The organism is Curtobacterium sp. PhB128, assembly GCF_004340725.1.
In the GTDB taxonomy this organism is placed as follows: domain Bacteria; phylum Actinomycetota; class Actinomycetes; order Actinomycetales; family Microbacteriaceae; genus Curtobacterium.
In genome coordinates this window covers 575,442-690,784 of record NZ_SLUR01000001.1, presented here as the reverse complement: position 1 = coordinate 690,784, position 115,343 = coordinate 575,442, and the positions used below count along the sequence as shown (strand labels likewise).

Below are 115,343 nucleotides of genomic sequence, written 5' to 3'. Positions count from 1 at the left end.
GGCGACCTCGGGCGCACCGCCGAACGCGGCCTGCTCGACATGGTCTTCTTCGCCGACCACCCGGCGTTCGGCGACCCGAACGTCCGCGCCTACGGACTGCTCGAGCCGTTCGTGGCGCTCGGGGCGATCGCCGACGCGACGAGCCACCTCGGGTTGGTCGGCACCGCATCGACGACGTACAACGACCCGTTCGACGTCGCCGAGCGGCTGCTGTCGCTGGACACGGTGTCCGGCGGGCGCGTCGCCTGGAACGCCGTCACCACCTACGACCGCTCGGTCTCCGCCAACTTCGGTGTCGCGACGAACCCCGACCGGCCCGAGCGGTACGCCCGCGCGGGGGAGTTCGTCGACCTGGTGACGGCGCTCTGGCGGTCCGCTGCGACGGGGAAGCCGGTCCTGCACCACGGCGAGTTCCTCGACCTCGAGGGCGTGCTCCGGGTCCCACCGTCGGCGCAGGGGCACCCGGTCGTGTTCCAGGCCGGGGGATCGCCGCACGGTCGTGACCTGGCGGCGCGGGTCGCCGAGGGCGTCTTCGCCGTCGAGTTGACGCCGGAACCGGCCCGCGAGCACCGACGCGCCGTCAAGGTCGCTGCCGAGACGTACGGCCGGAGCGCAGCCGACGTCGCCGTCGTGCCCGGACTGTCGCTCGTGCTCGGCAGCACCGAGGCCGAGGCGCAGCGCCGGTTCGACGAGCTCGAGGCCCTCGCGCCGGACGGCTACTCGCTCCGGGCGCTCGGGACGCACCTCGACGCCGACCTGTCGGGGCTCGACCCGGACGCGCCGATCCCGTCGGTGATCCTGGACCGCGAGGTTGACCCGGTCACCTACGGGCCCTCGCTCGGCTACCACGAGACGGTCGTGCGGTGGGTGCGGGCCAACAACACCTCGTTGCGGGACGTGCTGCGGGGCTTCGGCGGGTACGGCGCCCGGATCGTGGTCGGGACGCCCGAACAGGCCGCCGACACCATCGAGGACTGGTACCGCACCGGTGCCGCCGACGGCTTCAACCTGATGATCGACGAGTTCCCGCGGGGCCTCGAGACCGTCGTGGACGAACTCGTGCCGATCCTGCAGCGCCGCGGGGTGTTCCACCGGTCGTACGAGGACGTGACGTTGCGCGGGCGGTTCGCGGCGCGCGCCCGGGGGCTCTGACGCCGCACGGTGCGCGGTCCGCGGTACGGCCGCGCTGCCGCACGGTGCGAGGTTGTTCACCCCGTGCGGGCTTGCAGCCCCGCACCAGGTGATCAACCTCGCACCGCCGGCCGACCCCGCCGCCGCCGGCCGACCGCCGCCGCCGCCGCGCGGCCGCGCCCGCGCCCCGCGTGACGCCGTGTGACGGCCGGCCGGCGGCACCGTGTCACACGACGACACCGCCGGTCACGGTCCGCAACACCCGTCGCCTCGGGGCCCCGACCGCCCTAGCGTCGCCGACATGACCGACTACCTCGACCGCGAACAGGACAAGACCTTCACGAAGGTCTACAAGCAGCAGACCCCGGACATCCTCAAGGCCTTCGTCCAGTTCGACGAGTCGGTGTTCCAGGCCGAGGGCCGCGCGATCCCGCTGAAGTACCGCGAGCTCATCGCCCTCGCCGTCGGCATCACCACGCAGTGCGTCTACTGCATCGACGGCCACAGCCAGCGCGCCGTGACGGCCGGTGCGACCGAGGCCGAACTCGCCGAGGCCGCCTGGGTCGCCACCGCGATCCGCGCCGGCGGCGGGTTCGCGCACGGCCGACTCGGCTTCAAGTTCGGCGCCGACGCGACCCCGGCCGCCGCCGACCACGCCGCGCACACCCACTAGGAGGACTGCCATGCCCGACCGCATCACCCTCGTCACCGCGCTGCAGGGCGCCGGCTGGCACCCCGCCGCCTGGCGCGTCGCCGGCCCGGCCGCGCAGCGCCTGTCGAGCCTCCGGCACTGGCGCGACGTCGTCGTCGAGCAGGACCGGCTCGGCATCGACGCCGTCACCATCGAGGACTCGTTCACCGCGGGCCCGACGGCTGCCGGCCACGACCTCGACACCACGACCGTCGTCGGACGGCTCGACGCCCTCCTCGTCGCGAACGCGGTCGCCCCCGCGACCCGCGCCGTCGGTCTGGTGCCGACCGTCTCGGTGACGCACACCGAGCCGTTCCACGTCGCCACGGGCCTCCAGACCCTCGACCACGTCTCGCTCGGGCGAGCCGGGTGGCGGATCCAGGTGAGCCCGACGACCCGCGAGGCGGCCCTGTTCGGCCGCCGCCTCGGCGGCGACACCGCCGCCGACCTGTTCGACGAGGCCCGCGAGGCCGCCGAGGTCGTGTCGCGCCTCTGGGACAGCTGGGACGACGACGCGATCATCCGCGACGTCACGACCGGCCGGTTCATCGACCGCGACCGGATCCACAACGCCGAGTACGCGGGCCGTCACCTGTCCGTGCACGGCGCGTCGATCGTGCCGCGGTCGCCGCAGGGCCGGCCGCCGGTCTTCGCCCTGGCCCACCGCGTCGACGCTGCGGCGTTCGCCGTGGACGCTGCGGACGTCGTGCTGGTCACGCCCGGCTACGACGGACGGGAGGCGCGGGACCTGTTGGACGAGGTCCGTCACCTCGAGCAGGTGGCCGGGTCGGACGTCCGTCGTCCGGTCCTCGCCGACCTCGCGGTGCTGATCGGGTCCTCGACCGCTGCCGCGGCCGACGAGCTCGCCGCGCTCGACGCCGCTGCCGGTGCCCCGTACGCCGTCGGCTCCGGGTCGGACACGTCCGCGCTCGCGACGACGGTGCCCGAACTCGTGTCGCTGATCGGGGACCTGCGGGGCATCGGCTTCGCCGGCGTCCGGCTCCGCCCCCTGCGCATCCCGATCGACAGCACCGCCATCGCCAGGCAGCTCGTCCCCGCCCTCGTCACCGCCGGGCTCCGCGCCGACGTGGCGTCCCGTCCCACCGCCGACCTGCGCACGCGGCTCGGCATCGCCCCGGCGGTCAGCCGGTACGCGTCCGCACCCGCCGGTTCCGTCTCCGTGGAGGTCTCAGCATGAGCACCAAGCGTCAGGTCCACCTCGCCGCACACTTCCCCGGCGTGAACAACACCACGATCTGGAGCGACGACCGCGCCGAGAGCCAGATCGCGTTCTCGTCGTTCGAGCACTTCGCCCGCAACGCGGAGCGCGGGTTCTTCGACTTCTTGTTCCTCGCCGAGGGCCTGCGGCTCCGCGAGCAGAAGGGCCGCGTCCACGACCTCGACGTCGTCGGACGCCCGAACACCCTCGCGGTCCTGGCCGCCCTGGCCGGGGTCACCGACCACATCGGTCTGGTCGGCACCCTGCAGACGACGTTCAACGAGCCCGTGGAGCTCGCGAAGCAGCTCGCCACGCTCGACCACCTGACCGACGGCCGTGCCGGGTGGAACGTCGTGACGAGCTCGGACGCGTTCCACGGCGCGAACTTCCGCCGCGGCGGGTTCCTCGACCACGCCGACCGATACACGCGGGCCGCCGAGTTCATCGCGCTGTCCCGCGAGCTCTGGGACTCGTGGCAGGCCGACGCCGTCGTCGCCGGCACCGCCGCGGGCGGCGCGCTGGCGAACGGCGTGTTCGCCGACCGGTCGCGCATCCGCGACGTCGACCACCACGGCGCGCAGTTCGACGTCACCGGCACGTTCCCGGTGCCCCGCAGTCCGCAGCGGCACCCGGTGATCGTGCAGGCCGGTGACTCCGACGAGGGGCGCGACCTCGCCGCCACGAACGCCGAGGTGATCTTCTCGCTGCACACCGAGTTCGACGACGCGCAGGCGTTCTACCGCGACGTGACCGAGCGGCTCGAACGGGTCGGACGATCGAAGGACGAGCTGCAGATCCTGCCCGGCGCGACGTTCGTGATCGGGTCGTCGGCGGAGGACGCCGAAGAACGGTCGAACGCCATCCGTCGCGCCCAGGTCAGCCCGGCCACGGCGATCGCGTTCCTCGAGCAGGTCTGGAACCGCGACCTGTCGTCCTACGACGTCGACGGCCCGCTGCCGACGATCGAGCCCGACTACGAGGGCAGCGCGATCACCCGCGGGCGCGCACGGCACACCCGCGACGTCCCCGCGCTCGTGCAGTCCTGGCGGGACCTGGCCGAGGCCGAGCACCTGTCCATCCGCGACCTCGTCATCCGCGCCTCGACCCGCGGCGGGTTCGTCGGGACGGCGTCGCACATCGCCGCCGAGATCGACCGGTACGTGCAGGAGCGCGCCACCGACGGGTTCGTCGTCGTGCCGCACACCAACCCCTACGGCCTCGACGAGTTCGTCGACACGGTCGTCCCGCTGCTGCAGGAGCGCGGTGTCTACCGGCAGTCCTACGACGAGGGGGCGACCCTCCGGCAGACGCTCGACCTGCCCGGCACGATCCGCGACCGTTCGGCCGCCGCACGCACGGCCGCTGCGGCGGGTCCGGCGCGTGCGGCAGCGTCCGCCGGGGTGCTCGCGTGACGATCTCGAGCCTCGCGATCCTGGTCCCCGGCAACTTCGAGGACGACGCCCCAGCCGACGGTCTCGAGGCCACCCTCGACCTGTTCGCCACGGCCGAGCGGCTCGGCGTCGACGGCGCCTGGGTCCGGCACCGGCACCTCGAGCACGGCATCGGCTCGGCCGCGGTCTTCCTGGCGGCGGCGTCGCAGCGCACCACGTCCATCGAGCTCGGCGTCGCCGTCGTGCCGATCGGGTGGGAGAGTCCCTTCCGCCTGGCCGAGGACTTCTCGCTCGCCGACGTCCTGGCGCACGGTCGGCTGCAGGTCGGGCTGTCCACCGGGTCGCCGCACGCCGAGATCCTCGGTGACCTGGTGTTCGACGGCGACTGGCGCGCGTTCGACCGCGGGTACGGGCGGGTCTCCCGGTTCGTGGAGAACCTGCGCGGCGCGTTCCTCGGCGCGGACGACACCGTCATCCAGAGCCCCGGGAACGTCCAGCGCCCCCGGTTGCAGCCCTATGCCCCGGGTCTGGTCGACCGGGTCTGGTACGGCGGCGGGTCGCTCCGGTCGGCCTCCTTCGCCGGCAGTTCCGGGCTCAACCTGCTGCTCGGCAACCTCACCTCGGGTGAGGGCACCGACGACCACGGCACCGCCCAGCGGAACCAGCTCGCGGCGTACCGCGCCGCGCTGCCGACCGGGCGAACGCCCCGCGTGGCCTGGGGCCGGTGCGTCGTACCGACCGACTCGGCCGACCGGGTCTCGCGCGAGCGGTACCGCACCTGGTACGAGTCCCGTCTCGCACGGCAGACCGCGCCCCAGGGACCGCGGCGGACCCTGTTCTCGGCCGACCTGGTGGGGCCCGCCGAGCAGATCGTCGAGCAGCTCGTGCACGACGCCACGCTCGCCGAGGTCGACGAGTTCCGGGTCGAGCTGCCCTACGAGTTCGCCGGTGACGAGTACGAGCAGATCGTCTCGGACGTCGTGGCGAAGGTCGCACCGGCGCTCGGGTGGACGCGTGCCCGGACGGCGGTGGCTGCATGACCCGCTACGTGCTCTCCCGTATCGGCCAGGCCGTGCTCGTGCTCTGGGCGGCGTGGACGATCTCGTTCTTCGTCCTCTACGTGCTGCCGAGCGACCCGGCCCGCATCATGGTCGGCCCGGACGCCACCGACGTCACGGCGGCGCAGCTCGACGCGCTCCGGCACCAGTACGGCCTCGACCAGCCGGTGCTCGTGCAGTACGTCCAGCACCTCGGCGCCCTGCTCACCGGCGACCTCGGCCGCTCGATCGGCGTCGCTCGACCGGTCGCCGACGTCATCGGCGAAGCGATCGCGCCGACCGCCCAGATCGCGGTCGCCGGCCTCGTGCTCGCGATCGTGTTCGGCGGCGGGATCGCGGTCCTCGCGACGTGGACCCGGAACCGGGCCCTCGGCCAGTTCCTGCTCCAGCTGCCCCCGATCGGCGTCGCCGTCCCCGGGTTCTGGTTCGCGCTGCTGCTGGTGCAGTGGTTCTCGTTCGGGCTGCACGTGTTCCCGGCGTTCGGTGGCGAGGGCCCAGCGTCGGTCGTCCTGCCGGCGATCACCCTGGCGCTGCCGACCGGTGCCACGATCGCCCAGCTGCTGTCGAAGTCCCTCGTCCAGACGCTCCGCGAGCCGTACGTGGACACCGCGTACGCCAAGGGTGCCGGGCGGTGGCGGGTACAGCTCCGGCACGCGCTCAAGAACGCCGCGCTGCCCGCACTCACCGTGACGGGACTCATCGTCGGGCAGCTGTTCTCCGGCACCGTCGTCACCGAGACGGTGTTCTCCCGCCCGGGCCTCGGCCGGGTCACCGCCACCGCCGTGCAGCAGCAGGACATCCCCGTCGTGCAGGGCATCGTGCTGCTCGCCGCCGCGGTCTTCGTCGTCGTGAACCTGGTCGTCGACCTCGTGTACCCGCTGCTCGACCCGCGCGTCGTCGTCGCCGGCAGCCGTCGGAAGCTCCGCGACCAGGACGGCGCGACACCTGGCGCGACGCCGGGCGGGACGCCCGGCACCACCCCGCCCGGCACCACCCCGTCCAGCGCCACCAAACCGAAGGCGGTCCCCGCATGACCGAGACCACGCAGCTCGCCATCGGCCGCCCCGCGTCGCTCGTCAGCGACCGCGTCCCCGGCGGCACGACGACAGCGCTCCGCGCGCTCGTCGCCCGTCCGACGCTCACCATCGCCATCGTCTGGCTCGCCCTCGTCGTCCTCGCCGCGCTCCTGCCCGGAGCACTCACCCACCACGACCCGCTCGCCGCCGATCCGGCCGCCAAGCTCACCGCTCCCGACGCCGCGCACTGGTTCGGCACCGACCAGCTCGGCCGCGACCTGTACGCCCGCGTCGTGCACGGCACCGCGCTCACGCTGCAGGCCGCGGTCCTCGCGATCGTCATCGGCCTGGTCGGCGGCTCGCTCGTCGGGCTCGTCGCCGGCTTCATCGGCGGGGTCGTCGACGCCGTGCTGATGCGCGTCGCCGACGTCCTACTGGCGATCCCGAGCCTGCTGCTCTCGTTGACGATCGTCACCGTGCTCGGCTTCGGCACCGTGAACGTCGCGGTGGCGGTCGGCGTCGCGAGCATCGCCACGATCGCCCGCATCATGCGCTCCGAGGTCGTCCGGGTCCGCACCGCGCCGTACGTCGAGGCGGCGAGCGCGAACGGCAACCGCTGGTGGCGCGTCCTGCTCGTGCACGTGCTGCCGAACGCGGCCGGTCCCGTCCTGGTGCTCGCCGCCCTCGAGTTCGGCACCGCGATCCTCGCCGTCTCCAGCCTGAGCTTCCTCGGCTACGGCGCGCAGCCTCCGCAGCCCGAGTGGGGTTCCCTCGTCGCCACCGGGCGCGACTACATCGCGTCCTCGTGGTGGCTCACGACCATCCCCGGCCTGGTGATCGCCGTCACGGTGCTCGCCGGCAACCGCGTCGCCCGCGCGCTCGACACCGAACGGAGGGCCGTCCGATGAGCCTGCTCAGCATCCAGGACCTGACCGTCACCTACGGCCGCGGGAGCAGCGCGCGCACCGCGCTCCACGGCGTGTCGCTCGAGGTCGGTCGCGGCGAGCGCGTCGCCATCGTCGGCGAGTCCGGTTCGGGCAAGTCGACGACGGCGCACGCGGTCCTCCGGCTCCTGCCCGCAGGGGCGGACCTGACGGGAGGCACGGTGCGGCTCTCCGGGGCGGCCGACGGAACCGGGGACCTCGACCTGGTCACCGCGACCGACCGCCAGGTGCGGTCCGTGCGCGGCGTCCGGATCGGCTTCGTGCCACAGGACCCGACGGTGTCGCTCAACCCCGTGACGCGGATCGGCACCCAGGTCGCCGAGGTGCTCCGGATCCACGGACTCGCCACCGACGCCGAGGCCCGGGAACGCGCCGTCGAGGAGCTCCGCCGTGCCGGCATCGACCGTCCCGAGCTCCGCGCGCGGCAGTACCCGCACGAGCTCTCCGGCGGGATGCGGCAGCGGGTGCTCATCGCGATCGCCCTGATCGGCGACCCCGAGCTGCTCGTGGCGGACGAACCGACGAGCGCGCTCGACGTCACGGTCCAGCGGACGATCCTCGACCACCTGGACCGGCTCGTCGCCGAACGGGGCACGAGCGTGCTGTTCATCACGCACGACCTCGGGGTCGCCGCCGACCGGGCCGACCGCATCGTCGTGATGTCCGAGGGGCGGATCGTCGAGCAGGGCACCCCGGCCGAGGTGCTCGGCGCGCCCCGTGAGCCGTACACGCGCGCACTGATCGCAGCGGCGCCCAGTCTCGACGACCTGACCGCGTCCGTGGGACTTGCCACGGGCCTCCCGTCCGACCGCCCCGACCCACTCGTCGTCGCGACCGGACTGCGGAAGTCCTTCGACCGCGTGACCGCCGTCGACGGGGTGGACGTGACCGTCCAGCGGGGCCGCACCCTGGCGCTGGTGGGGGAGTCCGGGTCGGGCAAGTCGACCACCGCGCGCCTCGTGCTCGGACTCGAACGCCCGGACGCCGGCAGCGTGCGGTTCGACGGCGCCGACGTGGGCGGAGCCCGCGGTGCCGCGCTGCGGGCGTACCGGCGGCAGGCGCAGATCGTGCAGCAGAACCCGTACGCGGCGCTGCACCCGCGGTTGTCGGTGGGGGCGGTGATCGCGGACCCGCTCGCGGCCTTCGGCATCGGCACGCGGCGGTCCCGTACGGCTCGGGCGGCGGAGCTGCTCGACCTCGTCGCGCTGCCGTCGTCCGTGCTCGGTCGTCGACCGGCGGAGCTGTCCGGCGGACAGCGGCAGCGTGTGGCGATCGCCCGCGCGCTCGCACTCGACCCGTCGTTCATCGTCCTCGACGAACCCGTCTCCGCCCTCGACGTGTCCGTCCAGGCGCAGATCCTCGACCTGCTCGCCGAGCTGCAGTCGACGCTCGGCGTCTCGTACCTGTTCATCTCGCACGACCTCGCCGTCGTCCGTCGCATCGCGCACGAGGTGTCCGTCCTGCGGGGCGGCCGCGTCGTGGAGCACGGCGACGTGGCGCAGGTGCTGCACGACCCGCAGCACGAGTACACGCGCGCACTGCTCGACGCGATCCCGGGACGATCCCGGCGCGTCCCCACCACCGAAGGAGTCTCATGACCACCCACCGCACCCCGTTCCGTCTGGTGGCCGCGATCGCGGCCGGCACCGCGGCGGCCCTGGTCATGGCGGGCTGCTCGTCGGGCGGTACCGCGTCGACCTCCTCGTCGTCGAAGCCCGTCGACGGCGGCTCGCTCACGTACGCCATCGCGAACGACCCGATCACGCTCAACCCGACGGGTACCGGCGCGGGCAACGACACGCTCGCGATCACGCGGCAGCTCGTCGACTCGCTGCTCTGGCAGGACCCGTCCGACGGCTCGCTCAAGCCGTGGCTCGCGACGAAGTACTCGGCGAACGCCGACGCCACCGCGTTCACGTTCGACCTGCGCTCCGGTGTCACGTTCTCGGACGGCACCGCGTTCGACGCGACGGCCGTCAGGGACACCTTCGACGACATCGCCTCGGCCGGCGCATCGAGCACGGCCGCCGCGTACTTCTCCGGCTACGAGGGGACGAAGGTCGTCGACGACGACACGGTCGAGGTCGAATTCGGGGCGCCGAACGCCGCGTTCCCGAACGCCACGTCGTCGGTCGCCCTCGGCATCGTCGCCCCGAAGACCACCGAGACCCCGTTCGAGGACCGCGCCGACGGGAAGGCCGTGATCGGGACCGGACCGTTCACGCTGCAGTCGTACACGAAGAACACGTCCACGATCCTGACGAAGCGAAAGGACTACGACTGGGGTCCCGCAGCCCGCGGCGGCTCCGGGGCAGCGCACCTGTCGAAGGTCACGTTCCAGGTCGTGCCCGAGGCGAGCGTCCGCACCGGCAGCCTGCAGTCCGGGCAGCTCGACGCGATCAGCAGCGTGCAGCCGAGCGACGTCGACACCCTGCAGGCGCAGTACGACCTCGTCACCCGCGCCAACCCGGGCCAGGTGTTCGGGCTGACGTTCAACCAGAAGCGGCCGATCGTGTCGGACCTCGCAGTCCGGAAGGCGATCGCACAGGCCGTCGACCCGAAGGCGGTCCGCGACACCTCGCTGAACGAATTGTTCAAGGTCGCGGACTCGGTCCTCGGGTCGACGACGCCCGGGTACGCGGACACGTCGTCGGGTTCGTCCACGTCGTCGGGTTCGGCCACGTACGACCCCGCCGCAGCGCAGAAGGCGCTCGACGCCGCCGGCTGGGAGAAGGGCTCCGACGGCATCCGCTCGAAGGACGGCACGAAGCTGCAGCTCAAGCTCGTCTGGATCACGAACTTCGGACCGAACCAGACGTCCCTCGAGCTGATCCAGCAGGAGCTGAAGAAGGTCGGCGTCGGCGTCACGCTCGAGAGCGGGACCGTGCCGCAGTACCTCGCCAACCTGACGAGCGGCGACTGGGACCTGTCGTGGGACAACAGCTCGCGCGCAGACGGCGACGTCCTGCGGTCGAAGTTCTCCAGCTCGGGTGCCCAGTCGATCGGTGCATCGGACAAGACGCTCGACGCGCTCTTCACGAAGGAGCTGTCGCAGTCGTCGGCGTCCGACCGGTCGGCCACCTTCGGGGAGATCCAGCAGCGCATCGCGTCCCAGGTCGACTTCGTCCCGGTGCACGAACTCACCAGCATCATCGCGCCGGCGACGGACGTGCACGGCATCGTCTTCGGGGCCGACACCCGGCTCGACCAGCTGACCGGCGCGTGGAAGGACGCCTCGTGAGCGCCGCTCGCTCCGTCCCGCTCTCGGTGCTCGACCTGGTGCCGGTGACCGCCGGGTCGTCCGCAGCCACGGCGCTGCACCGCACCGTCGACCTGGCCGTCGCTGCCGAACGTGCCGGGTACGCCCGCTACTGGCTCGCGGAGCACCACCTCAACCCCGGTGTCGCGGGCAGCGCGCCGAACATCGTGATCGGGGCGGTCGCCGCTGCCACGTCGACGATCCGGGTCGGCAGTGCGGCGACGCTCGTCGGCAACGTCCGCGGGCTGCAGATCGCCGAGACCTTCGGCACCCTCGCGGCGCTGTACGGGCCGCGGATCGACCTCGGGCTCGGCCGCTCCGGGGCGCCGGCACCCGGCACCCCCAAGCCGCCGTCGCTCGCGCCCCGTTCGGACGAGGTCGTCGACGGACTGCTCGTGCCCGCACCGTTCGACTTCCACATCGCACCGGGCAGCCGGTTCGCCCTGCAAGGGGAGCTGCTCGGACGCGTCCCCGGTGACGTCGACCGGTTCGAGGGCGAACTGTCGCTCATCCGGGCGCTGTTCGCCGGCACCTGGTCGCGGGACGGCACCGTGGTCGAGGCGCCGCCGGCAGCAGGAGCGTCCGTCGAACTGTGGATCCACGGGTCGACCGGCGGTGAGAGCGCCCGGGTCGCCGGAGCACTCGGACTGCCGTACGGCGCGAACTACCACACGTCGCCCGGCACGGTCCTGGCGTCGGTGCAGGCCTACCGCGACGCGTTCCGCCCGGGGGTGCTCGAGGCACCGCACGTCATCGTGTCGGCGGACGTCGTCGTCGGGCGCACCGAGGCCGAGGCCGCGGAGCTGTCGCTCGGGTACGCGGAGTGGGTGCACTCGATCCGCTCCGGCGTCGGGGCGATCGAGTACCCGTCGCCGTCCGCGGCACGAGCTGCGCCGCTCGCTGCGGCAGAGGCGGCGTCGGTCGCCGATCGGCTCGCCACCCGGTTCGTCGGCGACGCTGCGGCCGTCGCGGACCGCCTCGAGGTCCTGCAGCGGGCGACCGGCGCGGACGAGCTCCTGGTGACGACGATCACGCACGACCACGACGCCCGGGTGCGTTCGTACGAGCTGCTCGCGGCGGAGTGGGCGGCGCGGGGTGCGGGTGCTGGTGCTGGTGCTGCGCGTGCGGGTGCTCGTGCTGGTGCCGGTGCCGGTGCCGGTGCTGGTGCTGCGCGTGCCGGGGCTGGCGTGGGTGCCGGGGTGCGCTGACCGAACTGGTCCGTGTCGACCCGGAACGACGAGCTCGATGTCGCACGACATCGGGCTCGTCGTTCGTGCGCGCGTGCAACCGGTGGCGCATGCAACGAGCGACACCGTGGTCGTCGTGCGACGTCGACGATGTCGTTCGGGGTCGGTGCGCGTGCGGTCGGTGCGCGTGCATGTTCCGACGATCCACCCGTTGATCGCCAGGTGGATCGTCGTCTCTTGCGCATGCATCGAGTGCGCGTGCATGTTCCGACGAGGCACGCGTCGATCACCTCGTGGAATGTCGGACGATGCACGCGCAACGAGCGACATCGTGGTCGTCGTGCGACGTCGACGATGTCGTTCTGCATCGGCGCCGACCACCCGCGCGCGCACAGAACGACTCCCTCGACGTCGTGCGACATCGAGGGAGTCGTTCCGAGTCGTTCGGACCCGGCGAACCCGGCTCAGCTCGCGTCGAGCGGCAGCCCCTCGGGGTTGACCTCGGAGTGCTCCACGGCCTCGTTCGACAGGTTGTACGACTTGAGCCACTTCGCGTACGTGCCGTCGTCGATGAGCTCGTCGATGGCGTCCGCGATGGGCTCGGCGAGCCCGCTGTCCTTCTTCGTCGTCGCCGCGATCAGCCCCTGCAGGTCCCCGCCCGCGCCGGAGAACGTGCCGGCCGTCTTCGTGGGGTTCGCGCCGTCCGCGCTCAACGTGTTCTGGTACGCGACCGTCGGGTTCGGCCCGAAGTAGGCGTCGATCTTGCCGGAGTCGAGCGCCAGCTTCACGGCGTTGCCGTCCGGGTAGTACTTGATCGTGATGGTCTTGCCCTGCTTCGCGAGGTCGGCCTTCCAGCCGAGCAGGATGAGCTCCTGGTTGGTGCCGGAACTGACGGCGACGGTCTTGCCGGCGAGCACGGACGGGTCGCCGTCGAACGTCAACGAGGAGTCCTCCGGCACCTGCAGCGCGAGGTTGTCCTGGCGGTACGAGGCGAAGTCGTACTTCTCCTTGCGCTGCTCGGTCACCGTGATGTTCGAGAACCCGGCGTCGTACTTGCCGCCGTCGATCCCGACGAACAGGTTGTCCCACGTCGCGTTCTGCACCTGGGCCTCGAGGCCGAGCTTCGCGGCGACGAGCCGGCCGAGGTCGGGCTCGGAGCCGGTCAGCGTCTTCTGGTCGTCGCCGGTGAACGCGAGCGGCGGGAACCCGGCCGGCAGCGCACCGATGCCGACGACGAGCTTGCCGGACTTCTTGATCGACGCGGGGAGTTCGTCGTGCAGCTTCTCGTCCGCGTCGACGGTGACCTTCGTCTCGGTGGCGGCACCGTTCGACGCGGCGCCGATCGTGACCGTGCCGTCCGACGCGCCGGAGCCAGAGCCAGAGCCGGAGCCGGAGCCGGCCGTCGCCGACGTGGCGCACCCGGCGAGGGCGACGACGACTCCGGTGGCGAGGACGAGGGCGCCGGCGCGGTTCCGCCAGCGTGCGGGGGTGGTGGGGGACATGGTTCTCCTGGGATCGGGCGGAAGGGGAAGAAGGAACGTCGAGGGGACGGCGTCAGCGGACGCGGGACAGGAAGTCCCGCGTGCGAGCGTGCTGCGGATCGTCGAGCACCTGGGCGGGGGAGCCCTGCTCGACGATGCGGCCGTGGTCGAGGAACACGACGTGGTCGGCGACCTCGCGGGCGAAGGCGATCTCGTGCGTGACGATGACGAGCGTGGTGCCCGTGTCCGCCAATCCCCGGATGACGGCGAGCACCTCGCCGACGAGCTCCGGGTCGAGTGCCGAGGTCGGCTCGTCGAGCAGCACGACCGACGGTTCGAGTGCCAGTGCCCGCGCGATGGCCACGCGCTGCTGCTGCCCGCCGGAGAGTTGCCGCGGCCGGGTGTCGCCACGGTCACCGAGTCCGACGCGCTCGAGCAGGGCCGCCGCACGGTCGCGCGCCACGGCACGGGGGACCCCGGCGGCGATGGGCCCCTCGGCCACGTTCTCGAGCGCGGTCAGGTGCGGGAACAGGTTGAAGTGCTGGAACACGAACCCGATCCGCGACCGCTGCCGCAGGATCAGGCGCTCGGGGAGTTCCTTGTAGCGGGGGACCCCGTCGCGCCCGGTCCGGAGCCGGACGCCGATCGTCTCGCCGCCGACCGTGACGACGCCGCGGTCGAGCGGTTCGAGGTGGTTGATCGCGCGCAGCAGCGTGGACTTGCCGGACCCCGACGGGCCGAGCACCACGGTGACGCTCCCGGACGGCAACGACAGGTCGACGCCGTCGACGACGACCGTGTCACCGAACGCCTTGACGGCTCCGTGGATGCTGATCGCTGCGCTCATCAGATGGTCCTGTCGTCGATGGTGGAAGCGGGGCCGGACGCGACCACGCGCGCGCCGGAGGCGGCCTGCCGGGCGCGATCCGGGCCTCCAGGCCGTCCCGACCCACGTCCGGAACCGCGACGCACGGCGGCCCGCACCCGCTGGAACGGCGTGGGCGGCAACGCCCGGACCGAGCCGCGGGCGGTCCACCGCTCGACGTAGTACTGCACGACCGACACCGCGCTGGTGAGCGCGAGGTACCAGAGCGTCGCGACGACGAGCAGCGGGATGATGTCGGTCGGGTAGGTGCTCGACAGGTTCTGCACCACCCCGAACAGGTCGAGCAGCGACACGTAGAACAGCAGCGACGACGCCTTGAGCAGCCCGACGACCTGGTTCACGAACGCCGGCACGATCGACCGCAGTGCCTGCGGCAGGATCACCCGCACGAACTGGCGACGCCGGGGGAGTCCGAGGGCCTGCGCGGCCTCGTGCTGGCGGTGGTCGACGGCGAGCACGCCGGCGCGGACGATCTCGGAGGCGTAGGCGATCTCACTCAGGCTCAGGCCGATCACACCGATGGCCAGGTCGCCGAGGACGTTGGCCGTGGTGACCTCGACCTGCGGCCCGAACGGGATCCCGATGCCGATCGTCGGGTACAGCGACCCGAGGTTGTACAGGAAGACGAGCACCAGGATGAGCGGCACGGAGCGGATCAGCCAGACGTAGCCCCACGCCAACCCGGACAGCACCGGGTTGTGCGAGAGCCGGGCGATCGCGACGACGATGCCGCCGGTGAAGCTGATGACCGCACTGAGCGCCGTCGCGACGAGTGTGAGCTGCAGGCCGGTCAGGATCGCCGGGCTGAACAGCCACTTCCCGACGGCCGGCCAGCCCCACGACTCGTTCGTGAACAGCGTCTCGACGAAGTTCAGGAGCACCACCAGCACGACGGCCGCGGCGATCCAGCGCAGCGGGTGCCGCAACGGGAGGACGGGCCGGTCGAGCGCGGCGCGTCCGGCGGCGTCGACGGACGTGTCGGTCGCGTCGGTCGCGTCGCTCGCGACGGTCGGCCGGGAGGCCCGTGGTGCGTCCGGCGCTCCGGCCGAGTGGTCGACGCCGGTCGCGTCGACCCCGTCGGTGCCGGCGACGGCGCTGGTCGCGTCGCGGGGCAGTCCCGTTCTGGTGTCGGTCATGTCGCGACCGTAGAAGGGTCGCGGTGCCTGGACAACGCACCGCGAAACACACCGCTACGGGGCGGAACGCTGCGTCACAGTCGCCGCGCGCATGACGTTCCGTGACGCCGGGTGCGCAGTACTGTTCTGCCATGACAGCGCACCGCGTGACCGCTCCAGCGCCCCCGGCGGACGGCAGCACGGCGAAGGGGCCGGCGTCGTACTTCCCGAGCATCGAGAAGACCTACGGCCGCCCGGTCCAGGAGTGGCTCGACCTGGTCGCCGAGCAGCTCGACGAGCACCCGCACATGCAGGTCGTCGCCTGGCTGAAGACCGAGCACGGGCTCGGCCACGGCCATGCGAACGCGCTCGTCGCCTACGCGAAGCGGGCCCTCGCGGGCTGAGTGCACCCCGGTTTCCCGCAGTGTCGGTGGCGGTGCCTAGCGTGTGGACGTGGCCGAACCCGTCGACGCGTGGTGGCGCCGCCGACAGTGGTCGCGCGGCGAGGCGGTGCCGTACGCCGTCGGGCAGTTCCGCGCCGACTGGGCGCCGTACCCGGTGCTCATCCGGCAGTACCACCCGGACTGGAACCACGGCGTCGTCCTGACCCAGGTCCCGCCGGCGGCCGAGGTCCTGCTGACGTGGGAGTGCGACGTCGGCCACGTCTTCGTCGCCACGCCGTCCGAACAGCGATCCCGACGGGGTCGTGAACGCCGACGCTCGGTGTGGTGCCCGGAGTGCGCGGTGCAGGCGCAGCCCCAGCGCTGGCCGGTCCTGCCGTCCGACTGGCCGTCGCAGGTACCGGTCCCACAGCGGGTCGTCCGGGCCACCGGTCGCCAGACCCTGCCGGCCGCGCCCTCCCGCGGCACCCCGGCCGGTGCCGTCGCCTCGAGCCGCACCCGCACCCGCGCACGTCGACCGGCGCCGGGCACGCCGCGACGTCCGAGTCAGCCGGTGCCCCGCACGATCTGCCCGAAGACCCCGCGGCTGCCCTCGGGCGAGTCCTTCACGAGCGTCTGCGCCCCGGCGACGGCGTCCGCGGTCGAGGCGGAGCTCCGCGCGGCGCTGTCCGACCGGTTCGCGTTCACCTACGACCACTCCGCGATCCGCCTCGACCGGCCGTTCTTCGACCACGTCGAGGTCTGGCCGGACATCATCCTGCCCGAGCTGCGCGTCGCGATCGAGTACGACTCGACCGGTCGCCACGGCCTCGAGCACGTCGGCCCGCGGCAGGACACCGACCGCAGGAAGGACCGCGCCGTCCGCGCCGTCGGCTGGGAGGTCGTTCGCATCCGCACCGGACGCCTGCCGGCGCTCGGGCCGTACGACCTGCAGGTGTCCGGCATCTCCGGCCGGACCGTCGATCGGCTCGCCGACACCCTGCGGGAGATCCGCGGCGACCTCTTCGTGGACGCGTACGCACGGTGAGCGATCGGGGGACAAGACCGGCCGACGGGGTACACCCCGCCTGGGTCCTCCGCGGAGCGACCGGTAGGCAAGAGGAGTGACCCCTGCGTTCTGCCTCCACGCGTTGGGGGCGAGCTCCGAGGAGTTCGCCCTGCTCCGCCGCGCCCTGATCCGCGACGACCTCGAACTCATCGGGATCGACCTGCCCGGCTTCGGCCGCAGCCCGGCGTCGTCCGGCACGACCGTCGAGGAGATGGCCGTACTCGTCGAGCGCGCGATCGGCGCCAGTGGCGCGAGCGAGTGGGTACTGGTCGGTCACTCCATGGGGGGCAAGGTCGCCACAGTCGTCGCGGACCGGACGATGTCCGGCGCGAACGGCCTGTTCGGGTTGCGCGCCGTGGTGCTGCTCGCGGCCTCGCCGCTGGCGCCCGAACCGATGGACGACGACCGCCGCGCCGCGATGCTGTCCTGGGCGGCGGACGGCCCGATCAGCGCGGCGCACGCCGCCGAGTTCGTCGACGCGAACACCGCGTCCACCCTGGCGCCCGAGCGACACACGACGGCCGTGCAGGACGTCGAGCGCGCCGATCCCGGTGCGTGGACGGCGTGGCTCACGCGCGGCAGCCGCGAGGACTGGTCCGACGCGGCCACGAACCCCGTGCCGGCACTCGTGCTCGCCGGTGCCGAGGACGGCGATCTGGACGCCGAGGCACAGCGGCGCCTGACGCTGCCGCACTGGCCCGACTCGGAGCTCCACGTCGTCGAGGGTGCCGCACACCTGCTGCCGTGGGAGCAGCCCGAGGCGGTGGCGGACCGCATCCGCGACTTCTGGACCCGCCGGTTCACCGGGGCGCCCGTCGTGCCCGTCGAGCAGGCACGGGTGATCGCCTCGCCGCGGGTCAGCGCGCGCATGCGCTCCCTGTTGGCGGCCCGCGCGCTGCCCGACGACCCGTCCGCCGAACCGCGAGCGCTCACTGCTCGGCAACTCGACACCCTCCGTGCGATCGCGCGCATCGTCGTGCCGCAGCCCGGCGACGGTCAGGTGGACCTCGCCCTGCGCGTCGACGACCAGCTCGCCGCGGGGCTCGGTGACGGATGGCGCGTCGACGGCACGCCCACTGACCTCGAGGCGTACCGGGCAGCGCTCGACGTACTCGCCGGGCCGGCGCAGGACGGCGTGCTCGACAGCGCCCTGCAGGACGTGGCCGCCGGTCGGTACGGCGCCGACGGTGTGCTCGACGCCGTGATGGATGCAGCACAGCTGCGGGTTTGGTACGAGGACGCCAGCGTCGACCTCGTGAAGCACTGGCTCGCGCACCCCGCGACGATGGCGGCGATCGACTTCGACGGCTTCGCGAACGGGGGCGACGGCGTCCGCAAGCAGGGCTTCCAGTTGCTCGCCGCCGACCAGCGCGAGGCCTGGGAGCCAGCGGCACCCGACCGCCGCGAGCGCACCCGCGACGACACGCACGAGGACACGCACGACGGCACCACGACGACGGAAGCAGCACGATGAGACTCGACGGACAGCGCACCTACGGCACGGACGACGTCGTCGACGTGGTGGTCGTCGGCACCGGAGCCGGCGGAGCGCCCCTGCTGGCATCTCTGGCCCGACGTGGCCTACGGGTCGTCGCCCTCGAGGCCGGTCGCAACACCGAGCCGGGCGACCACGTGCCCGACGAGGTCGCCGCGCCCGGTGACATCAACTGGATGGACGAGCGGCTGAGCGGCGGCGGCGCACCGACGGCGTTCGGCCCGAACAACAGCGGCACCGGAGTCGGCGGTTCGACGCTGCACTGGGGCGCGTTCACCCCGCGTCCGAGCACGCACGACCTGTCGCTCCGCTCCGCGTCCGGTGTCGGCGAGGACTGGCCGATCAGCCACGCCGAGCTCACCGGGTGGATCGAGCAGGTCGAACACGACGTCGGGGTCGCTGGCCCCGAGCACTACCCGTGGGACCCGTCGCGCCGATACCGGATGCGTCCGCCGGCGCGCAACGCCTCGTCGGACATGATGATGCGCGGGGCAGCGGCCGCCGGCATCACCGCGACCGACGCCCCCGTCGGGTTGACCACCGAGGACCGCCACCAGGAGCACCATGGCCTGCGGCACGCCTGCGTCTCCTGCGGCTCGTGCCACCAGGGCTGCCGCAACGGCGCGAAGGTCTCGATGGACACCACCTACCTGCCCGCCGCGGTGGCGTTCGGCGCCGAGATCCGGCCGGACTCCTTCGTGCACGGCATCGAGCTCGATGCTTCCGGCGAGGTCAGCGCCGTGCTGTACACCCACGACGGCCGCGAGCACCGGCAGCGCTGCCGGGCCCTCGTGCTCGCCGCCGGCGGCATCGAGACCCCGCGCCTGCTGCTGCACACCGGGCTCGCGAACAGCAACGGCCAGGTCGGCCGGAACTTCACCGCGCACGGGGCCACCCAGGTCTGGGCACGGTTCGACGAGTCGATGCGCTCCTACCGCGGGTACCCGTCGTCGATCATCACCGAGGACTTCGTCCGCCCCGCCGACGCGGACTTCGCCGGCGGGTACCTGATCCAGAGCCTCGGCGTGCAGCCCCAGACCTTCGCCAACACACTCATCCGGGGTGGCGGCCTGCGCGGCGCCGAGCTCGTGCGGGCGCTGCAGGACTACCCGCACTCCGCGGGCGTCGGCATCAACGCCGAATGCCTGCCGTACGACGACAACCGGCTGGTCCTCGCGGACGAGGTCGACGAGCACGGCGTGCCACGCGCCCGGGTCTCGTTCACCCCGGGCACGAACGAGGACGCGATCCGCCGCCACGCGGTCCGCACCATGACGACCATCGTCGAGGCCGCCGGCGGCAAGGACGTCCGGGTCCTCGAGCGCACCGCACACACCATCGGCACGGCACGCATGGGCGCGGACCGCGAGACCTCGGTCGTCGCCCCGGACGGCCGCTCGTGGGACGTCCCGAACCTGTGGATCGCCGACAATTCGGTGTTCCCGAGCGCCGTCATCGCGAACCCGGCGCTGACGATCATGGCGCTGTCCCTGCGCACCGCCGACCGGATGCTCCGCGCGGCCTGACCGGCCTGGGCGGGCCGCCGACGTGGGCGGGCTGCCGGCGTGGGCGGGCCGCTGGCGCGGACGCGTTCCGGTCCGCTCGGTCAGCCGCGCAGGGCGAGTGCCTCGCTCGTCCACCGGGCGTGCAGGTCCCACGGGTCCTCCACACCGGCCGCGACGGCGTCGACGTGCGCGAGCAGCTCCGGTGTCGCCCGGAACCACTCGGTGCCGGGGTACCGGGTGGCCGCGAACTGCGCGTGCCGCCGACGTTCGAGTGACCGGTCGCCCCGCTCGAACGCCAGGAGGTCCTGGTGCGGGATCGCGGCCAGCCGCTGCCTCGGGTTCATCGTCGTGCCGATCTTCACCCGGTCGCCGAAGTCGTCGCGCATCCGCAGGTAGTACACGACGTCGACCCGCGGGGGAGCGAGGTCGCCGTCGGGCACGTCGCCCCACCGCCACTCGCACCGTGCGCAGACGAACGCCGCCGGGAACCGCACCCCGACACGGGATCCGCACACCGGGCACGGGCCCGGCAGGGCGTCCTCGACGCCGACGTGCTCGGCCGCGAACTCCGTCACCAGCGTGACGTGCGTCGCACACAGGGGCACGCCCGCGAGCGCGTCCGCAGCGGGGCCCGCGCAACCCGGCACGCAGCACGACGAGGTGACCATGCCCGGAACGCTAGCCGGACCCACCGACGCGCCCCGGGCCTCCCGGCAGCCTTGCGCACCCGCGCACCCGTGCCGGACCGGTGCGTCCCTGCCGGGAACGGGCGTACCTGGTCGGTTGGAACGACCAGGTACGCCCGTTTCCGCTTTCCACCGCAGCCGCTCTGGGAAGGACCGGGCGTACCTGCCGGGACCGGGGCGCGCCCGAGCCGGACCGGTGCGTACCTGCCGGAACCGGGCGTACCTGGTCGGTTGGAACGACCAGGTACGCCCGTTTCCGCTTCCCACCGCAACCGCTCTGGGAAGAACCGTGCGTCCCTGCCGGAACCGGGCGTCCCTCCCAAAACTGGGCGTAGCTGCCGAAACCGGTGCGCACCCGTGCCGGACCGGCGCGTACCTGCCGAAACCGGGCGTACCTGGTCGGTTGGAACGACCAGGTACGCCCGCTCCCGCTTCCCATTGCAACCGCTCTGGGAAGGACCGGGCGTCCCTGCCGGAACCGGGCGTACCTGCCGGAACCGGGCGTACCTGCCGGACCTGTGCGTACCTGCCGGGAACGGGCGTACCTGGTCGGTTGGAACGACCAGATACGCCCGTTTCCGCTTCCCACCGCACCCGCTCTGGGAAGAACCGGGCGTACCTGCCGGGACCGGGCGTACCTACCGAAACCGGGCACACCCGTGCCGGACCGGTGCGTACCTGCCGGGGACGGGCGTACCTGGTCGGTTGGGACGACCAGGTACGCCCGTTTCCGCTTCCCATCGCAACCGCTCTGGGAAGAACCGTGCAGGCCGAGACCGGTCAGTCGGTGAAGATCACGCCGACCGGCTCGCGCTTCTCCTCTTGGAACTGGTCCTCACCGCGGCCGAGCGCCCAGTAGGCCGACAGCGACATCTCGCGCTTCTCCAGCCCCCAGTCGTCCTGCAGCAGCCGACGGATCGCCTTCATCGCGGTCCGCTCGCCGTGTGCGAACACCTGGACCGGTCGGGAGGCACGGGGCAGCGCCCGGGCCGCGTCCAGCAGGAGCGTGCCCGGCTGGGCGCCGGTGGCGTCGCGGTGCAGCCACCGCAGGTCGACCCCCGCCGGGTGCGCGATCTCCTGCTCGTCGGCAGGGCCGGCGACCTCGACCAGGGCGACGCCCGTGGCCGTGTCGGACATCGACTCCAGCGCGGCGCCGATGGCCGGCAGGGCGCTGTCGTCGCCGAGCAGGACGTGGGTGACGTCCGGGTCGTCGACGGGCGTGTAGCCACCGCCGGGACCGGACAGCGCGAGCTTGTCGCCGGGCTGCGCCGCTGCGGCCCAGGGCCCGGCGAGCCCGTCGTCGCCGTGCACGACGAAGTCGACGGCGATCGTCTTCGCGGTGTGGTCGACGGCCCGCACCGTGTACGTGCGGCGTGCCGGTCGGTCCTGCTTCGGCAGCGTCTCGCGCAGTTCCTCGAGGTCGTACGGGGACTCGAGGCCGAGCGACGGCTTGGCGAGCAGGAGCTTGACGTACTTGTCGGTGGCGGCCAGCTTGTCCGGGTCGGCCGTGCCCACGAAGTCGTCGAAGGCCGGTCCGCCGAGGTGGACGCGCACCATGTGGGGCGACAGTCGCTCGGTGCGGTCGACGACGAAGACGTGCTGGGGGCGTTTGGGCTTGGAGCTCATCGGTACGAGCGTCCTCTCTCCTGCTTGACGTTTGTCGAACTAAGGTTAGCCTTACCTCATGGACACGACCGTCATCCCGTTCTCCGAGCTGCTGCGCAAGCGCACGCGTCGCTCGCACGGTTCCTCGGCCGGGAACGGCTTCATGCACGACCTGCTCGGCGGGAAGTGCGACGTCGCCGACTACGCGGCGTTGCTCGGACAGTACTCGTTCGTGTACGACGCCCTCGAACGTGCGGCCGAACGGATGGCGGACCACCCGGTGGCGGCGCCGTTCGTCACCTCGCAGCTGACCCGGATGCCGGCGATCCGCGCCGACCTCGAGTACCTGATCGGCCCGGACTGGTCCGAGCTGGTCTGCCCGCTCCCCGCCACGACGGCGTACGTGCGGCGGCTCAACGAGGTCGCGGCCGAGTGGCCGGGCGGCTTCGTCGCGCACCACTACACGCGGTACCTCGGCGATCTGTCCGGCGGGCAGATGATCGGGCGGATGCTCTCCGACCAGTTCGGCTTCGACACGAACGGCGTCCTGTTCTACATCTTCGACCAGGTCGCGGACCCGAGTGCCTTCAAGGACACCTACCGTGCGCAGCTCGACGCGGCGCCGTGGACGGCCGAGGAGCAGGAGCGGGTCATCGCCGAGGTCGAACTGGCGTACTCGCTCAACAACGGCCTGCTCGAGGGGCTCGACGCCCGGCGTCGCCCGGTGACCGACGGGGCCGGTGACGTGGCGGTGACCGCGTGACCGAGCCGTTCGACGACGAGGCGCGCCGAGCGATCCTCCGGCACATGAACGCCGACCACGCGGTCGACAACCTGGCGATCGTCCGCGCGAACGGGGCCGCGACCGCCGTGGCCGCGACGATGACCGAGATCGACGCGATCGCCGGTGTCTGGCTCGCCCGGCTCGACGACGGCGACGAGGAACAGGTCATCGTGCCCTGGACCTCGCCGCTGACCGACCGCCGCTCGGCGCGGGTGCAGATCGTCGAGGTCCACTCCGCCGCGCAGGCCCAGCTCGCCGAACCGAGCTGAACCGAGCCGAACCGCGCTGAACCGAGCCGATCCGCGCTGATCCGAGCTGAACCGAGCCGATCCGCGCCGACCACAGACCCGCCGGGATCGCGGGCCGCGTCGCAACTGCAGGGGTGCTCCCGCCACGCGTCGCGATCCCGGCGTCCTCCCTGCATGCTCGCGCTGCGCGCGGACGCGTTCCGCACACCCAGCCCGCTGGTCCGTCCGGACGGTCGACGTCACGGGTGGCCGCGGGCCGATACGCTGCTCGGAGCCGGGACGGTGTTCCCGGACGACCCCGAAAGGACCCCATGACGGCGATCGACGGATCGGCGCGCCATGAGCGCGCTCGGGACGACGTCAGCGGCGCGGTCGACAGTGACCTGCGCGCCGACGTGCGCTACCTCGGCAACCTGCTCGGCCGGGTGCTGCGCGAGAACGGTGGCGACGAGCTGCTGCGTGACGTGGAGTCGCTGCGTGCGGCCGTGATCGACGCCTACGAGGGCGACCACGCGGAGGGTGCTGCCCGCGCGCAGACCCTCGTGTCCGCGATGTCGGCCGAGCGCGCCGAAGCGGTGGCGCAGGCCTTCACGACGTACTTCCACCTCACGAACCTGGCCGAGGAGCACCACCGCGTGCGGGTGCTCCGGCAGCGCGGCGACGACGGCGGCCTGGCCGGCGACTCGTTCCCGGCGACCTACGCGGAACTCGTGGCCGAGGTCGGCGAGGCCGAGGCGGCCGAGCGACTCCGGACGCTGCGGTTCCACCCGGTGCTGACCGCACACCCGACCGAGGCCCGCCGTCGTGCGGTCACCACGGGCGTGCGTCGCATCACGGACCTCATCGACGAGCGCGACCGCTCGAAGAACGCCACGGCACGTGCCGAGAACGAGCGACGGCTGCTCGAGGAGATCACGACGCTCCTGCGCACCTCGCCGCTCCGCACGACCCGCCCGACCCCGCTCGACGAGGTCCGCACCGCCATGAGCGTCTTCGACCAGACGCTGTTCGAGATCGTCCCGCAGGTCTACCGCCTGCTCGACGACCGGCTGCAGGGCGATGACGCCGGTCGCGCACCGGTGACGGCGCCCGCGTTCGTGCGGTTCGGCACCTGGATCGGTGGCGACCGCGACGGCAACCCGCACGTGACCGCCGACATCACGCGCCAGGCTGCGGAGATCGCGGCCGAGCACATCCTGATCGGGCTCACCCGTGCCACCACCCGCATCGGCAGCGCCCTGACTCTCGACGCGAGCGACACCCCGGCCGACGCCGGGCTCACCGCGCTCGTGGCGGCGCAGGAGTCACTCGACCCGGGCATCGCCGAGCGCATCGGCGTCCGCGCCCCGAACGAGACCCACCGCCGCGCGCTCCTGTTCACCGCCGCGCGCATCGACGCCACCCGCCAGGGCACGACGCCGCTCGCGTACGACGGCCCGGACGCCCTGCTCGCCGACCTCCGGACGATCCAGGCGTCGCTCGTCGCCGCCGGCGCGATCCGGCCGGCGAACGGTGAGCTGCAGAACCTCATCTGGCAGGTCGAGACCTTCGGGTTCCACCTGGCCGAGCTCGAGGTCCGGCAGCACTCGCAGGTGCACCGCACGGCCCTGGCGGAGATCCGGGCCGGCGGCGCGCTGAGCGAGACCACCGAAGAGGTCCTCGCGGTCTTCCGGACGATCGCCGACCTGCAGGACCGCTACGGGGTCCGTGCCGCCAGCCGGTACATCGTGTCCTTCACGCAGTCGGCGGCGGACCTGGCGAACGTGCACGAGCTCGCCGTCGCCGCACTCGGCTCACCCGAGGCCGCCCCGGTGCTCGACGTCATCCCGCTCTTCGAGACCTTCGCCGACCTGCACGCCAGCGTCGACATCCTCGACGAGGCCGTCCGCACCGAGACGTTCCAGCGTCGTCTGGCCGCGACCGGCCGTCGGCTCGAGGTCATGCTCGGCTACTCGGACTCGTCGAAGGACGTCGGTCCGGTCTCCGCGAACCTGGCGCTCTACGACGCCCAGGCCCGCATCGCCGACTGGGCGCGGGACAACGAGGTCGAGCTCACCCTGTTCCACGGCCGCGGCGGTTCGCTCGGCCGCGGCGGCGGGCCGGCCAACGAGGCCGTCCTCGCGCAGCCGCCGGGATCGATCGACGGTCGCCTGAAGCTCACCGAACAGGGCGAGGTCATCTTCGCGCAGTACGGCGACCAGGACATCGCGGCCCGTCACCTCGAGCAGATGGCCTCGGCCACCCTGTTCGCGTCGTCGCCGTCCAACGAGGCGCGCACGGCCGCTGCGGCCACCCGGTTCGCCGACCTCGCGCAGCAGCTGGACGACGTCTCGCGCGTCGCGTTCTACGACCTGGTCAAGGCGGACGGGTTCGCTCCGTGGTTCGCACGGGTCACCCCGATGGAGGAGATCGGTCTGCTCCCGCTCGGCTCCCGCCCGGCCCGCCGCGGGCTGTCGGTCGAGTCGCTCGAGGACCTCCGGGCGATCCCGTGGGTGTTCTCGTGGACCCAGGCGCGGATCAACCTGGCCGGTTGGTACGGGCTCGGCTCCGCGCTCCAGGCGGTCGGCGACGTCGACGTCCTGCGGGCCGCGTACGCCGAGTGGCCGTTGTTCGGCGCGATGATCAAGAACGTCGAGATGTCGCTCGCGAAGACCGACGAGCACATCGCCCGCCGGTACCTCGAGCTCGCGGATCGCGACGACCTCGCCGCCAAGGTGCTCGACGAGATGACGCGGACCCGTGACTGGGTGCTCCGGATCTCGGGTGGCAGCGACGTGCTCGAGGACCGTCCGGTCCTGGCCCGGGCCGTGCGCCTGCGCAGCCCCTACGTCGACGCCCTGTCGCACCTGCAGCTCCGCGCGCTCCGGTCCATCCGGACGACGGGCAGCACCGACCCGACCGACGCCGACCACCGTCTGCTCCTGCTCACCGTGAACGGGATCGCCGCCGGCCTGCAGAACACCGGCTGACGCCGGCAGCCCCGCACCGCCGAGTGGTCACCAACCGTCGGCTCCGTCGTCGCCGCGCGACGGTTCGCGACCACTCGGCGGACGTGAGCGGCGCGCCGTGACCGCTCGCGGTGGCGGACGGGAGGCCCGTGGCGGCGCTGTCCCGGGCCTCCCGTCCGCCACCGCGCACGTCCAGGGCTGCACCGTCGAGCGGTCACGCGACGTCGGCTGCCCGGTCGCCGCGCGACGGTTCGCGACCAGTCGGCGGACGTGAGCGGCGCGCAGGGCCCGTCGAATCGATTCGGGTGCGCGTAGCGTGTCGGTCGTGACGACGGAGCGCACCCGGAAACCGACCACGACCACCCTGCCGCCGATCGTGCCGCTGGCCCTGATCGTCGGGGTGTCGCCGTTCGCCACCGACATGTACATCCCGGCGCTCCCGCAGATCGCCCACGACCTCGGCACGACCCCCGGTGCCGTGCAGCTGTCGCTCACGGCGTTCCTCGTCGCCTTCGCGGTCGGGCAGTTGCTCGTCGGACCCGTCAGCGACGGGGTCGGTCGGCGGCCGATGCTCGTCGTCGGCACCGCGGTGTTCGCGCTCGCCTCGGTCGGGTGCGCCCTCGCGCCGGACGTCGTCACGCTCGTCCTCGCCCGCATCGCCCAGGGGCTCGGCGGGGCGGCCGGAGCGGTCGCCGGCCGGGCGATGGTGTCGGACGTGGCGAGCGGGACGCGGATGGCGAAGGTCTTCGGCACGCTCGCCGCGATCAACGCCATCGGCCCCGTCGTGGCACCGCTGGCCGGAGGCGCCGTGCTGACGTTCGGCACGTGGCGGATCATGTTCGTCGTGCTCGCGGTGCTCGGCGCGCTGTTCTTCGCGATGGTGGTGCTGCGGTTCCGCGAGACCCTGCCGCCGGAGCGACGCGGGGGCGTGGGCTTCGCCGCGAACGGTCGACGCATCCGCGAACTGCTGGCGATCCCGCGGTTCCGTGCCTACGTGCTGAGCGGGGTGCTCTCCACCGTGGGGTTCTTCGCGTACATCGCGACCAGCTCGTTCGTGTTCCAGACCCAGTTCGGCTTCTCCGAGGGCATGTACACGCTGGTCTTCGCCACGAACGCCTCGATGATGATCGTCACCACGCTGGTGTTCGGCCGGGTCGTCGGACGGTTCTCCGAGGACTCCCTGCTCACCGTCGGACTGCTCGTCGGCACCGCGGGCGCGGCGGCGGTCCTCGTCTCGGCGCTGCTCGACCTCGGTCCGGTGCCGGTCTGGTGCGCCCTCGCGGTCGTCACGGGTGCGTGGGGCTTCGTGCTGCCCGCGGCGATGACCCGGACGCAGCACGTCGGGGCGGCGCACCCGGGGACGGCCGCGGCCCTGCAGGGCGGCCTGACGTTCGGGATCGGCGGCCTCGGGACACCGCTCGCCGGCGCGCTCGGCGGGACCGCGCTGGCGATGGGCGGGGTCATGGCGGCACTCATGGCCGCAGCCGTCGTGGTGCAGGTCACCGCGACGCGTCGGGACCGCAGCGGGACCTGACGCGGCGGAGCCGGTAGGTTGCTGGTTGCAAGGCGCACCGATCAGAGGAGACCACCCGGCATGGACATCGTCGTACACGAAGCGCAGCCCGACACCGCGGTACTCGAGTGCAGCGGGCGCCTCAACATGGTGTCCGCCCCCGAGTTCCGCGAGGCGGTCGCGAAGGTCGTCGACAACGGACGTGCCCGCGTCGTGGTCGAGCTCTCCGGTGTCGAGTTCATGGACTCGTCCGGGCTCGGCGCGCTGGTCGGCAGCCTGAAGACCGCGCGGCAGGCGGGCGGCGACCTCCGCATCGCAGCGCCGTCCGAGCAGGTGCAGATGGTCCTGCAGCTCTCCAACATCGACAAGATCCTCCGCACGTACCCCGACGGGGACGCTGCGGTCACCGACTGGTGATGACCGCCTCGGCCGCCGAGCACACGCTCGCGTTGTCGTGCCCGCCGGACGACGTGTCCGCCGTGCACGAGTTCCTGGCGGGCGTGTGGCAGCACGAACCCTCGGTCTCCGTCGAGGACCGGATGGCCCTCGAGCTCGCGATCGTCGAACTCACCTCGAACGTGATCGAGCACGGGACACGCCCGGAGGGCGTCTCCTGCCGTCTGCGCCTCGAGATCGGAGCGGACCGGTTCGCCGCACTGCTCTCCGATGACGGCGTCGCCGCCACCGTGGACACCGAGTCGGCCGAGTTGCCCGACGGACTCGCCGAGAGCGGTCGCGGACTCGCCCTGGTCCGGATGGTCGTGGACGACCTGCGGTACGAGCGGGTCGCCGACGAGAACCGGTGGACGGTCCTGCGCGCCCGTCACTGACCGCCACCACGCGACCCGTCGCTTCGTCCGTCTCGCGCACTCCGTGGGCCACAATCCGCAAGGTGCCGCGGGGGATTCCCGGGGTTCCTGGCCGCCGTGTCACGATTCGCGCGATGACAGCCGAACCGGATCCCAGGATCAGCTTCGAGACGTCGGGGGCCGATCTCGACGCTGCCGTGCACATGTACGAGGACGCCTACGCCAGTGTGGGCTTCACCGCGACCCGCACGGAGCGTCCGTTCGCGTACCGTTTCCGCGTCGTCGGCGACGACGTGATGTCGTTCCGGTCGACCCGGTTCGACGCGCGGATGCAGGGTGAGCTGGACGTCCGCGACGAGTACGTCGTCATGTGGATCACGGACGGCGGCGGGCGCGTCGACATCGGCCGGCAAGAGGTCGCGTTCACGCCCGCCACCCCGATGATGTTCCCGACCGGCCGTCCCTTCGCCTTCGACCTGCAGGACGTCCGGCAGAGCCTGGTGCAGTTCGACCGCACCGCCCTGGAGCGCGTCGCGGCCGAGGTCCACGGTGCGCAGCCGGGCCCACTCGTCTTCGACCACACGGCGACGCCGCGCACGGCCGACCTGCGGGGCTGGAACGTGCAGGTCCAGCGTGCCGCGGCGGTCGTGCTCGGTCGGGCGTCGGTCAGTTCGCTCGCCCTGGCCGAGGTCGCACGGGACACCGCCCAGTCCCTGCTCCGGACCTTCCCGCACAAGCTGCTGGCCCCGGACGTCCCCCTGCCGCAGGGCGCCACGGGCCGTGTCCGCGAGGCCGTCGAGTACATGCACGCCTTCGCGCACACGCCGATCTCGACCACCGACGTCGCCGAGCACGTCGGGCTGAGCGTCCGCGGCCTGCAGCAGGCGTTCCAGCGGCAGGTCGGCACGGCCCCGAACGCGATGCTCCGCGGGATCCGTCTCGACCGGGTGCGCGAGGAGCTCCGCCGTGCGTCGACGGGCGACCTGACCGTGGCGAGCGTGGCGATGCGGTGGGGCTTCGCGCACCTCGGTCGGTTCTCGGCGGCGTACGCAGCGCGCTTCTCCGAGTACCCGCGCGACACACTGCAGCGCTAGGTCCGTCCGGGGTTCGCTACGCTGCCCGGGTGAGCAGACCTCGACCGTGGGTGATCGTGCCCGGGATCTGGAACTCCGACGCGGAGCACTGGCAGTCCGTCTGGCAGCGGGAGCGTGGCGACGACGCCGTCCGCATCGCACCGGCGTCCTGGGGTGAGCCGGACCCGGGGGACTGGCGAGACGCCATCTCCCGCGCGGTCGCGTCGTGCGCCGAACCGCCGGTGCTCGTCGCGCACAGCCTGGGGGTCCTCGCCGTCGCCGATTGGCTCGCAGCAGCTGCCGCCGCGGGCGCCGCCGGTCCCGCCGTCGCCGGCGCCTTCCTCGTCGCGCCGCCGGACCCCGCGGCACCGGGCTTCCCCGTGGCCGCCTCCGGGTTCGCCGCGCCCCGCCCGATCCCGGCCGGCACCGCAGCGGCCCGCGTTCCGACCCGCCTGGTGGTGAGCGACGACGACCCGTACTGCACCGCCGACCGTGCTCTGGCGTTCGCGGAGACGATGGGGGCCGCGGTACTCCGGGTCGGCCCGCTCGGCCACGTCAACGTCGCCAGCGGTGTCGGCGCCTGGCCCGCCGGTCGGGAGCTCCTCGGCGCGTTCGAGCGGACGCTCTGACCCGACCCCCGGGGCGACGGGCGACACGCCGTTCACGTTCGGGGCGATATGGCAGGGATTGCTGCGACACACCGCGGATGTCCCGAGTTTCGGCGCGCGCGATATTTATCCTTCGGACATGGAGACCCAGTCCGGTGCACGCACCCCCCTCGTCGACCCGTTCGGTCGCGAGGTCGAGGAGTGGCTCCGCGACGCCCCGGCGACGCGCACGCCGTACGTGGCGGACCTCGTGGTCCCGCCCGTCACCGGCCCGGTGCAGCGCCCCGGCGCCGTGGCCGACGCCACCGCTGTCCAGACGCCGGACGCCACCGCTGTCCAGACGACGGACGCCAGCACCGCGCCCGAAGCCAGCACCGCGCCTGAAGCCAGCACCGCGCCCGAAGCCACCACCGCGCCCGCAGCCCCAGCGTTCCGCCGCGACCGCGCCCGGCACGCCGCCGTCTGCGCACCGTCGTTCCCCGAACCGCCGGAGCGTCTCGCCCTGCGCATCGAGGACCTCGCGATCGAGGTCTCGTCGTCCACCGGTCGCAGCACCATCGAGCGGATCGTCCTGCTCGAGGACGAGGTCCGTCGCCGCGACGAGGACCTCGCCCGCCTCGCCGCCTGGGAGGCCACCGTCGACGGCGCGGACGACCCCGAGGTGACCGCAGCCCGGGCCTTCGCCCAGACCGTCTTCGCGGACCTGCTCGAGGACGCCGCCGCCGAGTCGGACCGTCGCGACCGCGCAGCCGCCCGCCGTGCCGCGACCGCTCCGGTCGGCGTCGTGACCGGCGTCGCCCCCGCTCCCACGGTGGCCGTGGTCCGCCCCGCACCGGCGGCAGCAGCCGCACCGGGAGCCGACGTCGTCACGGCGACACCGGCCGTGGCGCTGGTCGCCCCGGAACGAGACGAGCCCGTGCGACCGGTGCTGGGCCTCCCGGCCGTGTCGCCGGTGTCCGCGAACACGCGACCCACGCCGCTCGTCCAGCCCGCCACCGGGCCGACGGTCATCGACCGTGCCGCGTTCGCGGCCGCTCTCACCGCCCACCAGGGCACGACCGCGAGCACGCCCGTCGTGCTGCCGGACGTGATCGCCGTGCCCGTCGTCGAGACGGCCGCACCGGCGAGCGTCGACACCGAAACCGGCACCGACGAGCCGGCCCGGCCCGGCTGGTGGTCGCGACTCGTCGCCGGCTTGCTCCGTGCGCTCGGTCGCCGCTGACCGGGAGGCCCGGATCACCCCGCGCGGACCGGCTGCCGGTGCCGACGCGGTCGCCTCGGTAGACTGACCGGATGCCGACGCTCCGCGAACTCCAGGCCGTGATCGAAGACCTGTGGCCCGCCGCAGGAGCCGAGTCGTGGGACGCCGTCGGGCTGGTCGCCGGGGACCCGGACGCCACCGTCGAGCACGTCCACCTGGCCGTCGACGCCGTCCCCGCGACCGCACGTGAAGCGGTCGAGCTCGGTGCCGGGCTCCTCCTCACGCACCACCCGTTGCTGCTGCGCGGCGTCACGACGATCGCCGAGTCGACGTACAAGGGCAGCGTCCTCGCGACCCTCGTGCGCGGTGGCAGCGCCCTGATCGCGGCCCACACCAACGCCGACGTCGTCACCACGGGGACCTCGGCCGTGCTCGCCGACCGGATCGGCCTGACCGACCAGCGACCGCTCGACGCCGGAGCCGACCCCGCGACGGGCATCGGCCGCGTCGGGGTCCTCGCCGAGGGCACGACCCTCGGCGCCCTGGCACGGAAGCTCGTCGACCTGCTGCCGCCTACCGCGACCGGGGTCCGGGTGTCCGGCGACTTCGACCAGCCCGTCCGCACCGTGGCACTGTGCGCCGGCGCGGGGGACTCGTTGCTCGGCCACCCGGCCGTCCTCGCTGCCGACGTGTACATCACGAGCGACCTCCGCCACCACCCGGCGTCCGAGTTCCGCGAGCAGGCACTGCTCGGCGGCGGTCCCGCCCTCATCGACACCTCGCACTGGGCCACCGAGTGGCTCTGGCTCGACGTCGCGGCCGCGCAACTGCGCCAGGCCGCAGGCGTCCGGGTCACCGTGAGCGACCTCCGCACCGACCCGTGGGACTTCGCCGTCCTGCCGGCGGCCGAACCCACCACCCCCACTGAAGGAGTCTGACCATGAAGGCAGCACCCGAGGACCAGGTCATCCTCCTCGACGTCCAACGACTCGACAACGACGTCACCCGCATCGCGCACCGCATCACGTCGCTGCAGAAGGGCGACCAGCTCACCGGACTCGGCACCAAGGCCGCCGGGCTGCGCAGCGAACTCGTCGCCGCCACCGGCCTGGTCGAGGACGCCGAACGCGAGCTCGCTCGCCTGGAGTCCGACACCGCCACCGCGCAGGCCCGCGTCGAACGAGACACCACGATGCTGCAGAACGTGTCGAACTCGAAGGACGCGACCGGGCTGCAGAACGAGCTCGAGTCGCTGCAGCGCCGCATCGGTGGCCTCGAGACCGCCGAGCTCGAGGTCATGGAGAACCTCGACGGGCTCCGCGCCCGGGTCGGCGACATCGAGGCGCAGCTCGCCGACGTCGAGGCCGCCCGCTCCGGCCTGGTCGCCGAGCGTGACGCCGAGATCGCGCGGCTGTCGTCCGACCGCGCCTCTGCCGAGCAGGCCCGGGCCGACGTCGCCGCGAAGGTGCCGGCCGAGCTGCTCGCGCTCTACGACCGGCAGCGTGCCCGCTACGGCTTCGGCGCTTCGCTGCTGCAGGGTGGGGTGTCGACGGCGTCTGGCGTGGCGCTGAACAACTCGGACCTGCAGGACATCCGCCGGGCCGCGCCGGACGATGTCGTGCTGTGCCCGGACAGCGACGCGATCCTGGTGCGGACGGCCGAGTCCGGGCTGTAGGCGCTCGCACGCTGCCGACGGCAGGCGCGGTGCCAGCCGGCACCGCGCCTGCCGTCTGTCGCCTGGTGCGAGCTTGCACGCTCGGTGCGAGCTTGTTGCGGCGCACGGAGTGGTTAACCTCGCACGGGGTCGCGAACGTCGCACCGTGCGGGTCTGTCGGCGCAGGCGCGGGCTCGGGGTGTGGCGGTGCACGGTGCGGGGTCTCTCGCCTGGTGCGAGCTTGCACGCTCGGTGCGGCGTTGTTGCGGCGCACGGAGTGGTCAACCTCGCACGGGATCGCGAGCGCTGCACGTGGGGCGAATGGGCCGGCCGTACGCCGGGTTCTGTCCCGCCGCTTGCACGGCGGTGACGGCCATCTCTCTCGGACCGACGTTGCCGTCGGCCTCCAGCGGTCTACCCGAGGACTCGGCGAGCAGCCTCAGCGTCCTCTGTCTGACCTTGCTCCGGGCGAGGTTTACCGAGCGGATCCGGTCACCCGGACCCCTGGTGGTCTCTTACACCACCGTTTCACCCTTACCGACGTTGCCGCCGGCGGTCTGCTTTCTGTGGCACTGTCTCGCGGATTGCTCCGGGTGGGTGTTACCCACCGCCCTGCTCTGTGGAGCCCGGACGTTCCTCGGCACTCCCGGAGGAGTGACGCGACCGTCTCACCGACCCATTCGCAGGTCCGAGTCTACCGGCCCCGCGCCCGTGCCCGAGCCCGCCCGTGCCCGCGCCCCGAGGTTCCGAGATCTCGGCATGTCGGCGCGCACGAGGGGGCTCCGTGGAACCTCGGCGCACCGCAGTCGGCGAGTCGTGGAACCTCGGCGCCAGCGGCCGGGCGCGTCGAACCGCACCGAACACCTCCCACGCCGCACGGTGCAGGCCAGTGCAGGCCCGACCGTCCGATCGTCCGACCGACCGCCGGGTCAGGCGCTCCGGGCAGCCAGGGTCGCGGCGCCGATGATGCCGGCGTTGTTGCGCAGGGTCGCGGGGATGATCTCCGCCTGCAGGTCGAGCAGCGGCAGGAACTCCTCGTACTGCTTCGACACGCCGCCGCCGACGACGAAGAGCTCGGGGGAGAGCAGGGCCTCGAGCGTCGAGTAGTAGGTCTGCAGGCGCTTCGCCCAGTGCTTCCACGACAGGTCGTCGCGCTCCTTGGCAGCGAAGGACGCGCGCGACTCGGCGTCGTGCCCGTCGATCTCCAGGTGTCCGAGCTCCGAGTTCACGATGAGCACACCGTCGTTGATGAGCGCGCTGCCGATCCCGGTGCCCAGCGTCGTCACGATCACCAGGCCGTCCTTGCCCTTCGCCGCGCCGAACTGCTGCTCGGCGAACCCGGCGGCGTCGGCGTCGTTGACGAAGTGGATCGCGCGGCCGAGCTCCTTCTCGAACAGCGCCTCGGCCTCGAAGCCGATCCACTTCTTCGAGACGTTCGCAGCCGACATGGTCTTTCCGTCCCGCACGATCGCGGGGAAGCACACGCCGACGGGGACGTCGGCCGCGGGTGCGAGCTCGTCGAGGATCGAGGCGACGACGGCGGTGATGTCGTGGGGCTTCCCGCCTTCCGGGGTGGCCTTCTTGATGCGGTCCGTGGTCAGTTCACCGGACGCGACGTCGACGATCGCGCCCTTGATGCCCGTACCACCGATGTCGACGCCGACTGCGAGGGAGGTCATGAGGTTGTCGTGCCTTTCGGTTGCCTGCCGGAGTGCCCGGTCAGGAAGGGGTGTCCGGTCAGGAGACGGTGAGGAGCTCCGCGCCGCGTTCGGTGACGACGAGGGTGTGCTCGAACTGCGCGGTCCACGACTTGTCGCGCGTCGAGACCGTCCAGTCGTCGGACCAGATGTCGGCCTCGATCCCGCCGAGGGTCAACATGGGTTCGATGGTGAACACCATGCCCTGCTCGATGACGTCGTCGTACTGCGGCGCGTCGTAGTGCGGGATGATCAGGCCGGAGTGGAAGGCACGACCGACTCCGTGGCCGGTGTAGTCGCGGACGACTCCGTAGCCGAAGCGCTTCGCGTACGCCTCGATGGCGCGGCCGATGACGTTCACCTGCCGGCCGGGGGCGACGGCCTTGATGCCGCGTCGGAGCGCCTCTTCGGTCCGCGTCACCAGGTCCGACACCTCCTGCGACGCCTGTCCGACGATGAACGTGCGGTTCGTGTCGCCGTGCATCCCGTCCTTGTAGGCGGTGATGTCGATGTTGACGAGGTCGCCCTCCTGCAGGACGGTGTCGTCGGGGATGCCGTGGCAGATGACCTCGTTGAGGCTCGAGCACAGTGACTTCGGGTACCCGCGGTACCCGAGCGTCGACGGGTAGGCGCCGTGTGCGACGACGAAGTCGTGGCCGATGCGGTCGAGTTCGTCGGTGGTCACGCCGGGACGGATCGCCGCGCCGACGGCGTCGATGGCCTGGGACGCGATGCGGCCGGCGGTGCGGATGCGCTCGACCTCGTCGGGGGAGTACGTGTCACCGAGGCCGTGCTCGTGCGGTTCGACCTTGCCGACGTACTCCGGGCGTTCGATGTCCTTCGGGACGGTCCGGAGCGGGGAGACGCGGCCGGCGGTCAGGTGTCCGTGTTCGTCCCGGGGCATGCCGACCACTCTAGCCGCGGCGCGACGCGCCGAGCGCAACCGCCCCACGGTGCGGCCCGACGGGGTGGGCGTGACCGCCCTCCGGTGCGGCCCGACGGGGTGAGCGCGACTGCCTGGAGGCCCGGTGCCGGTCCGCCGGGCCGGCACCGGGCCTCCAGGCCGTCACCTGGGTACGGTGGGCGGCATGAGCGACGAACGCATCGAGTCCCAGTGGTGGTTCAACGACAAGACCGGTCAGGTCGAGCAGGGTCCGCAGTCCCCGCAGCGTGACCGCATCGGCCCGTTCGACACGCGCGAGGAAGCGCAGCACGCGCTCGACCGGATCGCGGCGAACAACGAGAAGTGGGACGCCGACGACCAGTGACGCACCGGCGACGGCACGGTGACGGACCACTGACGCGTCGCACGGCCCCGCGCACGCCGCGGGACCACTAGCCTGGGACGAGGCCCGCCCGCGGCCACCCGATACACGGAAAGGTCGTGCATGGACAAGCAGACGGACTTCGTGCTCCGCACCATCGAGGAGCGCGGCATCAAGTTCATCCGACTCTGGTTCACGGACGTCATCGGGACGCTGAAGTCGGTGGCGATCGCCCCGGCCGAGGTCGAGGGTGCCTTCGCCGAGGGCATCGGGTTCGACGGCTCCGCGATCGAGGGCCTGTCCCGCTCGTACGAGGCCGACGTGCTCGCGCACCCGGACCCCTCGACGTTCCAGATCCTGCCATGGCGCGGCGAGGTCGACCCGACCGCGCGGATGTTCTGCGACATCACGACGCCGGACGGCCAGCCCGCCGTCGCCGACCCGCGCAACGTGCTGAAGCGCACGTTGGCCCGGGCGAGCGAGCGTGGCTTCACGTTCTACACGCACCCCGAGATCGAGTTCTACCTGCTCAAGAGCCGCGAGTGGAAGGACGGCGGGCCGCAGCCCGTCGACCAGGCCGGCTACTTCGACAACGTCCCCGGCGGCAGCGCGCACGACTTCCGTCGCCGTTCCGTCCGGATGCTCGAGGACCTCGGCATCTCGGTGGAGTTCAGCCACCACGAGGCCGGGCCTGGCCAGAACGAGATCGACCTCCGCTACGCCGACGCACTGACGATGGCGGACAACATCATGACCTTCCGCACGGTCGTGAAAGAGGTCGCGATCGAGCAGGGCGTCTACGCGACGTTCATGCCGAAGCCGATCTCCGGCCAGCCGGGTTCGGGCATGCACACGCACGTCTCGCTCTTCGAGGGCGACCAGAACGCGTTCTACGAGGCCGGCGGCGAGTACCAGCTGTCCCGGACCGCCAAGCACTTCATCGCCGGTGTGCTCAAGCACGCACCCGAGATCACCGCGGTCACGAACCAGTTCGTGAACTCGTACAAGCGCCTCTGGGGTGGCGACGAAGCCCCGTCCTTCGTGACCTGGGGCCACAACAACCGTTCGGCGCTCGTGCGCGTGCCGCTGTACAAGCCCAACAAGGGTCAGTCCTCGCGCATCGAGTACCGCGGCATCGACTCGGCAGCGAACCCGTACCTGGCGTACTCGCTGCTGCTCGCTGCGGGGCTCAAGGGCATCGAGGAAGAGTACGAGCTGCCGGCCGAGGCCGAGCACGACGTCTGGAGCCTCACCGACGCCGAGCGTCGTGCCCTCGGGTACAGCCAGCTGCCGTCGAGCCTCGACCACGCCCTCAGCCTGATGGAGGACTCCGAGCTCGTCGCCGAGACGCTGGGCGAGCACGTGTTCAACTTCGTGCTCCTCAACAAGCGCCAGGAGTGGAAGCGCTACCGCGACCAGGTCACGCCGTTCGAGCTCGACACCAACCTCGGCGCCCTCTGAGCGAGCGCACCACATGACCGGTCGGACGACGTCGTCGCGTTCCGAGTTGGCCCGCCTGGGCTTCGCCGAGCTGTCGGAGAGCCTGGAGCGGATCGCCGACCTGGAGGCGCGGTTCGGCTCCGTCGTGCCGCTGCCGGTGAGCGGCACCCCGGCGCTCTGGGGCATCACCGCGGATCCCGACGGCGCGCTGCGGCTGCTGGAACGGCTGTTGGAGCGTGCTCCGGACGAGCTCCGCCCCGTCCTGACGGACGAGGCGGCGACGGAGCGGCTGATCCGCCTGCTCGGCGCCTCGGTCGGTCTCGGCGAGTTCCTGCACCGTCGTCCTGCCGAACTCGCACTGCTGCTCGAGCCCGTCGTCGCGCCGTGGTCGCAGGAGCGCTACACGGCGTCCCTGCTCGAGGCGATCGACGGCGCCACCGGCGAGGACGCACGGATGTGCCTGCGGGTGCGGTACCGCCGGCACCTCGCGCAGATCGCCCTGTACGACGTGCTGCACTCGTCGCCGACCGAGGCGTTCCCGGCCGTCGCTGCCGGACTGGCCGACCTGGCCGGCGCAGCGCTCGACGCCGCGGTCGACGTCGCCCGGCGCGAGGTGCCGTTCCCAGCGGCCGACGTCGCTGCGACCCCGCTCGCGGTGATCGCGATGGGCAAGGCCGGCGCACGCGAGCTCAACTACGTCAGCGACGTCGACGTCATCTTCGTCACCGAGGCCACCGACGACATCGACACCGACCGTGCCGTCCGCATCTCGACGCGGATCGCGATCGCCGCGACCCACGCGATCACCGACCTGGCCGCCGAACCCGGTCTGTGGGAGGTCGACGCGAACCTGCGACCGGAGGGCAAGGACGGTGCCCTGGTCCGCACGCTCGACTCGCACGTCGCGTACTACGAGCGCTGGGCGAAGTCGTGGGAGTTCCAGGCGCTCCTCAAGGCCCGGCCGATCGCCGGCTCGGCCGACCTTGGCGCGCGTTACGCCGAGGCCGTCGCACCGTTCGTCTGGAGCTCGTCGGCGCGCCCCGGGTTCGTCGAGTCGGTGCAGCGGATGCGCGAGCGCGTCACCGACCACATCCCCGACGGCGAGGTCGACCGGCAGCTCAAGCTCGGTCCGGGCGGCCTGCGCGACGTCGAGTTCACCGTGCAGCTCCTGCAGCTCGTGCACGGTCGTGACGACGAGTCCGTTCGGGTCCGTTCCACCCTCGAGGCGATGGACGCCCTGACCGCCGCCGGGTACGTCGGACGCGCCGAGGCCGCCCACTTCGGTCCGGACTACGCGCTGCTCCGGGTCCTCGAGCACCGCATCCAGCTCCGCCGACTGCAGCGGACGCACCTGATGCCGACCGACGAGGAAGAACTCCGCGTCCTCGCCCGGTCGAGTGGTCTGGCCACCTCGGCCGCAGCCCTCGAGACCCGGTGGCGTGCGGTCAAGCTCGAGGTCCGCGGCCTCCACGAGCGGCTGTTCTACCGTCCGCTCCTGTCCGCCGTCGCCACGACCGAGGGCGAGATCGTGCTGACCGACGACCAGGTCGTCGACCGGCTCGCAGGCGTCGGGTTCGTCGACCCGCCCGGTGCGCTGCGGCACATCCGGGCGCTCACACAGGGCACGAGTCGACGTGCGGCGATCCAGCGGAACCTGCTGCCGGTGCTCCTGCGGTGGATGGCCGAGGGGCCGGCGCCGGACCGGGCACTGTTGGCGTTCCGACGGCTCAGCGACACCCTGGGGGAGTCCAGCTGGTTCCTCCGGATGCTCCGCGACTCGTCCGGGGCTGCGCACTCGCTGACCACCGTGCTGTCGGAGTCGGCGTTCCTGTCCGGTCTCCTCGAGCGGTTCCCGGAGGCCGTCGCCTGGCTCGACGAGCCCGAGTCGCTCCTGCGTGCCCGCCCGATGGACTCGTTGCTCGCCGAGATGACCGCGACGACCGCGCGGCACGGCAACGACGTCGACGGTGCGGCCAGTCTGCTGCGCTCGGCGCGCCGCCGCGAGACCCTCCGCCTCGGCATGGCCGCGGTGCTCGGCCACCTCGACGTGGACGCCCTGGGCGCTGCACTCACCGACGTGACCGAAGCGACGCTCGCCGGGGCCCTCGCGCTCGCCCGACGGGACGCCCCCGCGGACTTCGAGTTCGGGATCATCGCGATGGGCCGCTACGGCGGGCGAGAGCTCGGCTTCGGCTCCGACGCCGACGTCCTCTACGTGTACCGCGCCCCGGACCTGGCGACCGAGGTGGCCTCCCGGACGGCACAGACCATCGTGCGCGAGCTGAACCGGCTCACCGAGGACACCGTCCACCCGCTCGACCTCGACATCGACCTGCGCCCCGAGGGCAAGAACGGCCCGGTGGCGCGCACGCTCGAGTCCTACGGCGCCTACTACGCCCGGTGGTCGCTGACGTGGGAGGCGCAGGCGCTGCTCCGTGCCCGTGGCGCCGTGGGGGATGCCCAGCTGCTCCGGGACTTCGAGCACCTGGCCGACCGCACGCGCTACCCGGAGCGGATCGACGAGAACGAGGTGCGCGAGGTCCGGCGGATCAAGGCCCGCGTCGAGTCCGAGCGGCTGCCACGCGGGGCCGATCCGGCTCGCCACCTGAAGCTCGGGCGCGGATCGCTCAGTGACGTCGAGTGGTTCGTCCAGCTCCTGCAGCTGCAGCACGCCCTCGAGTTCCCCGCGCTCCGCACGACCTCGACCCTCGAGGCGCTCGACGGCGCCGTGGCCGCCGGGTTCGTCAGTGCCGACGACGGCGAGCGGCTCGGGGCTGCCTGGCGTTTCGCCTCGCGGACGCGCAGTGCGCTGGTGCTCTGGTCAGGGAAGACCACCGACGTCCTGCCCGTCGACCGCGTCCAGCTCGAGGGCGTCGCGCGGCTGATGGAGTACCCGCCCGGCTCGGCGAGCGAGCTCGAAGAGGACTACCTCGGCGTCACCCGACGTGCGCGGCAGGTCTTCGAGCGCGAGTTCTACGGCGCCTGACGCGGCACCGACACGCCCGGGCGTGCTCCCCGGACGCGAAGGTGACGAGTCGTCGCAGGTTAATTCCCCGTGTCGCGCACCGTCCCCCGTTCGTTTCGGACTGTACCCCGATTCGGACAGACGGGTCCGTCGTTACTTCGCCGTGACCACCACGCGCCGGGCCGCCGGCAGACGTGCCAGAGGTCCGCGCCGACTCGCCCGGTGACCATGTCCTGAACAGGGGTTTCCCAGGGTGGTGATCCGCGCCTCCCGGCAGCAATCGCCGCCCACCAGGGTGAGTGGCAGGGTGAACGCGGTCCGCAGGAGTGCTGTCAGCACGAGGGGGGACCACCGGTCCCGGTGGAGATGGGGACAAGTGTGTACCCCGTAACGCGTTCGAAACGCCCCCGGACGGGGGTCGCGTTGCGCTGGGGTTCAGGTTTCTGCGTCAATGGGGTCACCCGAACCGACCCTGATTCCCCAACGTCGCGGAATCTCCACCTCGAACGTTGAAGCAGGGATCAGTGTTCACCTTCATTCTGCAGATCAGGCAGATGGTCGAAGGCCACCCCGAGTTCTACCTGTTCGCCGTGTACTCCGCGGTGATCTGGTTGCTCTGGTTGGTCAAGGTCGTCATCTCCGCCCGCTACCGCCCGTTCACCGGCACCTTCGTCGGTACCACCAGCGTCGTCGTCCCCGTCGTGGACGAACCGCTCGACCTGTTCCGCGACGTCATCGGTCGCATGGTCGAGCAGCGACCCGGCGAGATCATCGTCGTCATCAACGGCGCCCGCAACGAGGCGCTCGAAGCCGTCTGCGACGAGTTCGCCCCGCTCGTCCGCTGGACCCACACGCCCATCCCGGGCAAGCGGAACGCCGTCAAGGTCGGCACCGAGATGTCCAACGGCGACATCACGGTGCTCGTCGACTCGGACACCGTCTGGACCCCCGGCGCGCTCGAGGAACTCCTCAAGCCGTTCGCCGACGAGTCCGTCGGCGGTGTCACGACCCGGCAGCGCATCCTCGAACCCGAGCGCAGCTGGATCACCCGCTGGGCCGACTGGCTCGAGAACTCGCGGGCGCTCTACTCGATGCCCGCGCAGAGCGTCCTCGGGCAGATCGGCTGCCTGCCCGGGCGCACGATCGCCTTCCGGCGGAGCATCCTGATGCGCGTCATGGACAAGTTCATGCACGAGAAGTTCATGGGTGTGTTCCTCGAGGTCTCCGACGACCGCACGCTCACGAACCTCACGCTCAAGGAGGGGTACCGGACCGTCTACCAGTACACCTCGCTGGTCTACACGGACGCTCCGCTGCAGGTGAAGAAGCTGTTCAAGCAGCAGCTCCGCTGGGCCCGCGGCTCGCAGTACAACACGTTGCGCATGCTGCCGTGGATGCTCGGTCACGCCCCGGTGCTCGCGGCGTTCTTCATCACCGACATCATCCTGCCGTTCATGCTCTTCGGTGTGATCGCCGGTTGGATCTACCGGGCCTTCACCGGGCAGGGCGAGAACCTGTACCAGGGCATCCTGTCGCAGTACGGCTTCTCGACGGGCTTCGTCTACGTCGCCGCCCTGATGGTCGTCTCGTCGGTGCTCAGCATGGCCATCCGGCAGATGCGCCACCTGGCCGAGAAGCCGAGTGACTTCTTCCGCCTGCCGATGTTCATCATCGTGTCGACGTTCTTCCTCATGCCGATCCGGCTCATCGGCTTCTTCCGCCTGGCGCACGCGTCCGGCTGGGGGACCCGCGCCGGCGCTTATGCCGGCGGTCCGATGCAGGAGGACCCGTCCGACGCCGCGCAGCCGTCGTCCTTCGGCACCCAGTCCCCGGTCAGCCCGATCGACGCCGCGGACCGTGCCCGGGCCGTCGACGGACGCGTGCCGCTCGGGAGCGACCAGGTGGCAGTGGACCGCGCGTTCGACGAGCTCTTCGGGGCCGACGCCACCACCAACTCCACCACGACCGTGCTCGCGACCCGGCGCGAGGCCGCTGCCGCAGCAGCAGTGCAGCCCGCAGCCCCACGGACCGCCCCCGTGAAGGCCCGCCGGTACAACCCGTATGCCGCGATCCCGTACTGCATCGGCATCGCGATCTTCGTCCTGGAGGCCTTCCTCATTGTCTGACATCATCCGCTCCTCCAGTACCTGGTGGGCGCAGTCGAGCAAGCACGCCCGCTGGACGGCCGTCGGCACGACCGCCATCGTCCTCGCCCTCGCCCTCATCACGTGGTCGGTCTGGGTCTCCCCGGCCGGCCCCGTCTCCACCGCCGTGCACCAGGCCCTCGGGGTCACCGCCCCGAAGGCCAAGAAGGTGTCCGCCGCCGAACTGCAGACACAGCTCGACGCCGCCCAGGACCGCATCTGGGCGCTCGAGGGCAAGCTCGACTCCCGCACCGCCCAGGCCGGGTCGCGTGGCGACCAGATCACGGAGCTCAAGGCGCAGGTCGCGTCGCTCCAGTCCCAGCTCGGTTCCGCGAAGGGCTCGGGAGGCTCGTCCTCCGTCAACGCGTCGGGTTCCGGTGTGAACGGGGCCGGCACCTCGGGCTCCGGCTCGGGTTCCGGGACCGGCGGGTCCGCCGTCTCCGACAACGGGTCCGGGTCGGGTTCCGGCTCCGGTTCCGGCGGTAGCTCGGCCGGTGGGTCGGGTTCGAGTGGCGGCTCCGGCGGCTCGGGTGGTGGCTCCGGTGGGGTCACGAACCCGAACCCCGGCCCGTCGACCGACCCGGGCACCACGCCCGTGGCGGTCCCGACCAAGGCGGACATCCTCGGGCAGCAGTCCCGCTGGTACGGCCTGTACACGGCGCAGTCCCCGTTCAACTGGTCCGAGTACGACCAGGTCTCGCAAGAGGTGGGGAAGGCGACGAACATGGTCGGCTTCTTCCAGGGCTTCGACCAGGACTTCAACCAGAACGCGGTCCAGCGCTCGTGGGCGAACGGTCGTCTGCCGATGATGACGTGGGAGTCGGTGCCCGCGAAGACGGGCAACGACGAGCCGTACGTCGAGGGCTACACCAACGAGGACGTCATCTCCGGCAAGTTCGACGCCTACCTGACGCAGTACGCCAAGTCCCTGGCGGCGAACGGCCAGCCGCTCGTCATCCGGTTCGACCACGAGATGAACGGCCAGTGGTACAACTGGTCCGAATCCGCGAAGCAGCAGAACGCCGCCGGCTCGTACACCGCGATGTGGCAGCACGTCTGGAACGTCTTCCAGGCCAACGGCGCGAACCAGTACGCCATCTGGGACTGGTCGCCGTCGCGCATCGACAAGCTCGGCAACGCGAAGTACCAGACGCTCGAGTACATGCAGAACTACTACCCGGGCGCCGAGTACGTCGACTGGGTCGGCATGAGCGGCTACTACCGTGACGCCACCGAGCAGCCGACCTTCGAGAACACCTTCGGTGCGACGCTCGCCCAGATCCGGCAGGTCGCGCCGGGCAAGGGCATCGTGCTCAACGAGATCGGGGCCACCGAGACCGGGGGCAGCGTCTCGAACCCCCAGAAGACCCAGTGGATCAACTCGCTCTTCGACGCCCTGGCCGACCCCGCCAACTCGGACATCATCGGCTTCGCGTACTTCAGCGAGACCGCGACCACGATCGTCGACGGCACACGCACCACGAACGACTGGCGGCTCAACTCGCGAGCCGACTCCCTGGCGGCCTTCGCCGAGGGCATCAAGCGCAACGACATCGACTACGACCTGCAGGAGGTCACGCCATGACCGCGTCCAAGAAGTCGCCCGACCAGGCCGACACCCGTCCCGCACCCGTCATCAGCGTCATCGGTACCGGCTACCTCGGTGCCACCCACGCGGCCGCCATGGCCGAGATGGGCTTCGAGACCATCGGCGTGGACGTCGACCCGGCGAAGCTCGCCGCGTTGTCCGCCGGCGAGGTTCCGTTCTTCGAACCCGGCCTGCCCGAGCTCATCACGAAGCACGTCGCGAGCGGCAAGCTCCGGTTCACGGCGGACATCGCCTCGGCCGTCGCCGCTGCGGACGTCCACTTCGTCTGCGTCGGCACCCCGCAGAAGGCGGGCTCGCACGCCGCCAACCTGGCGTACGTCGAGAGCGCCACCCGCGGCGTCGCCGAGAACCTCACCCACCCGGGACTCATCGTCGGCAAGTCGACGGTCCCGGTCGGCACCGCGGCGCGACTGCGCGGCATCGTCCGCGAGTTCACCCCCTCGGGGATCGACGCCGAGCTCATCTGGAACCCGGAGTTCCTCCGCGAGGGCAAGGCCGTCGAGGACACCCTGCACCCGGACCGCCTGGTCTGGGGCGGCGCGTCCGAGGCTGCCGACGCCGTCATCCGCGAGGTCTACGCTGCGCCGATCAGCGAGGGCACACCGGTCATCACCACCGACCTCTCCACCGCGGAGCTCGTCAAGGTGAGCGCCAACGCGTTCCTCGCCACGAAGATCTCGTTCATCAACGCGATCTCCGAGATGTGCGCGATCACCGGCGCCGACGTGTCGACCCTCGCCGACGCCCTCGGCCACGACGCCCGCATCGGCCGCAAGTTCCTGAACGCCGGCCTCGGGTTCGGCGGCGGGTGCCTGCCGAAGGACATCCGGGCGCTCATGTACCGCGCGAACGAGATCGGTGCTGGCCAGGTCGTCGGCCTCATGCAGCAGGTCGACGAGATCAACATGGGCCAGCGCCAGCGGGTCATCGACATGGCGATCGACTCGGCCGGGGGATCGGTGCTGAACCGTCGCGTGGCCGTCATCGGCGCCGCGTTCAAGCCCCTGACCGACGACGTGCGGGACTCCCCGGCGCTCAACGTGGCCGCTGCACTCCACCTGCGCGGCGCCCAGGTCACCCTCTGGGACCCCGAGGCGATGGAGCCGGCGAAGCGCTCGTTCCCGACGCTGAGCTACGCCGCGTCGATGGCGGACGCGATCGAGGGCGCCGACGTCGTCCTGGTGCTCACCGAGTGGGACGAGATCATCACCGCCGACCCGGTCGCCCTCGGTGACCTCGTCGGTCGCCGCGTCGTGATCGACGCGCGCAACTGCCTCCCGGTCCACGACTGGGTCAAAGCGGGGTGGACCGTCCGTTCCCTGGGGCGGCCCACGCCGGTCACGGGTGCACCCGTGAGCGTCGCAGCGGGGACGAACGACTCGTTGGCCACGGCTCGCTAGTCACCGTTCGCGAAGCGGGGTCCGTGCCGGGCGGCACGGACCCCGTTCCCGTGTGCGCGGTGCCGGGTCGGATCGTGCACAGGTGGTCGAAACGGGCGTACCTGGTCGGAACTTTCGACCAGGTACGCCCGATTCGGCTTCCCAGTCCGGGCGCGATGGGAAGGAACGTGCGTCGCGACCAGCCTGGAGGCCCAGTGCCGGCCCGCCGGACCGGCACCGGGCCTCCAGGCGGTCGCGTCCGTACCCCCCCGCCAAAGCGACACATTCCTGCGGATGGTTTGCGGCACACTGTCGCTGTCGCGACACACACACGAAGGCCCCGCACCTGACGGTGCGGGGCCTTCGTGTGTCAGCGAGGATCAGACGCCGAAGTACAGCTCGTACTCGAACGGGTGCGGGCGCTGGGCCAGCGGGAGGATCTCGTTCTCACGCTTGTAGTCGATCCAGGTCTGGATGAGGTCCTCGGTGAAGACGTTGCCCTTCGTGAGGAACTCGTGGTCCGCCTCGAGGAAGTCGAGCGCCTCGTCGAGGGAGCCGGGGACCTGCGGGATGCCCTTTGCTTCCTCGGGCGGGAGCTCGTAGAGGTCCTTGTCGACGGGCTCGTGCGGCTCGATGCGGTTCTGGATGCCGTCGAGGCCCGCCATCAGCTGCGCGGCGAAGGCGAGGTACGGGTTGCCCGAGGCGTCCGGCGCGCGGAACTCGATGCGCTTGGCCTTCGGGTTGGTGCCCGTGATCGGGATGCGGATCGCAGCCGAACGGTTACCGGCCGAGTAGACCAGGTTGACCGGAGCCTCGAAGCCCTTGACCAGGCGGTGGTACGAGTTGATCGACGGGTTGGTGAAGGCGAGCAGCGCCGGAGCGTGCTTCAGCAGACCGCCGATGTACCAACGGGCCAGGTCGGACAGGCCGCCGTAGCCGTTCTCGTCGTAGAAGAGCGGCTTGCCGTCCGACCAGAGCGACTGGTGGGTGTGCATGCCCGAGCCGTTGTCGCCGAAGAGCGGCTTCGGCATGAACGTGGCGACCTTGCCCCACTGGTCCGCCGTGTTCTTGACGATGTACTTGAACTTCAGGATGTCGTCCGCGGCGTGGACCATCGTGTCGAACTTGTAGTTGATCTCCTGCTGGCCGCCGGTACCCACCTCGTGGTGCGAGCGCTCGAGCTCGAAGCCCGCGTCGATCAGCTTGAGGGTGATGTCGTCGCGCAGGTCGGCGGTCTTGTCGACCGGCGACACGGGGAAGTAGCCGCCCTTGTACGGGGTCTTGTTGGCGAGGTTGCCGCCCTCTTCGTCACGACCGGTGTTCCAGGCGCCCTCTTCGGAGTCGACCGCGTAGAACGACTCGTTCTGGGTGACGGAGTAGCGGACGTCGTCGAAGATGTAGAACTCGGCCTCGGGGGCGAAGAACGCGGTGTCCGCGATGCCCGTCGACGCGAGGTACTTCTCGGCCTTCTTCGCCACCTGGCGCGGGTCGCGGCCGTAGATCTCGCCGTTCCGCGGGTTGTAGATGTCGAAGATCATGATGAGCGTGCGCTCGGCGCGGAACTGGTCCACGTAGGCGGTGGTCACATCGGGGATCAGCTGCATGTCGGACTCGTGGATCGACGCGAACCCGCGGATCGAGGAGCCGTCGAAGAGCTGGCCGACCGAGAAGAAGTCCTCGTCGACGGTCGAGGCGGGGATGTTGAAGTGCTGCTGCACACCCGGCAGGTCCGTGAATCGGATGTCGAGGAACTTGACGTCGGTGTCCTTGATGAAGGCCAGGACCTCGGAGGAATCGCTGAACATGGGGGCCGATCTCCAATGGGTTGGGTGATGTCGGAGGTACCGATCAAGGCACCTCCGACGAGGCTATTGACACGGGGTTTCCCGGACGTGACTGAATTGTTTCGGGCGTGTTACGGGCGGCAGGTCGCCTACGCTTGGGGGCATGGCCCGCAGCTCCTCCAGTCCGTCCGCGCCCTCCGAGCACCCCGACGGCTGGCCGGGCAAGGACCTCGGTCTGCCGGAGGAAGGACCCCGCAGCGTCGGGCGGATCGGACGGCGGATCGTCGCCCTGCTCATCGACGGTGCCCTCGCCGACCTCATCGCCTACGTGACCGGGGTCTGGTCGCCGGTGAACGGTTCCGGCGACATCGCGCACTCGTGGGTGCAGTTGGCGATCTTCGCCGCGCTCCAGGTGCTCTTCATCTGCCTGTTGTCCGGCTCGTTCGGGCACATCTGCGTCGGGCTGCGCGTCGTGCCGATGCGCGGGGGCTACGTGGGGGTGTGGCGTCCGGTCGTCCGGACCGTCCTGCTCTGCCTGGTGGTGCCGGCGCTCATCATCGACCGGGACAGCCGCGGTGCCCACGACCGCATCGCCGGCACGGTGCTCGTCCGCCGCTGACCGGCGCCCCGCGCCACCGGTCGCACGCACGGTGCGAGGTTGATCACTCCGTGCGTCGTTCCGTCCTCGCACCGAGTGAACAACCTCGCACCACCTGCCGCCACCAGCGACCGCAACGCACGCACGCAGAACGCCCCCGACCTGGCACGGTCGGGGGCGTTCTGCGTGGTGGTTCGGGGACGGGTCAGCGCGGACGTCCGGCACGGGCGCGCATCGGGTCCATGCCCTTCGGGATCGCAGCGGCGGGGCTCTGCGTCAGTGAGTCGAGGCGGTTCGCGACGGCCAGGACCTCGTTGCGGTTGAGCGACTTCTTGAACTTGTTCATGGCACGGGGGAGCTTGTGCAGCGTGAGGGTGTCGTCGCCGTCACCGACGCTGACCACGTGGACCGCGACGTTCGGGACGATGCGCTGCACCTTGCGACGCTCTTCGTCGACCTGACGCTTCAGGTTGCCGCGCTGGCCCTCGGTGATGAGGACGACGCCGGGGCGACCCACCGCGCGGTAGACGGCGGACTGCGAGCGACCGTGCACGGCGACGGGCATCTCGCTGGAGCGCCACTGCCGACGGAGCGAGTTGGAGAGCACCGCACCGACGGCGCCGGGCTGGCCCTCGATCTGCGAGTACGCCGCCCGCTCGGCCAGCCGGCCGAGGACGATGAGGAAGAGCAGCACGCCCATCAGGACACCGGCGACGATCCACAGGATCATCGCGAGCCAGTTCTGGCCCGGGAGCACCAGCGCCAGCACGATGCCGAGGACGACGGGGCCGACGAATGCGAGGGCGAACCACCAGACGGACGACGGGTCGGCCCGTCGGGTCATCTGGAAGACCTGGAACATCTGCTTGAGACGCCCCGGCTCCTTCGCCTTCGTGTCTGTGGAAGTGCTGCGTGCCATGCTGACAGGATACGGCCTCCGCGGTCCGGGGGAGACCGCAGTCGGTCCGGCTGTGCGCGAACACGCGTTGTCCACAGACCGGGCAGGACGGACAGGAGGCCCGGCTCGCCTCCGCCACGCTCGTCACCATGGACCCGAGCACCGACCAGAGCGTCGACGACGCCCGCAGCGACCGTTGGGTCGCGCCGGCCGACGACGCTGCCGTGGCGGCCTGGATCGCGGACCGGTGCGCCACCGGACACCGGCACCTGGTGCCCGTCGAGGCGGTGGGCCGGACCGGGGCCGGCGGGCTCGTGACCCTGCTCGACCGCCCACGCGGGACGCCGCTCCCGGTGGCGCTGGACCGTCTCGGCACCCCGACGACCGGGGTCGCGGTGACCCTCTGCGTCCCGCTCCTCGAGCTCCTCGTCGCGGCCGTGGACGGCGCGGTGCGGCTCGGCGTCGCGGGGATCGACGACGTCCTGGTGGACGACGCGGGCGCCGTGGTGCTGTGCGACCGCCCGGCTGGAGCCGTCCGCGACGGCACGGAGCTGCCCGGTGACGATGCTGCACGGGTCCTCGTGCTCGCCGCCCGGGTCGTCTGGGACCGCGTCGACCCGCGCGATCGGAGTCGCGACGAGGTGGACGCTGCGCTCCTCGCGGCGCTCGACGGCGACCGCAGCACCGTGTGTGCGGCGCTCGAGGCGGTCTGGGGTGCGGCGCCGCCGCGGCCGTTCCGGTGGGCCCCACCGCCGGCCGACCTGGTGTTCGTCGAGGCAGACCCGCCGGTCGACACGACGGGCCCGGTGGCTCGGCTGCGCGAGGTCGTCGAGCGCGGCATCCCGCTCGGTGCTGGTCGGCGGTTGCCGCTCCGCCGCGCCGTGGTCGGTGTCGTCGTCGCGATCGGTACGGTCGTCGCCGCGGTGTCCGTGCTCGGTGCCGGAACGGACACCGGGACCGGTGCGGGTGGTGGTGGCTGACGCGCCCGGACACCCCCGGACGCCGACGAACCGGAGCGGGAACGGGAACGGCCCCGGCTCCCCACGAGGGGGAACCGGGGCCGTCGGCCGTGGTGCTGGGGTGCTGGGGTCAGTACCCGAGGTTGGGGGCGAAGTTGCCCGCTTCCAGGCGGTTCTTGACCGCGACCAGGTAGCGCGAGGCGTCCGCACCGTCGATGATCCGGTGGTCGTACGACAGCGCGAGGTACACGAACGAACGGATCGCGATCGCTTCCTGGCCGTCGACCTTCACGACCGCGGGACGCTTCGTGACGATGCCGGTCCCGAGGATCGCCGACTGCGGCAGGAACACCACGGGGGTGTCGAACAGCGCGCCACGCGAACCGGTGTTCGTCAGCGTGAACGTCCCGCCGGCGAGCTCGTCGGGCTTGAGCTGGTTGTTCCGGGTACGCTCCGCCAGGTCCGCGATGGACTTCGAGAACTGCGCCAGGTCGAGCGAGGCTGCGTCCTTGATGACCGGGGTCAGCAGGCCGCGCTCGGTGTCCACCGCGATGGAGACGTTCTCGGACTCCGGGTAGACGATCTCGTCGCCCTCCACGGTCGAGTTGATCTTCGGGTGGGCCTTGAGCGCCTCGGACGCCGCCAGGGCGAAGAACGGCATGAACGAGAGCTTCGAACCGGTCTTCTCGAGGAACTCCGCCTTGTGGGCGTCGCGGAACTGCGCCACCTTCGTGACGTCCACCTCGACGACGCTCGTGAGCTGCGCGGTCGAGGTCATCGACTGCACGGCGCGCTCGGCCACGACCTTGCGCAGGCGGGTCATCTTCTCGCGGGTGCCGCGCAGCGGCGAGACCTCGGCGACGAACGGACCGGACGCGGCGGCGGGTGCAGCTGCACCACCGGCGGCCGGGGCCTTCGCGACGGCCGCGAGCACGTCCTCCTTGCGGATGCGCCCGCCGACACCGGAACCGGTGACGGTGGACAGGTCGACGCCCTGCTCGTTCGCCAGCTTGCGGACGAGCGGCGTGACGTAGCCGGAGGCTGCGCCGTCCTGCGTCGGGTTCGGCACCGCGGCGGCGGTGGTCGCGCTCGGCGCGGCCGGTGCGGGCGCAGCAGCTGCCGGCGCCGGGACGGCGGCCGGGGGTGCGGCGGCGGGCGGCGGGACCGGAGCAGCCTGCGGGACCGGAGCGGCTGCGGGCGGTGCGGACGGGGCCTGCGGGGCCGCGGGCTGCGTCTGTCCGGCGGGGGCCGGCTCGGGCTCGGTGGGCTCCGGGGCGGGGGTCTCGGACTCCTGCTCGGTGCTCGGCTCGGCCTCGGGGGCCTCTGCCTCGGCAGCGGCTTCGTTCGAGGACTCGTCGGACGAACCGGAGTCGGAGGAACCGGAGTCGGAGGAGCCGTCGCCGATCTTCACCAGCGCGGTGCCGACCTCGACGGTCTCGTCCTCCTGCACGAGGATCTCCTCGATGACGCCGGCGACGGGCGACGGGATCTCGGTGTCGACCTTGTCGGTCGAGACCTCGAGCAGCGGCTCGTCGACCTCGACCCGGTCACCGACGTTCTTCAGCCATCGGGTCACCGTGCCCTCGGTGACGCTCTCGCCGAGCGCCGGGAGGCTGACGGATTCGCTCATCGGGTGGACTCCTCTTCGCGGGGGGTTGCAGTTGTTGTGGATGTCATTGTCACAGGGCGCGGACTCGTGCGGGTCACAGCGCGTGCAGCGGCTTGCCCGCGAGGTGCATGAACGCCTCGCCCAGGGCCTCGTTCTGCGTCGGGTGCGCGTGCACGAGCGGAGCGATGTCCTCCGGGTACGCCTCCCAGTTCACGGCGAGCTGGGCTTCACCGATGAGCTCGCCGACGCGGGCGCCGATCATGCTCACGCCGACGACGGGGCCGTCGACGACGCGGACGACCTTGACCGAACCGGACGTGCCGATGATGTGGCTCTTGCCGTTGCCGGCCAGGTTGTACTCGTACGAGTCCACCTTGTCGGCGCCGTACTCGGCCTCGGCCTTGGCCTGCGACAGGCCGACGGAGGCGACCTCGGGGTCGGAGTACGTGATCTTCGGGATGTTCTTGTCCTCGATGATCACCGGGTTCAGGCCGGCGATCTCCTCGGCGACGAAGATGCCCTGCTGGAAGCCGCGGTGTGCGAGCTGCAGGCCGGGGACGATGTCGCCGACCGCGTAGACGTTCGGCAGGTTGGTGGCGAGGCGCTCGTTCGTGGTGACGAAGCCGCGGTCCATGGCGACGCCGACCTCGTCGAAGCCGACGTTCTGCGTGACCGGGCCACGACCGACCGCGACGAGCAGGACGTCGCCGTCGAAGGTCTTGCCGTCCTCGAGCGTCACGACGACGCCGTTCTCGTGCTGCTCGACGCCCTGGAACCGGACACCGAGCGAGAACTCGATGCCGCGCTTGCGGAAGGCGCGCTCGAGCTGCTTCGACATCGACTCGTCCTCAGCGGGGACGAGGTGGGGGAGCGCCTCGACGATCGTGACCTCGGCGCCGAAGGACTTCCAGACGCTGGCGAACTCGACGCCGATGACGCCGCCGCCCAGGATGACGACCTTGTTCGGCACGTAGTCCATGCGCAGTGCGGTCTCGGAGGTGATGACGCGGCCGCCGATCTCGAGCCCGGGCAGGGACTTCGAGTAGGAGCCGGTCGCGAGCACGACGTTCTTGCCGACGATGTTCTGGTCGCCGACCTGCACGGTGTTCTGCGAGGTCAGTCGACCCCAGCCCTCGACGACGGTGATGCCGCGGGCCTTGATGAGGCCCTGCAGGCCCTTGTACTTCGAGGTGATGACGCCCTGCTGGTACTCGATGACCTTCGGGACCTCGACACCGGCGAACTCCGCGATCACGCCGTACTTCTCGGCGTCGCGCGTCGCGTCGGCGACCTCGGCCGCGTGCAGCAGCGCCTTGGTGGGGATGCAGCCACGGTGCAGGCACGTCCCTCCGAGCTTGTCGCCCTCGATGAGCGCGACGCTCATGCCGAGTTCGGCGGCCCGGAGCGCAGCGGCGTAGCCACCGCTCCCGCCACCGAGGACCACGACGTCGTAAGTCTGTTCCGTCACCTGGTGCAACTCCCTCGTGCGTGTCGGGCCGATCGGGCCCTACGTGGACACCGCGGGGGCGGCGTCCGACGGTCGGACCGCGTGGTTCCGGTCCCGTCCCGTGCAGTACCGGTGGGAGGCGCGTCGATGCCCCGTCCCACCGGTACCAAACCTACTACTCGGACTGGAGGTCTTCTGCGAGCGCGATGAGCGTGCGGACCATCACACCCGTCGCGCCCTTGCCGAGCCACCCGTAGCCGCCGCCCTTGTGCTCGGACGGACCGGCGATGTCGAGGTGCGCCCACGGGATGCCCTCGCCGACGAAGCGCTCCAGGAACTTGCCCGCGAGCAGCATGCCGCCGGCGGGGTTGCCGACCGTGGCGTTGACCATGTCGGCGACGTCGCTGGCGAGCCGGGCGTCGAGTTCCTCGGGCAGGGGCATCGGCCAGATCGGCTCCGACACGCCCTCGGCCACGGCACGGAGCTTCGCGACGAGGTCGTCGCTGCCCATCAGGCCGGTGGTGCGGTCGCCGAGCGCGACGACCTGCGCACCGGTCAGGGTGGCCACGTCGACGATGGCGTCGGGCGTCTCGAGCGAGGCGGCGGCCATGCCGTCGCCGAGCACCAGGCGGCCCTCGGCGTCGGTGTTCGTGACCTCGACGGTCTTGCCGTTCTTGAGGGTGAGGACGTCACCCGGGCGGGTCGCCGTGCCCGACGGCATGTTCTCGGCGAGTGCGAGCCAGGCGGTGACGCGCACGTCGAGGCCCAGGCGTGCGGCGGCGACGGTCGCGGCGAGCACCGTGGCGGCGCCGGTCATGTCGGTCTTCATGCCGAGCATCGACGCCGCCGGCTTGAGCGAGAGCCCGCCCGAGTCGAACGTGATGCCCTTGCCGACGAGGGCGAGGTGCTTCGTGGCGGACTCCGGTGCGTATCGGACGACGACCAGGCGCGGGGGACGCGCCGAACCACGGCCGACGCCGAGGATGCCGCCGAAGCCCTGCTCCTCGAGTGCCTGCTCGTCGAGGACCTCGACGGTGAGCGGGAGGTCCGAGGCGAGCCCGGTCGCCACGTCGGCGACGTCCTGTGGTCCCAGGTCGCCGGCGGCGGTGTTCACGAGGTCGCGGACCAGCGACGCGGCGTCGGCCACGATCGCCGGACGGACCGCGGCGTCCGTCGCGGCGGACGGCGCGAGGACCGTCACGCGCTGGTCGCCACGCGTCGGCCCGGTCGTGCCGGCGCCCTTGTGCCGCGTGAAGGCGTAGGCGCCGAGCGCGGCGCCCTCGAGCGCTGCCTCGACGAGTGCGTCGGTGTCGGTCGGCAGCGCGAGGGCGATCGACGCGGCGTGCGGCAGCTGGCGGACGGCGCTGCCGGCGGCCGAGCGGTACGCGGCGGCGTCGGTCCCGGTGCCGAGCCCGATGAGCGCGATGCTCGCGGCGTCGACGCCGACGGCCGGGATGCGCACGAGTTGGTCCTTGGCGCCCGTCGCGCCGATCGCCGCGAGGTCGAGGTCGTCGAGCGCGGAGAACGGTGTCGTGGCCGGCTGGGCGATCGTCGCGGGGGCGCCGTCGGCACCGGGTCGGACGCCGACCACGAGGACGTCGGCGGAGATCGAGGAGGGGGCGGAGGAGTCGGTGGAGAGCGTCGGTCGGACCATGCTCCAACCCTATCCACGCACTGTTCGCTGTCGGCGTGGCCGTCCCGCGCGGGGGCATCGGTGGCCCCGCCTAGCATGGGGACGGTGAACCACCCCGAGGAGCTCTACACGTTCGACGAGGCCGCCCCGACCGTCCCGGCCGGGCTGCACCTGGTCGCCGGGCTCACCGGCTTCGCGGACGCCGGTTCGGCCGTTGCCCAGGTGACGACGTCGGTGCTCGACGACCTCGACACCCAGCTCGTCGCCGAGTTCGACCCCGACGTGCTGCTCGACTGGCGTGCACGCCGGCCCGTCATCACCTTCGAGCACGACCACATCGCCGCCGTGGAGCCGCCCCGGCTGGCGCTGCACCTCGTGCGTGACGAGATCGGCCAGCCGTTCCTGTTCCTGTCCGGCTACGAGCCGGACTTCCAGTGGAACCGGTTCGTGGACGCCGTCACCGGCCTCGCCGCCCAGCTCCAGGTCGCGGACACCACCTGGGTGCAGTCGATCCCGATGCCGGTCCCGCACACCCGCCCGATCAGCCTGACCGTCTCCGGCACCCGCGCCGACCTCGTCGAGCAGATGAGCGTCTGGAAGCCCGAGACCCAGGCGCCGGCGAACGTCCTGCACCTCGTCGAGCACCGGCTCGCATCCACCGGCGCGCAGGTCACCGGGCTCGTCCTGCTCGTCCCGCATTACCTGTCGGACACCGAGTTCCCGGACGCGGCCGTCGCAGCCCTGTCCGGCATCGCTGCGGCCACCGGCCTCATCTTCCCGACGGACGCCCTGCGCGAAGCGGGTCGGGAGTTCCTCACCCGGGTCGAGGAGCAGGTCGCCGGCAACGCCGAGCTGCAGCGACTCGTCGGTGTGCTCGAGGAACGGCACGACACGTACATGGAGGGCAACCCGGTCGCGTCGCCGCTCACGGACGTCGACGGCGAGGTGCCGACCGCGGACGCGATCGCGGCCGAGCTCGAGCGCTTCCTGGCGGATCGTCGCACCCAGGGTGACGGCGGCGAGTAGCCGGGTCGGGCCCTGAACGGTCCGGAACGGCGGCCTGGAGGCCCGGGGCGGGCCCGCACCGTCCCTCCCGTCGGTCGTCCGGTCGCGACCAGGACGTCACCTGCGTCGGCGACACACGTCGCGTATCCGACTCCGCCGGATCGGTAGCCTGTCGGGGTGAACTCCCGTCGCGCGTACCTGATCTGGGGCATCGCGGTGCTCGCCTACGTCCTGGCGGTCGTGCAGCGGTCCTCGCTCGGGGTGTCCGGGGTGGCCGCGCAGGACCGGTTCGCCGTCTCGGCGGCGGTGTTGTCCACGCTCGCGGTCGTGCAGATCGCCGTGTACGCCGGACTCCAGATCCCGGTGGGCGTCGCGCTCGACCGGGTGGGGCCGCGCAAGCTCGTCCTGCTCGGCGCCGCGCTGCTCGTGGTCGGCCAGGCCGTCGTGGCCTTCTCGCCGACGATCGGCCCGGCGATCGCGGGCCGGGTGCTCGTGGGCGCCGGCGACGCGATGACGTTCATCTCGGTGATCCGCCTGGTGCCGATGTGGTTCAGCGGCCGGATCCTGCCGCAGATCTCGCAGTGGACGGGCAACCTCGGGCAGATCGGCCAGATCCTGTCGGCGTTCCCGTTCGCCGTGCTCCTGCACGCCGCGGGGTGGACGCCCGCGTTCGGGGTCGCCGCCGCCGCGAGTGCCGTCGGGCTCGTCCTGGCGTTCGTCTTCGTCCGCAACGGCCCCGTGGTCGTGCGGACCGGAACGATCCCGCTGCCGCACTCGTGGGGCGCCGCGTTCCGGACGTTCGGGCACGCGTTGCGTCGGCCGGGCACGCAGCTCGGGTTCTGGTCCCACTACGTGACGCAGTCGTCCGGCACGGTGTTCTCGCTGCTGTGGGGCGTCCCGATGCTCCGCGGGCTCGGGTACAGCCCCGCCGAGGCCGCCGGCTTCCTGACGATCATCGTCGCCGTGGGCTTCGTGGCCGGGCCGGTGCTCGGGCTGCTGTGCGCGCGGTTCCCGATGCGCCGCTCGAACCTCGTGCTCGGCGTGGTCGTGCTGCTCGCCGTGGTGTGGACCGCGATCCTGCTCTGGCCCGGCCACCCGCCGACCTGGCTGCTCGTGCTCCTCGTCGTGGCGATGGGCATCGGCGGCCCCGGTTCGCTGATCGGGTTCGACTTCGCCCGGACGTTCAACCCCGTGGGTTCCCTCGGGTCCGCGAACGGCGTCGTCAACGTCGGCGGGTTCCTGGCGGCCTTCGTGATGATGTACCTGATCGGGCTGCTGCTCGACGTGATGTCCCGCGTCACCGGTGAGACCGTGTTCGCCTGGGACAACTTCCGCGTGGCCCTCACGGTGCAGTACCTGGTGGTCGGGTTCGGTGTCGCGATGCTCCTGCACGCCCGGCACCGCACGCGCCGGGTGCTCCACGCGGAGGAGGGAATACGCGTCGGACCGCTCTGGGTTGCACTCGTTGCGCGCCTGCGGAAGCGGCACGTGCAATAATGATCACGGACCCACTCAGGACCCCCATCCTGTCGGAGCACTTCGGAGCGCCGATCAACCCGGGGGACTTGACATGGGTCTTAGTGCTGCCCGGAACGGTAGGACTCGACGACGCGGGGGACTGCGGCTCGGGCCCTGGGCGGCGAGGGAGGCCACGACCCCACGAACGTGGCACGACGAGAGAGGTGATCGCATGGCTGCCCGGAGCACGACGATCGATCCCACGAAGGACACTCAGCCCGAAGGTGCTGTGGCAGAGGACGCCACGGACGCCGAGGGAACCGCCGCGCCGAAGAAGCGCGCCACCAAGGCCCCCGCCAAGAAGGCCCCGGCCAAGAAGGCCGCCCCGAAGGCGAAGAAGGTCGACCCCGTCGACGAGGCGAACGAAGCCACCGACGAGCCGACCGAGGACGTCGAGGACACCGACGACAAGGCGATCAAGCCCGACGCCGCCGCTGCGGTCGCCGCTGGCGCGCTCGTCATCTCGCAGACCGACGACGACGAAGCCCCGGTCTACTCCACGACCATCACGGGTGCGACCGCCGACCCGGTGAAGGACTACCTCAAGCAGATCGGCAAGGTCGCCCTGCTCAACGCCGAGCAGGAGGTCGAGCTCGCGATGCGCATCGAGGCCGGCCTGTTCGCCGAGGACAAGCTGCAGCACTCGACCGGGCTGACCAAGCCGGCCGAGCGTGAGCTGCGCTGGGTCGCCCGCGACGGACAGCGCGCCAAGTCGCACCTGCTCGGCGCGAACCTCCGCCTCGTGGTGTCGCTCGCCAAGCGCTACACCGGCCGTGGCATGCAGTTCCTGGACCTCATCCAGGAGGGCAACCTGGGCCTGATCCGTGCGGTCGAGAAGTTCGACTACACGAAGGGCTTCAAGTTCTCGACCTACGCGACGTGGTGGATCCGCCAGGCGATCACCCGCGCCATGGCCGACCAGGCCCGGACCATCCGCATCCCGGTGCACATGGTCGAGGTCATCAACAAGCTCGCTCGTGTCCAGCGCCAGATGCTGCAGGACCTCGGTCGCGAACCCACTCCGGAAGAGCTCGCCCGCGAGCTCGACATGACCCCGGAGAAGGTCGTCGAGGTGCAGAAGTACGGTCGCGAGCCGATCTCCCTGCACACGCCCCTGGGCGAGGACGGCGACTCCGAGTTCGGTGACCTCATCGAGGACACCGAGGCGGTCGTGCCGGCCGACGCGGTGGGCTTCACCATGCTGCAGAAGCAGCTCGAGAGCCTGCTCGACTCCCTGTCCGAGCGTGAAGCGGGCGTCATCCGCATGCGCTTCGGCCTCGGTGACGGCCAGCCGAAGACCCTCGACCAGATCGGTGACACGTTCGGCGTGACGCGTGAGCGCATCCGTCAGATCGAGTCCAAGACGATGGCGAAGCTCCGCCACCCGTCGCGGTCGCAGTCGCTGCGCGACTACCTCGAGTAGGCCGATGCGGTTCTTCATCCCGATCCTGATCGGGCGGATCCTCCGTGCCCTCGCGCGAGCGCGGGGCGGGGGATCCGCGTACCCCGGCTTCATCGTGCTCAAGCTCGTGCCGGACTTCCTGCAGCACGTGACGAAGCAGTTCCCGAACGGCGTCGTCTTCGTGCTCGGCTCGAACGGCAAGTCGACGACCACGCACATGATCTCGGACATCGTCCGGGCGCACGGGCTCCGCGTCTTCACGAACCCGTCCGGGGCGAACCTGCCGCAGGGCATCGCGTCGGCGCTGCTGTCCGAGGTGTCGCTGACCGGTCGCCTGAAGGCGGACATCGGCATCCTCGAGGTGGACGAGGCCTTCGCGGTCGAGCTCGCCGGCATCCTGTCGCCGTCCACGGTGACGATGCTCAACGTGCAGGTCGACCAGCTGTACCGGTTCTTCGAGACCGAGCGCGTCGCCGACATGATGCTCGACACCGCGGCACTGTCCACGGCGAACGTCATCACGAACCGCGACGACCAGTTCCTCGACGCCTACGTGGCGCGCACCGGGCAGCGGGTGCTGCGCTTCGGTGCGAGCGCCGAGGTCGTCGCCGCCGCGCCGAACGGCCTGCAGAACGCCGACGACTTCGACCGGCAGGACGCCCAGCCGAACGCCGCTGAGTCAGAGGTCGTCATGAACACCGGTGACGGTGCGACGATCCGCTTCGACGGTGCCGACATCGCGGTGCGCCTGCCCGCACGCGGCCTGCACTACGCGGTCGACGCTGCTGCTGCCACCGCCACGGCCAGCGCGGCACTCGGCACGCAGTTCCGCGCCGACGCCGTCACGAAGGCCTTCGGCACGATGAAGCCGGCGTACGGCCGCGGGGAACGACTCCCCATCGCCGGCGAGTCGGCCGAGTTCACGATGTTCAAGAACGCCGCGAGCCTCCAGCTCAACCTCGACGCGCTGCCGGACCGCCCCGAGCAGGTCCTCATGGCGATCGACGAGGGCACGCCGGACATCTCCTGGATCTACGACATCGACTTCTCGAAGCTCGACCACGTCGACGTCGTCTCCGGTGACAAGGCCTGGCAGATCGCGATCGCCCTCGAGCACGCCGGTGTCCGCATCGGCCGGGTCGACCCCGACGTCGAGGCCGCGATCAAGCACATGGAGCAGCTCGGGTCGACGACCAGCGGGACGAAGAACTTCATCGTCAACTACGAGATCATGATGATCGCCCGCAAGGCCCTCGGCCACCCGGACATGGAGAAGACCGCATGACGGCCGACCGGCTGACCATCCTGCACGTCTACCCCCGGCAGATGGGCGTCTCGGGGGACCGCGGCAACGTCGCGGCCCTCGTCCGCCGTGCCGCCGCGGCCGGCCTCGACACCGAGGTGCTCGAGTACGCGCCCGGCGACGACCTGCCCGCCGCGGCCGACGTCGTGGTCATCGGCAACGGTCCGCTCAGCGCGATGCGCTCGCTCGGTGCCGACGTCGCCCGCATCGCCGCTCCGCTCCGTTCGTTCGCGAGTGACGGCGTGCCGGTCATCGCCGTCGGCGGCGGGTTCGACCTGGCGACGAACGAGGTCGTGCCCACCGAGGGTGCTCCGCTCGCCGGGTTCGGCGTGTTCGACGCCCGAGCCGTCCGCGGTGCCGAACGTCGGGTCAACTACTTCGTCCTCGAGACCCGGTACCCGCTGCTCCCCGGCGCGCCGCAGCGTCTCGCCGGCTTCGAGGACCACGCCACCACGATCGAGCTCGCGGCCGGGGTCACCCCCTTCGCCGACGTCGTGTCCGGCGGCGGCAACCAGGCGGGCGCCCCGGTCGAGGGTGCGATCGTCGGCACGTCGTTCGGCACGCACACGCAGGGTCCGATCCTGCCGCTCAACCCGCAGCTGACCGACGGTGTCCTCGCCGCAGCCGCCGCACGAGTGGGCCGCGAGTACTCGCCGGACACGGAGCAGACGGCGACCATCGACCGCTACGCACGCGAAGCGCGCGCGACGGTCGACCGCTACGTCGACAAGGCGTTCAAGCGCATCGCGTGACGCTCACGTCTCCGATGCGGTGGCAACCGTTGCCAAGTTGGATCAGTCTCGTGCAGGATGTGAAATGTTGGAAGCCGTCAAAGGAGGCTTCATGCACACCAACAAATCCGTCCTCGCCCTGGTCGGCGCACTCGTCGTGACACTGACGTCTGCCGGGGCCGTCGTCCAGACAGCTCCTGCTGAGGCCGCGACGCCGCGCATCAGTTCGGCCTGCAGTTCGGTGCCGACGACCACGACCGAGTTCGACGGGGTCCCCGGGCCGATCTTCTACAAGCGGCTGCAGTGCATGGCCAGCAGGGCTGGGTACGGGGGCGCGATCGACGGGCAGATGCGATCCGACGCCTGGTTCTTCGTCGCGAAGCGCCTCGCGGTCGGCGGGTACTACCAGTCGGGCGACTTCTACGGATCCGAACACCCCCAGACCATCGCAGCACTGCAGCGATGGGCGGCCGCCCACGGCCGCTACAGCGGCCCCATCGACGGCGTGTGGGGACCGAACAGCTACCGCGGCGCCGCCTGGGCGCTGAACCGCGCGTTCTGAGACGGGCAACAGACAGACGGGAGGCCCGGTGCCAGCTGGCACCGGGCCTCCCGTCTTGCTGTGCTCGCGCCTTCGCGCGCTACTTCGACTCGTAGAGTCGGCTGCTCTCGTCGTGCCACTCGATGGCGGTCGCCGCGAGCTTGTCCTTGAACTCTGCGCCGTGGTGCGCGCAGAAGAAGAGCTCGCCGCTCGACATGGTGGCTCGGATGTAGGCCTGCGCTCCGCAGCTGTCGCAACGGTCGGCGGCGGTCAGCTGGTGGTTGCTGACTTCGTCGATGGAGGGGTCCTGCACGGTCTGGGTCATTGCTGTGCTCCTCACGGATCGCAGGTGGTGCCGGGTGGTTGCACCATTTCAACACGTGATGCCTGAGAACGATGCATTGTGCAGCGCTGTTTCGCTGAGCGCGGATCGGTTGTCCCCAGTGCGAGTGTCCGCGCCGAGGGTGTCGGTGCCGCTCGGTAGCATCGGACGGTGAGCTCCGACTACTCCGCACGCCATCTCTCCGTCCTCGAAGGGCTCGAGGCGGTCCGGAAGCGTCCGGGGATGTACATCGGCTCGACCGACTCCCGTGGGCTCATGCACTGCCTGTGGGAGATCATCGACAACTCCGTCGACGAAGCCCTGGCGGGGCACGGCGACGAGATCGGTGTCGTGCTGCACGCCGACGGTTCGGTCGAGGTCCGCGACACCGCCCGGGGCATCCCGGTGGACGTCGAACCGAAGACGGGCCTGACCGGGGTCGAGGTCGTGTTCACCAAGCTGCACGCCGGCGGCAAGTTCGGCTCCGGCTCCTACGCGGCCTCCGGTGGTCTGCACGGCGTCGGTGCCTCAGTGGTCAACGCGCTGTCCGAGCGCCTCGACGTCGAGGTCGACCGCGGCGGCAAGACCTACGCCATGTCGTTCCACCGCGGCGAGCCCGGCACGTTCGACGACGCCGAGGGCATCGGTCCGGACGCCCCGTTCAGCCCGTTCACCTCGGGCAGCGAGCTGCGGGTGGTCGGCAAGGTGAAGAAGGGCGTCACGGGTTCCCGGATCCGGTACTGGGCGGACCGGCAGATCTTCACCGCCGATGCGCGGTTCAGCACCGACGACCTGGTCACCCGGGCGCGGCAGACGGCGTTCCTGGTGCCCGGACTCGGCATCACGATCACCGACGAGCGCGTGTCCTCGATCGAGGCCGCTGCTGCGCGTGCCGAGGCGACGGGGACCGCCGTCGAGGCCGGCCCGGTCGTCGAGCGCTTCCGCTACGAGGGCGGCATCGGCGAGTTCGTCGAGCACCTCGCGGCCGACACCGCCGTCACCGACGTCTGGCGCGTGCAGGGCACCGGGACCTTCACCGAGACCGTCCCGATGCTCGACGACAAGGGCCACATGGTGTCGACCTCGGTCGAGCGCTCCTGCGAGGTGGACCTCGCGCTGCGGTGGGGCGACGGCTACGAGACGGTGTTCCGCAGCTTCGTCAACATCATCGCCACGCCGAAGGGCGGCACACACCAGGCCGGCTTCGAGTCCGGTGTGGTCAAGGCCGTCCGAGCACAGGTCGAGGCGAACGCCCGCAAGCTCAAGGTCGGGCAGGACAAGCTCGACAAGGACGACGTGCTCGCCGGCATGACCGCCGTGCTGACCGTCCGACTGCCCGAGCCGCAGTTCGAGGGGCAGACGAAGGAGATCCTCGGCACGCCGGCGGTGCGCAAGATCGTCGACCAGGTCGTGTCGAAGCGCATCACCGAGATCCTGACGTCGACGCAACGCACCGAGAAGGCCCAGGCCGCGACCCTGCTCGAGAAGGTCGTCGCCGAGATGAAGACCCGCATCTCGGCCCGCGCCCACAAGGAGACGCAGCGCCGGAAGAACGCGCTCGAGAACTCCTCGTTGCCGACGAAGCTCGCGGACTGCCGGTCGCAGGAGACCGAGGGCACCGAGCTCTTCATCGTCGAGGGCGACTCGGCGCTGGGGACCGCGAAGCTCGCCCGCAACAGCGAGTACCAGGCGCTGCTGCCGATCCGCGGCAAGATCCTCAACGTGCAGAAGGCGTCCGTGTCGGACATGCTGTCGAACGTCGAGTGCGCGTCGATCATCCAGGTCATCGGTGCCGGCTCCGGCCGGACGTTCGAGATCGACCAGGCGCGCTACGGCAAGGTCATCATCATGTCGGACGCCGACGTCGACGGCGCCCACATCCGCACGCTGCTGCTGACCCTGTTCTTCCGGTACATGCGACCGATGATCGAGCAGGGCCGGGTGTTCGCCGCCGTGCCGCCGCTGCACCGGGTCGTCGTGGTGAACCGCGGCAAGCCGAACGACACGCTGTACACGTACTCCGAGCAGGAACTGCAGACCGTGCTGAAGAAGCTCGAGAAGACCGGCAAGAAGTACCAGGAGCCGATCCAGCGGTACAAGGGCCTGGGCGAGATGGACGCCGACCAGCTCGCCGAGACGACGATGGACCGCGCGCACCGGACCCTGCGGCGGGTGAACATCACGCACGCCGAGAGCGCGGCGAAGGTGTTCGAGCTGCTCATGGGCAACGACGTGGCCCCGCGCAAGGAGTTCATCCTGGCCGGCGAGGGTCTGGACCGCGACCGCATCGACGCGTAGCCGCGCGGCGGCGCCGGGCCGAGTCTCGGCGGCGCTGGCCCGAGTCTCGGCCTCAGCGACTCGTCTCGGGCTGCGGGCTCCGAGTTCGGTCGCTCAGCCCGAGTCTCGGTGCCGCCAGCGCGACACGGTGCCGCCACCATGCGCGGTCCGTGCCGCCGAAGCGACAGTGTCCTGCGAACTGTTGGCGGACTTCTGTCGCTTCCGCGTCGGCGGAGCGAGCGGTCGGGGCGGGGCTGGCCCGCGCCTCCCGGCCAGCGAGTCTCGCGGTCGGCGACCGGACTCGCGTGCGGGACCGCGAACGATGTCGCTCAGCCCGAGACTCGGTGCCGCCAGAGCGACACCGTGCCGCCACCGTGCGCGGTCCGTGCCGCCGAAGCGACAGTGTCCCGCGAACTGTTCGCGGGACACTGTCGCTTTCGCGGGGAGGGGCTGCCGCGCGCTACGCGTCGCCAGCGGTGCCGTCGAGCGCCGCGGCACTGCCCCCGATCGAGCCGATGACGGCCTCGAGCGGCGCCCCCGACCCGTCACGCTTCGACAGCCAGTCGGGCAGGGTCCGCGCGGCGCCGTCCGTGCCGACCGCGTGCGGAGGAGCGATGCCCGCCCAGCCCACGGTGAGCCCGTCCTCGCCCTTCAGGAACGCGTGCGCCCGGACACCCTGGGTCGCCCGGCCCTTGGCGGGGAACTCGGACAGGGCGGAGACCTTGGCGCGACCGGAGTCGGTGCCCGGAAGCGCCGTGGAGGTCGTGGACACCGTGGCGACCACGGCGTCGTCGGACCGGGCGACGGACCCGAACCAGATCACCGAGGACCCGGACGCCAGCGCCATGCCCGCGACACCGCCGGCCGGCAGCCCCTGGGCACGGACGCCGGACGCGGGGAAGCGCAGGAGCTGGGCGTTCGAGCTGATGAACACCAGGTCGTCGGACTCGGGCGCCTGGGCAGCGCCGATCACCGCGTCGCCGGGCTTCAGGCCGATGGCGACGAACTCGGGCTTGTCGGGCCAGGCTCCGGGGACGACGCGCTTCACGACGCCCTGGGCGGTACCGATGGCGAGGGAGTCCGACGACGCGCCGGACAGGTCGACGAGTGCAACGACCGTCTCGCCCTTGGTGAGCACCAGGAAGTCGGTGACCCGCACGCCGGCGTCGAGGCGGACCGCGGCGGGCGGCACCGCCGGGACGTCGACGGGGGAGAGCCGCAGGACCCGCCCGGTCGAGGTCAGCGCGCCGACCTGGCCCCGGACGGTGCTCACCACGGCGGACCGGACGGCGTCGTGCTTGGAGCGCTTCGGCACGCGGACGATGCTGAGCTCCGACGTCGGGATGTCGACGCGGATCAGCCGTCCGGTGGTCGAGAGCAGCACGCGGCACGGCGAGTCGGCGACCTGGAGCGACTCCGGGTCGACCGCGGCCTTGCGACCGCCCTTGACGGGGGCGTCGGCCTCGGTGAGCAGCGTGCGGCGCGGGGTGGCGAACTTGTCGGAGACCTCGGTGAGCTCGAGCGCGACCTGGGCACGGAGCCGTTCGTCGGACGCCAGGAGTTCCTCGAGGGCAGCGATGTCGGCGAGCAGCTGGTCACGCTCGGTTTCGAGCTCCATGCGCGAGAACTTCGTCAGGCGTCGGAGCCGCAGTTCGAGGATGTACTCGGCCTGCACCTCGGACAGGTCGAACACGTCACGGAGCCGGCTCCGTGCGGCTTCGGAGTCGTCCGAGGTGCGGATGACCTGGATGACCTCGTCGATGTCGAGGATCGCGATGAGCAGTCCCTCGACCAGGTGCAGCCGCTCGCGACGACGCGCGAGCCGGTACTCCGACCGCCGGGTGACGACCGACAGTCGGTGCTGCACGTAGACGTCGAGCAGCTCGCGCAGCCCGAGCGTGCGCGGGGACCCGCCGACGAGCGCGACGTTGTTGATGCCGAATCTGTCCTCGAGCGGGGTGTGCTTGTACAGCTGCTCGAGCACCGCGGTGGGGTTGAACCCGCTCTTGATGCCGATGACGAGCCGGAGCCCGTGGTTGCGGTCGGTCAGGTCGTTGACGTCCGAGATGCCGACGAGCTTCTTGGACTGGACGCCGTCCTTGATCTTCTCGATGACGCGCTCGGGGCCGACCAGGTACGGCAGCTCGGTGACGACGAGCCCGACCTTGCGCGGGGTGAGGTTCTCGACACTCACCTTCGACCGGGTCCGGAACGTGCCACGCCCGGTGGCGTAGGCGTCGCGGACCCCGGAGAGCCCGACGATGGTGCCGCCGGAGGGCAGGTCCGGCCCCGGGACGAACTCCATCAGCTCTTCGAGGGTGGCCTGCGGGTTCATCAGCAGGTGCTTCGCGGCCTCGACCACTTCGCCCAGGTTGTGCGGCGCCATGTTCGTGGCCATGCCGACCGCGATGCCCGACGCGCCGTTGACGAGCAGGTTCGGGAACGCCGCGGGCAGGACCCCGGGCTGCATGATCTGGTTGTCGTAGTTCGGGACGAAGTCGACGACGTCCTCGCCGAGGCCCTCGGTCATCGCCATCGACGGTTCGGCCAGGCGGGCCTCGGTGTACCGGGCGGCGGCGGGACCGTCGTCGAGCGACCCGAAGTTGCCGTGGCCGTCGATCAGCGGCACGCGCATCGTGAACGGCTGCGCCATCCGCACCAGCGCGTCGTAGATCGCGCCGTCGCCGTGCGGGTGCAGCTTGCCCATCACCTCGCCGGTGACGCGGGCGCTCTTGACGTGCCCGCGGTCGGGCCGCAGGCCCATCTCGGCCATCTGGTACAGGATGCGCCGCTGGACGGGCTTCAGGCCGTCGCGCGCATCGGGCAGCGCCCGCGAGTAGATGACGGAGTACGCGTACTCGAGGAAGGAGCCCTGCATCTCCTCGGAGACGTCGACGTCCTCGATGCGCTCACCGTCGGGCAGGCCGACTGCGTCCGTGCGTGCCATGGCACCTTTCTGGAAGACCGGAGTCGTCTGGGAGACTCTGTCGTCTGGGAGACTCTGTGGAATGGGAACAAGCGTACCGACGGCCCCCGACGCCGCCGCGAACCTCGCCGACGTCTTCCCGAGTTGCCTCGTGGCGCTCGGGGCTGCGGACGGCGCGTGGTCGCGTGACCACGGCCTGGAGGCCCGGATCGCCCTCCGTCCCGCCCGTTCCGCGATCGTCGTCCTGGTCGACGGCCTCGGGAGCGTCGCGCTGTCGGCTCGCGCCGGACACGCCCGCTGGCTCACGGCCGCCAAGGGGTCCGGCGCCGCGAAGAAGCTGCGCAGCGGGTTCCCGACCACGACAGCCGCGGCGCTGAGCACCCTGACCACCGGACGGTCGCCCGGCACGCACGGCGTCGTCGGCTACAGCGGCTGGAACCCGGACACCGGCGCCGTGATGAACCTCCTGGGCGGGTGGGACACCGAGGTCCCCGCGGACTGGTTCCTCACCGAGACGCTCTTCACCCGCGCCGCGGAGCTCGGCGTCGACCCCGTCGTCATCGGCCCCGATCGGTACCGGGCGTCGGGCATGACCGCGAACGTCCTCGGCGGCGCGCGGTACGTGTCGGCGGACACGATCCCGGAGCGCATCGACGCTGCCCTGGCCGAGACCGCCACCGGTCGGTCGCTCGTGTACCTGTACGTGCCGGAGCTCGACTCGATCGGCCACAAGTCCGGGTGGCAGTCCGACCGGTGGACGGCGACGCTCGAGCTGCTCGACGGCGAGCTCGCCCGCCTCGACGCCCGCGGTGCGTCGGACGTCGGCGTCCTCGTCACCGCGGACCACGGTGTGCTCGACGTGCCCGACCACGCGAACATCGCCATCGACCCGCTCCTGTTGACGGACGTCGTCGGGGTGGCGGGCGATCCGCGGTGCCGCCAGCTCACGGTGGCGCCGGGCACCGACGTGCGCGGGCTGGTCGGGGCGTTCCGGGCGCGCTACGGCAAGAAGGCGTACGTCGCGAGCCGCGACGAGGCGATCGCCGCCGGGTGGTTCGGTGCGGTCGCGCCAAAGGTCGTTCCGCGCATCGGCGACGTGATCGTCGTGGCACGCGGGTCGTGGGCGTTCAACGACGACCGCGCGCTGCGGGACGGCGAGGTACCGAAGCGCATGATCGGTCAGCACGGCGCGATGACCGACGAGGAGACGTTCGTCCCGCTTCGGCTTGCCGGGGCGTTCGCGCAGTAGCAGCCGGCCGCGGGTCAGTCCGAGCTGATCAGGTCAGTCCGAGCTGATCAGGCCGGGTCCTCCGGGCGGGTGCCGAAGACGATCTCGTCCCAGCTCGGCATGGACCGGCGGTTGCGCTTCTTGCGCTCCGCACGGCCCTCGGCTTCGGGCGCCGATGCCGGACGGGCGTCGGCCGACGGCGGGACGGTGTCGCCCTCGGGCTCGTCCTCGAACCCCTGCAGCGGGATGTCGACGACGCTGATCGAGGTGCCGCGGGCCGGCTCGTCACGCTGTTCGCCGAACGAGGCGGCCTCGCGCTCCCCACGGCGGCGGCGGAGCGCCTCGAGCAGGTCGGCGGTCTCGTTGCCGGGTGCGCGCTCCTCGACGGCCGCCTGGCCGATGCGGGGCAGCGGTGCACGGAGCGGTGCGCGGTCGGGGACGTCGGGGTTCGTGACAGCCTCGTCCTCTTCCTCGACGCGGAAGGCGCCGGAGTCGAAGCGGGTGCCGTCGTCGTCCTGCTGCTCGTACTCCACGGCGCGCAGGCGGGGCGCGATGCCCTCGTCGTCGGTGTGCGAGAGCCGGTGCGCGTCGCCGTTGTCCGGCACGAGCGTCGAGGTCTTCGGGTCGAAGCGCCACTGGGCGTCGTGCTCGACCTCGGCCGCGGTGTAGCGGACCCGGACCTGCCAGCCGCTCTCCGGGTGCTTCCACGAGCCCCAGCTGATCGCGGTGGCCTCGCCGGCCTCGAGCTTCGCGGTGATCGCCGCGCCGAAGGTGTCGGGGGCCTCGTCGTCGACCGGGGTCACCGGGACGCGGTGCGAGGCGTCGAGGACGAACGCGCGCTCGGCGAGCACCGGGCCCTCGAAGCGTCGGACGTACTCGACGTCGACGTCGAGCGCGGCCGCGACCTCGGCGGCGTCGGCACCACCACGGATGCGGGCCTGGACGTCCTTGGGGGAGACCCGCTTCTGCGGACCGGCGTCCGGGTTGGCCTGACGCACCTGCCCCGGCAGCGAGGACGTGACGGGCAACCGGAACTCGGTACCGCCGTCGGTCGCCAGGAGGAGTGCGCCTGCCTCGACTCCGATGACTCTCACGTCTTGCATGGTCCAGCCTTCCCAGCGTCGCGTACGGTCGTGCGTCGTACCCCGTGAGTATGCAGTGGTCGCGGACGGTTTCCACGGAGGCGCACGGGCGTGCCGCGGAGTCTGCGCATCAGTGGCGACGGGTGTCGGGAATGTCCCGATCCGGTCACGGGTTGCAGCGCCGTGACGACCCGCCGCAGATCTCGGTTTGCACTCTGGCGGGACGTAGTGCAAACTGTCGCCGCCGATCACCCGGCGACGACCTCTCGATACGAGAAATGGATGGGCATGGCCACCGATTACGACGCCCCCCGGAAGACCGATGACAACTCCGATTCGGAGTCGATCGAGGCCCTCAAGGAGCGCGTTCCCGACAAGATGTCGGGGGTCGTCGACGATGATTCGGACAACCCCGGCAGCTTCGAACTCGCCGGGCAGGACCTGAGCGACGTCGACCTCGACGTCGTGGTGCTGCCCCCGCAGGTCGATGAGTTCACCTGCGTCGAGTGCTTCCTCGTGAAGCACCGCTCCCAGCTCGACCACGAGTCGAAACTCGGGCCGGTCTGCGCGGAATGCGCAGCGCTCTAGACGCACCGATGACCGAAGGCCCCGCATCCTCCAGGATGCGGGGCCTTCGTCGTACGGTGCGGGACGGACGCGTGCCGGGCTTCCCGTCACCTGTGCGTGTCAGCGTCGCAGCAACGCGTCCCAGTCGACTGCGCGACGCAGCACCGGGACCAGGCGGTCCGCGAACGCTCTCGTGGTGTGCACCTGGTCGACCCGGACGAGCGTGTCGTCGATCACCGCGGGGCACGACGAGCCGTCGCTGCTGCACGACCACGCGGCCATGTCGACGTACGCCGCGCCCGGTCCGCTCGAGCGGACCGCGGCGGCCTCCGCGGTGCGTTTCGCTCGGGCGTCCGGGGTGACCGAAGCGGCGCACGGTCCGAACCCGTGGATCCGGTCGGGGCACGTGGATGTGTCCGGACCGTACTGGGGTGCGCTGAGCACGAGCACGCGGCGGTGGTCGTTGCGGAACGCGCGGATCGTCTCGGCCATCGACCGTTCCCAGAGCTCGGCTGCACGGCCCGCTGGGAGGTCGCCGAGGTGCTCCCGGTACTCGCCCGTGACGGCGCTGATGACCACCAGTCGGGGGTCAGCCGCTGTGACCGCCCGGTGGAGGGCCCGTTTGGCCCTCAGACAGGCATCGGACCACCGGTGCCGCACCGCGCGTGTCGGGATGACGGCGCTGCAGCTCGCCACGCCTGTCACGCCGATGGCGGTACCCGTCGGTAGCGCTCCGACGACGGTCGGCGACCACGCGACGGTGGTGGAGTCGCCGACCACGAGCACATCGGTCCCGGTCGTCGTGCCGCACGTCCGGAGGGGCTCGCCGACGCCGACGAGGCAGCCGCCGTCCCGCATGGCGGGCGGCAGGGAGGCGCGGGTGGCACCGGCGGCGAGTGCTGTGGCGTCCGGGTGCCCGTCGACGGCCACGGCGGTGCGGAGTGCGCGAGGGTCCGCGAACGGGAGTCGCTCGGGGGCGTTCGTGGGTGGTCGCTCGAGCAGCCGCGCCGCGGAGGCCGGATCCCCGACGGTCATCGTGGTGACCGACAGTGTGACCACGATCGCCGGGACCACCAGTGGGAGCCGTCGGAGCCGTCGGAGGCGCTGTCGGTGTCGTGGCCGGTGCCCGACGGGACGTCGGGTCCGGAGCGGCTCCTCGACGTACCGCGTCGAGAGGGTGGCGAGCACGAGTGTGACCGTCACCGCAGCCGCCGTTCCCATCGCCCCGGGGGCGACGACGGCGGCGAACACCAAGAGCGGCCAGTGCCAGAGGTACGCCGAGTAGGAGACCCGACCGAGCGCGACCACGGGCCGGACCACCCACCGCACCGCGGGGAGCCGGAGCTGCAGGTCGCCGGCCACGAGCACCAATGCGGTCCCGACGACGACCGGGACCGTCGGGAACGGCGACACGGGGGCGAGGAGCACCCCGATGATGACGCCACCCGCGCCGACCGATCCGAGCCCGACGGTGACGGCTGTCGGCAGTGCCCGCGGCGTCGGGTGCGCGGTCACGGTCGACCGCGTCGCCACGGTCGGCAGCGTCGCCACGGTCGGCAGCGTCGCCACGGTCGCTCCGAGGAGGAGCTCCCATGCCCGGGCCCAGGTCTGGAAGTAGGCAGAGTCCGTGACGGGACCGGCACCGACGGCGACGACGGTCCCGACGGCCGTGAGTGCGGCGACCACAACAGGGACCAAACGAGCGCGCCGACGTCCGCAGACCGCCAGGACGGCGAGCAGGAGCACCGGCCACACGGCGTAGAACTGCTCCTCGACGGCCAGCGACCAGAAGTGCCGGAGCGGCGAGGCCGCGGTCTCGGCGAAGTAGTCGGCATCCTGGCGGACGAGATGCCAGTTCATCGTGCCGACGAGCGCCGCGAGGGCGTCGCCGAGCACGGACACGAACCTGGGCCGGAACCAGAGCGCCGCCGAGACCGACACGGTGACGACGACGACCACGAGCGCGGCGGGGAGGAGACGCCGGATCCGACGCACCGCGAACCCGACGAGGTCGATGCGGCCGGTGCGGACGTGCTCAGCGAGCAGGCTCCGCGTGATCACGAACCCGGAGAGGACGAAGAACACGTCGACTCCGAGCCACCCGCCGGCAGGGGTGCCGAGCGCGTGTTCGGTGATCACCAGGGCGACCGCGACGCCGCGAAGGGCCTCGACATCGATCCGCTTCGTACTGGGTGGTTTCGTACGGGGTGCTTTCGTACGGGGTGGTGGAGAACGATCCATCACCCCAGACTGGCATGTGAGATACCAGGTCAGCGCGTATGTTGCATGGCCTCGACCACCTTGGTGGGCTGCCGGACGCTGACCAGCCAGTAGGGCGTCGGGTCGGCGTCGTCGCGGACCTCGACCTTGACGACCCCGCGCACGTAGCCGCGGAAGAGCGTCCACGCTCGTGCGTCGAGCTTCGGGCCGCGCTGCGTGGTCGCCTCGGCGCCCTCGAACGCCTCGACGCTGCCGACGAGTGCGCGGGGGAGGTGCGCCTTGCCGGCGCGGAACTCGCTGTCCGTGACCTCGATGGTGGGTGCGAGTGCCCACAGGAGCACGAGGACGCCGAGCTCCATTCCGATCGCCACGAGCACACCGGCGAGCACGCTGATGGGCAGGAACACGAGCAGGGTGGCGGGGATGACGAGCGCCGTCGCCAGGTACAGGGCGGGCGGGGCCCAGAGTCGTTCGCGGTACAGGGTCACGGGTCCATTCGACCACGACTCGGAGCAGGTCACGGTCGGGTCACGTCTCTGCACTACCCTCGACACGTGACCGAACCAGTCGACGTCCTCTGGACCGGGGAGAACCGCCCCGGACACGCCCACCCCGGCGACGCCGGTGCCGACCTCGTCTCGACCGAGGCCTTCGTGCTGCAGCCGGGCGAGCGCCACCTGGCCGCGACCGGGCTGCGGATCGCGCTCCCCGAGGGGTACGCCGCGTTCGTGGTCCCGCGCAGCGGGCTCGCCGCCAAGCACGGCATCACCATCGTCAACAGCCCGGGCACGGTCGACTCCGGGTACCGCGGTGAGATCAAGGTCTCGCTGCTCAACACCGACCGGTCCGAGCCGTACGAGGTGCACGTGGGTGACCGGATCGCACAGCTGATCGTCATGCCCGTGCCGCGGGTGACGTACACGCACGTCGAGGAACTCCCCGACAGCGTCCGGGGCCAGGGTGGCTTCGGCTCGTCCGGCTACGGTGACCGGAGCGGTGCCGTGACCGGCGCCGCCGATGATGTTCAGGAAGGAACGCGCGCATGAAGTTCGGTCGACGCAAGCGTGACGAGGGCGAGGTGGCCGAGGTCGAGGTGGCCGAGACCGTCGCCGACGAGGTCGAGATCGCGGACACGACCCCAGAGGTCGACATCGCGACGGACGCCGACGCGGACCTCGACGAGGTCGACGGGGTCGCCCCGACGGACAAGTCCGCCCCCGAGGACCGCGCCGAGAACGGCCCGCACGACGAGACCGAGGCGAACCTGGTCCGTCCGTACGTCGACCTGGGCGGCGTGAAGGTCCTGCCGCGCGAAGGCCTGCACCTGCGCCTCGAGGTCGAGGAGGGCTCGCAGCGCGTCGTCGCGGTCGGGCTCGACTACGACGACTCGACGCTGCAGGTCCAGCCGTTCGCCGCACCCCGCTCGACGGGGCTGTGGCACGAGATCCGCGCACAGATCGCCGAGCAGATCGAGCGCCAGGGCGGTGTCGTGACCGAGGTCGACGGCCCGTTCGGCCCCGAGCTCCGCGCGTCCGTGCCGGTCGCGGTCGACGGCGACGGCGGAACCGCCGGCGTCCGTCCGGCCCGCTTCGTCGGCGTCGACGGCCCGCGCTGGTTCCTCCGCGGGGTGATCGCCGGCAAGGCCGCCGAGCAGCCCGACGACGCGAGCGAGATCGAGGAGCTGTTCCGCAGCGTCGTCGTCGTGCGCGGCACGACGCCGATGCCGCCGCGCGACCTCATCCCGCTGCACATGCCGAAGTCGACGCAGACCGCGATCTGACGACCTGACCCGCCCTGGAGGCACGGTGCCGGAACACGACGACACCCACCGACCCGAGACGGCCGGGTCCGAAGCCCTGCCCGCGTCCGCTGGGACCCCTGACGCTGCGTCGGCTGCGCCGTCGTTCTCCTCGCAGTTCCGCGACGCGGTGCAGAACGCGGGCATCGCCCGCGTCGCTCCTGGCGAGGCGCCCTCCGGGCGTGCGCTGCTCGGAGCCGTCGGCGGGATCCGCGGGCTCGCCGAGTCGGTGCTGCCCGGGTTCGCGTTCCTCGTCGTCTACGCGATCACGAAGGAGCTCGTGCCGAGCGTCGTGATCCCGGTCGTCGTCGGCCTGGTGTTCGTCGTGCTCCGCCTGGTGCAGCGCCAGTCGCTGACGATGTCCTTCGCCGGCATCCTCGGCGTCGCGGTGTCGGCCGGCCTCGCGCTCATCACCGGACGCGCCGAGAGCAACTTCATCCCGGGGATCATCATCAACTCGGTGTGGTTGGTCGGGCTCCTCGTGTCGCTGGCCGTCCGCTGGCCGCTCATCGGTCTGGTCGTCGGGTTCCTGCTGCCGGCGAACGAGGACGGCTCGCACGTCGACTGGCGCGCCGACCCGGTCAAGCGCCGCGTACTGACGGTCGCCACCTGGATCTGGGTCGGGCTCTTCGCCCTCCGCCTGGCCGTCGAGGTGCCGCTCTACCTCACCGCGCAGGTCGAGCTGCTCGCCGGCCTCAAGCTCATCCTCGGCGTCCCGCTCTACGCCGCCGTGCTCTGGGTCACGTGGCTGCTGGTCCGCACCGTGTTCGTGCGGAGGGACGACGCCGCCACGGTGTAGCGTTGTCTCGACATCAAGAGACTTTCCCGTCCGGCGCTCCGGCGTCAGCGGGATTAGGTTTGCCTTGCTGGTGGGACGGACCACGGCCCGCGATGATGAGGGCAAACCGATCAGTAGGGAGGCGGCACGGTGGCTGCAGTCAATAGCTTCGGCTCGAAGGACACACTGTCGGTTGGGGGTGTCGACTACGCGATCCACCGGATCGACACGGTGCCCGGGCACGAGAAGCTCCCGTACAGCCTGAAGGTGCTGCTCGAGAACCTCCTCCGCACCGAGGACGGCAAGAACGTCACCGAGGCGCAGATCCGCGCGCTCGGCTCCTGGCGCCCCGACGCCGATCCGGACACCGAGATCCAGTTCTCGCCGGCGCGCGTCGTCATGCAGGACTTCACGGGTGTGCCGTGCATCGTCGACCTGGCCACCATGCGCGAGGCGATGGCGGACATCGGCGGTGACCCGAACAAGATCAACCCGCTGTCCCCGGCCGAGATGGTCATCGACCACTCGGTCATCGCCGACCTGTTCGGCAGCACGGACGCACTCCAGCGCAACACCGACCTCGAGTACGAGCGGAACGGGGAGCGCTACCAGTTCCTCCGCTGGGGCCAGACCGCGTTCGAGGACTTCAAGGTCGTCCCGCCGGGCACCGGCATCGTGCACCAGGTCAACATCGAGTACCTGGCGAAGGTCACCTACACGCGTGACTTCGACGGCGAGACCTACGCCTACCCGGACACCCTCGTCGGCACCGACTCGCACACCACGATGGTGAACGGGCTCGGCGTGCTCGGCTGGGGCGTCGGCGGCATCGAGGCCGAGGCAGCGATGCTCGGCCAGCCGGTGTCGATGCTCATCCCGAAGGTCGTCGGCTTCAAGCTCTCCGGTGAGATCCCGGCCGGCGTGACCGCGACCGACGTGGTGCTCACCATCACGCAGGAACTCCGCAAGCACGGTGTCGTCGGCAAGTTCGTCGAGTTCTACGGCGAGGGCGTCAGCGCCGTCCCGCTCGCGAACCGCGCCACCATCGGCAACATGTCGCCCGAGTTCGGCTCGACCGCAGCGATCTTCCCGGTCGACGACGTCACGCTCGACTACCTGCGCCTGACCGGTCGCGACGAGGCGCAGATCGCCCTGGTCGAGGCGTACTCCAAGGCCCAGGGCTTGTGGCACGACGCCTCGGTCGAGCCGGCGTACTCCGAGTACATGGAACTCGACCTCTCCACGGTCGTGCCGTCGATCTCGGGGCCGAAGCGTCCGCAGGACCGCATCGAACTGTCCAAGGCGAAGGACCAGTTCGAGGTCGACCTGAACAACTACACGACCCCGAGCGAGCAGACCGACCTCGACGACGCGGTGGAGGAGACCTTCCCGGCCTCCGACCCGATCGCCGCGGGCTCGACCAACGAGGACACCAACCTGCACGAGCACGTCTACGTGTCGAGCGCCCCGTCGACGGCCTCGGCCCCGACGAAGGTCGCGATGGACGGGGCCGACCCGTTCACGATCGACCACGGTGCCGTCGCGATCGCCGCGATCACCTCGTGCACGAACACGTCGAACCCGTCCGTCATGATGGCGGCCGGCATCCTCGCGCGGAACGCCGCCGCCAAGGGCCTCACCTCGAAGCCGTGGGTCAAGACGACGCTCGCCCCCGGTTCCAAGGTCGTCACCGACTACTACGAGAAGGCCGGTCTCACGACATACCTCGAGCAGCTCGGCTTCTACACGGTCGGCTACGGCTGCACCACCTGCATCGGCAACTCGGGCCCGCTGCCCGAGGAGATCTCGCAGGCCGTGCAGGACAACGACCTGGCCGTCACCGCCGTCCTGTCGGGCAACCGCAACTTCGAGGGGCGCATCAACCCCGATGTCAAGATGAACTACCTGGCGTCCCCGCCCCTGGTCATCGCGTACGCCCTCGCCGGGTCGATGCACTTCGACTTCGACAAGGACGCCCTCGGCAAGGACCAGGACGGCAACGACGTCTACCTGCAGGACATCTGGCCCGACGCGGCCGAGGTCCAGCAGGTCATCGACGAGTCGATCGACACCGAGATGTTCACCCACGAGTACGGCTCCGTGTTCGAGGGCGACGACCGCTGGAAGAACCTGCCGACCCCCACGGGCGACACCTTCGAGTGGGACCAGGAGTCGACCTACGTGCGGAAGCCCCCGTACTTCGAGGGCATGACCATGCAGCCCGACGCGGTGTCCGACATCTCCGGCGCCCGCGTGCTGGCGAAGCTCGGTGACTCGGTCACGACCGACCACATCTCGCCCGCCGGCTCGATCAAGGCGGACAGCCCGGCCGGCAAGTACCTGGCCGAGCACGACGTGGACCGCAAGGACTTCAACTCCTACGGCTCGCGTCGCGGCAACCACGAGGTGATGATCCGCGGCACGTTCGCGAACATCCGCCTGCGCAACCAGCTGCTCGACGGCGTGGAGGGCGGTTACACCCGTGACTTCACGACCGCCGACGGCGAGCAGTCGTTCATCTACGACGCCTCGCAGCACTACCAGGAGCAGGGCATCCCGCTCGTCATCTTCGGTGGCAAGGAGTACGGCTCGGGTTCGTCGCGCGACTGGGCGGCCAAGGGCACGAACCTGCTCGGCGTCCGCGCCGTCATCACCGAGAGCTTCGAGCGGATCCACCGCTCGAACCTCATCGGCATGGGCGTCGTCCCGCTGCAGTTCCCGGCGGGCGAGACGGTCGAGTCCCTCGGGCTCGACGGCACCGAGGTCGTCTCGATCTCGGGCCTGACCGAGCTCAACGAAGGCCGGACCCCGAAGACCGTGCACGTCACCGCGACGCCGAGCGAGCACTCGCCCGCCGGCAAGCAGCCGGTCGAGTTCGACGCGGTCGTCCGCATCGACACCCCGGGTGAGGCCGACTACTACCGCAACGGTGGCATCCTGCAGTACGTGCTCCGGTCGCTCGTCTGAGCGAGCCGAGCACGGGTCGCTGACGCGACCACAGGACGGACTGGAGGCCCGTGGCGAACCCGCCACGGGCCTCCCGCGCGCTCCGCATGATGCGACGCGCCAGCGGCGCGCGGCGCCAGCGCCGACCGAGCCTGCGAGGTCGGTTGAATGGGAGTCCACGAGAATAGAGTGGGCCGACAGCCCCCACGAAAGGAGCGCCCGTGAGCCTGCTCAGCAGCATCACGTCGCCGCGCGACCTGAAGCGTCTCTCCGACGTGCAGATGACCGAACTCGCCGCCGAGATCCGCCGGTTCCTGGTGGCCGAGGTCGCGAAGACCGGTGGGCACCTCGGGCCCAACCTCGGTGTGGTCGAGCTGACGCTCGCGATGCACCGGGTGTTCGACTCGCCGAACGACCCCTTCGTGTTCGACACGGGGCACCAGTCGTACGTGCACAAGCTCGTCACCGGGCGGCAGGACTTCTCGAAGCTCCGCGAGCGGGGCGGCATCGCCGGCTACCCGCAGCGCAGCGAGTCCGAGCACGACATCGTGGAGTCCTCGCACGCGTCGTCGTCCCTGTCCTGGGCCGACGGGATCTCCCGCGCGTTCGGGCAGACCGGACAGACCGACCGCACCGTCGTCGCGGTGGTCGGTGACGGCGCCCTCACCGGTGGGATGACGTGGGAGGCGCTCAACAACATCTCGGACGACAACGACCGCCGCCTGGTCATCGTCGTCAACGACAACGGCCGCTCGTACGCTCCGACGATCGGCGGCATGGCGCGGTTCCTCAGCTCCATGCGCACGCGGCGTGAGTACCGGGCGCTCTACGAGACCTCCCGGGCCGTGGCCGACCGCTTCGGCGCTCCCGGCCGGGCGGTGTACCGCGGGATGCGCGGGGGGCTGCACGGGTTCCTGTCGCGCTTCACGAACAACGAGGCGCTGTACTCGAACCTCGACATCAAGTACATCGGGCCGGTCAACGGACACGACCAGCGTGCGATGGAGGCAGCGCTCCGGCAGGCGAAGGCCTACGGCGCCCCGACGATCGTGCACGCGATCACCGAGAAGGGCCACGGGTTCGAGCCGGCCCTGCGCGACCAGGCCGACCAGTTCCACGCCGTCGGGCACATCGACCCGGAGACGGGGGAGTCGCTCGACGCCGCGTCGGGTCCGTCGTGGACCTCGGTGTTCGCGTCGACCCTGGCTTCTGTGGGCGATTCGGACCCCCGTGTCGTCGCGATCACGGCAGCGATGCTCCGACCGACCGGACTGCACCTGTTCCAGGAGCAGCACCCCGACCGCGTGTACGACGTCGGCATCGCCGAGCAGCACGCCGTGACGACCGCCGCCGGTCTCGCCTACGGCGGCCTGCACCCCGTGGTGGCGCTCTACGCGACCTTCCTCAACCGCGCCTTCGACCAGGTGCTGATGGACGTCGCGCTGCACAAGGCCGGCGTGACGTTCGTGCTCGACCGCGCCGGCATCACCGGACCGGACGGGCCGTCGCACCACGGCATGTGGGACCTTGCTTTGCTGCAGGTCGTGCCCGGCATCCGGATCGCCGCACCCCGTGACGCAGCGACCCTGCGCGAGGAGTTCCGCGAGGCGATCGCCGTCGACGACGCCCCCACCGTGCTCCGGTGGTCGAAGGGCCAGGTCGGGCCGGACATCCCCGCCGTGCGTCGTCTCCCCGACGGTGTGGACGTGCTGCACGCCGCTGCGGACGGCGTCGAGGACGTGCTCTTCGTGGCCGTCGGCTCCATGGTGCCGACGGCGCTCGAGGCCGCGGCGCTGCTCGAGGCGCAGGGCATCGGCGTCACCGTCGTCGATCCACGCTGGGTGGTCCCGATCCCGGGCTCGCTCATCGAGCTGTCGCGGACGCACCGGCTCGTCATCACGATCGAGGACGGCGTGCGCGTCGGTGGCGTCGGGACCCGGCTCCGGCAGGACCTGCGGGCCGCCGGGGTCGACACGGGTGTGAACGAGCTGGGGCTGCCGGACGAGTTCATCGACCACGCGACCCGGTCGCAGATCCTCGCCGACGTCGGGCTGACGGCGCAGGCGATCGCCCGCGACGTGATCGACCAGGTCGTCGGGACGAAGTTGCCGCAGGCGAAGCCCGCGCGGTCGCGGGAGTCCGCCGACCGCTAGGCGGGTCGCGGAGGGTCACGCATGCCGACAGGGGCATGTCCTTCGGGGACGTCTGGCAGGATCGCCGCATGCGACGGGGGTTCAGGACGACGGCGGTGGCGATCGGTCTCGCGGTGGTGGCGCTGTCCTCAGGGTGCGCAGCGATGAACGACGGCACGGTCACGCCGGAGCTCGGCGCAGATGCCCGGGTCGGCGCCAGACAGACGATGCACCGTGTGGTCGACTGGGAGGGCACCGCCGCAGTCCACCGGGTCGATGCCACCTGGACCGACTCGTGCGGCCACGCGAGCAACTCCGGGTTCTTCCAGCCCGCTTCGGGCACGACGTGTCGGATCGACGCCGGAGCGGTGTACACGATCGACGGTGCAACCACACCGGTCGACGCGGTGCGCATCGCCGGACCGGCGCTGCGCACGGGCGGCCTGACCGACGAGGACCTCGTGGCACAGGCGATCCAGCCGGACGGATCGACACCGTACTTGGTCGACATCGGTGGGCGGCAGTCGATCGCACTCGGCAACGACCTCGGGCAGGACCGGTTCGCGGTCGTGCGGGTCCGCGGTTGGGACGGGTCACTCGGATTGTGGCAGTCGGAGGGATCGTCCGTCGTGCAGTCCGCCCCGGGTCTCGGCGTCGACCGACGCGACGGCGCTGTCCGGGCGAGCGGGGCGGACTACGTGCTCGTCGTGACGCACAGCGCCGCGTACTTCACGTCGTACGACAACGAGCCGCCCGGGCCGCCGGCACCACGGCCGTCGGTCCCGCCGTGCTTCAGCGGCAGCAACGACTGCGTGGGCGGCTGACGGCGGCTCACGACGGGGGCGCTGCCGGACCTGGTGCAGCTGCTGACCGCAGCGCAGCGAGGATCGCCCGCGCCATCGGCGTCACCCAGAGGACCTGGCCGGAGTCCAGACCGTCGCGGCCCTCGCGGAGGATCTGGACGCGGGACGACGAAGCCGACTCGCGCCGGAAGGTCAGGACGATGTTCTCGGCCCGCATCGCGAACGACGTCCGGCGGGCGATGACGGCGCCGTCGTCGCGGATCTCCATGGCCGCGGCACCCGGAACGGCGTCGACTGCTCGCCGGAGCAGGGCCGGTACAGCGTCGAGCGGGACCGGCAGGACCACGGACGGCCCTGCGGCGGTTCTCGGTGCCCACCACTCCTGCGTCACTCCTGCACCGTACGCCGGGGCGGGCGTTCCTGAGGCCGGCGCTCCATCCCGGCGCACAACCGAAGTCACCCCGAACCACGGCGATCTGCGGTGCGGGGTGACTTCGGTTGTGCGGGGGGGGGGGGACTCGCGCCGGCTAGCGGGAAGCCGGGCCGACGATCAGCGGGTCGTGGAAGCTCCCACCGAAGACGCGCTCGGACGCCCCACTGCGGTCGAGGTAGGGGCTGATCCCACCGGCCTGGAACGGGTAGCCCGCACCGAGGATCAGGCCGAGGTCGATCTCCTCGACGTGCTGAACGACCTCGTCCTCGAGCATGCGGTGCAGCTCGTCGGCCAGGGCGTCCTCGAAGCGCTGCTGCATCGCGGCGGCGTCCACGGGCTTCGCGTCCTTCTTCGACGGCGCGACGAGCTTGACGGCAGCGGGGTCGTACCCGGTCGCGTTGCCCTTCTTGTCGCGGGTCAGGATCTTCCCGTACTCGGCGATCTTCTTCAGCCCGTCACCGGGGTAGAAGCGCTCCGGCCAGGCGGCGTGGTGCGAGTCGAGCACGTGCGCACCCACCGGCAGACCGACGAGCTCGAGCAGCTCGAACGGCGACATCGGCAGTCCGAGCGGCGCGGCACCGGCCGCCACGACGTCGAACGAGGTGCCCTGCTCGACGCCGCGCATCGCCTCACCGAGGACCCGTGCGAGCACCCGGTTGACGACGAAGCCCGGCTGGTCGGCCGTGATGATCGCCGTCTTCTTGAGGGTCTTCGCGACGGCGAGTGCCGTGACGAGCGTCTCGTCGGAGGTGGCGGCGGTGCGGACGACCTCGAGCAAGGGCATCACGGCGACCGGGTTGAAGAAGTGGAACCCGACCAGGCGCGACGGGTCGGACAGCACCGAGCCCATCTCGGAGACGGACAACGACGAGGTGTTGGTGGCGAGGATGGCGTCCGGCGCGATGACCTGCTCGATCTTCCGGAAGACCTCTTGCTTGACGCTCATCTCCTCGAAGACGGCCTCGATCACCCAGTCGGCGTCGGCGAAGGCGTCGTACGACACCGACCCGCTGACGAGTGCGGTGATGCGGTTCGCGTCGTCGGGGGAGATCCGCCCCTTCTCGAGCAGCTTGCCGACCTCACCGCGGATCCGCTCCACACCGGCGTCGACGCGGGACTGGTCGACATCCGTGATCACGACGGGGACGCCGAGTCGTCGGGCGAAGAGCAGCGCGAACTGCGATGCCATGAGACCAGCACCGAGGACGCCGACCTTCGTGATCTTCTTCGGCTCGACACCCTCCGGAGCACCGACGGGCTTCTTCGCACGCTTCTGCACCAGGTCGAACGCGTACATCGACGCGGCGAACTGGTCACCGGAGAGCAGGTCGGCGAGGGCGTCGTCCTCGTCGGCGAACCGTTCGTCCAGGGAACCGCCGCGAGCGGCGGCCACGAGGTCGAGCGCGCGGAACGGCGACTTCGGCACCGTCCCGATCTTCGACGCGACCTGCCCACGGGCGACCTTGACGACCGTGCCCCAGGCAGCCTTCTCGAGCATGCCCGGTTCGTTGGGCCGCTTGACCGACACACGACCGGCGATGACGCCGTCGGCCCACGCGACGGCTGACGGCAGGAACGTCACCGACGGGATCAGCGCGTCGCCGATGCCGATCTCGACCGCGGCCGCTCCGTCCATCAGGCGGTTGTTCTTGAGGGGGTTCTCCACGATGACCCGCAGCGCGCGCTCCGGACCGATCAGGCGGGGGAGCAGTGTCGCGCCGCCCCAGCCCGGGATGATGCCGAGGAAGACCTCGGGCAGGCCGATGCCCTGCGCCGCGGACGAGAACACCCGGTAGGTGCAGTGCAGTCCGATCTCGAGCCCGCCGCCGAGGGCGATGCCGTTGATGAACGCGAACGACGGCACGCCGAGGTCGGACAGCTTGCGGAGGGTGGCGTGGCCGAGGGCCGCGAGGTCGTGCGCCACGTCCCGCGACGGCACGGACGCTGCCTGCGACAGGTCGGCACCGGCAGCGAAGCAGTACTCCTTGCCGGTGATCGCGACGCCCTGGATCGTGCCGGCGGTCGCCTCGGTCTTCAGGGTGTCGAGCACCCCGGAGAGTTCGCGCAGCGTCCGCGGCCCGAGGGTGCTCGGACGCTTGTAGTCCTTGCCGTTGTCGAGCGTGATGAGCGCCAGGGTGCCACCGGAGGGCATCGTGACGTGCTTGACGAACGAGTGCGTGACGACCTCGTCCTCGCTGAGTTCGGACAGACGGTCGGTGTCGACGGTGGTCATGCTCATGCCCCCTTCCGAGCCGAACGTGCTGCGGACTTGCTGAAGCCGGGGTTCTCCCAGATGACGGTGCCGCCCTGGCCGAGACCGATGCACATCGTGGTGATGCCGTACTGGACGTCCGGGCGCTCGGCGAACTGCGCGGCGAGCTGGTTCATCAGGCGGACACCGCTCGATGCCAGCGGGTGGCCGACGGCGATCGCGCCGCCCCACGCGTTGACGTTCGTGGAGTCCTGCGCGATGCCGTAGTTGTCGAGGAACGCGAGCACCTGCACCGCGAACGCCTCGTTGATCTCGAACAAACCGATGTCGTCGATCGACAGGCCGGCCTTCGAGAGCGCCTTGTCGGTCGCGGGAACCGGGCCGACGCCCATGACCTCGGGCTCGACGCCGGCGAAGGCGAACGAGACCATGCGCATCTTCGTCGGCAGGCCGTGCTCCTTGGCGCCCTCGGCCGAGGCGAGCAAGCTCATCGTCGCGCCGTCGTTGAGGCCGGCGGCGTTGCCGGCGGTGACGCGCCCGTGCGGACGGAACGGGGTCTTCAGCGCGGCCAGGGCCTCGAGCGTGGTGCCCGGACGCGGCGGCTCGTCGGTGCTGACGACGTCCCAGCCGTCGCCCTTGTTCACCTCGACCGGGATGATCTCCGGCTGCAGCTTGCCAGCTGCCCAGGCGGCGGCGTAGCGCTGCTGCGACTGGACGGCGTAGGCGTCCGTGCGGTCCTTCGTGATCGCCGGGAAGCGATCGTGCAGGCGCTCGGCGGTGGAGCCCATCACCAGTGCGTCGCTGGACACCATGCGCTCGGCGATGAACCGCGGGTTCGGGTCGGAGTTGAAGCCCATCGGGTGGCGTCCCATGTGCTCGACGCCGCCGGCGATCGCGATGTCCGCGGCACCGAAGGCGATGGCGCCCGCGAGCGTCGTGACGCTCGTCATGGCACCGGCGCACATGCGGTCGATCGCGTACCCCGGGACCGACTTCGGCAGGCCGGCCAGCATGCCGACGGTGCGGCCGAGGGTCAGCCCCTGGTCACCCTGTTGCGTGGTCGCCGCGACGGCGACGTCGTCCACCGCTGCGGTGTCGAGCGAGGCGTTCCGGTCGAGCAGTCCGCGCATCGCGTGCACCGCGAGGTCGTCGGACCGGGTCTTCCAGAACACCCCCTTCTCGCCGGCTCGTCCGAACGGCGTCCGTACTCCGTCCACGAACACGACGTCTGATGCCTTTGGCAATCCGGGCCTCCCAGATCCTCTTCGATCGGGCCGGAACGCTCATCGCTCCGGCCGGCCGGGCCTCGCCCGGCGACGCTCCCGACGCTATGCCCCCAGGCTGGGCGGCCGCATGCCGGTTGGGCGGTTCCTACGACTCGACGTCATCCGTCGCCGCGGGCTGCTGTGCAGCAGCGACAAAGGCCGAGGCGATGACCGAGGCCAGTTCCTCCACCTGCCACGGACGGGCCTCGTGCGAGGCGAGGGCAGCCCCGACCAGCTCGGTCGACGGTGGCGACGGCGGTGCCCACGACACCACCCGGAGGGTCTCCGGGGTGAGCAGGTTCTCGAGCGGGATGTCGAGCTCCTCGGACCGCTTCGTCACCGCAGCACGGGCGGCCTTGTACCGGCGGTCGGCCGCGGGATTGCGGTCGGCCCAGGCGCGGGGCGGCGGGAGCGTGGCCTCGCCGGATCCGCGGAGCTTCGGCAGGTCCTCGGTCGTCCGGCCCTCGTCCACCGCGGCCCACCAGCGGTCGAGCTCGGACCGGCTGGCCCGCCCCGTGAACGCCTTCAGACCGCCGAGTTCGGCGCGCGACGCGGGTGCGGCGGCCGCCGCTGCGACGATCGCGGCGTCGGGGATGGTGCGCCCGGGAGCGATGTCGGCCGCGCGGGCGTACTCGTCACGGGCGAGCCAGAGCGACCGGGCGATCGCGAGCGCGCGGGCGCCACGGAGCGCGTGCATGCCGGACAGCCGGCGCCACGGCTCGGCGCGGACGGGCTTCGGGGCACGGTGCAGCACCGCGTCGAACTCCTCCTCCGCGATGCGGGACTTGCCGGCCTCGTCGAGTTTCGCGGCGAGGGCGTCGCGCAGGTCCGGCAGGAGTTCGACGTCGAGCGATGCGTACACCAGCCACGACTGCGGCAGCGGTCGGGTCGACCAGTCGGCCGCCGAGTGCGCCTTGGCGAGCGTGATCCCGAGCAGCTGCTCGACGACGGCACCGAGCCCGACCCGGGGGAACCCGGCGATGCGTGCGCCGAGTTCGGTGTCGAAGATGCGGGTCGGGACGAGGCCGACCTCCTGCAGGCACGGCAGGTCCTGCGACGCGGCGTGGAAGAGCCACTCCTCGTCGACGATGGCCGCCTGCAGCTCGGAGAAGTCGCCGATCGGGATCGGGTCGAACAGGAACGCGCCGGCACCGCGGCGGAACACCTGGATCAGGTAGGCGCGCTGCGAGTAGCGGTAGCCGCTGGCGCGCTCGGCGTCGACGGCGACGGGGCCGTGACCCGCAGCGATCGCCGCGACGGCGGCCAGGTAGTCGTCGCGCGACTCGATGACCTTGACGGCCTCGTGCGAGTCCTCGAACGCGGGGTCCGGTGCACCGGGGGTCGAACTGACGGGGTCGGTCACTTGGCGAGCCTCCTCGGGGCCAACAGGGTCACGCCGTCCGAGGCAGGAGGCAGACCGGCGAGCATGGCGACGATGTCCTGCCATGCCCGGACGTGCGCGGTGAGGTCGTCACCGCGCGGCGTCCACGATGCGCGGAGTTCCAGCTGGGCGCCGTCGCCCTGTGCGGCGAGGTCGCCGTACCCGCGCGAGATGATCTTGGTGGCCGTGCCCGAGGCGTGGTCGTACTCGGCGCCGTGCGTCTCGAGCGCGTCGACGAGCCAGCTCCACGTGACGTCGGCGACGAACTCGTCGACGCCGATCTCCGGTTCGAGCGGCGCCTGGGCGAACGAGACGACCCGGAAGGCACCACCCCAGCCCTCGGGTTCTTCGGGGTCGTACAGGGCGATGAAGCGCCCGGTGCCGAGGTCCGACTCGACGCCGTGCGCGGTGCCGGACACGTCCGCCGCCAGGGCGATCGAGAACGGTGCGATCCGCGTGGGCGAGGGGATCTCGGTGACGGTGGTCTCGGAACGGCTGCTGCCGGAGGACACGAACGCGCGGAGCCGCGCGAAGGCGTCGGGCTCTCGGGTTTCGGACACACATGCAGACTAGGCTCCGGGCCATGTCCCGATCCGCGCGACCCGCCGAGGACGCCGTCCAGGAGACCGCACGATCGGCCGGGTTCATCGCACTCGGCGCCGGTCTGGCCGCCGCCGCCGTGGGAACGGCCGTCATCGGTGGCTTCGTCGCCGCCGTCGCCCGCGCCGTCGTCACCCCGGACCGCAAGCGCACCGAACGCGTCCCGATCCACGCCGTCGACCCGGTCCGGATGACCGTGACCATCGAGCGGACCGCCGACACCGAGCTGCAGGGCCGGTACTCGCTCTGGTTCGGTGCCGGCACCGGCCACATGCGCGTCGGCGAGGTCCTCGGCACCACCGAGACCACGGTCACGCGCCGCATCATCGCGATCGACGCCGGCGACCCGACCGCTGCACGCCGCGGTCGCTGGGGCGGCTGGTTCTACCTGACCCCCGGCGAGCTCGACGTGCCCGTCGAGGACATCGACATCCCCACCCCGAACGGCCCCGCACCGGCCTGGGTCGTCCGTGCCGACGACCCGGACGCCCCGTGGGCCGTCCTGGTGCACGGCCGCGGTGTCACCCGCGCCGAGACCATCCGCGCCGTCCCCGTCTTCCGTGCCGCCGGCTACTCGGTCGTCCTCGCGTCGTGGCGGAACGACGGCGTCGCACCGCCGAGCGTCGACGGCCGCTACGGCCTCGGCAGCACCGAGTGGGAGGACATCGACTCCGTCCTCCGGTGGCTCAGTGCCCAGAACGCGCAGAGCGTCGTGCTCATGGGGTGGTCGATGGGCGGTGCCGTCGTGCTCCAGACCCTGCTGCGCTCACGCTTCGCCGGGCTCGTCGACGGGGTGGTGCTCGAGTCACCCGTGGTCGACTGGCACGCGGTGCTCAAGTCGCAGAGCCAGCTCATGGGGTTGCCGCGGCCGGTCCGCAAGGTCGCCCAGCGCCTGCTCCGCACCCCGGTGCTGCACCGGCTCGCCGGCCTGCAGCAGCCGGTGGACCTGCGCGAGCTCGACATGGTCACCCGGTCCGCCGAACTGACGGTGCCGATCCTCCTGCTGCACAGCGACGACGACGGGTTCGTGCCGTCCTCGGCCTCGCACGACCTCGCACGCGCACGGCCCGACCTGGTCCGGCTCGAGGTGCAGACCACGGCCCGGCACACCAAGCTCTGGAACCACGACGTCGACTGGTTCGACGCCCGCATCCTCGCGTGGCTCACCGAGGTGGTCCAGCGTCGCGGGGCGGCCAGCGCGCGGTAGACGCAGGGACAGACAGACGGGAGGCCCGTGGCGGATCCGCCACGGGCCTCCCGTCTGCCCAGGGTCGCGTCTACGACACCGCAGCCTGCACCTGACGCTGCACGCGTCCGAGCATGCCCACCATGCCGCGGATCCGCAGCGGACTGACCGCCTCGGACAGCCCGATCGTCAACGGGTAGTCCGCCGGCACGGCGAGCACCTGCGCTGCCGTCAGGCCGCTCAGGCCCTGCGCCAGGATGGAGGCGAAGCCGCGCGTGGTCGGCGCCTCGCGCGGCGCGGTCGCGTGCATGCGGACGACGTCGGGTGCGTCGCCGTCCTCGCCCACGGTCACCGTGATGAACACGGGGGACTGGCACTCCTCGACCCGTTCGAGTTCGTCCTCGTGCCCCTGCAGCCGTTCGGGCAGCGCGGGCAGCTCGTTCGAGAACTCGAGGAGGAGCTGCAGGCGGTCCTTCTGGCCCAGGGCGAGGAAGTCGTCGCGGATCTCGGCGAGGGTGGCGGGGAGGGTGGCCTCGGTGCTGTCGTTCATCGGTTCGGAACTGTACCCGGCTCCGCGCCCTGCACGATCGGGACGCGGACGGCGCTGCCCCACTCGGTCCACGAGCCGTCGTAGTTGCGGACGCTGTCGTAGCCGAGCAGGTGCTGGAGGACGAACCAGGTGTGGCTCGACCGCTCGCCGATGCGGCAGTACGCGATGACCTCGTCCGCATCGCCGATGCCGGCGCCCTCGCGGTAGATGGCGTCGAGTTCGGCGCGCGGCTTGAAGGTGCCGTCCGGTGCGGCGGCGGTCGCCCACGGGATGTTCACCGCGGTGGGGACGTGGCCGCCGCGCAGCGCACCCTCTTCCGGGTAGTCGGGCGCGGTGGTGCGGGAACCGTCGTACTCGCCCGGGCTGCGCACGTCGATGAGGGGCTTGCCGAGGTGGGCGAGCACGTCGTCCTTGTAGGCACGGATCTCGGTGTCGATCCGGTCGACGACCGGGTACTCGGCCGGCGTGACGACGGTCTCGTCGGTGGTGAGGGCGCGGTCCTCAGCGATCCACTTCGCACGGCCGCCGTCGAGCAGACGGACGTCCTCGTGGCCGAACAGCGAGAAGACCCAGAGGGCGTAGGCGGCCCACCAGTTGTTCTTGTCGCCGTAGAGCACGACGGTGGTCTCGCGGCCGATGCCCTTGCTGCCGAGCAGTTCGGCGAACGCCTCGCCGTCGATGTAGTCGCGCTGCACCGGGTCGTTGAGGTCGGTGTGCCAGTCGATCTTGACGGCGCCGGGGATGTGTCCGGTCTCGTAGAGCAGGACGTCCTCGTCGGACTCGACGACGACCGGGTCGGGGGTGTGGGCGTCCAGTTGTTCCTGCAGCCACTCGGTGGAGACGAGACGCTCCGGGTGGGCGTAGGCGGTGAACTTCTCGGACGGGTCGACCGGTGCGGTCATGGTGGGCTACCTCCAGGTGGTCATCCGGCACCGGACTAGGATCGGTCGTCGGTGCCTGTGGGCAACGGTACGCGGACGTACCGTGCCCCAGCCGCAACGTGACACCGCACGACTTGCTTCCCGGAAGGGTTCCTGATTGTCCACGAACACCGCGCCAGCGCACCTCGTCGACCGTGACCCCCAGGTGACCCCGCAGCAGATGGCCGCGGCACTCGTGCCACCGCCCCAGTTCGCGGACGCCTCGTTCGACTCGTACCGCCCGGACCCGGACTACGCCTCGCAGGCCGACGTGCGCGACGCCGTCGCCGCGTTCGTCGCGGCCGGGCCGACCGAAGCGCCCCGTCGCGGCCTGTTCGGCCGCCGCAAGCAGCCGGTCGAGCCCGCTGCGAAGTCGGGCGTCTACCTGGACGGCGGGTTCGGTGTCGGCAAGACCCACCTGCTCGCGGCGGCATACCACGCGGCCTCCGGGCGGAAGACGTTCGGCACGTTCATCGAGTACACGGCGCTGGTCGGCGCGCTCGGGTTCCAGGGCACGGTCGACCTGCTGCGGGGGACCGCGCTGGTCTGCATCGACGAGTTCGAGCTCGACGACCCGGGCGACACCATGGTCATGACCCGCCTGATCAAGGAGTTGACCGAGACCGGCACCCGCTTCGCCGCCACCTCGAACACACCTCCGGGCGCGCTCGGCGAGGGTCGGTTCGCGGCCCAGGACTTCCTGCGGGAGATCCAGGCGATGTCCGACCGGTTCGACACGATGCGGATCGATGGGCTCGACTACCGCCGCCGCGCGGTCGACGAGTCGGCGGGTGTGGTGTCCGACGTGGCCGCGGCACTGCCGGCCGGCACCGTCACGCTCGACGACTTCTCGGCCGTGGTCGCGCACCTCGGCTCGGTGCACCCGTCGAAGTACGTTGCACTCGTCGAGGACCTCGACGCCGTCGGGCTCACCGACGTCCGGGCGTTCACAGACCAGACCGACGCGCTCCGGTGGGTCGCGCTCGTCGACCGGCTGTACGACGCCCAGGTCCGGATCGTGGCCTCGGGCACGCCGCTCGACCAGGTGTACCCCGACGCCATGCTCGACGGCGGCTACCGCAAGAAGTACCTGCGCGCAGCGAGCCGTGTCGTGGCCCTGAGCCGCGCCCAGGACTGACCCCCACCGCCCGGGGTATCCGCTGACCGGTCGGTGCACCCCCTGTCCAGGGGGCATCGGGCCGTGCGAAACACGACGTTTACAAACCGCGCCGTCGCGTTACATCCGCGAAACACATCGTGCCCCCTCGTGAAACGTCACCTCGCCAGACTCGGTGTCACCCGAGGCGGTCCAAGAGCCGCTCGTGCAATCGAGAGGTGAACAGATGCTTGATCAGGGCAACACGACGTTCGTGTTGGTCATGGCGGCGCTGGTGTTGTTCATGACACCCGGCCTGGCCTTCTTCTACGGCGGTTTGGTGAAGGCCAAGTCCGTCATCAGCATGATGATGATGTCGTTCGGTGCGATCGCACTCGTGAGCGTCCTGTGGGTGCTCTACGGCTACGCGATCGCCTTCGCCAACCACGGTGACGGCACGGCGGTCTCCGGTGTCGTCGGGTTCTTCAGCATCGACTGGAACCAGATCGGCCTCGGCCAGGCCTTCGAGGAGGCGCAGTCCTCGAACATCCAGGCGGCGTACCCGTCGATGGCGTTCGTCGGCTTCCAGGCCACGTTCGCGATCATCACGGTCGCGCTCATCTCCGGCGCCATCGCCGACCGCGCCAAGTTCGGCGCCTGGATGGTCTTCGCGGGCATCTGGGTCACGGTCGTCTACTTCCCGGTCGCCTCGTGGGTCTTCAACCTGACCTCGGGTTGGGCTGCCACGTGGGGGGTCATCGACTTCGCCGGTGGCACCGCGGTGCACATCAACGCCGGTGCAGCAGGTCTCGCCCTGGCGCTCGTCCTCGGCAAGCGCGTCGGCTTCGCCAAGGGTGCACACAAGCCGCACAACCCGCCCTTCGTCCTGCTCGGTGCCGCCATCCTGTGGTTCGGCTGGTTCGGCTTCAACGCCGGCTCCGAGGGCGCCGCTGACGGCATCGCCGCGATCGCCTGGGTCAACACCCTCGCCGCACCGGCCGCTGCCATCCTCGGCTGGCTGCTCGTCGAGAAGCTCAAGGACGGCAAGGCCACGTCGGTCGGCGCCGCCTCGGGTGCCGTCACCGGTCTCGTCGCGATCACCCCGGCATGTGCCAACCTGACCCCGGGTTGGGGCATCCTGCTCGGGTTCGTCGCCGGCATCATCTGCTGCTTCGCCATCGACTGGAAGTACCGTCTCGGCTTCGATGACTCGCTCGACGTCGTCGGCGTCCACCTGGTCGGCGGCATCGTCGGCACGCTGTACCTCGGCTTCTTCGCCAACGACACCGGCCTGATCTACTCCGGCTCGTTCGAGCAGCTCGGCAAGCAGGCCACCGCGGCCCTGGCCGTCGGCATCTACTCCTTCGTCCTGGCGTTCGTCATCGGCTTCCTCATCGAGAAGACGATCGGCTTCCGCGTCAAGACCGAGGACGAGGTCGCCGGCATCGACACCGCGGTCCACGGCGAAGAGGGCTACGTCCTCTACGAGCAGACCGACGACTCGCCGGTCTCGGTCCGCTAGCCAGCAGACACCAGCTCCACCAGCACCACCCGAACGACGACGGGCCCCGCGCACACAGCAAGCGCGGGGCCCGTCGTCGTGCGGTCCGGCGTCGGTCATCTGGCGTCTGGCGTCTGGCAGGGTTGACGGCATGACGACGACGTCGACCCTCACCAACCTGCGCGAGGTCGGGGGACCGGGCCTGCAGGACAGCCGACCCCGCACCGTGTACCGCGCCAACACCGAACACGTCGGTGCCGACGCCTACCCGCACGGACTCGCGGCCGTGGTCGACCTGCGCCGTGACGACGAGGTCGCCCGTGTCCCGCACCCGCTCGGCACCACCGACGGCTACCGGCTCGTCCCGCTGTTCGACCCGTCGACCGTCGAGTCCGGCGCCCAGGCCGTGCAGCTCGAGGAGCAGTACACCGACTGGCTCGAGCGCCACCGCACCGGGATCGCCGCCGCCTTCCGTGCGATCGCCCGGTCCGACGGTGACGTGCTCGTCTGCTGCTCCGCCGGCAAGGACCGCACCGGCGTCGTCAGCGGACTGCTCGCCCGGCTCTGGGGTGCGTCGATCGAGGCCGTCGGCGACGACTACGCCGCCAGCGCTGTCGGGCTGGCCGATCGGTTCGCCGCAGAGCGTGCAGTCAGCACGGACCCCGAGGCGACCGCCGTCGCGCAACGGTGCGTGCCGGAGACCATGACCACCGTGGTCCGGCACGTCGACGCGCGGTGGGGCAGCGTCACCGCGTACCTGCGCTGGGCCGGGCTGACGGACGCGGAGATCGCAGCGCTCTGACGGGCGTGCGTCGTCCTGGCGGCTCGCCACGTGCGGTGGTCGCAACGGCGGACGGGAGGCACGGTGCGCGTCCGACGCGCACCGTGCCTCCCGTCCGTGGCCCTGATCGCGGGCCGTGGTCCCGGCCCGTTCCGTCAGCTCACCAGGCGTAGTCCTCCGGTGAGGTCTTGTGCCCCGGGAAGATCTCGTCGAGCCGGTCCACCGCACGCTGGTCCAGGCGGATGTCGACGGCGCGGACCGCGGACTCCCACTGCTCCATCGTGCGGGGGCCGGTGATGGGCGCGGTCACACCGGGCTGGTGGAGGAGCCACGCGAGGGCGAGCTCGCCGGGCGTGTGGCCGAGCTCCTTGGCGAACGACTCGTAGGCCGTGAGCTGGTCGCGGTGCCCCTCGACGTACTCGGCGCTCCGACCCGACAGACGGCGGGAGCCGTTCTCGGTCTTCTCGATGACACCACCGAGCAGGCCGCCCTGCAGCGGCGACCACGGGATGACGCCGAGGCCGTACTCGCGGGCGGCGGGCAGGACCTCGCGCTCGATGTCGCGCACCACCAGGTTGTAGATCGACTGCTCGCTCACCAGGCCGAAGGTGTGGCGGCGCTTCGCGGCCTCCTGCGCCTGGGCGATGTGCCAGCCGGCGAAGTTCGACGACCCGACGTACAGGACCTTGCCCTGCTGCACGGCGACGTCGATCGCCTGCCAGATCTCGTCCCACGGGGTCGCACGGTCGACGTGGTGGAACTGGTACAGGTCGATGTGGTCCGTCTGCAGGCGCTGCAGGCTGGCGTCGAGCGACTGACGGATGTTCAACGCGCTGAGCTTGCCGCCGTTCGGCCAGTCGATCATGTCGCCGTAGACCTTGGTCGCCAGGACCGTCTTCTCGCGACGGCCGCCGCCCTTCGCGAACCAGCGGCCGATGATCTCCTCGGTGGCGCCCTTGCCCACCGAGCCGCCGTAGCCGTTGGCGGTGTCGAAGAAGTTGACGCCGAGCTCGTGGGCCCGGTCCATGATGGCGTGCGAGTCGTCTTCAGTGGTCTCCGGGCCGAAGTTCATCGTGCCGAGCACTGCTCGTGAAACCGACAGCCCTGTCCGTCCGAGGTGTGTGTAGTCCATGGGTCCGGTCTACGCGCTCCGAGGGGCACCCTGCCAGGCCCTGGGAGTACCGGTTCTGCATGCTGGATCGCTGTAGTGCTGGTCGCGGTGCTGCGTCCCTGCGTCGCTGCGCCGCCGCATGCCGTCGGGGGCATGTTCTGGTTCGGGGGAGGAGTACCGTGACGACGGTGAACACCCCAGCACTCCGTGGCAGCCGGATCCTCGGGTTCGGTCGCCACCAGCCCGAACGCATCCTGACCAACGACGAACTCTCCACCATGGTCGACACCAACGACGAGTGGATCCGCACCCGGACCGGGATCCAGACCCGCCACATCGCCGGGCCGGACGACACCGTCACGTCGATGGCGATCGAAGCGGGCCGCAACGCCCTCGCCGACGCCGGCGTGTCGCCCTCGGCCGTCGGACTCGTCATCGTCGCCTCCACCACGCACCAGGACCGTGCGCCGTACACCGCCGGTCGGGTCGCCGCCGCGCTCGGGATGACGAACGGTCCGGCGCCCATCGACATCAACACCGCGTGCAGCGGGTTCGAGTACGCGCTCGCCCTTGCCGACCAGTCGATCCGCGTCGGGTCCACCGACGTCGCGCTCGTCATCGGGTCCGAGACCCTCTCCGCCATCGCCGACTGGACCGACCGGTCGACGTGCGTGCTCGTCGGTGACGGGGCCGGGGCCGCCGTGCTCGGCGCCGCCGACGTCCCCGAGATCGGGCCCGTCTCGTGGGGCAGCGTGCCGCACCTGCTCGACGCGGTGCGGGTCGAGGGGACGCCCGGCCGGTTCAACCAGGAGGGGCGCTCGATCTACCGCTGGGCCATCACCGAGGCCGAGGGGCACGCCCGCAAGGTCGTCGAGGCCGCCGGGCTCACCATGGACGACATCGAGGTGTTCGCGTTCCACCAGGCGAACCTGCGGATCATCGAGCCGCTGGTCACCGCACTCGGCGGGGAGTCGAAGTTCGTCATCCGCGACGTCGTCGAGTCCGGGAACACCTCGGCCGCCAGCGTCCCGCTCGGGTTGTCGAAGGCGTGGGCGCGTGGCGACCTGCCCGAGGGCGTCCCCGCGCTGTTGTTCGGCTTCGGCGGCGGGTTCGCGCACGCCGGACAGGTCGTCAGGACGCCGGTGCGGTCGTTCTGATCGGGCCTCGGTCGTTCTGATCGGACGTCGGTCGTTCTGATCGGGCGTCGGTCGTTCTGATCGGGCCTGCCGCCCGGCTCAGCGCTCGGGCGTCTCCGACCAGAGGTCCTCGTCCTTCGCGGAGCCGCGGCGCCAGCCGAGTTGCTTCTGCTGCTTGGGCTGCTTGGGCTCCTTCAGCTGCTTCTCCTTGGGCTGCTTGTCCTTGGGCTGCTTCTCGGGCTTCGCGGGCTTGGGCTCGAGGATGATCGGGAAGTGTGCCGACGGCGGCCCGAACCCGGTCCGCGAGGCTTGGATGACCTTCCGCCCGAGCGCGTGGTTGCCGAGCCCGCCGACGGCTGCGCCGATCCCGAACGGCAGTGCACGGCCGAGCACCGACGTCCCCTGACGCACTGCGAACCGCTTGATGAACTGGTCGCGGACCTGCCCGCCGAGGCCGTTGACGACCTGCTTCGGCAGGGAGGAGGTCACCATCTCGCCCCAGAACGCCGTGCGCGCCTGACCGCCGGCGATCTGCCCGCCGAGCTGCTTGATGAGCTGTGCGCCCGGAGCACCGAGGATCATCGCCATCACCAGGGTCCGTGCCCGTTCGGGGTCGTCCAGGGCGATGCCGTGCACCTCGGTCACCGACTGGGCGAACAGCGCGGTGGTCTCGAGGAACCCGACCGTCTCCGCGCCGCTCAGCCCGAGGGCGGCCACCATCCCGACGCCCGGGATGACCGCACTCGCACCGACCGCTGCGCCACCGGTGGTGACCGCGGTGAGGTACTGCCGCTCGAGGATCTGGATGACCTCGGCGGGGGTGGCGTCCGGCTTGCGTCGGCGGATCGCGTTGACGTGCGCCACGACTACCGGGCGCTGGACGCTGATGGCACGGTCGAGCCACTTGACCCACCCGCCGGGTTGTTGCGGCTGCGGGGTTCGGGAGTCGTCGGGCATGGGGGAGACCTGGGCGTTCGGCAGCGGCACGATCGCCTGGTCCTTCGGGGAGCGGGCCATGCGCTCACCGTACGCCGGGCATGTGGGAGGCTCGCTGGATGGACATCGACGGTGCGCCCGGTCCGGCTGACGACGCTCGTCGGGCCTCCGGGTTCCTGACAGTCGCCGAGGTGCGCGGCTTGCTGCCCGAGGTCGTGGTGCTCGACCCCGGCTCCGTGCTCGTCGGCGCGGACGTCACCCTTTCAGCCGGGGTGGTGCTGTACCCCGGAGTCGTGCTCGAGACGCGTGCCGGGGGTTCGATCGCCGTCGCATCCGGCGCGCGGCTCGGTCCGGGCCAGGTCACCGTCGTCGCCACCGCGGCCCGGGTGACCATCGGTTCCGCTGCCGAACTGGGCCCGGGGCCCGTCACGATCACGGCCACCGGGGCGGACGTGCTCGTGGGGGACGGCGCTCGGTTGTCGGGCGGCTGCCTCGTCGAGGGCCCCACCGAGCTCGGTGCCGGTGCGCAGGTGCTCGGCGCCGTCCGTGACGCCGAGCTCGCAGCCGGGGGCGACCACCGCGAGCCCGACCCCGATCGGCGGGCCGGTGTGGTGAAGGGTGTCGGGCGGGTCCACGGCGTGCGGGTCGGCACCGGCGAAGTGATCGTCGGCGGTGGCGTGCCGAGTGCACCGCTCGTGGTCGAACGGCAGCGTGCACACCACCCGAAGGCGCCGAGCCGCTGATCCCGGCCGGGCCCTCGGAGCCGCCCGCCTGCGCGTCACCGGCACGGGACACCCGCCCGGCGGAGTGCTGCACGCACGCGGTCGGGCTGCATGAGGTCAGCCCACGACAACCGGATGACGAACCGGACCTCGGGGAACGACCGGACGAAGTCCTCGCGACGCTTCTCCTGCCAGTGCGCCTCGGCGGTGCTCCGCCCCTCGAGCATCACCGGGTCCTCGTACTTCGCGCGGCCGTCGACCTCGACCACGACGCCCTGCTGCGGGAACCAGAAGTCGACGACGGCCGTCCCGCCGCCGGTCCGTCGGAACTCGTGCTGCTGCACCGGCTCCGGCGCCCCGACCTGCCGGAAGCGCACCCGGCACACCGACTCCGCCGGCGACCCCGACAGCGCCGACCCCATCCCGATCGCCACCCCCGCCTTCTCGGACCCCTTGCGCTCGTGGGACGAGAGTTCGTCGCGGAGCATCTCCGGCAGGACCCGTCGCTCGCGCAGCGCCTGATCGATCATCGGAACGGCCTGGTCCAACGGTGCGGTGGCCGAGAGATCGACGAGCGTCCGGACCAACGACGTCACCGGTGCCCCGTCGATCTCGATCGGCACGGTCGGCGGCGTCCCTGCCCATCGTCCGCCGGAGTCGTCGATCGCATGCCCCGGTCTGACCCGGGCAAGCGCCGTGGTGTCCGGCCTGGTCAACCGAGGGTCGACGACCTCGACTCGGTCGGGAGCCGCTGCGGTGAAGGGCAGCCGGTGCACGGTTGCCGCGGAGGAGTGCGAGAACGCCCGGGGCAGTCCGACCGACGGGACCGTCGCCCGGACGAGCAGGAGCAGACGGTCTTCGCTCCGCAGCCCCTGTACGAGCGACGGATCGACCAGCACGCCGGGCCGAATCGAGGCAAGCGAGCCGCGATGCACGCGACGCTGGAGCGCACGCCGTTCAGCGCTCGGATGGTCGCCGGTGCGGATGAGGGGGATGGCCAGGACTCGGTCGTTCATGTCTCAACGATCGGCGGTGCGAGCCGACCATGTCGGTACGGAGCGACGATCTGTGGGAAACGAGCCGGGCCTCCAGTCTGTGGAGGGATGAGGCGGACGCACGGCGCGACAACATCGATGGCGCACGACGTCGATGTTGTCGTCGGGCGGGGCGTGCAACTGTTGCACCCGCGCGGGTGCGACGAACTCGATGTCGTACGACATCGAGGACGTCGTTCGGGGTAGACGGGTGACAGGGGCCTGCGGGGATCGGTGCCCCGGGCCGAGGGCGTACGCGTGTTCGATGCCGGACCGACGCCCGTGCAAGGTGCGACAACATCGATGTCGCACGACGTCGATGTTGTCGTCGGGCGGCGCGTGCAACTGTTGCGCACGCGCGGGTGCGACGAACTTGATGTCGTACGACATCGAGGACGTCGTTCCGAGTCGACCAGCCAGCCAGCCAGCCAGCCGACGAGCCCCCGCAGCACCTACGCCCGCGCGAGCTCCGCCCGCAGCGGCAGGTCCTGGTCCTCCAGGATGAGCTGCGCGCCCACGGCGGTCCGGGCGTTCACGACGATCGGCGCGAGCAGGTTGACGGTCGTGCCGGACGCGCCGGGGTTCGCCACCACGAGCAGCATCGCGTCGGCGGGATCGGTCAGCTCGAGCCCCGCGGCCTGCTCGTCGGTGAGCTCGGGCGAGTACGACGGCAGGTGCACTGCGGCGTCGAGCACGAACAAGCGCGAGGAACCCCCGACGAGGGTGAACAGGCCCTCGGCGCCGTCCACCGGGGTCAGCGTGAAGACCGGTGCGGGGGACAGGCCGAACGGCGGGACGGCGAAGGTCAGGGAGATGCTCATCGGAGGTAGTCCATCAGGGTCGGCTGCAGGACCTTCGCGGTGACGGCGAGGGCTGCCTGGTAGTTGGTCTGCTGCACCTGCAGGTCGAGGACGGCCTTGGCGAGGTCGACGTCCTCGATGCCGGCGCGGCGGTTCTCGAGTGAGACGGCTGCCGTCTTCAGCGAGTCCTGCGCGGCGAGGGCGGTCGCGTGCCGGACACCGACGTCGGCCTGGGCGCCGCGGACGGCCCCGAGCGCGCCGTCGACGTCGTTGATCCGCGCGTTCACGTTCACCCCGTTCTGCAGGTCGCTGACGATGGAGTCGAGCACCCCGAACACGGACGACGCGCCGGAGCCGAAGACGTCCGCCCCGGCGGTGTCGACGCGCACGGTGGTGCCGTCGCCGATCCGGCGGGAGACGTCCGTGCCGGAGGCCGCCCACCCGGTCGCCGGGTCGTACGCGGCGGCGGCGGTCGAGGCGCCGGCGAAGACCGAGCGGGTGCCGTAGGTCGTGTTGGCCCGTGCCTCGAGGTCGGACTTCAGCGACTGGAACTGCGTGATGAAGGCGTCGCGGTCGGTGTCGCTCATGGTGCCGGAGTTCGCCGCCTGCACGGTCAGGTCCCGCACGCTGTTCAGCACCGAGTAGACGCTGGACAGGGCGCTGTCGGTGGTCGCGAGCCAGGCCACGGCGTCGTTCGCGTTGCGCGTGTACTGCGCGGCGGCGGCCTGTTCCTTGCGCACCTGCATCGACGACGCGGTGCCGACCGGGTCGTCGGACGGCTTCTGGATCGCCTGCAGCGTGGTGGCCTGCTCGGTCAGCTGCGCCACGCGCGCCGCACTGGTCTGCAGCCGTGCCGAGGCCGCGGCCATCGACATCTGGGTGGTCACCCGGGTGATCACGATCAGCCCCTCCCGACGAGTCCGACGCGGTTGATGATGGTGTCGAGCATCTCGTCGACGGCGGTCAGGACGCGTGCCGCGCCCTGGTACGCGTGCTGGTAGCTCAGCAGGTTCACGTTCTCCTCGTCGAGGTCGACGCCGGCGCTCGACTGCTGCTGGGTGCGCGCGTTGGTCAGGGCGAGTCCGGTGAGCGTCGACTCCGTCGCGGCCGACCGGGAGGCGGTGCCCACCCCCGCCACGAACGTCGCCCAGGTCGTGTCGGCGGCGCCAGGGCCCGTGCCGAGTCGCGAGAGCGCGTCGGCGAACGAGTCGTCGAGCTGCCCCGCCGCGTTCCGCGTCGCCAGGCCGCTGCCGTCCGTCGGGACGACGGACAGGCCCTGCGCTGCGGGGACGCCCGCCGCGAGGGCGAAGAACGCGGTGCCGGTGGTGCCGGCTGGGGTGGTGCCGGTGGCATGGACGGCGTTGACCGTGGTGGCGAGCTGGGTCGCGACGGCGTCGTAGGACGCGGCGGCCTGGGCGAGCGCGCCGCCCGTGCCGTTCCCGTTCGCCGGGGCGAGGACGGCGAGGGTGCCACCGATCGACCCGCCGCTGAGGGACACCGCGCCGGCGGTGCCGGAGGTCCAGGTCAGGGTGACCGCGGCGCCGTCGGCGAGGCGTTCGCCACCGCCGAGAGCGACGGCGCGGGCGTCGGTGCCCTGCACGAGCGGATTGCCGCCGAGCAGGACGTCGACCGTGCCGTCCGCGTTGGTGCGGGTCGTCCCGCCGGCGAGCGTCGCGATCTGCTCGGTGAGCTGGTCGCGCTGGTCGAGGAGTTCGTTGGCGTTGCCGCCGGAGGCGAGTGCGGTGCGGATCCGCCCGTTCAGGTCGGCCACCTGCTTCGCGGCGTCGTTCAGCTGGGTCACCTGGCCGGCCGCGGTGCCCCGGACCGAGGACCACTGCGCGTCGACGGCCTTCGACCCGGCGGCCAGTGCCGAGGCGACGGTGCCCGCTGCGCCGATGACGGCGCTGGCGGCACCCGGGTCGTCGGGGTGACTGGCGAGTTCGCTCCACGACGACCAGAAGGCATCGAGCTTGGCGCTCAGGCCGTCCTTGCCGGGCTCGTGCAGGCCGGTCTCGAGGGCGGACAGTGCCGTCGCACGGGCGTCGGCGTAGGCGGAGGACCCCGCGGCGACCCGGACGCCGACGTCGAGCGTCAGCGATGCCAGGCGGGCGATGCCGTCGACGGAGACGCCCTGACCAGCGAGGGCGGCGGTGCCGCGCATGAACCCGGTCTGCGTCGCGGGGATGGAGTTCTGCGTGACGCGCTGCCGCGTGTACCCGGCGGTGCCGGCGTTCGCGATGTTCTGGCCGGTGACGTCGATACCGGCGCGGGCGGCGGCGAGGCCGGAGTACGCGGTGGCGAGGGAGCCGAAGGTGCTGACCACGGGGTTACAGGGTCCCCTCGAACAGGCGAGCGCCGTCGGAGCCGGCACCGGAGGTGCCCGAGGCGTCGTAGGTCGCGGCGGTCGTCACGGTGCCGGCGAGGGTCTCCTCGGTGGCCTGGGCGGCGGTGCGCAGGAAGCGGTCGTTCTCGTCGCGCAGGGCGCCGATCTGCGTGGTCAGCTCGACCATCGCGGTCAGGTGCGCGGCGAGGATCTCGCCCCACGGGCCGTTCGGCGCTGCGGCGACGACGTCGCGCAGGGGTGCATCGGCGGGGACGCCCCACTCCTCGGCGACCTCGGCACTCGACGCGGCGCGCTCGAGTCCGGTGCTGCGGAGTCGTTCGAGGACCTGCTCGACCTCGCGGCTGGCGTGCGACACCCAACGGGAACGGCCCGCGGTGAGCAGGAGCTGCTCCTCCTCGAGCTTGAAGGTGAGCAGCTCGAGCAGTTCGCGTTCGCGCCAGAGCACGGCGGACAGGTCGTTCACGCTCATCAGCTCCTCCCGTGTGGTGTGGTTCGTCGGGGCGGACCCCGGTCCGCCATCATGCGGACACCAGGATCTATCGACTGGGCGGCGGTGGACGTAAGCGCCCGGGGGACGCGACTGCGTGCGACGGACACTCGCCGCGCCTCCAGAACGGACGAACGTCACCCAATGTGGGGACGGGAACGGGCGTTCTACGCGCTGGGTCCCCCCAAATGCCGACCGGGAAACACCGCGAATGCCCCCGCACTGGGGACGGATGAACCCCTGTTCAGGACATTGCCAGCCGATACATTCAGAACGCACCACGAGGGCGACCTCGAACCGCCTCACAGGGGCGCGGGGTGCACCGCTCGGAGGGAACCGGGCGGGTCTTCGGCGTACGCACCGGCCATCCGAGGCCCGCGTCCGTCGTGCCCAGGGACGGGTGAGTCGAGACAGTCACGTCAGGTCGATCAGGGGATCAGCATGGACCGCACCGCACGCAACGCGATGATCGTGGAGCACCTCCCGCTCGTGGGCTACATCGTCGCCGACGTCCGCTCCCGTGCCACGCACCTGGACCGCGACGACCTCGCCGCCGTCGGCTCCCTCGCGCTCGTCGCCGCTGCCGACGCGTTCGACCCCACCCTTGGCGTCCCCTTCGGCGCCTACGCCCGGACCCGGATCGCCGGAGCCCTCGCCGACGACATGCGCTCGGCCGACTGGGCGTCTCGTGGCACCCGGAAGCGGATCCGCGAGACCCTCGCCACGCAGGAGGCCCTTTCCGCCCGCCTCGGCCGGAGCGTCGGCGTGCAGGAGATCGCGGATGCGATGGGCGTCGACCGCCAGACCGCCTCGGATGCCATGAGCGACGCGGCCCGCATCGTCGCGCCCCTCGACGAGACCGTGCACGACCTCGTCGCCGCCGACCTGCCGTTGCCCGGCGACGACCTGCTCGAGACCGAGAAGCGCCGCTACCTGCGCGCAGCCGTCGAGGCACTGCCCGAGCGGATGCGCTTCGTCGTCGAGGCCGTCTACTTCGGGGACCGCTCGGTGACCGACGTCGCCGCGGAACTCGGCATCACGCACTCCGCCGTCTCGCAGCAGCGCTCCGAGGCGATGCGCCTGCTCCGCGACGGACTGGCCGCCCACTACGGCGACGGCGGTGCCGCCGCCGAACCCGCCTCGCGCACCACCGCGGCCCGCCGGAGCGCCTACCTCGCACGCGTCGCGTCGAACGCCGCCGCCGGCGTCGCACGTGCCGTCCACGACGCGACCGCACCGGTCGCCGTGGCGGCGAGCTGAACCGTCGACGGGTATTTCCGTCGATTCCCTAACGACTCCCGGCACCCGGTCGAGAGTCATCCACGTCAGCCCACGGACGGGCTGTAGTACGACCCAGCATTCACGGAGGAAACCACCATGGGTATGTCCATCAACACCAACCTCTCGGCACTCAACACGTACCGGAACCTCAACTCGACGCAGAACGACCTGTCGAAGTCCCTCGAGAAGCTCTCGTCGGGTCTCCGCATCAACCGTGCTGCCGACGACGCGGCCGGTCTGTCGATCTCCGAGGGGCTGAAGTCCCAGGTCGGTGGCCTCACGGTCGCCGCCCGCAACGCGCAGGACGGCATCTCCGTCGTGCAGACCGCTGAAGGTGGCCTCACCGAGACCCACTCGATCCTCCAGCGCATGCGCGACCTGGCCGTCCAGGCCGGTAACGACTCGAACAACGAGGACTCGCGCAAGGCGATCACCACCGAGGTCGGCGAGCTCACCAAGGAGCTCACCCGCATCTCGCAGTCGACCAACTTCAACGGCATCAACCTGCTCGACGGCTCCGCCGGCACCGCAGGCGTCCTGAAGTTCCAGGTCGGCGCCAACGGCGACGCGGCGAGCCAGATCGACGTCGACCTGTCGAAGTCCAACGTGGAGTCCGTGTCGACCGCTGTCGGCGCCCTCACCTTCGACAGCGCGACGAACGCTCAGGCCGCCATCACCGCGATCGACGAGCAGATCAAGTACGTGTCCTCGGCACGTTCGAGCATCGGTGCTGTCCAGAACCGCTTCGACCACGCCATCAACGTGACGAACGTGGCCAAGGAGAACCTCACCGCTGCCGGTTCGCGCATCACCGACGTCGACATGGCCGAGGAGATGGTCAAGTACACGCGCGACAACATCCTCAGCCAGGCCGGCACGTCGATGCTCGCGCAGGCGAACCAGAGCACGCAGGGCGTGCTCTCGCTCCTGCGCTAGCACCCACGACGCCGCCTTCCGGGATCGTTCAGGCTTCCCGGGAGGCGGCGTCGCCCTCCTGACCATCCCCACGACGCCAGGGAGTGTCGACGATGTCATCGTCCGTGTCCTCGAGCACCAGCCTCGCGATCGACGGGCTCGTCAGCGGGCTCAAGACGACCGACCTCATCAACTCGTTGATGAGCGTCGAGGGCGTGCCGCAGACCCTGCTCAAGAACAAGCTCACGAGCACCAACTCGTTCATCTCGTCGCTGCAGACGATCAACGGGTTGGTGCAGGCCCTCGCGACCAAGGCGAAGGACGCCGCGAAGGCGACCTCGCTCGACCTGTTCACGGCCACGAGCTCGTCGTCGGGCGTCACCGCCGTCACCGGCTCGAACGCGAGCGCCGGGTCACTGACGTTCAGCGTCGGCTCGACCGCGTCCGCCCAGGTCGGGGTCACCGCCGCGATGTCCACGTGGTCGGCCGCTGCCGAACCGATCACCCTGGTGGGCGCCGACGGCACGAAGACCACCGTCACGCCGTCGTCGGGCTCCCTCGACGACACGGTGTCGGCGATCAACAAGTCCGGGGCCGGCGTCACCGCCACGAAGGTCGCCGCGGGTGCGGCCGCCGACGGCACCAAGCTCTACCGGTTGCAGCTGACGTCCGCCAAGACCGGGGCTGCTGGTGGTTTCGAGGTGTACCGCGGGACCGCCGACCAGGTGACCGCGGGTACCGCGACGAACGTGCTGACCGAGGTCGGCGCCGCGGTCGTCGCCCAGGCGAAGGACGCCAGCGTCACGCTGTGGGCCGGCACCGCCGCCGAGCAGACGATCACGAGCGCGACGAACACGTTCACCGACCTGGTCCCCGGGCTCAGCGTCACCGTGTCCAAGGCGTCGACGGATCCGGTCACGGTCGGCGTCGCACAGGACACCACGAAGGCCCAGTCCGTCGCGTCCGGACTCGTCGACGCGATGAACGCGGTCTCGGCCTACTACAAGACGAACACCGCGGTGACGAGCAGCACGAGTGCCACCAGCGGGTCGACGACCACGACCGCCGGGGTCCTGATGGGCGACGGCACCACGCGCGACGCCGTGCAGCGCCTGGGCAGCACCATGTCGGCGCCCGTCGGCGGGAAGTCGCCGTCGTCGATCGGCATCTCGATCACCAAGGACGGCAGCTTCACCTTCGACGCCGAGGTCTTCCAGAAGGCCCTCACCACCGACCCCGAGGGCACGCAGGCGATGCTGTCCGGCGTCGCCGCGAACGTGGGTGCCGCCGCCACCGCCGCGTCCGACAAGTACGACGGGTCCATCACCACGACGATCACCGGCCAGCAGGCGGTCGCCAAGGACCTCAACACCCAGATCGACAGCTGGACCGACCGACTCACGATGCGCCGCGCATCGCTCCAGACGCTGTACTCGTCGCTCGAGACCAGCCTCAGCAAGCTCCAGTCCCAGTCCAGCTGGCTCGCCAGCCAGCTCGCGGCGACGACGAGCTGACGGGATCACCATGACCTTCGACTTCCAGGCCGCCGCCTTCCGCCAGGCCGCGCAGCCCCGCACCGTGACCGACCAGCGTCGCGCCCAGTACACGAACGAGGCCGTCCTGTCGGCCACCCCGGCGCAGCTCGTCACGATGCTCTACGACCGCTTGCTGCTCGACCTGCACCGCGCCGAGGCCGCACAGACCAGCGCCGACTGGGACGCCGCCCGCGAGCAGCTGCTGCACGCGCAGGCGATCGTCGGCGAGCTGTCGTCCACGCTGCGGATCGACGTCTGGGACGGGGGCGAGGGCCTGCTCGCCGTCTACAACTACGCGTCGACGTCCCTCATCACCGCGAACGTGCACCGTGATGTCCAGGCGACGCGCGACTGCATCCGGATCCTCGAACCCCTGCGGCAGTCGTGGCACGACGCTGCCGCGTCGCTGCCGGCGACGCCGACCCGCCAGCAGTCGACGGGCGGAGCCCTCGGTGTCGCGTGAACCGGCACCGTCGCGTGAAACGACACCGTCGCCCGAGCAGGTCGACCACCGCCTCGCCTGGGAGGCCCTCCTCGACTCCCTGGAGCACGACGCCGCCCGACAGGCGGCCGACCCCACGGCCGTGGTGGGGTGGTCGGAGCCGGCCGGGCTGGGTCCGGTGCCGCGTGAGTTGGTGGGGCGTGCCTCCCGGCTGCTCGCTGCGCAGCGCGACCGCATCGCGGAACTGGAGTCGGACCGACGGGCGACGCTCGAGCACCTCGGTGCGCTGCGCGCCGTCGACGCGACCCGCGAGCCTCGTGGCGCGGTGTACCTCGACGCGTCCGCCTGACCCGTCGCGCGCTCGACCCGGAACGACATGCTCGACGTCGTCCGACATCGATGGTGTCGCTTGCCCGCGCGTGCAACACCGGGCGGGCGCAAGGTGCGACGGGGTGGTCGTCGTACGACATCGATGCTGTCGTTGCCCAGCGAGCGCAACCGTTCCCAGCGTGAACGGACGGCGCTGGCACCGTGCGACGAGGTGGTCTTCGTACGACATCGAGGATGTCGTCCGACCCCGGACGCAACTGTCTGCGCGTGCAAGGTGCGTCATCGTCGACGTCGTACGACGACGAGAGCGTCGTCGACCCGCGTGCGCAACTCGACGCGTGCGCAAGGTGCGACGCGCTCGATGTCGTACGACAACGGGGATGTCGTTCCACATCGGACGCCGTGGCGCCACCCCCGTTCGGGGCGAGGGCTAACGCGGCCGGGGACGGGCACCGATAGCGCCACACGAGCACGGATCGCTCACCAGTTCGGCCACGGATCGGCCACCACCGCACGGCGACGCCCCACGGGCGACGCCTGACGAGGGGACCACCGTGTTCGATTCCGTGACGAGCGTCGCGCTGCAGAGCGCACTCGACGGCCTGTCGATGCGCCAGAAGGTGATCGCGAACAACATCGCGAACATCAACACGCCGGACTACCACGCCGAGAAGGTCCAGTTCGAGGACGCCCTGGCGAAGTCGATCACCGACGGCAGCGGGAACACCGCGCCGACGGTCGCCCGCAGCCTCGAGCCGACGAACACGAACGGCAACAACGTCAACCTCGACGAGGAGACGCTCTCCAACGTCGACACCGTGCTCCGGTACCAGTTCGCCACGCAGGCGATGAACTCCGAGCTCACGAGCGTCCGTGCGGCGATGCGGACGAACTCGTGACGACCTTCGACGCGATCGGCATCGCGAGCACCGGCATGACCGTGCACCGGAAGTGGCTCGACGCCGTCGCCGACAACATGGCGAACGCGAACACCGTGAAGTCGATGGACGACACCGCGTTCCAGGCCCGCTACGTCGAGGTCCAGGAGGGCAACGGCGTGTCCGGCGCCTACGTCAAGGGCGCCGCGTTCGGCAGCGCCGCCGGCCGCGTGACCTACGACCCGGACAACCCGCTCGCGAACGACGAGGGCTACGTCCGCATGCCGGACATCGACCTCGGCACGCAGATGGCGGACCTCATCATGGCCCAGCGCGGCTACCAGGCGAACGCCGCCGTGGTCGACCGCGCCAAGACCGCCTACGAGGCGGCACTGCAGATCGGGAAGAACTGATGCCCATCGACGCCGTCAACGGTGTGACCACCAACGCGATGACGAACGCACTGACCAGTGTGTCCGGCACCTCCAGCGACGTCACCGGCGCTACGGGTGCGACCAGCACCGACGGCAGCGGGTTCGCCGCCAGCCTCGGGAACGCCGTCGACGGGCTGCAGGCGCTGCAGAGCGACTCGAAGACCCTCGCGCTCAAGGCCGTCACCGGCAACCTCGACGACATCCACGACGCGACCATCGCCGCCACCCGCGCGCAGGTCACGCTCGAGCTCGTCTCCGCCGTCCGCAACAAGGGCGTCGACGCGTTCAACGAGATCATGAGGATGCAGGCCTGATGCCCGTCGCCGTCAAGAACGTCTTCGCGCGCCTGTCCGCGTACGTGAAGGGCTTCTCCGCCGCCCAGCGCACCATCGCGATCCTGGTGATCGCCGCGCTCGTGCTCGGGGGGATCGCCCTGGCGTCGTGGCTCGGCAAGGCGTCCTACGCGCCGCTCTTCACCGGGCTGGCCGCCGCCGACGCGAGCTCCATCACCGACCAGCTGCAGACCGACGGTGTGCCGTACCAGCTCACCGACGGTGGCGCGACGATCCTGGTGCCGCAGGCGCAGGTGTACTCGGAGCGTCTCAAGGCTGCGTCGAACGGGCTGCCGTCGTCGAACGAGGGCGGCTACTCGCTGCTCGACCAGATGGGCGTGACGAGCTCGGAGTTCCAGCAGGACGTCACCTACAAGCGGGCGATGGAGGGCGAGCTCGCCAAGACCATCGGTGCGATGGACGGCGTGCAGACCGCGACCGTGCAGCTCGCGATCCCGGAGAAGTCCGTGTTCGTGTCCGAGGAGAAGGACCCGACGGCGTCGGTGTTCATCGCCACCGACAACGGGACCCAGCTGAGCACCGACCAGGTGCAGGCGATCGTGCACCTGACCAGCGCCTCGGTCGAGGGCATGCAGACCACCGACGTCTCGGTCGTCGACGCCAAGGGGCAGACGCTGTCCGCCGTCGGGACCGGTGCGACCGGCAGCGGTGCCGACCAGGCCGCCGACTACGACGCCGCGACGAGCAAGAAGATCCAGGACCTGCTCGACACCACCCTCGGCGCCGGCAACGCGACCGTCGTGGTCTCCGGCACGATGAACCAGGAGTCCGGCACCCGCACGTCGGAGAGCTACACGTCACCGACCTCCGGTCCGGTCGCGCTCAACGAGTCGAGCACCACCGAACAGTACGGCTCCGGCGCCGCGGGCGCGTCGAGCGGTGCGACCGGGGTCCTCGGCCCGGACAACATCGCGGTGCCGAACGGCACCGCCACGAGCGGCACCGGTGACGACGGCTACACCAACGAGTCGGCGACCAAGAACAACGCCGTCGACCACACCACCGAGACCACGCAGATCCCGTCGGGGTCCCTCGACCGGCAGACCATCTCGGTCGCGCTGAACTCGAAGGCCGACGCCGTGCAGAACGCGAACCTGCAGAGCATCAACGACCTGGTGTCGGCCGCCGCCGGTGTCGACCAGGACCGCGGTGACCAGGTGAAGGTCGCGATGATGGACTTCGACACCAGTGGTGCCGACCAGGCCGCGAAGGCCCTCGAGGCGCAGCAGAAGGCCGACCAGCAGGAAGCCCTGTGGTCGTCGATCCGCACCGCCGGCATCGTCATCGGCATCCTGCTCGCGCTCATCGCCGTCATGTTCGTCATCGCCCGGCGCAGCCGGAAGCAGGAACGCGAGGCCGTCGACCTCGGCGAACTCGACGCCTTCGCCGGCGAGACGTTCCAGCTGCCCCTCGCGATGGACGGCGCCGCCGACCGCGCGACCCTCGGTGCCGGTGACGCCCCCACCGCCGTGCTGTCGACGATGCCCGCCGGTGACCCGCCGACCGAGGTGCTGACGACCGACGAGATCACGGCCGAGCGCCGCCGTCAGGACATCTCCGCGCTGGCCGAACGCGACCCGAAGCGCACGGCCGAACTCCTGCGCGGGCTCCTCGACGACCGGGCACCGGTGTGAGCGCCCTGATGCCGAGCGGCAGCAACGGCAACGGCCCGGGCACCGGCAAGGGTTCGAGCGACCGAGCGCTGACCGGCGCCCAGAAGGTCGCGCTCATCCTCATGCAGATGGACACCGACCGCGCGGCCGAGGTGATGAAGCAGTTCACCGAGATGGAGGCCGAGGAGATCTCGGCCGAGATCGTCCGGATGCGCCGCGTCGAGGACACCGTCGTCGACCAGACCATGTCGGAGTTCCACCGGATCACGATGAGCGGCCGACTGCAGAAGCGCGGCGGCAAGGAGACCGCGCTCGGGCTGCTCGAGGCGTCCTTCGGCGCCGAGCGCGCCGCCGGCGTGATGGACCGGCTCGCCTCGAACCTCGCCGGCCAGTCCTTCGACTTCCTCGACGACGCCGAGCCCGGGCAGGTCATCACCCTGCTCGAGGGCGAGCTGCCGCAGACCATCGCCCTCGTCCTCGCACACCTCAAGCCCGGTCAGGCGAGCGCCGTCCTCGCCGGTGTCGACGAGCGCGTCCGCACCGACGTCGCGCAGGCGTTCGCCACGATGGGCAGCGCGACCCCCGAGGCCGTCGGGATCGTCGCGGGTGTCCTGCGGCAGCGCGCCGGCGCCGTCGTGTCGCCGCGCGAGAGCGTCGAGGTCGTCGGCGGCATCGCGCCCCTGGTCGACATCATCAACCGCTCCGACGTCGCCACCGAGAAGGCCGTGCTCGACGGGCTCGAGGCCCGCGACCCGGAACTCGCCGAGGACATCCGCTCGCGCATGCTCACCTTCGAGGACATCGTGAAGCTCGAGTCGCGCGACATCCAGCAGGTGCTGCGCGGCATCGACTCGAAGCTCCTCGCGACCGCCATGAAGGGTGCGGCCGGACCCGTCGTCGAGACGATCCGCGCGAACGTGTCCGAGCGCAACCGCTCGCTGCTCGACGACGAACTGCAGGCCATGGGCCCGGTCCGCGTCTCGCAGGTCGAGGAAGCACGCGCCGAGGTCGTCCGTTCCGTGCGCGAGCTCGAGGCGCAGGGCGTCATCACCGTGCACCGAGCCGAGGAGGACGAGCTCGTTGACTGACACCACGACCGCCGGCACCGTGCAGCGCATCGCCTTCCCCGCGATCGGCACCGCCGCCGCGACCGACCGTGCGTCGGGCGCCGACGTCCGCGGCCACGCCGCCGGCTACACCGCGGGTCTCCGCGCCGCGCAGGCCGAGACGGACGCCCTGCGCGCCCGCCTGCAGGCCGAGCACGCCGCGCTGACCGCGTCGCTGCGCGCGGACACCGTCCGCCGCATCGCCGTCCTCGACGCCGCGACGAACGCGATGCTGTCCACGGTCGCGCCCGTCCTGAGTGACGCCGAGGCGTCCGTCGCCAGCGCGGCCACGGACCTGGCCGAGGCGATCGTCGGGTACGAGATCCGTGCCTCCCGTCCGGCGGTCGGTACCGATGACGGACGGGAGGGGCGGATCACGTCCGGCGCCGAGACCACCGTCCGGCGGGCGCTCGCGTCCATCGACCGCAGCGTCCCGGTGGCCGTCCGGCTCAGCCCGGCGGACGCCGCCCGCGTCGCCGACGTCGACCTGCCGGTGCCCGTGGTCGCGGACCCCGCGCTGCGGGACGGCGACGCCGTCGTCGACCTGCCGGACGGCATCCTCGACGCCCGGATCGCCACCGCACTCGACCGTGCCCGCACTGCACTGGGTGTCGAGCTGCAGGGGGTGTCCGCGTGACCGCCACGCTGCTCCGCCCCCGCGGGCTCGACGACGCCGTGCGGCAGGCCGCACCCCAGCGGGTCGGCGTCGTCACGAGCGCCGTCGGCCTCGGGCTGACGATCGCCGGGCTCGACGCCCACGTCGGCGAGGTCGTCACGGTCGGACCGGAGAACGGCGTGCAGACGGCCGTCGAGGTCGTCGCGACCGACGCCACCGGCGTGCGCTGCATGCCGCTCGGCCGCCTCACCGGTGTGACCGCCGGCACCCCCGCACGCCCCACGGGCCGGCCGGTGCTCGTGCCGACGGGTGCCGGGCTGTTCGGCCGTGTGCTCGACGGGCTCGGCCGGCCGATCGACGACCGCGGACCGCTCGTCGGTGCCGGTGGCGAGCCCGTCGACTGGGTGCCGCTCGACCACGCGACCCCGAACGCGATGGCACGCACCCGCATCGACACCCCGATGCAGCTCGGCGTGCGGGTGCTCGACACCCTCACCACGGTCGGCCGTGGCCAGCGCATGGGGCTCTTCGCGGGCTCCGGTGTCGGCAAGTCCTCGCTGCTGTCGATGATCGCCCGGGGGAGCGACGCCGCCGTCAACGTGATCGCACTCGTGGGGGAGCGTGGCCGCGAGGTGCGCGAGTTCCTCGAGGACGACCTCGGTGCCGAGGGCCTCGCCCGCTCGATCGTCGTCGTGTCGACCTCGGACGAGCCCGCCCTCATGCGTCTGCGCGCCGCGTTCGTGGCCACCCGAATTGCGGAGTCGTTCCGCGACGCCGGCCAGGACGTCGTGCTCATGATGGACTCGCTCACCCGCGTCGCGATGGCGCAGCGTGAGATCGGGCTCTCGGTGGGGGAGCCGCCGGCCACCCGGGGCTACCCGCCGTCGACGTTCTCGGTGCTCGCCGGGCTGCTCGAGCGTGCCGGGACGGACCGTGTCGGCAGCATCACCGGCATGTACACCGTGCTGGTCGACGGCGACGACCACAACGAGCCGATCGCCGACGCCGCCCGCAGCATCCTGGACGGTCACGTCGTGCTCGACCGGAAGCTCGCGATCACCGGGCACTTCCCGTCGGTGGACGCCCTCGGCTCGGTGTCCCGTGTGGCCTCGAAGGTGACGGACCCCGCGCAGCGCGGTGCCGCGACGACCCTCCGCAAGGTGATGGCAGCGCGTGCCGCCGCCCAGGACCTGCTCGACGTCGGCGCGTACCAGCGCGGCTCGAACCCGCTCGTCGACGCCGCCGTCGACCACCAGGGCTCGATCGACGCGTTCCTGCGCCAGGGGATGGACGAGCGGGCGACCGCCGACGCGTCCTGGCAGCGACTCGGTGGTCTCGTGCAGCAGCTGGGGGTGTCGTGAAGGCCCGCCGCTTCCCGCTCGCGGGGCTCCTGCGCCTGCGGCACACCGAACAGGACCGCGCCGCAGCCTCGCTCGCCACCGCGAACGAGCGCGTGCGCGACGCCGCCGACGCCAGGATCGCCGCGCGCCGCAGCCTCGCCGACGCCGAGGGCGCGCAGCCGATCGAGGACGCCGCGACCCTGAGCGCCGTCGCCGCTGCGCGTGCCGCGACCCGCGGGATGCTCGAGGAGCTCGACGCCGTGGTCCGGACCCGCCGCGCGGACGCCGACCGGGCACAGGAGGAGTACACCGCCGCACGCCGTGCCGCGGTCGGCCTGGAGAAGCTCGAGGGCAAGCACGCCGCCGAGCAGGCCGCCGAGGAACTCCGCACCGAACAGAACGCCCTCGACGAGATCGCGGCACGACGCCGCACGGAAGGTGGTGCCCGATGAGTGTCGAAGCGGTGCTCTCCCGGATCTCCGAGATCCGCTCCCAGATCGACACCCTGCGCAGTGGCTCGGCCGCGGCGACGAGTTCGTCGTCGTCCGCCGCGTCGACCAGCGCGTCGTCGAGCGCCTTCGCCGACGCCCTGGCCACGGCGACCGGGAACACCGGCACCGGGACCGCGACCGCTGCTGCCGCCGCTGCGGCGACCACCAGCAGCGCGCCCGCCACGTCCGTCGACGCCGGCGCGGGCACGCTCGCGACCGGCAGCGGCGCCACCGGGTCCGACGTCGTCGCGGACGCGAAGAAGTACCTCGGCGTGCCCTACGTGTTCGGCGGCACCACGACCGCCGGCATGGACTGCTCAGGCTTGGTGCAGACGGTGTTCAAGGACCTCGGCGTGACCATGCCGCGGGTCGTGCCGGACCAGGCGAAGATGGGCGTCGAGGTCGGCTCCCTGAAGGACGCACAGCCCGGCGACCTGATCATCCCGAAGGGCGAGGGCCACGTCGTCATCTACGTCGGCGACGGCAAGGTGCTGCACGCGCCGCGCCCCGGCAAGGACGTCCGCATCGTCGACAACTGGTACTCGGACGCCGACATCGCCACCATCCGCCGCATCGTGCCGGCGCAGGCGTCCGCTACCCCGGCGACGACCGCGACCACCGCCGCGAGCAGCGCCACCGACCTGCAGACCGCCGCGCTGCTGTCCATGATGCAGACCGGGAGCGCCGCATGAGCCTGACCATCGCCACCCAGCCCGCGCCCGCTCCGACGAGCAGCGCCGCGCCCGCCCGCGCCACGTCCGACGCTGGCGGTGCCGGTTCGTTCGACGCCGCCCTGTCCGCGGCCGCCGCGACCGATCGTCGCGCCGGTGAGCGTGCACCGGCGCGCCGGGACGACTCCCGCGCAGCCGACGACACCGGGCCGACCACGCCGCCGAGCGCTGCCACGACCGCCACCGGGACGGACGTGGCGGCTGCCGCTGACGGCGCGGCCGCTGCTGCCGGGGAGGGGCAGGCGTCCACGCCCACGCTCCCACTCGCCGGGACGGTGCCCGCCCCGGTCGCTCCGATCGTGGTGACGACCCCTGCCGAGACGGTCACACCGGTGACGGCGACCGCGTCCGAGCCGACGGCGCGGGACCTCACCGCGACGACGGCGGCCCCGGCGCCGGCGCCGGAGACGACCACGCCGACGACGACTGCTGCCGTCTCCGCCGCCGCCACTGGGTCTTCCGCTGCCACGGGGGCCGCGGTCCCGCTGCCGGCCACCACGGCGCCGCCGGCCAGCACCACGGCGTCCGTCGCATCCGCCACTGCACAGGCACCGGGTACGACCGCCGCAGTCCCCGCGGACGGCCCCGCACCGTCACCGGCGTCCGCCCCGAGGCCAGGCACCCCGTCCGGCGGGACGACCGGCACCGGCACCGTCGGAGTCACGAGCACGAGCAGCGCGCCCACTGCCACTGCCGCTGCAGCCGGAGCAGCAGCGACGCTCCAGCCGACCGGCCCGACCACCCAGCCCACCCAGCCCACCGACGGCTCCGCCCCCGCGACCCCGGCCGTCGTCACGGTGGCAGCGGCGACCGCCGCGCGGGGTGGGCTGACCGGCCACGGGACGGACCAGCAGGGATCGACGGCGGGTGATCCGGGCCTCCCGGCGGTCACCACCACGCGCGGCGGCGAGACGCCCTTCGTCCTGCCCACCACGCCGACCGCCGCGCCCGCCCCCGTCGCTGCCGCCGCGCCGGTCACGTCCCAGACGGCCACGCCCGCGCCCCTCGGGCAGCAGCTCGCGCGCCCGGTGTTCTCGCTCGCGCAGGCCGGCCCCGGGGAACACGTCGTCACGGTACAGGTCGTGCCGGACAGCCTCGGACCGGTCACGGTCCGCGCGCACGTGACGGCGCACGGCATGCACGTCGAGCTGTTCGCGGCGTCCGAAGCGGGACGCGACGCGGTCCGCCAGGTGCTGCCGGACCTGCGGCGCGACGCCGCCGGCACCGGGCTGAGCACCACGCTCGACCTGTCGTCGCAGAACCACCCGGGCACGTCGGCGGGTCGCGACCAGCGACCGGCCGACGGCCGCCTGCGTGCCGACACCGGCCTGGAGGCACGGCGCACCTCCGCCGCGCAGCCAGCCTCCGCAGCCACAACGTCCACCTCCACCATCCGCTCCGCGGGACTCGACGTCCTCGCCTGACCGGCTCACGAACAGGAACCAGACCATGCCCATCGACGGCATCACCGGCAGCGTGGACCAGGCTGCCCAGGCCGCGGCCCTCGCCGCGAACTCGACCGCGAAGAAGTCCCAGACGATGGACTCCGAGGTGTTCATGAAGCTGCTCGTCACGCAGCTGCAGAACCAGGACCCGTCGTCGCCGATGGACACCAACCAGATGATCAGCCAGCAGACGCAGCTCGCGATGATGGAGCAGATCACCAACCAGACCACGACGGGGAACGAGAACTTCTCGCTCCAGATGCGCATCGCCGCCGCGAACCTCGTCGGCAAGCAGGTCAGCTACACCGACGCTGCGACCGGTACCGCCGTCACCGGGACCGCCTCGGCCGTGTCCTACGCGACCAGCGTGCCCACGGTCACCGTGAACGGGAAGGAGGTCGCTCTCGACGTGATCTCCGGCATCACCACCACCGCTCCGGCTTCCTGACCGTTCTCCTTCCCCTTCTCCTTCCTGCTCTCCCTGCCTCTCCGAAAGGACGCACCATGCTCCGCTCGCTCTACTCCGGGATCTCCGGCCTCCGCTCGCACCAGCAGATGCTCGATGTCACCGGCAACAACATCGCCAACGTCAACACCGTCGGCTTCAAGGCCTCGTCGACGGTCTTCCAGGACACCCTGTCGCAGATGACCCAGGGTGCCGGCGGACCGCAGACCGGTGTCGGCGGCACCAACCCGGCGCAGATCGGCCTCGGCGTCCAGGTCGCCGGCGTCTCCACCAACTTCGCGCAGGGCTCGGCCCAGGCCACCGGCAAGGCCACCGACCTGATGATCTCCGGCGACGGCTTCTTCGTCACCCGCCTCGGCAACGACACCGTCTACACCCGCGCCGGTGCGTTCGACTTCGACGCGGACGGCCGCCTGGTCACCGCCGACGGCAAGATCGTGCAGGGCTACCCGGCCACCAACGGCGTCGTCAACGACAACGGCGGCCTCGCCGACATCACGCTGCCGCTCGACGCGGCGGCACCGGCCGTCCGCACCACCTCGGCCTCGGTCGCCGGCAACCTGCCGTCCGAGACCGCCGTCGGCGACACCATCACCCGCGAGGCCACCGTCTACGACGCCTCGGGCGCCAAGCACACGATGTCCCTCGCCTACACGCGCACCGGCACCGGCTGGGACGTCACCGCGCGCAACGGGCAGGGGACCACCACGAACGGGTCGCTCACGTTCGGCACCGACGGCAAGCTGACCTCCGGCGGCGCCCTCACGGTCGGCGGCATCGCCGTCGACATGGGGGAGCTCACCGGCTTCGCCTCGCTCAACACCGCGTCGATCGGTTCGCAGAACGGGCGCGAGGCCGGCGCCCTGCAGGGCTACGCCATCTCGAAGGACGGCACCGTCACGGGCACGTT

The 115,343-nt window shown here is 71.4% G+C and carries 102 protein-coding genes and 1 other RNA gene (2 of these 103 cut by a window edge); 71 read left to right on the top strand and 32 right to left on the bottom strand.

Annotated elements, in window-relative coordinates:
- The 10 genes from EDF23_RS03105 to EDF23_RS03060 form a co-directional block, all read left to right on the top strand.
- Positions 1 to 1,152 carry the 3' portion of an NtaA/DmoA family FMN-dependent monooxygenase gene (locus EDF23_RS03105; RefSeq protein WP_207895427.1) on the top strand. The gene continues 126 nt to the left of window position 1, outside the view, so only the last 1,152 of its 1,278 coding nucleotides appear in the window; its start codon lies off the left edge, out of view; the stop codon is at positions 1,150 to 1,152.
- A 280-nt stretch (positions 1,153 to 1,432) separates the two neighbouring features.
- Entirely contained in the window at positions 1,433 to 1,804 is a 372-nt protein-coding gene (locus EDF23_RS03100; RefSeq protein WP_123938209.1) for a carboxymuconolactone decarboxylase family protein, read from the top strand.
- Between the two features lie 10 nt (positions 1,805 to 1,814).
- The gene (locus tag EDF23_RS03095; protein ID WP_131920372.1) at positions 1,815 to 3,020 is read left to right on the top strand and encodes an LLM class flavin-dependent oxidoreductase; all 1,206 of its coding nucleotides are present in this window, start codon (positions 1,815 to 1,817) and stop codon (positions 3,018 to 3,020) included.
- Positions 3,017 to 4,453: an NtaA/DmoA family FMN-dependent monooxygenase gene (locus tag EDF23_RS03090; protein WP_165900982.1), complete on the top strand. Its 1,437-nt coding sequence runs from the start codon at positions 3,017 to 3,019 to the stop codon at positions 4,451 to 4,453. Before EDF23_RS03095 ends, EDF23_RS03090 begins: the two co-directional genes overlap by 4 nt.
- The gene (locus tag EDF23_RS03085) at positions 4,450 to 5,472 is read left to right on the top strand and encodes an LLM class flavin-dependent oxidoreductase (protein ID WP_131920371.1); all 1,023 of its coding nucleotides are present in this window, start codon (positions 4,450 to 4,452) and stop codon (positions 5,470 to 5,472) included. Before EDF23_RS03090 ends, EDF23_RS03085 begins: the two co-directional genes overlap by 4 nt.
- The gene (locus EDF23_RS03080) at positions 5,469 to 6,524 is read left to right on the top strand and encodes an ABC transporter permease (RefSeq protein ID WP_131920369.1); all 1,056 of its coding nucleotides are present in this window, start codon (positions 5,469 to 5,471) and stop codon (positions 6,522 to 6,524) included. The genes EDF23_RS03085 and EDF23_RS03080 overlap by 4 nt, the downstream gene beginning before the upstream one ends.
- A complete protein-coding gene (locus EDF23_RS03075) occupies positions 6,521 to 7,414 on the top strand; it encodes an ABC transporter permease (RefSeq protein WP_131920367.1) in 894 nt (297 codons plus the stop codon). Before EDF23_RS03080 ends, EDF23_RS03075 begins: the two co-directional genes overlap by 4 nt.
- Entirely contained in the window at positions 7,411 to 9,048 is a 1,638-nt protein-coding gene (locus tag EDF23_RS03070) for an ABC transporter ATP-binding protein (RefSeq protein WP_131920366.1), read from the top strand. The genes EDF23_RS03075 and EDF23_RS03070 overlap by 4 nt, the downstream gene beginning before the upstream one ends.
- Positions 9,045 to 10,691 (top strand): ABC transporter substrate-binding protein, encoded by a 1,647-nt coding sequence (locus tag EDF23_RS03065; RefSeq protein WP_243648789.1) that lies wholly within the window; start codon positions 9,045 to 9,047, stop codon positions 10,689 to 10,691. Before EDF23_RS03070 ends, EDF23_RS03065 begins: the two co-directional genes overlap by 4 nt.
- Positions 10,688 to 11,917, top strand: coding sequence for an LLM class flavin-dependent oxidoreductase (locus tag EDF23_RS03060; protein WP_131920364.1), 1,230 nt, complete (start codon positions 10,688 to 10,690; stop codon positions 11,915 to 11,917). Before EDF23_RS03065 ends, EDF23_RS03060 begins: the two co-directional genes overlap by 4 nt.
- 443 nt (positions 11,918 to 12,360) lie before the next feature.
- On the opposite strand, the gene EDF23_RS03055 is transcribed toward EDF23_RS03060, so the two are convergent.
- From EDF23_RS03055 to EDF23_RS03045, 3 genes are read right to left on the bottom strand one after another with little or no spacing between them, the layout of a single operon-like run.
- Positions 12,361 to 13,398 (bottom strand): ABC transporter substrate-binding protein, encoded by a 1,038-nt coding sequence (locus EDF23_RS03055; RefSeq protein ID WP_131920362.1) that lies wholly within the window; start codon positions 13,396 to 13,398, stop codon positions 12,361 to 12,363.
- A gap of 52 nt (positions 13,399 to 13,450) precedes the next feature.
- Complete coding sequence (locus EDF23_RS03050) at positions 13,451 to 14,224, bottom strand: amino acid ABC transporter ATP-binding protein (protein ID WP_131920361.1); 774 nt, start codon at positions 14,222 to 14,224, stop codon at positions 13,451 to 13,453.
- Positions 14,224 to 15,399 carry an amino acid ABC transporter permease gene (locus EDF23_RS03045; protein WP_131920359.1) on the bottom strand — a complete coding sequence of 392 codons (1,176 nt, stop codon included), beginning with the start codon at positions 15,397 to 15,399 and terminating at the stop codon, positions 14,224 to 14,226. The genes EDF23_RS03050 and EDF23_RS03045 overlap by 1 nt, the downstream gene beginning before the upstream one ends.
- Before the next feature lie 131 nt (positions 15,400 to 15,530).
- Here EDF23_RS03045 and EDF23_RS03040 point away from each other — a divergent pair, with 131 nt between their 5' ends.
- The 4 genes from EDF23_RS03040 (at position 15,531) to EDF23_RS03025 (ending at position 19,848) form a co-directional block, all read left to right on the top strand.
- On the top strand, positions 15,531 to 15,782 hold the full coding sequence (locus tag EDF23_RS03040) for a DUF4287 domain-containing protein (RefSeq protein WP_131920357.1): 252 nt from the start codon (positions 15,531 to 15,533) through the stop codon (positions 15,780 to 15,782).
- Positions 15,783 to 15,831: 49 nt separating this feature from the next.
- Positions 15,832 to 16,806 (top strand): zinc-ribbon domain-containing protein, encoded by a 975-nt coding sequence (locus EDF23_RS03035; RefSeq protein ID WP_131920355.1) that lies wholly within the window; start codon positions 15,832 to 15,834, stop codon positions 16,804 to 16,806.
- Positions 16,807 to 16,882: 76 nt separating this feature from the next.
- Positions 16,883 to 18,301, top strand: a complete 1,419-nt coding sequence (locus EDF23_RS03030) for an alpha/beta hydrolase (RefSeq protein ID WP_131920354.1) — start codon at positions 16,883 to 16,885, stop codon at positions 18,299 to 18,301.
- A complete protein-coding gene (locus EDF23_RS03025; RefSeq protein ID WP_131920352.1) occupies positions 18,298 to 19,848 on the top strand; it encodes a GMC family oxidoreductase in 1,551 nt (516 codons plus the stop codon). Before EDF23_RS03030 ends, EDF23_RS03025 begins: the two co-directional genes overlap by 4 nt.
- A gap of 80 nt (positions 19,849 to 19,928) precedes the next feature.
- Here the strand turns inward: EDF23_RS03025 and EDF23_RS03020 are convergent, their stop codons facing one another.
- Together EDF23_RS03020 and EDF23_RS03015 are read right to left on the bottom strand one after the other, a co-directional pair.
- Entirely contained in the window at positions 19,929 to 20,495 is a 567-nt protein-coding gene (locus tag EDF23_RS03020) for a GIY-YIG nuclease family protein (RefSeq protein ID WP_131920350.1), read from the bottom strand.
- Positions 20,496 to 21,293: 798 nt separating this feature from the next.
- Positions 21,294 to 22,139 carry a siderophore-interacting protein gene (locus EDF23_RS03015; RefSeq protein WP_131920348.1) on the bottom strand — a complete coding sequence of 282 codons (846 nt, stop codon included), beginning with the start codon at positions 22,137 to 22,139 and terminating at the stop codon, positions 21,294 to 21,296.
- A gap of 58 nt (positions 22,140 to 22,197) precedes the next feature.
- Between EDF23_RS03015 and EDF23_RS03010 the strand changes: the two genes are divergently transcribed.
- From EDF23_RS03010 to EDF23_RS02960, 11 genes are all read left to right on the top strand, one after another.
- Positions 22,198 to 22,881, top strand: coding sequence for a biliverdin-producing heme oxygenase (locus EDF23_RS03010; protein ID WP_131920346.1), 684 nt, complete (start codon positions 22,198 to 22,200; stop codon positions 22,879 to 22,881).
- Positions 22,878 to 23,171 (top strand): DUF2470 domain-containing protein, encoded by a 294-nt coding sequence (locus EDF23_RS03005; RefSeq protein WP_200849248.1) that lies wholly within the window; start codon positions 22,878 to 22,880, stop codon positions 23,169 to 23,171. The genes EDF23_RS03010 and EDF23_RS03005 overlap by 4 nt, the downstream gene beginning before the upstream one ends.
- 290 nt (positions 23,172 to 23,461) lie before the next feature.
- Positions 23,462 to 26,119, top strand: coding sequence for a phosphoenolpyruvate carboxylase (locus EDF23_RS03000; RefSeq protein WP_131920344.1), 2,658 nt, complete (start codon positions 23,462 to 23,464; stop codon positions 26,117 to 26,119).
- Between the two features lie 304 nt (positions 26,120 to 26,423).
- Positions 26,424 to 27,632 (top strand): multidrug effflux MFS transporter, encoded by a 1,209-nt coding sequence (locus tag EDF23_RS02995; RefSeq protein WP_235036022.1) that lies wholly within the window; start codon positions 26,424 to 26,426, stop codon positions 27,630 to 27,632.
- Between the two features lie 60 nt (positions 27,633 to 27,692).
- Positions 27,693 to 28,028: an STAS domain-containing protein gene (locus EDF23_RS02990; RefSeq protein ID WP_123292661.1), complete on the top strand. Its 336-nt coding sequence runs from the start codon at positions 27,693 to 27,695 to the stop codon at positions 28,026 to 28,028.
- On the top strand, positions 28,028 to 28,441 hold the full coding sequence (locus EDF23_RS02985; RefSeq protein ID WP_131846151.1) for an ATP-binding protein: 414 nt from the start codon (positions 28,028 to 28,030) through the stop codon (positions 28,439 to 28,441). Before EDF23_RS02990 ends, EDF23_RS02985 begins: the two co-directional genes overlap by 1 nt.
- A gap of 113 nt (positions 28,442 to 28,554) precedes the next feature.
- On the top strand, positions 28,555 to 29,514 hold the full coding sequence (locus EDF23_RS02980; RefSeq protein WP_123292663.1) for an AraC family transcriptional regulator: 960 nt from the start codon (positions 28,555 to 28,557) through the stop codon (positions 29,512 to 29,514).
- A 29-nt stretch (positions 29,515 to 29,543) separates the two neighbouring features.
- Positions 29,544 to 30,122 (top strand): alpha/beta fold hydrolase, encoded by a 579-nt coding sequence (locus tag EDF23_RS02975; RefSeq protein WP_131920342.1) that lies wholly within the window; start codon positions 29,544 to 29,546, stop codon positions 30,120 to 30,122.
- Positions 30,123 to 30,240: 118 nt separating this feature from the next.
- Positions 30,241 to 31,323, top strand: coding sequence for a hypothetical protein (locus EDF23_RS02970; protein ID WP_131920340.1), 1,083 nt, complete (start codon positions 30,241 to 30,243; stop codon positions 31,321 to 31,323).
- A gap of 71 nt (positions 31,324 to 31,394) precedes the next feature.
- Entirely contained in the window at positions 31,395 to 32,240 is an 846-nt protein-coding gene (locus EDF23_RS02965) for a Nif3-like dinuclear metal center hexameric protein (RefSeq protein ID WP_131920338.1), read from the top strand.
- A 2-nt stretch (positions 32,241 to 32,242) separates the two neighbouring features.
- A complete protein-coding gene (locus EDF23_RS02960; RefSeq protein ID WP_123340505.1) occupies positions 32,243 to 32,977 on the top strand; it encodes a hypothetical protein in 735 nt (244 codons plus the stop codon).
- 297 nt (positions 32,978 to 33,274) lie between these two features.
- Here EDF23_RS02960 and rnpB read toward each other — a convergent pair.
- The 3 genes from rnpB to map form a co-directional block, all read right to left on the bottom strand.
- An RNA gene (rnpB, locus tag EDF23_RS02955) (RNase P RNA component class A) lies at positions 33,275 to 33,635 on the bottom strand.
- A gap of 250 nt (positions 33,636 to 33,885) precedes the next feature.
- Positions 33,886 to 34,635, bottom strand: coding sequence for a polyphosphate--glucose phosphotransferase (gene ppgK, locus EDF23_RS02950; protein ID WP_111087008.1), 750 nt, complete (start codon positions 34,633 to 34,635; stop codon positions 33,886 to 33,888).
- 58 nt (positions 34,636 to 34,693) lie between these two features.
- Entirely contained in the window at positions 34,694 to 35,557 is an 864-nt protein-coding gene (gene map / locus EDF23_RS02945; RefSeq protein ID WP_123292854.1) for a type I methionyl aminopeptidase, read from the bottom strand.
- Between the two features lie 184 nt (positions 35,558 to 35,741).
- Between map and EDF23_RS02940 the strand changes: the two genes are divergently transcribed.
- The 6 genes from EDF23_RS02940 to EDF23_RS02915 all read left to right on the top strand — a co-directional run bounded on the left by EDF23_RS02940 (position 35,742) and on the right by EDF23_RS02915 (position 45,476).
- Complete coding sequence (locus tag EDF23_RS02940) at positions 35,742 to 35,921, top strand: SPOR domain-containing protein (protein ID WP_111087009.1); 180 nt, start codon at positions 35,742 to 35,744, stop codon at positions 35,919 to 35,921.
- 120 nt (positions 35,922 to 36,041) lie between these two features.
- Complete coding sequence (gene glnA, locus EDF23_RS02935) at positions 36,042 to 37,379, top strand: type I glutamate--ammonia ligase (RefSeq protein WP_111087010.1); 1,338 nt, start codon at positions 36,042 to 36,044, stop codon at positions 37,377 to 37,379.
- 13 nt (positions 37,380 to 37,392) lie between these two features.
- Positions 37,393 to 40,344 (top strand): bifunctional [glutamine synthetase] adenylyltransferase/[glutamine synthetase]-adenylyl-L-tyrosine phosphorylase, encoded by a 2,952-nt coding sequence (locus EDF23_RS02930; RefSeq protein WP_131920336.1) that lies wholly within the window; start codon positions 37,393 to 37,395, stop codon positions 40,342 to 40,344.
- Between the two features lie 503 nt (positions 40,345 to 40,847).
- Complete coding sequence (locus EDF23_RS02925; protein ID WP_131920334.1) at positions 40,848 to 42,449, top strand: glycosyltransferase family 2 protein; 1,602 nt, start codon at positions 40,848 to 40,850, stop codon at positions 42,447 to 42,449.
- Positions 42,442 to 44,052, top strand: a complete 1,611-nt coding sequence (locus EDF23_RS02920) for a glycosyl hydrolase (RefSeq protein ID WP_131920333.1) — start codon at positions 42,442 to 42,444, stop codon at positions 44,050 to 44,052. The genes EDF23_RS02925 and EDF23_RS02920 overlap by 8 nt, the downstream gene beginning before the upstream one ends.
- Positions 44,049 to 45,476 (top strand): UDP-glucose/GDP-mannose dehydrogenase family protein, encoded by a 1,428-nt coding sequence (locus EDF23_RS02915; protein ID WP_131920331.1) that lies wholly within the window; start codon positions 44,049 to 44,051, stop codon positions 45,474 to 45,476. The genes EDF23_RS02920 and EDF23_RS02915 overlap by 4 nt, the downstream gene beginning before the upstream one ends.
- 359 nt (positions 45,477 to 45,835) lie before the next feature.
- Here EDF23_RS02915 and glnA (EDF23_RS02910) read toward each other — a convergent pair whose 3' ends face one another.
- Positions 45,836 to 47,260, bottom strand: a complete 1,425-nt coding sequence (gene glnA, locus EDF23_RS02910; RefSeq protein ID WP_111087015.1) for a type I glutamate--ammonia ligase — start codon at positions 47,258 to 47,260, stop codon at positions 45,836 to 45,838.
- 142 nt (positions 47,261 to 47,402) lie between these two features.
- Here glnA (EDF23_RS02910) and EDF23_RS02905 point away from each other — a divergent pair, with 142 nt between their 5' ends.
- Positions 47,403 to 47,858 carry an RDD family protein gene (locus EDF23_RS02905; protein WP_123292673.1) on the top strand — a complete coding sequence of 152 codons (456 nt, stop codon included), beginning with the start codon at positions 47,403 to 47,405 and terminating at the stop codon, positions 47,856 to 47,858.
- A 184-nt stretch (positions 47,859 to 48,042) separates the two neighbouring features.
- On the opposite strand, the gene EDF23_RS02900 is transcribed toward EDF23_RS02905, so the two are convergent.
- Entirely contained in the window at positions 48,043 to 48,756 is a 714-nt protein-coding gene (locus EDF23_RS02900) for a DUF4191 domain-containing protein (RefSeq protein WP_111087017.1), read from the bottom strand.
- Between the two features lie 128 nt (positions 48,757 to 48,884).
- Here EDF23_RS02900 and EDF23_RS02895 point away from each other — a divergent pair, with 128 nt between their 5' ends.
- Positions 48,885 to 49,715 carry a hypothetical protein gene (locus tag EDF23_RS02895; RefSeq protein ID WP_131920329.1) on the top strand — a complete coding sequence of 277 codons (831 nt, stop codon included), beginning with the start codon at positions 48,885 to 48,887 and terminating at the stop codon, positions 49,713 to 49,715.
- Positions 49,716 to 49,824: 109 nt separating this feature from the next.
- Here EDF23_RS02895 and sucB read toward each other — a convergent pair whose 3' ends face one another.
- The 3 genes from sucB to EDF23_RS02880 form a co-directional block, all read right to left on the bottom strand.
- Complete coding sequence (gene sucB / locus EDF23_RS02890) at positions 49,825 to 51,324, bottom strand: 2-oxoglutarate dehydrogenase, E2 component, dihydrolipoamide succinyltransferase (RefSeq protein WP_131878746.1); 1,500 nt, start codon at positions 51,322 to 51,324, stop codon at positions 49,825 to 49,827.
- Between the two features lie 73 nt (positions 51,325 to 51,397).
- Positions 51,398 to 52,771: a dihydrolipoyl dehydrogenase gene (lpdA, locus tag EDF23_RS02885; protein ID WP_123292677.1), complete on the bottom strand. Its 1,374-nt coding sequence runs from the start codon at positions 52,769 to 52,771 to the stop codon at positions 51,398 to 51,400.
- A 154-nt stretch (positions 52,772 to 52,925) separates the two neighbouring features.
- Entirely contained in the window at positions 52,926 to 54,404 is a 1,479-nt protein-coding gene (locus tag EDF23_RS02880; RefSeq protein WP_123340515.1) for a leucyl aminopeptidase, read from the bottom strand.
- A 75-nt stretch (positions 54,405 to 54,479) separates the two neighbouring features.
- On the opposite strand from EDF23_RS02880, the gene EDF23_RS02875 reads away from it, so the two are divergent.
- The 6 genes from EDF23_RS02875 to EDF23_RS02850 all read left to right on the top strand — a co-directional run bounded on the left by EDF23_RS02875 (position 54,480) and on the right by EDF23_RS02850 (position 60,904).
- Positions 54,480 to 55,409, top strand: a complete 930-nt coding sequence (locus tag EDF23_RS02875) for a PAC2 family protein (RefSeq protein ID WP_131920327.1) — start codon at positions 54,480 to 54,482, stop codon at positions 55,407 to 55,409.
- Positions 55,410 to 55,565: 156 nt separating this feature from the next.
- Complete coding sequence (locus EDF23_RS02870; protein ID WP_131920325.1) at positions 55,566 to 56,885, top strand: MFS transporter; 1,320 nt, start codon at positions 55,566 to 55,568, stop codon at positions 56,883 to 56,885.
- A gap of 193 nt (positions 56,886 to 57,078) precedes the next feature.
- Positions 57,079 to 58,329, top strand: coding sequence for an RNA polymerase sigma factor (locus EDF23_RS02865; protein WP_123292681.1), 1,251 nt, complete (start codon positions 57,079 to 57,081; stop codon positions 58,327 to 58,329).
- 4 nt (positions 58,330 to 58,333) lie between these two features.
- Entirely contained in the window at positions 58,334 to 59,593 is a 1,260-nt protein-coding gene (locus EDF23_RS02860) for a MurT ligase domain-containing protein (RefSeq protein WP_131920324.1), read from the top strand.
- Entirely contained in the window at positions 59,590 to 60,363 is a 774-nt protein-coding gene (locus tag EDF23_RS02855) for a hypothetical protein (RefSeq protein WP_131920322.1), read from the top strand. The genes EDF23_RS02860 and EDF23_RS02855 overlap by 4 nt, the downstream gene beginning before the upstream one ends.
- 91 nt (positions 60,364 to 60,454) lie before the next feature.
- The gene (locus EDF23_RS02850; RefSeq protein WP_131920320.1) at positions 60,455 to 60,904 is read left to right on the top strand and encodes a hypothetical protein; all 450 of its coding nucleotides are present in this window, start codon (positions 60,455 to 60,457) and stop codon (positions 60,902 to 60,904) included.
- Between the two features lie 79 nt (positions 60,905 to 60,983).
- On the opposite strand, the gene EDF23_RS02845 is transcribed toward EDF23_RS02850, so the two are convergent.
- Positions 60,984 to 61,208 carry a hypothetical protein gene (locus EDF23_RS02845; protein ID WP_071255055.1) on the bottom strand — a complete coding sequence of 75 codons (225 nt, stop codon included), beginning with the start codon at positions 61,206 to 61,208 and terminating at the stop codon, positions 60,984 to 60,986.
- 168 nt (positions 61,209 to 61,376) lie between these two features.
- On the opposite strand from EDF23_RS02845, the gene EDF23_RS02840 reads away from it, so the two are divergent.
- Positions 61,377 to 63,503, top strand: a complete 2,127-nt coding sequence (locus EDF23_RS02840) for a DNA topoisomerase IV subunit B (protein WP_131920318.1) — start codon at positions 61,377 to 61,379, stop codon at positions 63,501 to 63,503.
- Between the two features lie 439 nt (positions 63,504 to 63,942).
- Here the strand turns inward: EDF23_RS02840 and EDF23_RS02835 are convergent, their stop codons facing one another.
- Positions 63,943 to 66,429 (bottom strand): DNA topoisomerase (ATP-hydrolyzing), encoded by a 2,487-nt coding sequence (locus EDF23_RS02835; protein ID WP_131920316.1) that lies wholly within the window; start codon positions 66,427 to 66,429, stop codon positions 63,943 to 63,945.
- A gap of 61 nt (positions 66,430 to 66,490) precedes the next feature.
- Between EDF23_RS02835 and EDF23_RS02830 the strand changes: the two genes are divergently transcribed.
- Positions 66,491 to 67,657, top strand: a complete 1,167-nt coding sequence (locus EDF23_RS02830) for a nucleotide pyrophosphatase/phosphodiesterase family protein (protein WP_165900981.1) — start codon at positions 66,491 to 66,493, stop codon at positions 67,655 to 67,657.
- Positions 67,658 to 67,704: 47 nt separating this feature from the next.
- On the opposite strand, the gene sepH is transcribed toward EDF23_RS02830, so the two are convergent.
- On the bottom strand, positions 67,705 to 68,730 hold the full coding sequence (sepH, locus tag EDF23_RS02825; RefSeq protein ID WP_165900980.1) for a septation protein SepH: 1,026 nt from the start codon (positions 68,728 to 68,730) through the stop codon (positions 67,705 to 67,707).
- 276 nt (positions 68,731 to 69,006) lie between these two features.
- On the opposite strand from sepH, the gene EDF23_RS02820 reads away from it, so the two are divergent.
- A complete protein-coding gene (locus EDF23_RS02820) occupies positions 69,007 to 69,306 on the top strand; it encodes a DUF4193 domain-containing protein (protein WP_031263038.1) in 300 nt (99 codons plus the stop codon).
- Positions 69,307 to 69,405: 99 nt separating this feature from the next.
- Here EDF23_RS02820 and EDF23_RS02815 read toward each other — a convergent pair whose 3' ends face one another.
- Both EDF23_RS02815 and EDF23_RS02810 read right to left on the bottom strand, forming a co-directional pair.
- A complete protein-coding gene (locus EDF23_RS02815; RefSeq protein WP_131920311.1) occupies positions 69,406 to 71,526 on the bottom strand; it encodes an acyltransferase family protein in 2,121 nt (706 codons plus the stop codon).
- A gap of 29 nt (positions 71,527 to 71,555) precedes the next feature.
- Entirely contained in the window at positions 71,556 to 71,993 is a 438-nt protein-coding gene (locus tag EDF23_RS02810) for a DUF3093 domain-containing protein (RefSeq protein WP_123938171.1), read from the bottom strand.
- 66 nt (positions 71,994 to 72,059) lie between these two features.
- Here EDF23_RS02810 and dut point away from each other — a divergent pair, with 66 nt between their 5' ends.
- The 6 genes from dut to EDF23_RS02780 all read left to right on the top strand — a co-directional run bounded on the left by dut (position 72,060) and on the right by EDF23_RS02780 (position 79,983).
- A complete protein-coding gene (gene dut, locus EDF23_RS02805; protein WP_111086382.1) occupies positions 72,060 to 72,551 on the top strand; it encodes a dUTP diphosphatase in 492 nt (163 codons plus the stop codon).
- Positions 72,548 to 73,285 (top strand): DUF3710 domain-containing protein, encoded by a 738-nt coding sequence (locus EDF23_RS02800; RefSeq protein WP_243648788.1) that lies wholly within the window; start codon positions 72,548 to 72,550, stop codon positions 73,283 to 73,285. Before dut ends, EDF23_RS02800 begins: the two co-directional genes overlap by 4 nt.
- A gap of 25 nt (positions 73,286 to 73,310) precedes the next feature.
- Positions 73,311 to 74,102, top strand: coding sequence for a DUF3159 domain-containing protein (locus tag EDF23_RS02795; protein ID WP_131920309.1), 792 nt, complete (start codon positions 73,311 to 73,313; stop codon positions 74,100 to 74,102).
- A gap of 129 nt (positions 74,103 to 74,231) precedes the next feature.
- Positions 74,232 to 77,048, top strand: coding sequence for an aconitate hydratase AcnA (gene acnA, locus EDF23_RS02790; protein ID WP_123292691.1), 2,817 nt, complete (start codon positions 74,232 to 74,234; stop codon positions 77,046 to 77,048).
- Between the two features lie 200 nt (positions 77,049 to 77,248).
- Positions 77,249 to 79,180: a 1-deoxy-D-xylulose-5-phosphate synthase gene (gene dxs / locus EDF23_RS02785; RefSeq protein WP_123292692.1), complete on the top strand. Its 1,932-nt coding sequence runs from the start codon at positions 77,249 to 77,251 to the stop codon at positions 79,178 to 79,180.
- Positions 79,181 to 79,248: 68 nt separating this feature from the next.
- Positions 79,249 to 79,983 carry a hypothetical protein gene (locus EDF23_RS02780; RefSeq protein WP_131920307.1) on the top strand — a complete coding sequence of 245 codons (735 nt, stop codon included), beginning with the start codon at positions 79,249 to 79,251 and terminating at the stop codon, positions 79,981 to 79,983.
- A 7-nt stretch (positions 79,984 to 79,990) separates the two neighbouring features.
- Here EDF23_RS02780 and EDF23_RS02775 read toward each other — a convergent pair whose 3' ends face one another.
- From EDF23_RS02775 to EDF23_RS02755, 5 genes are all read right to left on the bottom strand, one after another.
- Positions 79,991 to 80,353, bottom strand: coding sequence for a hypothetical protein (locus tag EDF23_RS02775; RefSeq protein ID WP_131920305.1), 363 nt, complete (start codon positions 80,351 to 80,353; stop codon positions 79,991 to 79,993).
- Positions 80,354 to 80,489: 136 nt separating this feature from the next.
- On the bottom strand, positions 80,490 to 82,634 hold the full coding sequence (locus EDF23_RS02770; RefSeq protein ID WP_131920303.1) for a 3-hydroxyacyl-CoA dehydrogenase NAD-binding domain-containing protein: 2,145 nt from the start codon (positions 82,632 to 82,634) through the stop codon (positions 80,490 to 80,492).
- The gene (locus EDF23_RS02765; RefSeq protein ID WP_131920301.1) at positions 82,631 to 83,851 is read right to left on the bottom strand and encodes a thiolase family protein; all 1,221 of its coding nucleotides are present in this window, start codon (positions 83,849 to 83,851) and stop codon (positions 82,631 to 82,633) included. The genes EDF23_RS02770 and EDF23_RS02765 overlap by 4 nt, the downstream gene beginning before the upstream one ends.
- 127 nt (positions 83,852 to 83,978) lie before the next feature.
- Positions 83,979 to 85,160 carry an HRDC domain-containing protein gene (locus tag EDF23_RS02760; RefSeq protein WP_131846915.1) on the bottom strand — a complete coding sequence of 394 codons (1,182 nt, stop codon included), beginning with the start codon at positions 85,158 to 85,160 and terminating at the stop codon, positions 83,979 to 83,981.
- Between the two features lie 71 nt (positions 85,161 to 85,231).
- The gene (locus tag EDF23_RS02755) at positions 85,232 to 85,813 is read right to left on the bottom strand and encodes a DUF3000 domain-containing protein (protein ID WP_123312757.1); all 582 of its coding nucleotides are present in this window, start codon (positions 85,811 to 85,813) and stop codon (positions 85,232 to 85,234) included.
- Between the two features lie 23 nt (positions 85,814 to 85,836).
- Here EDF23_RS02755 and EDF23_RS02750 point away from each other — a divergent pair, with 23 nt between their 5' ends.
- Positions 85,837 to 87,060 (top strand): alpha/beta fold hydrolase, encoded by a 1,224-nt coding sequence (locus EDF23_RS02750; protein ID WP_165900978.1) that lies wholly within the window; start codon positions 85,837 to 85,839, stop codon positions 87,058 to 87,060.
- Between the two features lie 70 nt (positions 87,061 to 87,130).
- Here the strand turns inward: EDF23_RS02750 and EDF23_RS02745 are convergent, their stop codons facing one another.
- Together EDF23_RS02745 and EDF23_RS02740 are read right to left on the bottom strand one after the other, a co-directional pair.
- On the bottom strand, positions 87,131 to 87,589 hold the full coding sequence (locus tag EDF23_RS02745; protein WP_111086363.1) for a SufE family protein: 459 nt from the start codon (positions 87,587 to 87,589) through the stop codon (positions 87,131 to 87,133).
- Positions 87,586 to 88,491: a sulfurtransferase gene (locus EDF23_RS02740; RefSeq protein ID WP_131920297.1), complete on the bottom strand. Its 906-nt coding sequence runs from the start codon at positions 88,489 to 88,491 to the stop codon at positions 87,586 to 87,588. Before EDF23_RS02740 ends, EDF23_RS02745 begins: the two co-directional genes overlap by 4 nt.
- A 136-nt stretch (positions 88,492 to 88,627) precedes the next feature.
- On the opposite strand from EDF23_RS02740, the gene zapE reads away from it, so the two are divergent.
- The 3 genes from zapE (at position 88,628) to EDF23_RS02725 (ending at position 91,908) form a co-directional block, all read left to right on the top strand.
- Complete coding sequence (gene zapE / locus EDF23_RS02735) at positions 88,628 to 89,647, top strand: cell division protein ZapE (RefSeq protein ID WP_131920295.1); 1,020 nt, start codon at positions 88,628 to 88,630, stop codon at positions 89,645 to 89,647.
- A gap of 205 nt (positions 89,648 to 89,852) precedes the next feature.
- Entirely contained in the window at positions 89,853 to 91,127 is a 1,275-nt protein-coding gene (locus EDF23_RS02730) for an ammonium transporter (RefSeq protein WP_111086361.1), read from the top strand.
- Between the two features lie 130 nt (positions 91,128 to 91,257).
- Positions 91,258 to 91,908, top strand: coding sequence for a tyrosine-protein phosphatase (locus EDF23_RS02725; RefSeq protein WP_131920294.1), 651 nt, complete (start codon positions 91,258 to 91,260; stop codon positions 91,906 to 91,908).
- A gap of 139 nt (positions 91,909 to 92,047) precedes the next feature.
- Here EDF23_RS02725 and EDF23_RS02720 read toward each other — a convergent pair whose 3' ends face one another.
- Positions 92,048 to 93,019 carry an aldo/keto reductase gene (locus EDF23_RS02720; RefSeq protein WP_131920292.1) on the bottom strand — a complete coding sequence of 324 codons (972 nt, stop codon included), beginning with the start codon at positions 93,017 to 93,019 and terminating at the stop codon, positions 92,048 to 92,050.
- Between the two features lie 167 nt (positions 93,020 to 93,186).
- Here EDF23_RS02720 and EDF23_RS02715 point away from each other — a divergent pair, with 167 nt between their 5' ends.
- Positions 93,187 to 94,155 (top strand): beta-ketoacyl-ACP synthase 3, encoded by a 969-nt coding sequence (locus EDF23_RS02715; protein WP_131920290.1) that lies wholly within the window; start codon positions 93,187 to 93,189, stop codon positions 94,153 to 94,155.
- A gap of 78 nt (positions 94,156 to 94,233) precedes the next feature.
- Here the strand turns inward: EDF23_RS02715 and EDF23_RS02710 are convergent, their stop codons facing one another.
- Positions 94,234 to 95,151 (bottom strand): hypothetical protein, encoded by a 918-nt coding sequence (locus tag EDF23_RS02710; protein WP_207895426.1) that lies wholly within the window; start codon positions 95,149 to 95,151, stop codon positions 94,234 to 94,236.
- A gap of 38 nt (positions 95,152 to 95,189) precedes the next feature.
- Between EDF23_RS02710 and EDF23_RS02705 the strand changes: the two genes are divergently transcribed.
- Positions 95,190 to 95,813, top strand: coding sequence for a hypothetical protein (locus EDF23_RS02705; protein WP_131920288.1), 624 nt, complete (start codon positions 95,190 to 95,192; stop codon positions 95,811 to 95,813).
- A gap of 35 nt (positions 95,814 to 95,848) precedes the next feature.
- Here EDF23_RS02705 and EDF23_RS02700 read toward each other — a convergent pair whose 3' ends face one another.
- From EDF23_RS02700 to EDF23_RS02680, 5 genes are all read right to left on the bottom strand, one after another.
- Entirely contained in the window at positions 95,849 to 96,808 is a 960-nt protein-coding gene (locus tag EDF23_RS02700) for a hypothetical protein (protein ID WP_131920286.1), read from the bottom strand.
- Positions 96,809 to 97,278: 470 nt separating this feature from the next.
- Positions 97,279 to 97,647 (bottom strand): flagellar assembly protein FliW, encoded by a 369-nt coding sequence (locus EDF23_RS02695; protein WP_111086356.1) that lies wholly within the window; start codon positions 97,645 to 97,647, stop codon positions 97,279 to 97,281.
- Complete coding sequence (gene flgL / locus EDF23_RS02690) at positions 97,644 to 98,525, bottom strand: flagellar hook-associated protein FlgL (RefSeq protein ID WP_243648787.1); 882 nt, start codon at positions 98,523 to 98,525, stop codon at positions 97,644 to 97,646. Before flgL ends, EDF23_RS02695 begins: the two co-directional genes overlap by 4 nt.
- Before the next feature lie 2 nt (positions 98,526 to 98,527).
- Positions 98,528 to 99,949: a flagellar hook-associated protein FlgK gene (gene flgK / locus EDF23_RS02685; RefSeq protein WP_131920284.1), complete on the bottom strand. Its 1,422-nt coding sequence runs from the start codon at positions 99,947 to 99,949 to the stop codon at positions 98,528 to 98,530.
- 4 nt (positions 99,950 to 99,953) lie between these two features.
- Complete coding sequence (locus tag EDF23_RS02680; protein WP_131920282.1) at positions 99,954 to 100,439, bottom strand: flagellar protein FlgN; 486 nt, start codon at positions 100,437 to 100,439, stop codon at positions 99,954 to 99,956.
- Between the two features lie 459 nt (positions 100,440 to 100,898).
- Between EDF23_RS02680 and EDF23_RS02675 the strand changes: the two genes are divergently transcribed.
- From EDF23_RS02675 to EDF23_RS02595, 17 genes are all read left to right on the top strand, one after another.
- Entirely contained in the window at positions 100,899 to 101,717 is an 819-nt protein-coding gene (locus tag EDF23_RS02675) for a sigma-70 family RNA polymerase sigma factor (RefSeq protein WP_123938152.1), read from the top strand.
- Between the two features lie 117 nt (positions 101,718 to 101,834).
- Positions 101,835 to 102,674, top strand: coding sequence for a flagellin (locus EDF23_RS02670; RefSeq protein ID WP_181437623.1), 840 nt, complete (start codon positions 101,835 to 101,837; stop codon positions 102,672 to 102,674).
- Positions 102,675 to 102,778: 104 nt separating this feature from the next.
- Entirely contained in the window at positions 102,779 to 104,167 is a 1,389-nt protein-coding gene (fliD, locus tag EDF23_RS02665; protein WP_243648786.1) for a flagellar filament capping protein FliD, read from the top strand.
- Between the two features lie 10 nt (positions 104,168 to 104,177).
- Entirely contained in the window at positions 104,178 to 104,651 is a 474-nt protein-coding gene (locus EDF23_RS02660; protein WP_131879945.1) for a flagellar export chaperone FliS, read from the top strand.
- Positions 104,641 to 104,979: a hypothetical protein gene (locus EDF23_RS02655; protein WP_131920278.1), complete on the top strand. Its 339-nt coding sequence runs from the start codon at positions 104,641 to 104,643 to the stop codon at positions 104,977 to 104,979. Before EDF23_RS02660 ends, EDF23_RS02655 begins: the two co-directional genes overlap by 11 nt.
- Before the next feature lie 535 nt (positions 104,980 to 105,514).
- Entirely contained in the window at positions 105,515 to 105,859 is a 345-nt protein-coding gene (locus EDF23_RS02650) for a flagellar basal body protein (RefSeq protein ID WP_123938149.1), read from the top strand.
- Positions 105,856 to 106,251 carry a flagellar basal body rod C-terminal domain-containing protein gene (locus EDF23_RS02645; protein WP_235035933.1) on the top strand — a complete coding sequence of 132 codons (396 nt, stop codon included), beginning with the start codon at positions 105,856 to 105,858 and terminating at the stop codon, positions 106,249 to 106,251. The genes EDF23_RS02650 and EDF23_RS02645 overlap by 4 nt, the downstream gene beginning before the upstream one ends.
- On the top strand, positions 106,251 to 106,586 hold the full coding sequence (gene fliE / locus EDF23_RS02640) for a flagellar hook-basal body complex protein FliE (RefSeq protein WP_131879949.1): 336 nt from the start codon (positions 106,251 to 106,253) through the stop codon (positions 106,584 to 106,586). The genes EDF23_RS02645 and fliE overlap by 1 nt, the downstream gene beginning before the upstream one ends.
- A complete protein-coding gene (gene fliF, locus EDF23_RS02635) occupies positions 106,586 to 108,259 on the top strand; it encodes a flagellar basal-body MS-ring/collar protein FliF (protein ID WP_131879951.1) in 1,674 nt (557 codons plus the stop codon). Before fliE ends, fliF begins: the two co-directional genes overlap by 1 nt.
- An 8-nt stretch (positions 108,260 to 108,267) precedes the next feature.
- Positions 108,268 to 109,326, top strand: coding sequence for a flagellar motor switch protein FliG (gene fliG, locus EDF23_RS02630; RefSeq protein ID WP_131920276.1), 1,059 nt, complete (start codon positions 108,268 to 108,270; stop codon positions 109,324 to 109,326).
- Positions 109,319 to 109,981 carry a hypothetical protein gene (locus EDF23_RS02625; protein WP_131920274.1) on the top strand — a complete coding sequence of 221 codons (663 nt, stop codon included), beginning with the start codon at positions 109,319 to 109,321 and terminating at the stop codon, positions 109,979 to 109,981. Before fliG ends, EDF23_RS02625 begins: the two co-directional genes overlap by 8 nt.
- Positions 109,978 to 111,321, top strand: a complete 1,344-nt coding sequence (locus EDF23_RS02620; RefSeq protein WP_131920272.1) for a FliI/YscN family ATPase — start codon at positions 109,978 to 109,980, stop codon at positions 111,319 to 111,321. The genes EDF23_RS02625 and EDF23_RS02620 overlap by 4 nt, the downstream gene beginning before the upstream one ends.
- Entirely contained in the window at positions 111,318 to 111,752 is a 435-nt protein-coding gene (locus EDF23_RS02615; RefSeq protein WP_131920270.1) for a flagellar FliJ family protein, read from the top strand. Before EDF23_RS02620 ends, EDF23_RS02615 begins: the two co-directional genes overlap by 4 nt.
- Positions 111,749 to 112,483 carry a C40 family peptidase gene (locus tag EDF23_RS02610; RefSeq protein ID WP_131920268.1) on the top strand — a complete coding sequence of 245 codons (735 nt, stop codon included), beginning with the start codon at positions 111,749 to 111,751 and terminating at the stop codon, positions 112,481 to 112,483. Before EDF23_RS02615 ends, EDF23_RS02610 begins: the two co-directional genes overlap by 4 nt.
- Positions 112,480 to 113,946: a flagellar hook-length control protein FliK gene (locus EDF23_RS02605; RefSeq protein WP_131920267.1), complete on the top strand. Its 1,467-nt coding sequence runs from the start codon at positions 112,480 to 112,482 to the stop codon at positions 113,944 to 113,946. Before EDF23_RS02610 ends, EDF23_RS02605 begins: the two co-directional genes overlap by 4 nt.
- A gap of 25 nt (positions 113,947 to 113,971) precedes the next feature.
- A complete protein-coding gene (locus tag EDF23_RS02600) occupies positions 113,972 to 114,415 on the top strand; it encodes a flagellar hook capping FlgD N-terminal domain-containing protein (RefSeq protein ID WP_131920265.1) in 444 nt (147 codons plus the stop codon).
- Positions 114,416 to 114,471: 56 nt separating this feature from the next.
- Positions 114,472 to 115,343, top strand: partial view of a flagellar hook protein FlgE gene (locus tag EDF23_RS02595; RefSeq protein ID WP_123292728.1) — the 5' portion only. It continues 304 nt past the right edge of the window; 872 of the gene's 1,176 nt are visible here — the first part of the coding sequence; its start codon is at positions 114,472 to 114,474; its stop codon lies beyond the right edge, outside the window.

Excerpts from the sequence above, each read along its gene's own strand:
- EDF23_RS03100 (WP_123938209.1), top strand. The coding sequence starts at position 1,433 with ATGACCGACTACCTCGACCGCGAACAGGACAAGACCTTCACGAAGGTC.
- EDF23_RS03095 (WP_131920372.1), top strand. The coding sequence starts at position 1,815 with ATGCCCGACCGCATCACCCTCGTCACCGCGCTGCAGGGCGCCGGCTGG.
- EDF23_RS03090 (WP_165900982.1), top strand. The coding sequence starts at position 3,017 with ATGAGCACCAAGCGTCAGGTCCACCTCGCCGCACACTTCCCCGGCGTG.
- EDF23_RS03080 (WP_131920369.1), top strand. The coding sequence starts at position 5,469 with ATGACCCGCTACGTGCTCTCCCGTATCGGCCAGGCCGTGCTCGTGCTC.
- EDF23_RS03075 (WP_131920367.1), top strand. The coding sequence starts at position 6,521 with ATGACCGAGACCACGCAGCTCGCCATCGGCCGCCCCGCGTCGCTCGTC.
- EDF23_RS03070 (WP_131920366.1), top strand. The coding sequence starts at position 7,411 with ATGAGCCTGCTCAGCATCCAGGACCTGACCGTCACCTACGGCCGCGGG.
- EDF23_RS03065 (WP_243648789.1), top strand. The coding sequence starts at position 9,045 with ATGACCACCCACCGCACCCCGTTCCGTCTGGTGGCCGCGATCGCGGCC.
- EDF23_RS03055 (WP_131920362.1), bottom strand. The coding sequence starts at position 13,398 with ATGTCCCCCACCACCCCCGCACGCTGGCGGAACCGCGCCGGCGCCCTC.
- EDF23_RS03050 (WP_131920361.1), bottom strand. The coding sequence starts at position 14,224 with ATGAGCGCAGCGATCAGCATCCACGGAGCCGTCAAGGCGTTCGGTGAC.
- EDF23_RS03045 (WP_131920359.1), bottom strand. The coding sequence starts at position 15,399 with ATGACCGACACCAGAACGGGACTGCCCCGCGACGCGACCAGCGCCGTC.
- EDF23_RS03040 (WP_131920357.1), top strand. The coding sequence starts at position 15,531 with ATGACAGCGCACCGCGTGACCGCTCCAGCGCCCCCGGCGGACGGCAGC.
- EDF23_RS03025 (WP_131920352.1), top strand. The coding sequence starts at position 18,298 with ATGAGACTCGACGGACAGCGCACCTACGGCACGGACGACGTCGTCGAC.
- EDF23_RS03020 (WP_131920350.1), bottom strand. The coding sequence starts at position 20,495 with ATGGTCACCTCGTCGTGCTGCGTGCCGGGTTGCGCGGGCCCCGCTGCG.
- EDF23_RS03015 (WP_131920348.1), bottom strand. The coding sequence starts at position 22,139 with ATGAGCTCCAAGCCCAAACGCCCCCAGCACGTCTTCGTCGTCGACCGC.
- EDF23_RS03010 (WP_131920346.1), top strand. The coding sequence starts at position 22,198 with ATGGACACGACCGTCATCCCGTTCTCCGAGCTGCTGCGCAAGCGCACG.
- EDF23_RS03000 (WP_131920344.1), top strand. The coding sequence starts at position 23,462 with ATGACGGCGATCGACGGATCGGCGCGCCATGAGCGCGCTCGGGACGAC.
- EDF23_RS02990 (WP_123292661.1), top strand. The coding sequence starts at position 27,693 with ATGGACATCGTCGTACACGAAGCGCAGCCCGACACCGCGGTACTCGAG.
- EDF23_RS02985 (WP_131846151.1), top strand. The coding sequence starts at position 28,028 with ATGACCGCCTCGGCCGCCGAGCACACGCTCGCGTTGTCGTGCCCGCCG.
- EDF23_RS02980 (WP_123292663.1), top strand. The coding sequence starts at position 28,555 with ATGACAGCCGAACCGGATCCCAGGATCAGCTTCGAGACGTCGGGGGCC.
- EDF23_RS02970 (WP_131920340.1), top strand. The coding sequence starts at position 30,241 with ATGGAGACCCAGTCCGGTGCACGCACCCCCCTCGTCGACCCGTTCGGT.
- EDF23_RS02965 (WP_131920338.1), top strand. The coding sequence starts at position 31,395 with ATGCCGACGCTCCGCGAACTCCAGGCCGTGATCGAAGACCTGTGGCCC.
- EDF23_RS02960 (WP_123340505.1), top strand. The coding sequence starts at position 32,243 with ATGAAGGCAGCACCCGAGGACCAGGTCATCCTCCTCGACGTCCAACGA.
- ppgK (WP_111087008.1), bottom strand. The coding sequence starts at position 34,635 with ATGACCTCCCTCGCAGTCGGCGTCGACATCGGTGGTACGGGCATCAAG.
- map (WP_123292854.1), bottom strand. The coding sequence starts at position 35,557 with ATGCCCCGGGACGAACACGGACACCTGACCGCCGGCCGCGTCTCCCCG.
- EDF23_RS02940 (WP_111087009.1), top strand. The coding sequence starts at position 35,742 with ATGAGCGACGAACGCATCGAGTCCCAGTGGTGGTTCAACGACAAGACC.
- glnA (WP_111087010.1), top strand. The coding sequence starts at position 36,042 with ATGGACAAGCAGACGGACTTCGTGCTCCGCACCATCGAGGAGCGCGGC.
- EDF23_RS02930 (WP_131920336.1), top strand. The coding sequence starts at position 37,393 with ATGACCGGTCGGACGACGTCGTCGCGTTCCGAGTTGGCCCGCCTGGGC.
- EDF23_RS02915 (WP_131920331.1), top strand. The coding sequence starts at position 44,049 with ATGACCGCGTCCAAGAAGTCGCCCGACCAGGCCGACACCCGTCCCGCA.
- glnA (WP_111087015.1), bottom strand. The coding sequence starts at position 47,260 with ATGTTCAGCGATTCCTCCGAGGTCCTGGCCTTCATCAAGGACACCGAC.
- EDF23_RS02905 (WP_123292673.1), top strand. The coding sequence starts at position 47,403 with ATGGCCCGCAGCTCCTCCAGTCCGTCCGCGCCCTCCGAGCACCCCGAC.
- EDF23_RS02900 (WP_111087017.1), bottom strand. The coding sequence starts at position 48,756 with ATGGCACGCAGCACTTCCACAGACACGAAGGCGAAGGAGCCGGGGCGT.
- EDF23_RS02895 (WP_131920329.1), top strand. The coding sequence starts at position 48,885 with ATGGACCCGAGCACCGACCAGAGCGTCGACGACGCCCGCAGCGACCGT.
- sucB (WP_131878746.1), bottom strand. The coding sequence starts at position 51,324 with ATGAGCGAATCCGTCAGCCTCCCGGCGCTCGGCGAGAGCGTCACCGAG.
- EDF23_RS02880 (WP_123340515.1), bottom strand. The coding sequence starts at position 54,404 with ATGGTCCGACCGACGCTCTCCACCGACTCCTCCGCCCCCTCCTCGATC.
- EDF23_RS02875 (WP_131920327.1), top strand. The coding sequence starts at position 54,480 with ATGGGGACGGTGAACCACCCCGAGGAGCTCTACACGTTCGACGAGGCC.
- EDF23_RS02865 (WP_123292681.1), top strand. The coding sequence starts at position 57,079 with ATGGCTGCCCGGAGCACGACGATCGATCCCACGAAGGACACTCAGCCC.
- EDF23_RS02860 (WP_131920324.1), top strand. The coding sequence starts at position 58,334 with ATGCGGTTCTTCATCCCGATCCTGATCGGGCGGATCCTCCGTGCCCTC.
- EDF23_RS02855 (WP_131920322.1), top strand. The coding sequence starts at position 59,590 with ATGACGGCCGACCGGCTGACCATCCTGCACGTCTACCCCCGGCAGATG.
- EDF23_RS02850 (WP_131920320.1), top strand. The coding sequence starts at position 60,455 with ATGCACACCAACAAATCCGTCCTCGCCCTGGTCGGCGCACTCGTCGTG.
- EDF23_RS02845 (WP_071255055.1), bottom strand. The coding sequence starts at position 61,208 with ATGACCCAGACCGTGCAGGACCCCTCCATCGACGAAGTCAGCAACCAC.
- EDF23_RS02835 (WP_131920316.1), bottom strand. The coding sequence starts at position 66,429 with ATGGCACGCACGGACGCAGTCGGCCTGCCCGACGGTGAGCGCATCGAG.
- EDF23_RS02830 (WP_165900981.1), top strand. The coding sequence starts at position 66,491 with ATGGGAACAAGCGTACCGACGGCCCCCGACGCCGCCGCGAACCTCGCC.
- EDF23_RS02820 (WP_031263038.1), top strand. The coding sequence starts at position 69,007 with ATGGCCACCGATTACGACGCCCCCCGGAAGACCGATGACAACTCCGAT.
- EDF23_RS02815 (WP_131920311.1), bottom strand. The coding sequence starts at position 71,526 with ATGGATCGTTCTCCACCACCCCGTACGAAAGCACCCCGTACGAAACCA.
- EDF23_RS02800 (WP_243648788.1), top strand. The coding sequence starts at position 72,548 with ATGAAGTTCGGTCGACGCAAGCGTGACGAGGGCGAGGTGGCCGAGGTC.
- EDF23_RS02780 (WP_131920307.1), top strand. The coding sequence starts at position 79,249 with ATGCGACGGGGGTTCAGGACGACGGCGGTGGCGATCGGTCTCGCGGTG.
- EDF23_RS02770 (WP_131920303.1), bottom strand. The coding sequence starts at position 82,634 with ATGAGCATGACCACCGTCGACACCGACCGTCTGTCCGAACTCAGCGAG.
- EDF23_RS02750 (WP_165900978.1), top strand. The coding sequence starts at position 85,837 with ATGTCCCGATCCGCGCGACCCGCCGAGGACGCCGTCCAGGAGACCGCA.
- EDF23_RS02745 (WP_111086363.1), bottom strand. The coding sequence starts at position 87,589 with ATGAACGACAGCACCGAGGCCACCCTCCCCGCCACCCTCGCCGAGATC.
- EDF23_RS02740 (WP_131920297.1), bottom strand. The coding sequence starts at position 88,491 with ATGACCGCACCGGTCGACCCGTCCGAGAAGTTCACCGCCTACGCCCAC.
- EDF23_RS02730 (WP_111086361.1), top strand. The coding sequence starts at position 89,853 with ATGCTTGATCAGGGCAACACGACGTTCGTGTTGGTCATGGCGGCGCTG.
- EDF23_RS02725 (WP_131920294.1), top strand. The coding sequence starts at position 91,258 with ATGACGACGACGTCGACCCTCACCAACCTGCGCGAGGTCGGGGGACCG.
- EDF23_RS02720 (WP_131920292.1), bottom strand. The coding sequence starts at position 93,019 with ATGGACTACACACACCTCGGACGGACAGGGCTGTCGGTTTCACGAGCA.
- EDF23_RS02710 (WP_207895426.1), bottom strand. The coding sequence starts at position 95,151 with ATGGCCCGCTCCCCGAAGGACCAGGCGATCGTGCCGCTGCCGAACGCC.
- EDF23_RS02705 (WP_131920288.1), top strand. The coding sequence starts at position 95,190 with ATGGACATCGACGGTGCGCCCGGTCCGGCTGACGACGCTCGTCGGGCC.
- EDF23_RS02700 (WP_131920286.1), bottom strand. The coding sequence starts at position 96,808 with ATGAACGACCGAGTCCTGGCCATCCCCCTCATCCGCACCGGCGACCAT.
- EDF23_RS02695 (WP_111086356.1), bottom strand. The coding sequence starts at position 97,647 with ATGAGCATCTCCCTGACCTTCGCCGTCCCGCCGTTCGGCCTGTCCCCC.
- EDF23_RS02680 (WP_131920282.1), bottom strand. The coding sequence starts at position 100,439 with ATGAGCGTGAACGACCTGTCCGCCGTGCTCTGGCGCGAACGCGAACTG.
- EDF23_RS02675 (WP_123938152.1), top strand. The coding sequence starts at position 100,899 with ATGGACCGCACCGCACGCAACGCGATGATCGTGGAGCACCTCCCGCTC.
- EDF23_RS02670 (WP_181437623.1), top strand. The coding sequence starts at position 101,835 with ATGGGTATGTCCATCAACACCAACCTCTCGGCACTCAACACGTACCGG.
- EDF23_RS02660 (WP_131879945.1), top strand. The coding sequence starts at position 104,178 with ATGACCTTCGACTTCCAGGCCGCCGCCTTCCGCCAGGCCGCGCAGCCC.
- fliE (WP_131879949.1), top strand. The coding sequence starts at position 106,251 with ATGCCCATCGACGCCGTCAACGGTGTGACCACCAACGCGATGACGAAC.
- fliF (WP_131879951.1), top strand. The coding sequence starts at position 106,586 with ATGCCCGTCGCCGTCAAGAACGTCTTCGCGCGCCTGTCCGCGTACGTG.
- fliG (WP_131920276.1), top strand. The coding sequence starts at position 108,268 with ATGCCGAGCGGCAGCAACGGCAACGGCCCGGGCACCGGCAAGGGTTCG.
- EDF23_RS02610 (WP_131920268.1), top strand. The coding sequence starts at position 111,749 with ATGAGTGTCGAAGCGGTGCTCTCCCGGATCTCCGAGATCCGCTCCCAG.
- EDF23_RS02605 (WP_131920267.1), top strand. The coding sequence starts at position 112,480 with ATGAGCCTGACCATCGCCACCCAGCCCGCGCCCGCTCCGACGAGCAGC.
- EDF23_RS02600 (WP_131920265.1), top strand. The coding sequence starts at position 113,972 with ATGCCCATCGACGGCATCACCGGCAGCGTGGACCAGGCTGCCCAGGCC.